The organism is Mycobacterium sp. NGS40 (genome assembly GCF_059812735.1).
In genome coordinates this window covers 111328-222503 of the sequence record NZ_JCALDG010000004.1, presented here as the reverse complement: position 1 = coordinate 222503, position 111176 = coordinate 111328, and the positions used below count along the sequence as shown (strand labels likewise).

At 63.9% G+C, this 111176-nt stretch carries 111 protein-coding genes and 2 pseudogenes (2 of these 113 only partly in view); 52 read left to right on the top strand and 61 right to left on the bottom strand.

Annotation, left to right across the window (positions count from 1 at the left end):
* The 7 genes from AC5Y5O_RS08725 to acsA form a co-directional block, all read right to left on the bottom strand.
* A protein-coding gene (locus AC5Y5O_RS08725) for a pyridoxamine 5'-phosphate oxidase family protein (protein ID WP_500024688.1) crosses the window boundary here: on the bottom strand, positions 1–88 show its 5' portion. The gene continues 356 nt to the left of window position 1, outside the view; only the first 88 of its 444 coding nucleotides appear in the window; the start codon lies at positions 86–88; the stop codon falls past the left edge of the window.
* Positions 89–179: 91 nt separating this feature from the next.
* On the bottom strand, positions 180–1157 hold the full coding sequence (locus AC5Y5O_RS08720; RefSeq protein WP_500024686.1) for an Acg family FMN-binding oxidoreductase: 978 nt from the start codon (positions 1155–1157) through the stop codon (positions 180–182).
* Between the two features lie 87 nt (positions 1158–1244).
* Positions 1245–1505, bottom strand: a complete 261-nt coding sequence (locus AC5Y5O_RS08715; RefSeq protein WP_096288188.1) for an acyl carrier protein — start codon at positions 1503–1505, stop codon at positions 1245–1247.
* A 6-nt stretch (positions 1506–1511) separates the two neighbouring features.
* Positions 1512–2720, bottom strand: a complete 1209-nt coding sequence (locus AC5Y5O_RS08710) for a dihydrolipoamide acetyltransferase family protein (protein ID WP_096288186.1) — start codon at positions 2718–2720, stop codon at positions 1512–1514.
* A complete protein-coding gene (locus tag AC5Y5O_RS08705; RefSeq protein WP_096288184.1) occupies positions 2717–3694 on the bottom strand; it encodes an alpha-ketoacid dehydrogenase subunit beta in 978 nt (325 codons plus the stop codon). Before AC5Y5O_RS08705 ends, AC5Y5O_RS08710 begins: the two co-directional genes overlap by 4 nt.
* Entirely contained in the window at positions 3691–4662 is a 972-nt protein-coding gene (gene pdhA / locus AC5Y5O_RS08700; protein WP_096288182.1) for a pyruvate dehydrogenase (acetyl-transferring) E1 component subunit alpha, read from the bottom strand. The genes AC5Y5O_RS08705 and pdhA overlap by 4 nt, the downstream gene beginning before the upstream one ends.
* Entirely contained in the window at positions 4659–6464 is a 1806-nt protein-coding gene (acsA, locus tag AC5Y5O_RS08695) for an acetate--CoA ligase (protein ID WP_096291177.1), read from the bottom strand. The genes pdhA and acsA overlap by 4 nt, the downstream gene beginning before the upstream one ends.
* A 243-nt stretch (positions 6465–6707) precedes the next feature.
* Between acsA and AC5Y5O_RS08690 the strand changes: the two genes are divergently transcribed.
* On the top strand, positions 6708–7694 hold the full coding sequence (locus AC5Y5O_RS08690; protein WP_096288180.1) for an Acg family FMN-binding oxidoreductase: 987 nt from the start codon (positions 6708–6710) through the stop codon (positions 7692–7694).
* Positions 7695–7732: 38 nt separating this feature from the next.
* On the opposite strand, the gene AC5Y5O_RS08685 is transcribed toward AC5Y5O_RS08690, so the two are convergent.
* Entirely contained in the window at positions 7733–8068 is a 336-nt protein-coding gene (locus tag AC5Y5O_RS08685) for a nitroreductase family deazaflavin-dependent oxidoreductase (protein WP_096291176.1), read from the bottom strand.
* A gap of 365 nt (positions 8069–8433) precedes the next feature.
* Between AC5Y5O_RS08685 and AC5Y5O_RS08680 the strand changes: the two genes are divergently transcribed.
* The 8 genes from AC5Y5O_RS08680 to fdxA all read left to right on the top strand — a co-directional run bounded on the left by AC5Y5O_RS08680 (position 8434) and on the right by fdxA (position 17226).
* Positions 8434–9246: a universal stress protein gene (locus tag AC5Y5O_RS08680; RefSeq protein WP_500024683.1), complete on the top strand. Its 813-nt coding sequence runs from the start codon at positions 8434–8436 to the stop codon at positions 9244–9246.
* 238 nt (positions 9247–9484) lie between these two features.
* Positions 9485–11527: an erythromycin esterase family protein gene (locus AC5Y5O_RS08675; RefSeq protein ID WP_500024680.1), complete on the top strand. Its 2043-nt coding sequence runs from the start codon at positions 9485–9487 to the stop codon at positions 11525–11527.
* Positions 11528–11552: 25 nt separating this feature from the next.
* Positions 11553–12533, top strand: a complete 981-nt coding sequence (locus AC5Y5O_RS08670; protein ID WP_096288174.1) for a 1-phosphofructokinase family hexose kinase — start codon at positions 11553–11555, stop codon at positions 12531–12533.
* 114 nt (positions 12534–12647) lie between these two features.
* Positions 12648–13304, top strand: coding sequence for a hypoxia response regulator transcription factor DosR/DevR (dosR, locus tag AC5Y5O_RS08665; protein WP_096288172.1), 657 nt, complete (start codon positions 12648–12650; stop codon positions 13302–13304).
* Between the two features lie 242 nt (positions 13305–13546).
* Positions 13547–15196, top strand: a complete 1650-nt coding sequence (locus AC5Y5O_RS08660; protein WP_096291175.1) for a GAF domain-containing sensor histidine kinase — start codon at positions 13547–13549, stop codon at positions 15194–15196.
* Between the two features lie 129 nt (positions 15197–15325).
* Positions 15326–15883, top strand: coding sequence for a GNAT family N-acetyltransferase (locus AC5Y5O_RS08655; protein WP_096288170.1), 558 nt, complete (start codon positions 15326–15328; stop codon positions 15881–15883).
* A 13-nt stretch (positions 15884–15896) separates the two neighbouring features.
* Positions 15897–16781, top strand: a complete 885-nt coding sequence (locus tag AC5Y5O_RS08650; protein WP_096288168.1) for a universal stress protein — start codon at positions 15897–15899, stop codon at positions 16779–16781.
* A gap of 85 nt (positions 16782–16866) precedes the next feature.
* Positions 16867–17226: a ferredoxin gene (gene fdxA / locus AC5Y5O_RS08645; protein ID WP_096288166.1), complete on the top strand. Its 360-nt coding sequence runs from the start codon at positions 16867–16869 to the stop codon at positions 17224–17226.
* An 11-nt stretch (positions 17227–17237) separates the two neighbouring features.
* Here the strand turns inward: fdxA and AC5Y5O_RS08640 are convergent, their stop codons facing one another.
* Positions 17238–18053: a universal stress protein gene (locus tag AC5Y5O_RS08640; RefSeq protein WP_096288164.1), complete on the bottom strand. Its 816-nt coding sequence runs from the start codon at positions 18051–18053 to the stop codon at positions 17238–17240.
* A gap of 129 nt (positions 18054–18182) precedes the next feature.
* Entirely contained in the window at positions 18183–21776 is a 3594-nt protein-coding gene (otsB, locus tag AC5Y5O_RS08635; RefSeq protein ID WP_500024676.1) for a trehalose-phosphatase, read from the bottom strand.
* A 140-nt stretch (positions 21777–21916) separates the two neighbouring features.
* Here otsB and AC5Y5O_RS08630 point away from each other — a divergent pair, with 140 nt between their 5' ends.
* The 8 genes from AC5Y5O_RS08630 (at position 21917) to AC5Y5O_RS08595 (ending at position 32246) form a co-directional block, all read left to right on the top strand.
* Positions 21917–22825 (top strand): universal stress protein, encoded by a 909-nt coding sequence (locus AC5Y5O_RS08630; protein WP_096291174.1) that lies wholly within the window; start codon positions 21917–21919, stop codon positions 22823–22825.
* A 59-nt stretch (positions 22826–22884) separates the two neighbouring features.
* A complete protein-coding gene (locus AC5Y5O_RS08625; RefSeq protein ID WP_500024674.1) occupies positions 22885–23772 on the top strand; it encodes a universal stress protein in 888 nt (295 codons plus the stop codon).
* Positions 23773–23817: 45 nt separating this feature from the next.
* The gene (locus tag AC5Y5O_RS08620) at positions 23818–25359 is read left to right on the top strand and encodes a bifunctional aminoglycoside phosphotransferase/ATP-binding protein (protein ID WP_500024672.1); all 1542 of its coding nucleotides are present in this window, start codon (positions 23818–23820) and stop codon (positions 25357–25359) included.
* Between the two features lie 16 nt (positions 25360–25375).
* Positions 25376–27667: a phosphoenolpyruvate synthase gene (gene ppsA / locus AC5Y5O_RS08615; RefSeq protein ID WP_500024670.1), complete on the top strand. Its 2292-nt coding sequence runs from the start codon at positions 25376–25378 to the stop codon at positions 27665–27667.
* A gap of 33 nt (positions 27668–27700) precedes the next feature.
* The gene (locus AC5Y5O_RS08610; RefSeq protein WP_096288156.1) at positions 27701–28804 is read left to right on the top strand and encodes a 3-oxoacyl-ACP synthase III family protein; all 1104 of its coding nucleotides are present in this window, start codon (positions 27701–27703) and stop codon (positions 28802–28804) included.
* Positions 28788–29702 (top strand): 3-oxoacyl-[acyl-carrier-protein] synthase III C-terminal domain-containing protein, encoded by a 915-nt coding sequence (locus AC5Y5O_RS08605; RefSeq protein WP_096288154.1) that lies wholly within the window; start codon positions 28788–28790, stop codon positions 29700–29702. The genes AC5Y5O_RS08610 and AC5Y5O_RS08605 overlap by 17 nt, the downstream gene beginning before the upstream one ends.
* Positions 29690–31075 carry a WS/DGAT/MGAT family O-acyltransferase gene (locus AC5Y5O_RS08600; RefSeq protein ID WP_500024667.1) on the top strand — a complete coding sequence of 462 codons (1386 nt, stop codon included), beginning with the start codon at positions 29690–29692 and terminating at the stop codon, positions 31073–31075. Before AC5Y5O_RS08605 ends, AC5Y5O_RS08600 begins: the two co-directional genes overlap by 13 nt.
* Before the next feature lie 388 nt (positions 31076–31463).
* The gene (locus AC5Y5O_RS08595; protein WP_096288150.1) at positions 31464–32246 is read left to right on the top strand and encodes an SDR family oxidoreductase; all 783 of its coding nucleotides are present in this window, start codon (positions 31464–31466) and stop codon (positions 32244–32246) included.
* Here the strand turns inward: AC5Y5O_RS08595 and AC5Y5O_RS08590 are convergent.
* The 7 genes from AC5Y5O_RS08590 to AC5Y5O_RS08560 form a co-directional block, all read right to left on the bottom strand.
* Positions 32239–35139, bottom strand: a complete 2901-nt coding sequence (locus AC5Y5O_RS08590; RefSeq protein WP_096288148.1) for an MMPL/RND family transporter — start codon at positions 35137–35139, stop codon at positions 32239–32241. The two genes, AC5Y5O_RS08595 and AC5Y5O_RS08590, sit on opposite strands and share 8 nt — an antisense overlap.
* Positions 35136–35552 carry an MmpS family transport accessory protein gene (locus AC5Y5O_RS08585; protein WP_096288146.1) on the bottom strand — a complete coding sequence of 139 codons (417 nt, stop codon included), beginning with the start codon at positions 35550–35552 and terminating at the stop codon, positions 35136–35138. Before AC5Y5O_RS08585 ends, AC5Y5O_RS08590 begins: the two co-directional genes overlap by 4 nt.
* Before the next feature lie 213 nt (positions 35553–35765).
* The gene (locus tag AC5Y5O_RS08580) at positions 35766–36374 is read right to left on the bottom strand and encodes a TetR family transcriptional regulator (protein WP_096288144.1); all 609 of its coding nucleotides are present in this window, start codon (positions 36372–36374) and stop codon (positions 35766–35768) included.
* Between the two features lie 68 nt (positions 36375–36442).
* Positions 36443–37375, bottom strand: a complete 933-nt coding sequence (locus tag AC5Y5O_RS08575; protein WP_096288142.1) for an alpha/beta hydrolase — start codon at positions 37373–37375, stop codon at positions 36443–36445.
* A 73-nt stretch (positions 37376–37448) separates the two neighbouring features.
* On the bottom strand, positions 37449–38069 hold the full coding sequence (locus AC5Y5O_RS08570) for a hypothetical protein (protein ID WP_500024664.1): 621 nt from the start codon (positions 38067–38069) through the stop codon (positions 37449–37451).
* Positions 38066–38668: a methylated-DNA--[protein]-cysteine S-methyltransferase gene (locus tag AC5Y5O_RS08565; protein WP_096288138.1), complete on the bottom strand. Its 603-nt coding sequence runs from the start codon at positions 38666–38668 to the stop codon at positions 38066–38068. Before AC5Y5O_RS08565 ends, AC5Y5O_RS08570 begins: the two co-directional genes overlap by 4 nt.
* Positions 38655–39146 (bottom strand): RNA polymerase sigma factor, encoded by a 492-nt coding sequence (locus AC5Y5O_RS08560; protein ID WP_096291172.1) that lies wholly within the window; start codon positions 39144–39146, stop codon positions 38655–38657. Before AC5Y5O_RS08560 ends, AC5Y5O_RS08565 begins: the two co-directional genes overlap by 14 nt.
* A 174-nt stretch (positions 39147–39320) precedes the next feature.
* Here AC5Y5O_RS08560 and AC5Y5O_RS08555 point away from each other — a divergent pair, with 174 nt between their 5' ends.
* From AC5Y5O_RS08555 to AC5Y5O_RS08545, 3 genes are read left to right on the top strand one after another with little or no spacing between them, the layout of a single operon-like run.
* Complete coding sequence (locus AC5Y5O_RS08555; RefSeq protein WP_096288136.1) at positions 39321–39833, top strand: methylated-DNA--[protein]-cysteine S-methyltransferase; 513 nt, start codon at positions 39321–39323, stop codon at positions 39831–39833.
* Positions 39833–40546 carry a 2OG-Fe(II) oxygenase gene (locus AC5Y5O_RS08550; RefSeq protein ID WP_500024660.1) on the top strand — a complete coding sequence of 238 codons (714 nt, stop codon included), beginning with the start codon at positions 39833–39835 and terminating at the stop codon, positions 40544–40546. Before AC5Y5O_RS08555 ends, AC5Y5O_RS08550 begins: the two co-directional genes overlap by 1 nt.
* A 35-nt stretch (positions 40547–40581) precedes the next feature.
* Positions 40582–41247: a nitroreductase family protein gene (locus tag AC5Y5O_RS08545; RefSeq protein ID WP_500024658.1), complete on the top strand. Its 666-nt coding sequence runs from the start codon at positions 40582–40584 to the stop codon at positions 41245–41247.
* A 62-nt stretch (positions 41248–41309) separates the two neighbouring features.
* Here AC5Y5O_RS08545 and AC5Y5O_RS08540 read toward each other — a convergent pair whose 3' ends face one another.
* Together AC5Y5O_RS08540 and AC5Y5O_RS08535 are read right to left on the bottom strand one after the other, a co-directional pair.
* Positions 41310–41984, bottom strand: coding sequence for a sigma-70 family RNA polymerase sigma factor (locus AC5Y5O_RS08540; RefSeq protein WP_500024797.1), 675 nt, complete (start codon positions 41982–41984; stop codon positions 41310–41312).
* Between the two features lie 88 nt (positions 41985–42072).
* The gene (locus AC5Y5O_RS08535) at positions 42073–42990 is read right to left on the bottom strand and encodes a LysR substrate-binding domain-containing protein (RefSeq protein WP_096288130.1); all 918 of its coding nucleotides are present in this window, start codon (positions 42988–42990) and stop codon (positions 42073–42075) included.
* 248 nt (positions 42991–43238) lie between these two features.
* On the opposite strand from AC5Y5O_RS08535, the gene AC5Y5O_RS08530 reads away from it, so the two are divergent.
* Positions 43239–43781, top strand: a complete 543-nt coding sequence (locus AC5Y5O_RS08530) for a carboxymuconolactone decarboxylase family protein (protein ID WP_500024656.1) — start codon at positions 43239–43241, stop codon at positions 43779–43781.
* Positions 43782–43833: 52 nt separating this feature from the next.
* Here the strand turns inward: AC5Y5O_RS08530 and AC5Y5O_RS08525 are convergent, their stop codons facing one another.
* The 3 genes from AC5Y5O_RS08525 to AC5Y5O_RS08515 all read right to left on the bottom strand — a co-directional run bounded on the left by AC5Y5O_RS08525 (position 43834) and on the right by AC5Y5O_RS08515 (position 46709).
* A complete protein-coding gene (locus AC5Y5O_RS08525) occupies positions 43834–44889 on the bottom strand; it encodes a CobW family GTP-binding protein (protein WP_500024654.1) in 1056 nt (351 codons plus the stop codon).
* Positions 44890–45456: 567 nt separating this feature from the next.
* Positions 45457–46245 (bottom strand): SDR family NAD(P)-dependent oxidoreductase, encoded by a 789-nt coding sequence (locus AC5Y5O_RS08520; RefSeq protein ID WP_500024652.1) that lies wholly within the window; start codon positions 46243–46245, stop codon positions 45457–45459.
* A complete protein-coding gene (locus tag AC5Y5O_RS08515) occupies positions 46242–46709 on the bottom strand; it encodes a nuclear transport factor 2 family protein (RefSeq protein ID WP_096288124.1) in 468 nt (155 codons plus the stop codon). Before AC5Y5O_RS08515 ends, AC5Y5O_RS08520 begins: the two co-directional genes overlap by 4 nt.
* Positions 46710–46821: 112 nt before the next feature.
* Between AC5Y5O_RS08515 and AC5Y5O_RS08510 the strand changes: the two genes are divergently transcribed.
* A complete protein-coding gene (locus AC5Y5O_RS08510; protein WP_096288122.1) occupies positions 46822–47508 on the top strand; it encodes an IclR family transcriptional regulator in 687 nt (228 codons plus the stop codon).
* Positions 47509–47649: 141 nt separating this feature from the next.
* Here AC5Y5O_RS08510 and AC5Y5O_RS08505 read toward each other — a convergent pair whose 3' ends face one another.
* Positions 47650–48435 (bottom strand): SDR family NAD(P)-dependent oxidoreductase, encoded by a 786-nt coding sequence (locus AC5Y5O_RS08505; protein WP_096291169.1) that lies wholly within the window; start codon positions 48433–48435, stop codon positions 47650–47652.
* A 110-nt stretch (positions 48436–48545) separates the two neighbouring features.
* Between AC5Y5O_RS08505 and AC5Y5O_RS08500 the strand changes: the two genes are divergently transcribed.
* Positions 48546–49136, top strand: a complete 591-nt coding sequence (locus AC5Y5O_RS08500; protein ID WP_096288120.1) for a TetR/AcrR family transcriptional regulator — start codon at positions 48546–48548, stop codon at positions 49134–49136.
* 122 nt (positions 49137–49258) lie between these two features.
* On the opposite strand, the gene AC5Y5O_RS08495 is transcribed toward AC5Y5O_RS08500, so the two are convergent.
* The 4 genes and pseudogenes from AC5Y5O_RS08495 to AC5Y5O_RS08480 all read right to left on the bottom strand — a co-directional run bounded on the left by AC5Y5O_RS08495 (position 49259) and on the right by AC5Y5O_RS08480 (position 52347).
* Complete coding sequence (locus AC5Y5O_RS08495; RefSeq protein ID WP_500024649.1) at positions 49259–50296, bottom strand: SGNH/GDSL hydrolase family protein; 1038 nt, start codon at positions 50294–50296, stop codon at positions 49259–49261.
* A 285-nt stretch (positions 50297–50581) separates the two neighbouring features.
* Positions 50582–51214: a stage II sporulation protein M gene (locus AC5Y5O_RS08490; RefSeq protein ID WP_096291168.1), complete on the bottom strand. Its 633-nt coding sequence runs from the start codon at positions 51212–51214 to the stop codon at positions 50582–50584.
* Between the two features lie 185 nt (positions 51215–51399).
* Positions 51400–51645, bottom strand: a complete 246-nt coding sequence (locus AC5Y5O_RS08485) for a hypothetical protein (protein WP_096288116.1) — start codon at positions 51643–51645, stop codon at positions 51400–51402.
* Positions 51646–51780: 135 nt separating this feature from the next.
* A pseudogene (locus tag AC5Y5O_RS08480) lies at positions 51781–52347 on the bottom strand (dihydrofolate reductase family protein).
* A gap of 121 nt (positions 52348–52468) precedes the next feature.
* Between AC5Y5O_RS08480 and AC5Y5O_RS08475 the strand changes: the two are divergent.
* Together AC5Y5O_RS08475 and AC5Y5O_RS08470 are read left to right on the top strand one after the other, a co-directional pair.
* A complete protein-coding gene (locus AC5Y5O_RS08475; protein WP_096288112.1) occupies positions 52469–54154 on the top strand; it encodes a GMC family oxidoreductase in 1686 nt (561 codons plus the stop codon).
* A 148-nt stretch (positions 54155–54302) separates the two neighbouring features.
* On the top strand, positions 54303–55112 hold the full coding sequence (locus AC5Y5O_RS08470; RefSeq protein ID WP_500024795.1) for a DUF1906 domain-containing protein: 810 nt from the start codon (positions 54303–54305) through the stop codon (positions 55110–55112).
* 27 nt (positions 55113–55139) lie between these two features.
* On the opposite strand, the gene AC5Y5O_RS08465 is transcribed toward AC5Y5O_RS08470, so the two are convergent.
* The gene (locus AC5Y5O_RS08465; protein ID WP_500024646.1) at positions 55140–55748 is read right to left on the bottom strand and encodes an LGFP repeat-containing protein; all 609 of its coding nucleotides are present in this window, start codon (positions 55746–55748) and stop codon (positions 55140–55142) included.
* A gap of 163 nt (positions 55749–55911) precedes the next feature.
* Between AC5Y5O_RS08465 and AC5Y5O_RS08460 the strand changes: the two genes are divergently transcribed.
* Complete coding sequence (locus tag AC5Y5O_RS08460) at positions 55912–56226, top strand: hypothetical protein (protein ID WP_096288106.1); 315 nt, start codon at positions 55912–55914, stop codon at positions 56224–56226.
* Positions 56227–56251: 25 nt separating this feature from the next.
* On the opposite strand, the gene AC5Y5O_RS08455 is transcribed toward AC5Y5O_RS08460, so the two are convergent.
* From AC5Y5O_RS08455 to AC5Y5O_RS08440, 4 genes are all read right to left on the bottom strand, one after another.
* Positions 56252–56392 carry a hypothetical protein gene (locus AC5Y5O_RS08455; protein ID WP_165796410.1) on the bottom strand — a complete coding sequence of 47 codons (141 nt, stop codon included), beginning with the start codon at positions 56390–56392 and terminating at the stop codon, positions 56252–56254.
* 82 nt (positions 56393–56474) lie between these two features.
* Positions 56475–58625: an EAL domain-containing protein gene (locus tag AC5Y5O_RS08450; protein ID WP_500024643.1), complete on the bottom strand. Its 2151-nt coding sequence runs from the start codon at positions 58623–58625 to the stop codon at positions 56475–56477.
* A 178-nt stretch (positions 58626–58803) separates the two neighbouring features.
* Complete coding sequence (locus AC5Y5O_RS08445; protein ID WP_500024641.1) at positions 58804–61077, bottom strand: putative bifunctional diguanylate cyclase/phosphodiesterase; 2274 nt, start codon at positions 61075–61077, stop codon at positions 58804–58806.
* A 184-nt stretch (positions 61078–61261) separates the two neighbouring features.
* Positions 61262–61582, bottom strand: a complete 321-nt coding sequence (locus tag AC5Y5O_RS08440) for a hypothetical protein (RefSeq protein WP_096288100.1) — start codon at positions 61580–61582, stop codon at positions 61262–61264.
* Between the two features lie 167 nt (positions 61583–61749).
* On the opposite strand from AC5Y5O_RS08440, the gene AC5Y5O_RS08435 reads away from it, so the two are divergent.
* On the top strand, positions 61750–62559 hold the full coding sequence (locus AC5Y5O_RS08435) for an NlpC/P60 family protein (protein WP_096288098.1): 810 nt from the start codon (positions 61750–61752) through the stop codon (positions 62557–62559).
* Positions 62560–62592: 33 nt separating this feature from the next.
* On the opposite strand, the gene AC5Y5O_RS08430 is transcribed toward AC5Y5O_RS08435, so the two are convergent.
* The gene (locus AC5Y5O_RS08430; protein ID WP_243394052.1) at positions 62593–62907 is read right to left on the bottom strand and encodes a DUF732 domain-containing protein; all 315 of its coding nucleotides are present in this window, start codon (positions 62905–62907) and stop codon (positions 62593–62595) included.
* Positions 62908–63141: 234 nt separating this feature from the next.
* On the opposite strand from AC5Y5O_RS08430, the gene AC5Y5O_RS08425 reads away from it, so the two are divergent.
* A complete protein-coding gene (locus tag AC5Y5O_RS08425; protein WP_500024638.1) occupies positions 63142–63705 on the top strand; it encodes an FKBP-type peptidyl-prolyl cis-trans isomerase in 564 nt (187 codons plus the stop codon).
* Between the two features lie 326 nt (positions 63706–64031).
* Here the strand turns inward: AC5Y5O_RS08425 and AC5Y5O_RS08420 are convergent, their stop codons facing one another.
* Positions 64032–65255: a type III PLP-dependent enzyme gene (locus tag AC5Y5O_RS08420; RefSeq protein WP_500024636.1), complete on the bottom strand. Its 1224-nt coding sequence runs from the start codon at positions 65253–65255 to the stop codon at positions 64032–64034.
* 291 nt (positions 65256–65546) lie between these two features.
* On the opposite strand from AC5Y5O_RS08420, the gene AC5Y5O_RS08415 reads away from it, so the two are divergent.
* A complete protein-coding gene (locus tag AC5Y5O_RS08415; protein ID WP_243394050.1) occupies positions 65547–66497 on the top strand; it encodes a GGDEF domain-containing protein in 951 nt (316 codons plus the stop codon).
* Here AC5Y5O_RS08415 and AC5Y5O_RS08410 read toward each other — a convergent pair.
* Positions 66494–66937 carry a limonene-1,2-epoxide hydrolase family protein gene (locus AC5Y5O_RS08410; protein ID WP_096288090.1) on the bottom strand — a complete coding sequence of 148 codons (444 nt, stop codon included), beginning with the start codon at positions 66935–66937 and terminating at the stop codon, positions 66494–66496. The two genes, AC5Y5O_RS08415 and AC5Y5O_RS08410, sit on opposite strands and share 4 nt — an antisense overlap.
* Before the next feature lie 188 nt (positions 66938–67125).
* Here AC5Y5O_RS08410 and AC5Y5O_RS08405 point away from each other — a divergent pair, with 188 nt between their 5' ends.
* Entirely contained in the window at positions 67126–68760 is a 1635-nt protein-coding gene (locus tag AC5Y5O_RS08405; RefSeq protein WP_500024633.1) for an L-lactate permease, read from the top strand.
* A gap of 11 nt (positions 68761–68771) precedes the next feature.
* Here the strand turns inward: AC5Y5O_RS08405 and zwf are convergent, their stop codons facing one another.
* Positions 68772–70271 (bottom strand): glucose-6-phosphate dehydrogenase, encoded by a 1500-nt coding sequence (zwf, locus tag AC5Y5O_RS08400; protein ID WP_096288086.1) that lies wholly within the window; start codon positions 70269–70271, stop codon positions 68772–68774.
* A gap of 54 nt (positions 70272–70325) precedes the next feature.
* A complete protein-coding gene (locus AC5Y5O_RS08395) occupies positions 70326–71174 on the bottom strand; it encodes an LLM class F420-dependent oxidoreductase (RefSeq protein WP_500024631.1) in 849 nt (282 codons plus the stop codon).
* Between the two features lie 194 nt (positions 71175–71368).
* On the opposite strand from AC5Y5O_RS08395, the gene AC5Y5O_RS08390 reads away from it, so the two are divergent.
* Both AC5Y5O_RS08390 and AC5Y5O_RS08385 read left to right on the top strand, forming a co-directional pair.
* Entirely contained in the window at positions 71369–72010 is a 642-nt protein-coding gene (locus tag AC5Y5O_RS08390) for a cutinase family protein (RefSeq protein ID WP_500024629.1), read from the top strand.
* 38 nt (positions 72011–72048) lie between these two features.
* A complete protein-coding gene (locus tag AC5Y5O_RS08385) occupies positions 72049–73227 on the top strand; it encodes a glycosyltransferase (RefSeq protein WP_500024627.1) in 1179 nt (392 codons plus the stop codon).
* Positions 73228–73233: 6 nt separating this feature from the next.
* On the opposite strand, the gene AC5Y5O_RS08380 is transcribed toward AC5Y5O_RS08385, so the two are convergent.
* Positions 73234–74163, bottom strand: a complete 930-nt coding sequence (locus AC5Y5O_RS08380) for a DMT family transporter (RefSeq protein ID WP_165796409.1) — start codon at positions 74161–74163, stop codon at positions 73234–73236.
* 115 nt (positions 74164–74278) lie between these two features.
* On the opposite strand from AC5Y5O_RS08380, the gene AC5Y5O_RS08375 reads away from it, so the two are divergent.
* Complete coding sequence (locus AC5Y5O_RS08375) at positions 74279–74827, top strand: thioredoxin family protein (protein WP_500024623.1); 549 nt, start codon at positions 74279–74281, stop codon at positions 74825–74827.
* A 188-nt stretch (positions 74828–75015) separates the two neighbouring features.
* The gene (locus tag AC5Y5O_RS08370; protein WP_500024621.1) at positions 75016–75774 is read left to right on the top strand and encodes a cutinase family protein; all 759 of its coding nucleotides are present in this window, start codon (positions 75016–75018) and stop codon (positions 75772–75774) included.
* A gap of 4 nt (positions 75775–75778) precedes the next feature.
* Here AC5Y5O_RS08370 and AC5Y5O_RS08365 read toward each other — a convergent pair whose 3' ends face one another.
* Both AC5Y5O_RS08365 and AC5Y5O_RS08360 read right to left on the bottom strand, forming a co-directional pair.
* Positions 75779–76591: an MOSC domain-containing protein gene (locus AC5Y5O_RS08365; RefSeq protein WP_500024619.1), complete on the bottom strand. Its 813-nt coding sequence runs from the start codon at positions 76589–76591 to the stop codon at positions 75779–75781.
* A gap of 77 nt (positions 76592–76668) precedes the next feature.
* Positions 76669–77073: a PPOX class F420-dependent oxidoreductase gene (locus tag AC5Y5O_RS08360; RefSeq protein ID WP_096291166.1), complete on the bottom strand. Its 405-nt coding sequence runs from the start codon at positions 77071–77073 to the stop codon at positions 76669–76671.
* 86 nt (positions 77074–77159) lie between these two features.
* On the opposite strand from AC5Y5O_RS08360, the gene AC5Y5O_RS08355 reads away from it, so the two are divergent.
* Positions 77160–78203, top strand: coding sequence for a class I SAM-dependent methyltransferase (locus AC5Y5O_RS08355; RefSeq protein ID WP_096288073.1), 1044 nt, complete (start codon positions 77160–77162; stop codon positions 78201–78203).
* 19 nt (positions 78204–78222) lie between these two features.
* Here the strand turns inward: AC5Y5O_RS08355 and AC5Y5O_RS08350 are convergent, their stop codons facing one another.
* Together AC5Y5O_RS08350 and AC5Y5O_RS08345 are read right to left on the bottom strand one after the other, a co-directional pair.
* Entirely contained in the window at positions 78223–79734 is a 1512-nt protein-coding gene (locus AC5Y5O_RS08350; RefSeq protein ID WP_500024616.1) for an FAD-dependent oxidoreductase, read from the bottom strand.
* A gap of 58 nt (positions 79735–79792) precedes the next feature.
* Complete coding sequence (locus AC5Y5O_RS08345; protein WP_096288069.1) at positions 79793–80563, bottom strand: ATP synthase subunit B family protein; 771 nt, start codon at positions 80561–80563, stop codon at positions 79793–79795.
* Positions 80564–80687: 124 nt separating this feature from the next.
* Here AC5Y5O_RS08345 and AC5Y5O_RS08340 point away from each other — a divergent pair, with 124 nt between their 5' ends.
* The 3 genes from AC5Y5O_RS08340 to katG all read left to right on the top strand — a co-directional run bounded on the left by AC5Y5O_RS08340 (position 80688) and on the right by katG (position 84749).
* Positions 80688–81947 carry a L,D-transpeptidase gene (locus tag AC5Y5O_RS08340; protein WP_096291165.1) on the top strand — a complete coding sequence of 420 codons (1260 nt, stop codon included), beginning with the start codon at positions 80688–80690 and terminating at the stop codon, positions 81945–81947.
* Positions 81948–82018: 71 nt separating this feature from the next.
* Complete coding sequence (locus AC5Y5O_RS08335) at positions 82019–82459, top strand: Fur family transcriptional regulator (RefSeq protein WP_103175410.1); 441 nt, start codon at positions 82019–82021, stop codon at positions 82457–82459.
* A 49-nt stretch (positions 82460–82508) separates the two neighbouring features.
* A complete protein-coding gene (gene katG, locus AC5Y5O_RS08330) occupies positions 82509–84749 on the top strand; it encodes a catalase/peroxidase HPI (RefSeq protein WP_096288065.1) in 2241 nt (746 codons plus the stop codon).
* 80 nt (positions 84750–84829) lie between these two features.
* On the opposite strand, the gene AC5Y5O_RS08325 is transcribed toward katG, so the two are convergent.
* Positions 84830–85390, bottom strand: coding sequence for a carboxymuconolactone decarboxylase family protein (locus tag AC5Y5O_RS08325; RefSeq protein ID WP_096288063.1), 561 nt, complete (start codon positions 85388–85390; stop codon positions 84830–84832).
* Between the two features lie 38 nt (positions 85391–85428).
* Between AC5Y5O_RS08325 and AC5Y5O_RS08320 the strand changes: the two genes are divergently transcribed.
* Entirely contained in the window at positions 85429–85764 is a 336-nt protein-coding gene (locus tag AC5Y5O_RS08320; protein WP_096288061.1) for a winged helix-turn-helix transcriptional regulator, read from the top strand.
* Positions 85765–85874: 110 nt separating this feature from the next.
* Entirely contained in the window at positions 85875–86750 is an 876-nt protein-coding gene (locus AC5Y5O_RS08315) for an alpha/beta fold hydrolase (protein WP_096288059.1), read from the top strand.
* 7 nt (positions 86751–86757) lie between these two features.
* Here the strand turns inward: AC5Y5O_RS08315 and AC5Y5O_RS08310 are convergent, their stop codons facing one another.
* The 6 genes and pseudogenes from AC5Y5O_RS08310 to AC5Y5O_RS08285 form a co-directional block, all read right to left on the bottom strand.
* On the bottom strand, positions 86758–87549 hold the full coding sequence (locus AC5Y5O_RS08310; RefSeq protein WP_096288057.1) for a DUF1906 domain-containing protein: 792 nt from the start codon (positions 87547–87549) through the stop codon (positions 86758–86760).
* 22 nt (positions 87550–87571) lie between these two features.
* On the bottom strand, positions 87572–87979 hold the full coding sequence (locus tag AC5Y5O_RS08305) for an alpha/beta hydrolase (RefSeq protein WP_243394046.1): 408 nt from the start codon (positions 87977–87979) through the stop codon (positions 87572–87574).
* Positions 87980–88066: 87 nt separating this feature from the next.
* Positions 88067–88363 carry an alpha/beta hydrolase gene (locus AC5Y5O_RS08300; protein WP_243394044.1) on the bottom strand — a complete coding sequence of 99 codons (297 nt, stop codon included), beginning with the start codon at positions 88361–88363 and terminating at the stop codon, positions 88067–88069.
* Positions 88364–88453: 90 nt separating this feature from the next.
* Positions 88454–90007, bottom strand: a complete 1554-nt coding sequence (locus AC5Y5O_RS08295; RefSeq protein ID WP_096288055.1) for a GMC family oxidoreductase — start codon at positions 90005–90007, stop codon at positions 88454–88456.
* A 145-nt stretch (positions 90008–90152) separates the two neighbouring features.
* Positions 90153–90575: pseudogene (locus AC5Y5O_RS08290) on the bottom strand (SRPBCC family protein).
* A gap of 1 nt (position 90576) precedes the next feature.
* A complete protein-coding gene (locus AC5Y5O_RS08285) occupies positions 90577–91389 on the bottom strand; it encodes an SDR family NAD(P)-dependent oxidoreductase (protein ID WP_096288053.1) in 813 nt (270 codons plus the stop codon).
* Between the two features lie 66 nt (positions 91390–91455).
* Between AC5Y5O_RS08285 and AC5Y5O_RS08280 the strand changes: the two genes are divergently transcribed.
* The 4 genes from AC5Y5O_RS08280 (at position 91456) to mmpH (ending at position 95468) form a co-directional block, all read left to right on the top strand.
* Entirely contained in the window at positions 91456–92079 is a 624-nt protein-coding gene (locus AC5Y5O_RS08280) for a TetR/AcrR family transcriptional regulator (protein WP_096288051.1), read from the top strand.
* Between the two features lie 317 nt (positions 92080–92396).
* Positions 92397–93653: an MMP alpha-(1->4)-mannosyltransferase gene (gene manT / locus AC5Y5O_RS08275; RefSeq protein ID WP_500024607.1), complete on the top strand. Its 1257-nt coding sequence runs from the start codon at positions 92397–92399 to the stop codon at positions 93651–93653.
* Positions 93647–94405 (top strand): class I SAM-dependent methyltransferase, encoded by a 759-nt coding sequence (locus tag AC5Y5O_RS08270; RefSeq protein WP_096288047.1) that lies wholly within the window; start codon positions 93647–93649, stop codon positions 94403–94405. The genes manT and AC5Y5O_RS08270 overlap by 7 nt, the downstream gene beginning before the upstream one ends.
* Positions 94392–95468, top strand: coding sequence for an MMP endo-(1,4)-3-O-methyl-alpha-D-mannosidase (gene mmpH, locus AC5Y5O_RS08265; protein WP_096288045.1), 1077 nt, complete (start codon positions 94392–94394; stop codon positions 95466–95468). Before AC5Y5O_RS08270 ends, mmpH begins: the two co-directional genes overlap by 14 nt.
* Here the strand turns inward: mmpH and AC5Y5O_RS08260 are convergent.
* Positions 95449–96132, bottom strand: a complete 684-nt coding sequence (locus tag AC5Y5O_RS08260) for a class I SAM-dependent methyltransferase (RefSeq protein WP_096288043.1) — start codon at positions 96130–96132, stop codon at positions 95449–95451. The two genes, mmpH and AC5Y5O_RS08260, sit on opposite strands and share 20 nt — an antisense overlap.
* A gap of 161 nt (positions 96133–96293) precedes the next feature.
* Here AC5Y5O_RS08260 and AC5Y5O_RS08255 point away from each other — a divergent pair, with 161 nt between their 5' ends.
* Positions 96294–96938, top strand: coding sequence for a cutinase family protein (locus AC5Y5O_RS08255; RefSeq protein ID WP_096291164.1), 645 nt, complete (start codon positions 96294–96296; stop codon positions 96936–96938).
* Here AC5Y5O_RS08255 and AC5Y5O_RS08250 read toward each other — a convergent pair.
* The gene (locus tag AC5Y5O_RS08250) at positions 96935–97723 is read right to left on the bottom strand and encodes a glycerophosphodiester phosphodiesterase family protein (protein WP_096288041.1); all 789 of its coding nucleotides are present in this window, start codon (positions 97721–97723) and stop codon (positions 96935–96937) included. The two genes, AC5Y5O_RS08255 and AC5Y5O_RS08250, sit on opposite strands and share 4 nt — an antisense overlap.
* A 159-nt stretch (positions 97724–97882) precedes the next feature.
* On the opposite strand from AC5Y5O_RS08250, the gene AC5Y5O_RS08245 reads away from it, so the two are divergent.
* Both AC5Y5O_RS08245 and AC5Y5O_RS08240 read left to right on the top strand, forming a co-directional pair.
* Positions 97883–98521: a carboxymuconolactone decarboxylase family protein gene (locus tag AC5Y5O_RS08245; RefSeq protein WP_096288039.1), complete on the top strand. Its 639-nt coding sequence runs from the start codon at positions 97883–97885 to the stop codon at positions 98519–98521.
* A gap of 5 nt (positions 98522–98526) precedes the next feature.
* Positions 98527–99216, top strand: coding sequence for a GntR family transcriptional regulator (locus AC5Y5O_RS08240; protein ID WP_096288037.1), 690 nt, complete (start codon positions 98527–98529; stop codon positions 99214–99216).
* A gap of 29 nt (positions 99217–99245) precedes the next feature.
* On the opposite strand, the gene AC5Y5O_RS08235 is transcribed toward AC5Y5O_RS08240, so the two are convergent.
* Both AC5Y5O_RS08235 and AC5Y5O_RS08230 read right to left on the bottom strand, forming a co-directional pair.
* Positions 99246–99446: a hypothetical protein gene (locus AC5Y5O_RS08235; RefSeq protein WP_096288035.1), complete on the bottom strand. Its 201-nt coding sequence runs from the start codon at positions 99444–99446 to the stop codon at positions 99246–99248.
* Positions 99447–99454: 8 nt separating this feature from the next.
* Positions 99455–99832 (bottom strand): hypothetical protein, encoded by a 378-nt coding sequence (locus AC5Y5O_RS08230; protein ID WP_096288033.1) that lies wholly within the window; start codon positions 99830–99832, stop codon positions 99455–99457.
* A gap of 651 nt (positions 99833–100483) precedes the next feature.
* Here AC5Y5O_RS08230 and AC5Y5O_RS08225 point away from each other — a divergent pair.
* Positions 100484–101311 carry a glycoside hydrolase family 16 protein gene (locus AC5Y5O_RS08225; protein ID WP_500024603.1) on the top strand — a complete coding sequence of 276 codons (828 nt, stop codon included), beginning with the start codon at positions 100484–100486 and terminating at the stop codon, positions 101309–101311.
* Between the two features lie 9 nt (positions 101312–101320).
* Here the strand turns inward: AC5Y5O_RS08225 and AC5Y5O_RS08220 are convergent, their stop codons facing one another.
* The 3 genes from AC5Y5O_RS08220 to AC5Y5O_RS08210 form a co-directional block, all read right to left on the bottom strand.
* Positions 101321–101980: a hypothetical protein gene (locus tag AC5Y5O_RS08220; protein ID WP_500024601.1), complete on the bottom strand. Its 660-nt coding sequence runs from the start codon at positions 101978–101980 to the stop codon at positions 101321–101323.
* Between the two features lie 46 nt (positions 101981–102026).
* Positions 102027–102878, bottom strand: a complete 852-nt coding sequence (locus AC5Y5O_RS08215; RefSeq protein WP_096288025.1) for a TIGR03619 family F420-dependent LLM class oxidoreductase — start codon at positions 102876–102878, stop codon at positions 102027–102029.
* A gap of 158 nt (positions 102879–103036) precedes the next feature.
* On the bottom strand, positions 103037–103876 hold the full coding sequence (locus AC5Y5O_RS08210) for a class I SAM-dependent methyltransferase (RefSeq protein WP_096288023.1): 840 nt from the start codon (positions 103874–103876) through the stop codon (positions 103037–103039).
* Positions 103877–103920: 44 nt separating this feature from the next.
* Here AC5Y5O_RS08210 and AC5Y5O_RS08205 point away from each other — a divergent pair, with 44 nt between their 5' ends.
* A complete protein-coding gene (locus tag AC5Y5O_RS08205; RefSeq protein WP_500024598.1) occupies positions 103921–104934 on the top strand; it encodes an NADP-dependent oxidoreductase in 1014 nt (337 codons plus the stop codon).
* Here AC5Y5O_RS08205 and AC5Y5O_RS08200 read toward each other — a convergent pair.
* A complete protein-coding gene (locus AC5Y5O_RS08200) occupies positions 104918–105133 on the bottom strand; it encodes a hypothetical protein (protein WP_500024596.1) in 216 nt (71 codons plus the stop codon). The two genes, AC5Y5O_RS08205 and AC5Y5O_RS08200, sit on opposite strands and share 17 nt — an antisense overlap.
* Before the next feature lie 131 nt (positions 105134–105264).
* On the opposite strand from AC5Y5O_RS08200, the gene AC5Y5O_RS08195 reads away from it, so the two are divergent.
* Positions 105265–106731: an amino acid permease gene (locus AC5Y5O_RS08195; protein ID WP_500024594.1), complete on the top strand. Its 1467-nt coding sequence runs from the start codon at positions 105265–105267 to the stop codon at positions 106729–106731.
* Positions 106732–106830: 99 nt separating this feature from the next.
* Positions 106831–107085 carry a hypothetical protein gene (locus AC5Y5O_RS08190; RefSeq protein ID WP_096291163.1) on the top strand — a complete coding sequence of 85 codons (255 nt, stop codon included), beginning with the start codon at positions 106831–106833 and terminating at the stop codon, positions 107083–107085.
* 64 nt (positions 107086–107149) lie between these two features.
* Here the strand turns inward: AC5Y5O_RS08190 and AC5Y5O_RS08185 are convergent, their stop codons facing one another.
* The 4 genes from AC5Y5O_RS08185 to AC5Y5O_RS08170 all read right to left on the bottom strand — a co-directional run bounded on the left by AC5Y5O_RS08185 (position 107150) and on the right by AC5Y5O_RS08170 (position 110942).
* Positions 107150–108604: an aldehyde dehydrogenase family protein gene (locus AC5Y5O_RS08185; RefSeq protein ID WP_500024592.1), complete on the bottom strand. Its 1455-nt coding sequence runs from the start codon at positions 108602–108604 to the stop codon at positions 107150–107152.
* A gap of 124 nt (positions 108605–108728) precedes the next feature.
* Complete coding sequence (locus tag AC5Y5O_RS08180; protein WP_500024590.1) at positions 108729–109199, bottom strand: hypothetical protein; 471 nt, start codon at positions 109197–109199, stop codon at positions 108729–108731.
* An 83-nt stretch (positions 109200–109282) separates the two neighbouring features.
* On the bottom strand, positions 109283–110143 hold the full coding sequence (locus AC5Y5O_RS08175) for a lysophospholipid acyltransferase family protein (RefSeq protein ID WP_096288011.1): 861 nt from the start codon (positions 110141–110143) through the stop codon (positions 109283–109285).
* The gene (locus AC5Y5O_RS08170) at positions 110136–110942 is read right to left on the bottom strand and encodes a class I SAM-dependent methyltransferase (protein WP_500024586.1); all 807 of its coding nucleotides are present in this window, start codon (positions 110940–110942) and stop codon (positions 110136–110138) included. The genes AC5Y5O_RS08175 and AC5Y5O_RS08170 overlap by 8 nt, the downstream gene beginning before the upstream one ends.
* A 70-nt stretch (positions 110943–111012) precedes the next feature.
* Between AC5Y5O_RS08170 and AC5Y5O_RS08165 the strand changes: the two genes are divergently transcribed.
* Positions 111013–111176: the beginning of a TetR/AcrR family transcriptional regulator gene (locus AC5Y5O_RS08165; protein ID WP_500024584.1), read on the top strand. It continues 403 nt past the right edge of the window; 164 of the gene's 567 nt are visible here — the first part of the coding sequence; it begins with the start codon at positions 111013–111015; its stop codon lies off the right edge, out of view.

Genomic DNA, 111176 nt, shown 5'->3' with positions numbered 1-111176 from the left:
GTCCCAGCGTGGCACTTGAGAGCAGATCCCAACACTCGTGCGCAGGCAAGACGATGGCGCCGTCATCGGTTTGCGTTTGATTCGTCATGGGGACGACCTTATTGACGAAAACCGTCGATCTCGCCTGCCGAAGGTCCTGCCCCGCCGGGACCAAAGTTGGTCGACCTCCGGACGTGCGCCTAGTGAACCCTCAAGACGTCGGCTAGCGGGCGCCGCGGCGTGGGGGCGGCCGGACGATCCATCAGCGGCGCTATCCCGACTCTGATCAGGACCTGGGGCTCACCGGACTGGCCGATCAGGTCGCGAACGATATCGCGGCTTTCGTCCAGCTCGATGAGGTGGGTCAGCGGGCAGGTCGCCATGCCGACCATGGTGCATTCGAGCAGTACGGTCGACAACACTTCGCCGGATCTCAACCAGTCCGCTCGGGTGTCCCCGTCGGTGGAGAGGACGAGAATTTTGGACCAGTCGGCCTCGAGCTCCGGGCGCCGATCGGTATGGATCCTGACGGGAAATTCCCGTCCTACGTCTACGCGGAGGTGTTCTTTATCGGATGCCAGCGCGCTAGGAGGGATGCCCTCGCCGACCGCATAAGGCGTTGTCCACCAATCTAGTTCGGCTTGATAGTGCCAATCGTCGTTACGAATGTCTTCGGTGAGTTTCGCCGCTTCGGCCAGCCGTGGTCGCGAGTCATCGCCGAGCACATGCAGGTCCACTCCTCTGTCATCGACGGCGTCGTATAGTGCGCGTTCGAAGAAATCCCAATATGCCGGTTGTCGGAGTGGAAGCCGATCGGCTCTGCGCTGCAGAATCGCCAGGGCGCGCTCACGCTGAGCTCGGGTGACGTGTGCGGCGGGGCTGAATTTCATCGATGCGAGCTCATCGGGATCGGTTTTGTCAGGGAACCGCTTGATGACCGGTTGCCAGCCGGCCGCCAGCATGGCGATACGAAGGTGATCCAGCACCGCACCGCAACTGATGAGCGCGTCGCGATCGAAGCTGTCTGTGCCAGGGACTGTGCGGTGACGATCGATGAACAAGTGCAGCACACCGCCTTCCGCCACCCATCGCCAAGGCTGGCTGTTATGCACGGACGGAGCCCGGCACGCCAATTGCACCGCTCTTTTCAACACCTGGGTATCCAGCGGCGGATGCATGACGTCAACCCCTCGTCCATGTTGTGACTCGACACCGACGCTAGGTGTCGTCGGGCTTAACGCCTAGGGCCGTATGTCCCTGCGGTACTAGGCCGTCGGACTGCTCTGCCGGTTCTTTTCCACGTAGCTGACCACGTCGGACAGGGTCCGCAGCGATGCATAGTCGGATTCGGGGATATCCACGCGCAACCGGTGATGGATGCCGCGGAGAAAATTCAGCCAGTCCATGGAGTCAAGATCGACTTGGTCCCGGAGCAGGACGTCGTCGCGAATGTCGTCCGCGTCGATTTCCGGAGCGATCGTGGTCAGCACCGCCAGAACCGTGCCGCGGGTGTCCTCGTTAGTCATGGCTCATCACTTCTCCAGAAGGTCAGGCTGCTGCAGCAGGTCATTGATTGCGCTGAGGAACAACGCTCCTCGGTGACCGTCACTCGCGCGGTGGTCGGCTGCGAGCGTCGCTTGGACCGCGGTGACGACCCGGATGCCGCCGTCCATGACAGCGACTCGCTGAGTCGGTCTGCCGAAACCGACGATCGCCACCTGCGGCGGGTAGATCACGCCGAAGACCGTATCGACGCCCTTGTCGCCCAGGTTGGTGACGGTGATGGTCGGGTCGGACATCTCTGAGCTTCGCAGTGAGAAGGAGCGCGCCCGCACCACGAGGTCGGCGAGGTCATGCATCAATTCGTCAAGCTTCTTGTCCGCAACATCATGAATCGCCGGCGCGACGAGACCGCCGCCGCGCAGCGATATTCCGACACCGACATGAACTCCGGTGGCGGGCTGGAATGCGTCGTCGCGCCAGAACCCGTTGAACTCGCCGAACCGTTGCGCGGCGACACCAACCGCCTTGAGCAGCAACGCGGCCGGTAGTACCCGTTCATCGATCGAACGCTGCGCATTTCGCGTCGTCAGCCAGGTCATCGAGCTGTCCAACAGGATTTCGTCGGCAAGGTAGTAGTGCGGAATCTCGCGCTTCGCACGGCTCATGGCGGCCGCGATCGACTTTCGCATCTGTGCGGCACGGTCGACGGCTGTGGGCTTGGATGTCGGCTTGGTTATCGGTTGCAGCGGCTCTTTTGGCGCAGCAGCGTGCTCGACGTCGCCGATGGTGACCGCGCCCTGCGGACCGGTGCCGGTTACCGTGTCGAGATCGACGGCGAGAGTTTGGGCCAGCCGTCGGGCCGCGGGTGACACCCAACGACGTCGTTGCAAGACGGACGAAGCAGTGATCACCGCGGTCGCCGCGTCGGCAGGCGCTGCCGGTTTGGCCGCTGCTTTCGTCGAATGCCGCCGCCGGCGCGGCGACGACTTCACCGCGGCCTCATCGCGTTCCAGCAGGGTCGCCAATACCGTTCCCACTTCGACGGTTTCGCCGACCGGCACCAGTAATTCGTTGACCGTGCCTTCTTGCCAGCATTCGATTTCGACTGCGGCTTTGGTGGTGTCGACGACCGCCACTATTTGGCCCCGGGTTACCTTGTCGCCGGGCTTGACCAACCATTCGTCCAGCGTGCCCTCGTCCATGTCGGCCCCCAGGGCCGGCATTTTGAACTCGATCATTGCCGGTCGCCGAACAGGCTATGCACGGTCGCGACGATTTTTTCCGGCTGGGGCAAGGCGGCCTGCTCGAGGTGCTTCGCGTACGGCACGGGAACCTCGGCGCTGCACACGCGAGCAACCGGGGCATCGAGATCGTAGAATGCTTCCTCCATGATCCGTGCCGTGACCTCGGCCGCCAGACTGCCGCTGCGCCAGGCTTCGTCGATCACGACCGCCCGATGTGTCTTGCGCACGGATTCGAGAAATGTGTCACCGTCGAGTGGCCGCAAGACCCGCAGATCGACGACCTCGCACTCGATTCCGGCCAGCGACAACTCGTTGGCGGCGTCGAGCGCCTTGGGAAGGCAGCCGCCGTAGGCGATCAGCGTGACGTCGGTGCCCTCACGACGGATGGCCGCCCGCGAGATGTCCGTGGCGGCAAGAACATCGATATCGGTTGAGGAGTTGTAAAGCTGGACGTGTTCGAAGATCACCACCGGATCTGGGTCCGCCAGGGCGGGGGCGAGCATGCCGTAGGCATCTTCGACGGTGGCCGGAGCCAGCACCTTGATGCCCGGGATGTGGGCGTACCACGGTTCGAGGCTGTGCGAGTGCTGGGCCGCGAGCTGACGCCCGGCCCCCGTCGCCATTCGGACGACCAGCGGTACCGAGAACTGCCCGCCGGACATGTGGCGAAGGGCCGCAGCGGTGTTGACGATCTGGTCGAGCGCCAAGAGGCTGAAGTTCACGGTCATGACTTCGACGATTGGGCGTAACCCGTTGATCGCCGCGCCGATTCCGATACCGACGAACCCCAATTCCGAAAGCGGTGTGTCGCGCACCCGGTCGGGACCGAATTCTTCCAAAAGACCTTTGGAGGCAGCGTAGGTTCCGCCATACCGGCCGACGTCTTCGCCCATCACCACAACCCGCGGATCGTCGCGCAGGGCATCGCGAAGGGCATCGTGCACTGCGGTTCGGTAGCTGGTCTTCATCGCGGCGACTCCGTAGTCAGCACGTCACGGCCCAGATCCGCCACGTCCTCCCACGTTCCGGCTTCGGCGAATGCCACCGCCGCTTCGATCTCGGCCGAGGCGGCATCTTCGATCTCCTGTACGTCGGCGTCGGTCAGTGCGCCACCGCGCAGGCATTGCTCGGTAAACGACCGGATCGGGTCACGTTCGCGCCACTGCGCGACCTCGGCCTTATCCCGATACAGTTCTGGATCGAACATCGAATGCGCACGGAAGCGATAGGTGCGGAACTCGATGAAGAACGGCCCGCCGGTGTCGCGGACGTGGTCGACACCCTGCTGGGCGGCCCCGTGGCACGCCTGGACATCCATCCCGTCGACGGCCAGCGTGGGAACCCGGTACGACGCCGCCTTGACGGTGAGATCGGTCTGCGATTGTGCGCGATCCAAGGCGGTTCCCATGGCGTAAAGATTGTTCTCGCAACAGAACAACACCGGCAGGTTCCATAGGGCGGCCATGTTGAGCGACTCGTGAAACGCGCCTTCGGCCACCGCGCCGTCGCCGAAGTAACATGCGGTTACCCGCTTCTGCTGCAACATGGCGTCGGCCAGAGCGATGCCGACCGCGAGCGGCAGACCACCGGCGACGATCGCGTTGCCGCCGTAGAACCGCTTGGCTGCATCGAAAAGGTGCATCGACCCTCCGCGTCCGCGTGAGCAGCCCTCCTGCTTGCCGAACATCTCGGCCATGATCGAGGTCATCGGGATGCCGCGCAGCAGTGCGTGGGCATGCTCGCGGTAGGTCGCTACGACCGCGTCATCGTCGGCCAGTGCGCGCAGTGACCCGGCGGCGACGGCCTCTTCCCCGACATACAGATGCAGGAATCCACGAATTTTCGCCGCGCTGTAGAGTTCCGCGCACTTCTCTTCCATCCGGCGCACGCGAATCATGTCCGACAAGAGTTCATGGGCCAGCTTGGTATCGGTCATGACGGCACCCCCTCGGCGTGGCGGTTGGCTTGACGCTCGATGGTCGAGGTATCGCCTTCAGGCAGGCCTAGTTCGCGAGCCTTGAGCAGGCGACGCATAATCTTGCCGCTACTGGTGTGCGGCAATGCATCTGCGAATTCGATCTCTTTGGGCGCCACCGCGGCCCCGAGCCGCTTACGCGCGTGGCCGAGCAATTCCAGGCGCAAGTCTTCGTCACCGACCACACCGTTCTTCAGGGTGACGAAGGCCTTCACGATTTCACCCACGGTCGGGTCTGGCTTGCCGATGACCGCGGCTTCGGCCACCGCCGGATGGTCGGTAAGTGCGCTTTCAACCTCGAAGGGGCCGATGAGATGTCCCGCGGATTTGATGACGTCGTCTTTGCGTCCGACGAACCAGAAATAACCGTCGGCGTCTTTCTTGGCGAGATCTCCCGTCAGGTAAAGACCGTCCGCGAAGGACTTTCGATATCGCTCCTCGGCGTTCAGATAGCCGCGGAACATCGACGGCCATCCCGGCTTGAGCGCGAGTTCCCCCTCGACCCCCGGTTCATCGACGAGCGAAGTCGTCCCATCATCGTTGTGGCGCACTATGTATGCGTCCACGCCCGGCAGCGGACGGCCCATCGAACCGGGCTTGATGTCGAATGCGGGGGTGTTGGCGATCATGATGCCGCCCGTTTCGGTCTGCCACCAGTTGTCGTGAATCGGCAAGCCCAGCACTCGCTTTCCCCACCAGACCGCTTCGGGGTTGAGCGGCTCACCCACGCTGGCAATGAATCTCAGCCGAGGAAAGTGGTATTGCGCAGGCATCTCCGGGCCGGCCTTGATCAGCATCCTTATCGCCGTCGGTGCCGTGTACCACACCGAGACGCCCTGATCCTGCAGGATCGCGTACCAGCGCTCCGCATCGAACTCCGCTTCGTCGACGATGGAGGTGACGCCGTGCAGCAGTGGGCTGATAATGCCGTAGGACGTTCCCGTGACCCAACCGGGATCCGCAGTGCACCAGTAGATGTCGCCGGGGTGGAGGTCCAGCGCGTACAGGCCGGTGATGTAGTGCATCGCGACGGCCCCGTGCACATGCATGGCGCCCTTGGGTGTTCCGGTGGTGCCGCTGGTGAAGTGCAGCAGGGCTGGGTCCTCGGCGGTCGTCGGTTCGACTGGTGTCGTTTCGTTGGCGGCATGCATCCAGTCCCAGAAGTTGAGCGTTCCGGGTATTGGGCTGCCGGCTCCGTCGTCGTCGACGACGAGGATGTGCCGGACGGAGGGCATACTTTCGCGAATCTTGGCGATCTTGCGCTGATAAATGGCTTTGGTGGTGACCAGCACGTCGGCTTGGCCGATATTGACTCTGGTGGCGATCGGTTCGGGGCCGAACGCGGAAAACAGCGGCGAAACGACGCTGCCGTTACGCAGGGCACCAAGCATCGTGATGTAGAGCTCGGGGACGCGTCCCATAATCGTGAACACCCGATTGCCTTTGTCGATACCGAGCGCCCGCAACACCCCTGAGAAGCGTCTGGCAAGGCGGTCGAGTTCTGCGTAGCTGAGCTCTCGCGTGGCGATCGCACCGTCCCAGCCTTTGTCGGTGATGAAGCGCAGGGCCGTGCGTGTGGCAGCCGGGCCCGACGCGTGTCGATCGACGGCGGCATACGCGATGTTGCAGCCGCCCGGCCCCATTCCGTCGCACAGGTTGGGAACGTCGACCCAGCGGAATTGTGCGCGTGCCTGCTCGTAGTCCGACAAGTTGGGCTCGACAAGGTGGTCGCGGGGCGTTTTACGGATGACATCCGCAGTCATGACCGCCTCTTTCGGTTGGTGGGGCGTCTTCATCGTTTTCCGCGCGTGCATCCCGCAATAGAGACGAAGGTCACCAGTAGATACGCGCTTTTGTCGTCGAGTCGAAGGGCGGGTTACGGCGAGCGAGCGCATGTCACCGGTCCGTTGCGGGTCGATCGACCTGGTGTCGGGGACCAAGGACTCTGGCGTCAGCCGTCAGCGGGCACGAGGGTCGTAGCCATACCGAATGAAGGGGTGGCGACGATGGCGGAAACGCTGGCCGATACGAAAGTGATCACGACGGCAGTCGAGCTCGCCTGCCATGCGCCCTCGCTGTACAACTCCCAGCCTTGGCGGTGGATTACCGATGGCGTCAGCGTCGATCTGTTCGTTGATCCTGAGCAAGAATTACCAGCAGCCGACACGTCGGGCCGCGAAGCGATCATCAGCTGCGGCGCCGCGCTTGATCACTTCCGGACCGCGATGGCCGCCGCCGGGTGGGCCACGAATGTCGAGCAGTTTCCCAACCCGAACAATCTCGACCATCTGGCGACCGTCGATTTCGTGCCGGTCGACTTTGTGGCACAGGCTCGGCGCGACCGTGCGGCCGCGATATTGCGTCGCCGGACCAACCGTCTACCGTTTCGTGCGCCGAAGCGCTGGGCGTCTTTCGAACCCGTGCTACGAAGCTCGTTCGACAATGACTTGGTCAGTTTGGATGTACTGCCCGCGGATGTGCGACCGCGGCTGGCCGAAGCGGCACGACTCGCCGAAGCCCTACGTCGCTATGACGACTTGTATCACGCTGAATTGCGTTGGTGGACAACGCTGGAAGAAGGATCGGAAGGGATTCCGCAAAACTCACTGGTGTCGGAAGCCGATGCCCGCAGGGTTGACGTGAACCGCGAGTTCCCGACCGATCCCACGAACGAGCGGAGCTCTGCCGGCACGTACGACCAAGCGAAGATTCTCATGTTGTCCACTGCCGGCGACACGCGTGTCGATGCTCTCAACTGCGGTGAGGCGCTGTCGGCGATCCTGCTGGAGTGCACGATGGCCGGATTGGCCACCTGCCCCGTCACGCACGTCACGGAGCTCGACGCCAGCCGGGACATGATCCGCGACCTCGCGACGGGTCTGGCCTCGGTACCGCAGGTCTTGGTCCGAGTCGGCATCGAACCGGAAGGGGAGTTGGCTTCCGAACCGACGCCGCGCAAACCTCTGCACGAGGTGTTGGAGATCCGCAGCTAGCGGGTGAATGGCTCCAAAGACCTTGGTGGGTCGAGGTTCTAGATCTGTTCGGACTTCACGGTGAGGTAGTTCTTGACCTTGAACAGATCGTAGGTCCGTCGCCGTTCGGGCCGCAGCTCGGCGGCGGCCGATTCTGCGGAGATGATTTCCGGTTCGACCACTCGATAGCTTCGGCCATCAGCGCGGATGGTCGCGTGCCCGGCGGCAAGGACATTCCGGAGCCAATCGACGTCGGTGCCGTAGGGCAGCGGAACGATGAACCCGCCTGACACGCGTTCGGTGACTACCGGTGTGGTGTACTGCTTGCCGGAGTGCCGGCCGGTGTGCTCAATCACCGAGGCATACCAGTGCTTTCGCCCGGCCATATGCAGCATCAGTGGATTGAGCAGACGCTTGTTGAAAACCCGGACATCGTCGAGGACCGCCACTGCTGTTTCTCCTATCTATCGCGCCACCGCGTGGACGAATGGTGTTTTGGCACAGAAAATGTCATAACTCGCAACGGCCGGTTTGCCGCTCGTCCCAGGCCATCACGCTTGTCGGTAGCTGACACCTGTATTGCGCAATCCGATCAGCTCGCCCGGTCCGCCGGGTAGGGCCCGAAGTCCCTAACGTGTGCACCGCGCCTCGTCCGCCGAAGGGATCCCTAGGTGAGGACCAATGCCTCTGATCTGGCAGCGGCCTCACTCCGTAGCGTCTCGATCAGACACTTAAATGCCGTTGGTCGCCAGGAGTTCTCATGTTCGATCGGTATCCACCGAAGTCCGTCGTCGTAGGTGTGGACGGTTCGGCGGCCGCAATTCGTGCTGCCCGGTGGGCAGTCGACGAAGTGGCCGGCACCGACATTCCGCTGCGTCTGCTCTATGTCACCCAACGCGACGTCACTGCCGGTACACGGCAAGCGCGACTTGCGGTGGCCGCGGCAGAGCAGGTCGTCCGCGACGCATACGACGCGGTCGAACAGATCGGCAAGCCGGTCAAGGTCGAAACGGAGATCGTCGACGGCGCGCCGGTGGCGGCGCTCATCGCTGCTTCGCGGTCCACAACGTTGCTGTGTGTCGGAGACACGGGGGCCTCGATGCACCCGACAATCTGGTTGGGCTCGACCGCGAAAGAACTCGCACAATCCGGCCACTGTTCGGTGGCTGTCGTCCGGGCAGGCCCCCGCGACACGGACACCGCGGATACCCGCCCGATCGTCGCGTTCGTAGACGAATCGCCGGATGGCATAGACGTTCTGGAGCTGGCGATCCATGAGGCTCGCCATCGTCGCGTGCCGCTGCGGGTGCTGACATCAACGCAGCCGCGTTCCGGGGACTCGCATCTGAAGCGTTGTACCGACAACTATCCCGAGGTCGATATCGACACGGTGCATCTGCAAGCTTCCCTGGTCGATTACCTGGCCGCGCATGCCGAGGCCATTCAGTTGGTCGTAGTCGGTGCCGCCCAGACCGCGGCAGTCGGGCAATTGCTCGGTGATCCCGGCGCTGAAGCTTTGCGTGAGAGCGACGTGTCCTTGCTTGTGGTCGGTTTCAAGCGTCCTGGCCGCTGATCCGCGAAGGGGAGATGTCGTTTGGGTGGTGGAATCGCCATCCCATGGGGCGCGTGGCCCGAGCCGCTCGTCGACGCGAACGCTTCCCGCAGGCGCGCTGACCAACGACCCACAATGTTTGGGACTTCCGTCTCTTTACGGGATTTCGGCCGATTGATCGGATAGACATCGCACTGATTCTTTCAATCGAGGAGCCAGAGATGAGCACTTCTCGCCGTCCGGCGCACACGGGTGTGTCATGACTAGAGCAGCTGACGTCACCCGGCGCTCGCCGCGCCGAGTATTCCGTGACCGCCGCGAGGCCGGCCGGGTGCTGGCAAACCTACTGACCGCTTACCGCGACCAACCGAATGTGATCGTGCTGGGACTCGCCCGGGGCGGGCTACCAGTGGCATGGGAGGTAGCGGCCGCGCTGCACGCACCGCTGGATGCCTTTATCGTGCGAAAGCTCGGCGCTCCCGGGCATGAGGAATTCGCGGTCGGGGCGCTGGCAAGCGGCGGCCGCGTAGTGGTGAACGACGACGTGATTCGGGCCTTGCAGATCTCGCCGGGACAGTTGCGTGCCGTTGCCGAACGTGAAGGCCGCGAGCTGGTCCGGCGTGAGGCCGCATATCGCGGCGGACGACCGCCGCTTGAGGTGGCGGGCAAGACGATCATCCTGGTCGATGACGGGTTGGCCACTGGCGCAAGCATGTTCGCCGCGGTGCAGGCTCTCCGCGAAGCGGAGCCCGCTCACATCGTGATCGCGGTGCCGGCGGCTCCGGAATCTACCTGTCGGGAATTCGCCGGTCTGGTGGACGATGTGGTCTGCGCGAGTATGCCCACCCCATTCCTCGCGGTGGGGGAGTCGTTCTGGGATTTTCGCCAGGTTACCGACGAGGAAGTTCACCAGCTGCTCGCTACTCCTACGACGGATCGAACGGCCGCCCCGGCCCAGGTGCGGATGCCCGCCCAGGTGCTCGCCAGCGTGGCCATCGATGCTCCATCCGGTGTTCCGCCGCGTGAGGCGTTGGAGGAGTTGATTGGTGACGCCCGGATCGTGCTGATCGGCGAGAGTTCCCATGGAACGCATGAGTTTTACGAGGCTCGGGCCACGATCACGAAATGGCTGATCGAGGAGAAAGGATTCTGCGCGGTAGCCGCGGAGGCCGATTGGCCCGATGCCTACCGGGTGAACAGGTATGTGCGGGGCCTCGGAGTGGACGAGACCGCCGAGGAAGCGTTGCGTGGGTTCGAACGATTTCCGGCCTGGATGTGGCGCAACACAGTCGTTCGTGACTTCGTCGATTGGCTGCGCATACGCAACCGGCAGTGCGAGTCGAAGCGTCAGCGGCAGGCCGGCTTTTATGGGCTTGATCTCTACAGCCTGCATCGATCCATGCAGGAAGTGGTGACCTACCTGGATCGAGTCGATCCCAGGGCGGCGATGCGGGCCCGTAGTCGTTACGCATGCTTCGATCATGCTTCGGCGGATGATGGTCAAGCGTACGGTTTCGCGGCGGCGTTCGGGGCGGGTCCTTCGTGTGAAAACGAAGCGATCGAACAGCTGGTTGATATGCAGCGCAACGCCTTGGCGTATGCGCGCAGAGGCGGGCTTCTCGCCGAGGATGAGCTCTTCTACGCCCAGCAAAATGCCCAGACGGTACGCAACGCCGAGGTCTACTACCGTGCGATGTTCAGCGGCCGGGTGAACTCGTGGAACCTGCGTGATGAGCACATGGCCGAGACTCTCGAGGCGCTGCTGAACCACCTGGACCGTCACGATGGCGCTCCTCCTGCGCGAATAGTGGTGTGGGCGCACAACTCTCACGTCGGCGATGCACGGGCAACCGAGGTGTCTTCTGACGGACAACTCACATTGGGGCAATTGGTCCGGCAGCGATACGGCGACGAGTCACGCCTCATCGGGTTCAGCACGTACAGCGGCACCGTGACCGCTGCAAGCGACTGGGGCGGAATCGCGGAACGCAAAGCCGTTCGGCCCGCGCTCAACGGCAGCATCGAAGAACTGCTTCACGAGACCGGCGAAAGCTCTTTCCTGGTGTCGGCGGACCTCAGCGCGGAAGCCGCCGATCCGCTCGGCGTCGTCCGGTTGGGGCGCGCGATCGGCGTGATCTATCGGCCGGAAACGGAGCGGCAAAGCCATTACTTCCATGTTCGGCCCGCGGACCAATTCGACGCGATGATCCACATCGACAGGACGCGTGCGCTCGAACCGCTGGAACCGACGAGCCTGTGGATCGCTGGCGAGACACCGGAAACGTACCCGTCCGGGTTGTAACGAACGACGAGCGGAGTCAACGGATATGGATGCGCCCATCGCATCGGTTCCCAGTCGAGCGCAGATCGTCACGCTGACCATGAACCCGGCACTCGACATCACGACAAGTGTCGACGTGGTGCGGCCGACCGAAAAGTTGCGCTGTGCGACACAGCGTTATGACCCGGGTGGTGGGGGAATCAACGTCGCTCGTATTGCTCATGTGCTGGGCGGTTCGGCTTCGGCGGTGTTTCCCGCCGGCGGCCCAACGGGTGGTCTTCTCATGTCGCTCCTCAACGAGGAGCGAGTTCCATTTCGGCAGATACCCGTCTTGGCGTCGACGCGAGAGAGCTTAACCGTCAACGAGAACAGCACCGGCCGGCAATATCGTTTCGTCCTTCCGGGGCCGCGGCTGACGTTCGCCGAGCAGGCGCTGTGTCTCGACCAAGTGCGGGCCGCGGCGGAATCGGCCGAGTTCGTGGTGGCCAGCGGTAGCCTGCCCCCTGGGGTGCCCGCCGACTACTATCAGCGGGTTGCCGATATCTGCCAGGGCATGGGCGTCCGTTTCATTCTGGACACCTCTGGCGGTGGGTTGCAGCACGTATCATCCGGGGTCTACCTGCTAAAAGCGAGCGAGCGCGAGTTGCGGGAATGTGTCGGGCGTCCGCTGGCCACCGAATCGGAGCAGTTCGCCGCTGCCCGCGGACTCATCGAAAAGGGTTGCGCGGAAATCGTATTGGTGTCATTGGGTTCCCATGGCGCACTTCTTGTGACACCGGCTGCGGACCAACGGTTTTCGGCGATTCCGATGCGGAATGGGAGTGGCGTCGGGGCCGGAGATGCGATGGTCGCGGCGATCACGATAGGGCTCAGCCGCGGATGGCCGCTCGATAAGGCAGTTCGGTTGGGCATTGCGGCGGGCGCGGCGATGCTGATGACGCCCGGCACGGCCGTCTGTGATCGAGCGGATATCGAGAAGCTGTTCGCACTCGCGCCGGAGCCCTGCGACGTTACGCTCTGCGACTGAGATATGAGCCCCTGCGGCGCAGGCAGCCCATGTGGTCAATCAGCGACGGCAATTGTGAATCTGGGCGATTATCAAGGATGTGGAATATTGAGACAGGGGCAGGAAGGATTCGCCATGGTTAAGGTTTTTCTGGTCGACGACCACGAAGTCGTTCGGCGCGGACTTGCCGACCTGCTCGCAGCGGACCCCGAGCTCGAGGTCATCGGCGATGCGGGCTCCGTATCCGAAGCGATGGTCCGGATTCCCGCGTTGCAGCCCGACGTCGCAGTGCTTGACGTGCGGCTGCCTGATGGCAACGGCATCGAATTGTGCCGCGACCTGTTGTCTGACCTGCCCGAGTTGCGATGCCTGATGCTGACCTCGTTCACCTCTGACGAGGCGATGCTCGAGGCGATCCTGGCCGGCGCCAGTGGCTACGTCGTCAAAGACATCAGGGGCATGGAATTGGCCCAGGCGATCAAGGATGTTGGTGCCGGCAAGTCACTGCTCGACAATCGAGCTGCCGCCGCCTTGATGGCGAAACTGCGCGGCAACGCCGAGCAGAAGGATCCGTTGTCCGGATTGACCGAGCGCGAGCGAACTCTTCTCGGACTGCTCAGCGAGGGTTTGACCAACCGTCAGATTGCCGCGCGAATGTTCCTGGCCGAGAAGACGGTGAAGAATTATGTATCCCGGTTGCTGGCCAAGCTCGGCATGGAGCGGCGGACACAAGCAGCGGTATTCGCTTCGAAGTTGAACCAACAGTCCCCACCACCAACCGCCGGTAAGTAACGAGACGGGCGCATTACACCAGCTCGAGAGGCCGCACGGGTTGGACGGCGTTGATTTGTTGGGTTGTCATCTCGATAAGACTATGCTTGGCGACGGTATCTTCGCGTTGTTTGCTGCCTTTTCGTTCTGTGGACGACGCGGTGCTGCCGCGGGGGCTGAATGGCCGGAGGTATCAGGCAGTGGCCAGCGACGACAGTAGCTCGGCTTTTTCGGGACTCGGCCAGCGTGGGCTGGTCAGCAGGATGCACCAGCAACTCGACGAGATGCTGGCCTCGCGTGATCAGATGGAGCAATTGCTTCAGGTGATCGTCGAGATCGGTGCCGACCTCGAGCTGGATGCGACCCTGCGTCGCATCGTCGTAGCGGCCCGCAAGTTGACCTCGGCACCGTATGGCGCCTTGGCGATACGTGACCGCGACGGAATGTTGATCTCGTTTGTCCACGAAGGAATTGAAGTCGACCACGCGCGGCAAATCGGGCATCTGCCGGTCGGCAAGGGAGTTCTGAGTCTGTCGCTCTTCGACACGCCGGCTTTGCGTCTGGACGATCTGACGAAACACCCGGCCGCGGTTGGGTTTCCGGAGCACCATCCCCCGATGCGGGCTTTCCTTGGCGTGCCGATCACCATCCGGGGAGAGGTATTCGGCAACCTTTATCTGACGCACGACGAGCCCGGTCGGCTGTTCTCCGAATCCGACGAGGTGGCTGCTCGCGCATTGGCTTTCGCGGCCGCGGTGGCCATCGACAATGCGCAACTCTTTGAGCGTGAGCGTACGGCCGCCAAATGGATGGAGGCAAGCCGCGAAATCACTACCGCGCTTCTGTCCAGCGTCGAACCCAGCCGGACTCCGTTGCAGGTGATCGCCGAAAAGGCTTGTGCGCTAACCGAAGCCGAACAGGCGATTGTGCTCGTTCCGGACGATGACGATGTGCCGATAGATGAGATTGACACGCTGGTCATCTCGGCAGCGGTCGGATTGAACGCTTCAGAGGTTATCGGCCAACGGATTCCCGTCGATGCGTCGACCAGCGGTGCGGTGTTCCGCTCCGCTGAACCGGTGATCACCGAAGCCCTGAGTTACCCGATCCAGGCATTCACCGACGTAGGGCAGCGAAGCGCGATTTTGATGCCGCTGCGTGCCCACGATGAGGTTGCCGGGGTGATTGTGGTCGCCCGCAGCTCGCAGCGGCAGCCGTTCGACGACAGCTACCTCGACCTGGTCAGCGATTTCGCGACGCATGCCGCGATAGCGCTGATGCTTGCGTCGGGCCGCGAGAACACGCGTCAACTGACGCTGGTGGCTGAGCGGGAGCGCATTGCCCACGATCTGCACGACCATGTCATCCAACGGCTCTTCGCCGCGGGGATGGACCTACAAGGCACGGTGGCCCGGGTGCGTTCGCCGGAGGTTGCCGAGCGGCTGAACCGCACCCTCGACGACCTCCAGACGATCATCGAGGAAATCCGCACGACCATCTTCCAGCTGAAGTCGCCGTCCGGCAACGGCGGTGGCTTCCGGAATCGGATTCAACGAGCGGTTGCCGACCTCACCGAGGGACGCGACATCGTCACGACGGTGCGAATGCGCGGTCCGATGACCGCTGTCGGCGGCGAGCTCGCCGACCACGCAGAAGCAGTGACGTCCGAGGCCGTCAGCAACGCGGTTCGGCATTCTGGTGCTTCACGACTGACGGTCGAGGTCAATGTCGGCGACATGTTGACGGTTGACATCGTCGACAACGGTTGTGGCCTACCAGTCGACAATCCCCGCCGCAGCGGTCTGGCGAACATGCTGTACCGCGCCGAACAGGTCGGCGGTCGCTGCGAAATCAGCAACGCGCCAGATGGCGGTACCCGAATCTACTGGTCCGCTCCGCTGACCGACCACTGACTCTCGGCGAAATCCCGGACGCCAAGGGGCTCATGGACCAATGGCGCCGGAGTGGAGTCTAACGGCCCTGCCCAACAGGGCGGATCGTGAATAACGTCGTGTCAAAGCCAACGGCATTCAGGAGCGCTCATGAGTCGTCAGTTGGCGGAATACTCCGCCACTGCTCGCCTGATCGACGGCAGGCTGGTGTCGTTGCGACGCCTCACCGCGCAAGACGCCGAGGCCACGTTGGCGTTCCATCAACGCCTCACCGACTTCGAGCGTTACTACCGGTTCTTCACGCTGAACCAAATCGATCTCGAGCATCTCGTCCAATCGATTACTGAAGCGTCCGATGATCGATACTCGCTCGGTGCGTTCGACGCCGACCGATTGATCGGTGTGGTCCACTACGTCGTTGTCCGCGATGATCCCAACGTTGCCGAAGTCGCGGTCGCAGTCGCCCACGAAGACCATTCGCTCGGCGTCGGAACGGCCTTGCTCAAGCACCTCGCGCACATCGCGCGGGCTCACGGCATTGAGCGATTTGTAGCCGACGTCCTGAGCGAGAACCATCTGATGCTCACTGTGTTGTTCGATCTCGGCTGGTGTTGTAAGCCAACGTATTACGGAGCGATTCAGCACGTTGAGATTGAGTTGCCGGATGTCCCCGACGAACTGTCGTCGGGCGCGAATGCGATCCCATAGGTAGGAGCACGAAATGTCGGAGCCCACAAAGAAACACGGAATATTGGTCTGTGTCGACGGATCGGCGGCGTCGGATGCCGCGGTGGCGTGGGCGGCCTGGGAGGCGGGCATGCGGAACACAACGATCACGCTGATGCATGCCGTTGCGCCCATCGTGGTCGGATTCCCGGTGGGCCGACTGTACGACGAAATGCCTGGCTGGCAGATGGAGGCCGGACAGCACGTCATCGACCAGGCCCGAAAGACGCTCAGCGCCAGCCTGGACAAGTTCGAGTCCCCCGAAATCCGCACGAAGATCGTCTATTCCAACGTCGCACCGGCGCTGATTGAGGCATCCAAAGACGCCCGGATGATCGTGGCCGGCAGCCAGGGCCTTGGCGCGTTGGGCCGGTTGTTGTTGGGCTCGGTCACCACATCGCTGGTCCACCACGCCCATTGCCCGGTCGCGGTCATTCATTCCGACGGTGACGCGGCTGTCGATGCCACCGCTCCCGTGCTCGTTGGCATCGACGGTTCACCGGCCTCGGAGTCGGCGACCGCATTGGCTTTTGACGAGGCCTCGCGTCGAGGGGTCGGTTTGGTGGCGCTGCATGCGTGGAGCGACGTCGGGGTGTTCCCGATGCTCGGAATGGACTGGCGGGATAGCGAGGCCAAAGGGGAGGAGATACTCGCCGAACGCCTCGCCGGTTGGCAAGAACAGTATCCGGATGTGCACGTCAGGCGAGTCCTCTGCTGTGATCTGCCTTCTCGATGGCTGCTAGAAGAATCGGAGCACGCTCAGCTGGTGGTGATCGGAAGCCATGGGCGTGGGGGTTTTGCCGGCATGCTGCTGGGTTCGGTCAGCTCTCATGTCGCGCAATCGGCAACCAAGCCGGTGATTGTTGTCCGGGGCGAATAGACGCATTCGGGGAGAGTCATTGGTCCTCAACGTTGAGGCCATCCGTTGAGCGCGCCCGTGGGTGCCGGCTCGTTAACGTAAGTCCATGACTTATGTGATCGGCGCCGACTGCATTGACGTGCTGGATAAATCCTGTGTTCAGGAGTGCCCTGTCGACTGCATCTATGAGGGCGCTCGGGCGATGTACATCAATCCCGACGAATGCGTGGACTGCGGAGCATGCAAGCCGGCTTGCCGCATGGATGCGATTTACTGGGAGGGAGATCTGCCTGCCGACCAGGTGCAGCACTTGGAAGACAATGCCTCCTTTTTCAGCCGTCCACTAGCGGGCCGTGCTGCGCCGCTCGGCTGCCCGGGTGGTTCCGCCGGTGTGGGTCCGCTCGGCGTCGACACACCGTTGGTGGCAGCGATGCCCGAACGCGAGGGTCGGTTAGACGCTCACTGACGACCGAATCGTCATGGGCGCACGACGAGTACCGAGCATCCGGCGTGCCGGAAATGGGGCTTGATCGGACCGACCAAGCTGGCAACCTTGTCAGCGTCCGAACTGTCCACCACCGCGAGTTGTACGGGTTCGGCTGTGCTGGCAAGGAATTCAGCGGCTCCACTCCGCGCGGCAGCCGGAAGGACATGCACCTCGCGATACTCAGAAACCCAAGGGCTGAGGCGGTGATCCAATTGCGAATACGGGATTTCACCCAGACCCCAACGCCAGACTCCCATCGCCAACACCGGTGCGCCGCGTAGACGTGCTTCGCGGAAACCGTGCTCGAGCACCACGTCGTTGCCCGGTTTGTCGTCGACGACGACGGCAACCCATCCCGAGCCGGGATCTTCACCGTCGCGGTTGTGGCGGATGATCGCCACCGGACAATGCGCATTCTCGGCAACGGTGGCAGCGGTCGAGCCGAGAACTCTGCGGGCGACCCGCCCGATCCCGATCGAGCCCAGACAAACCATCGCCGCGTGGTCAGATTCATCGATTAACGCGTTCCCGATCGATCCGCGCACCAGGTCGGTTTCGACTTTGACTTGCTGTCCCGTCGCGTTGACCGCTGCGCAGGCGGCGCGCAGCGCTGTCTCGCCATACTCGATATCCAAGCTGTCATCGCGTGCGGTTCCGTCGGATTCCCGTTCGGGGATCGCGTGAACCAGACGCAGCGGAACGTCTCGGCCGACCGCCTCGGTCACCGCCCATCTGGCCGCGTTGATCGCTGCATCGGAACCATCGATACCCACGACGACCCGCTGCGATGATTGCGGACGATTCATTGCATTCTCCGATCGGAACCAGCGCTCGCGGGAAACCCCGCTTCATCGGCGATGTTACGAGTCTCAACTGATTCAGAGCAGGGCCCTTCGGCCCGATCTTGATGGCAATGGTCACCCTGACAGCGTTGGTTACTCGACCTTGATCGTGCTTCCGGGCAACAGCTTTCGCACATGGCCTCGGCATTCGACATCGACCGAACCGGCGTTGCCGGCCTCAGAGGTCACGGTGGCGGTCCGTCCGCTGACTTGAAGATGGAGGCGCTGACCGCGGTACACGAGTGGGAACTCGATGGGGCCGAGGTCTTCTGGCCATTGGGGCCCGAGAATGAGTCGGTCGTCCCGTGTTTCGAGTCCGGTGTAACACCGTTGCAGCAGATCGATGCTGCCGGCCATCGCCGCGAGGTGTATACCTTCGGCCGTCGTGCCGCCCTGGATGTCGGCGACGTCGGACTTCAGCACTAGCTGGAAGTACTCCATGGCCCTGCGCCGGTTGCTCCGGGCGAGCACCCATGAGTGCACGATGGCGCTCAATGTCGATCCGTGCGAGGTGCGCGCGAGGTAGTAATCGACTGTTTTCGGGATTTGCTCCGGGGCAAAGTGATACCCGAGGCGGCCAAACAAACCCAGCAGTTCGTCGGACGACAGTAGATAGAACAGCATCAGCGCATCCGCCTGTTTGGACGCCTTGTAGTTGTTCACGCTGTCGTTTTCAGCCTCCAGGATGCGATCGAGGCGCTGAATGTTTCCGTAGCGTTCCCGATAGTGATCCCAGTCCAGTTCCGCCAGGTCCGAATAGCCTTCGAACTGACTGATGACGCCGTCATGAAAAGGGACGAACATGTGCCGGCTCACATGTTCCCACCGCTCGAGATCCGCTGTGTCCAGACCGATCTTGCCGACAAGATCGAGTCGGTCGCGCAGCGACAACAGGTCCAGCGCGTCCAGTGCCCGAGTGATCACCCAGACCGCCATCACATTGGTGTAGGCGTTGTTGTCGATACCGTCGTACTCTTTGCCGGGATATCCGGAATGAAATTCGTCGGGGCCGATGACTCCCCGGATCGTGTAGCGGCCACGACTTTCGTCGTACGTGGCCAATCCGACCCAGAATCGGGCGATCTCGACCAGCATCTCGGCTCCGTAGTCGACAAGATACTGACGGTCGCCGGTCACCTGATAGTGCTGCCACGTGTTGTATGCGACGGCGAGACCGACGTGATGCGCGCGTGCGCTGGGATCGGGGTTCCACCGGCCGGATCGTGGGTTGAGGTGGAGTTCCTGGCTCACCTCGCTACCGTCACTGCCTGACTGCCACGGATACATCGCGCCCAGGTAGCCGGCCCTGCGCGCGGCGCGTCGGGCCTGGTGAAGTCGCCGATACCGATAAAGCAACAGCGAGCGCGACACGTTGGGCATCCGCAGGCTCAGGACGGGGGACACAAACAGGGCGTCCCAAAAGACGTGTCCGCGATAGGCTTCGCCGTGCAGGCCCCGCGCCGGCACGCTGGCATCAAGTTCGGCGGTGTGCGGGGAAAGCGTTTGCAGCAGTTGCACCAGATGCAGCCGAAGGATCCGCAAGGCTTCCACGCCGTCGTCAAGTCCGACGTCGCACTGCTCCCAGAGTCGGTCCCACGCCCGCCGGTGGTGCCGATGAAGATCCGTGTATCGGCCGGCTTCTTCGAGGAAATGCTGCGCGGTGCTTGCCGGCTCAGAGATCGCGGCGTCCCGCCCGGTGAAGAGGGTGACAACCTTCTCGAGTGTGATGGACTGCCCGGCGGACAAGTCCGCTCGGAGGTTGTGACCGCCCCGCCCGGCTTCTCGCACAAAGGTGTACTGCGCGTCGACGGGCGAGTCGTCGCGCCACAGTGAAGTGCGGGCGGCCATCCCGATCGAGATACGTGATTGCGATGTTTGTGTCCGCAACAGCACTGATCCGGGCGAGATTTCATCGAGAGTGGGTGGCGTCAGGTGGACACTCGACAGTGAGCCGTAGCGTTCCACCATTGAATTGCTGACAGCGCCATCCAAGTGAGACATGAATTCTACTGTGCCCGACCAATTCTCCGCGGTTACGGTGTTCTTCATCGCCAGTATGTTGTGCTGGTGCATCGACGCGAATCGCTGCTGATTCAGCGTTGTCGTTCGGCCCGCATGATCCCGGAATCGCAGTGTACGGATCAGCGTCGCGTGTCGTAGGTCGAATGTTTGCTGATAGGACAGTAATTCGACATCGTCCACACTGAACCACGGGCCGTCGTCGATACGAAACGTCAGCGGCAGCCAGTTGGGCAGGTTGACGAGGCTCTCATTCTCTATTCTGCGGCCGGCGATCTGGTCGGCCAGGGTGTTGTACACGCCGGCGGCGTAGGTGCCGGGGTAGTGGGCCTGAGCCGCAGATGCCTCCGGCGCACAGCCGCGGGTGGCGACGTAGCCGTTGCCAACGGTGCACAACGTCTCGCGCAGTCGCTCCTGTTCCCGGTCGTAGCCGTCGAAGACCAGTCGCCACGCATCGGCCGGGCTGGTTGCTTCATCTCGAAGGTCGTGTGCCAGGCGTTGGATGAATTCACATACTGCCGAAGGGTTTTCCAAGCTGAACCGAGCGGCAGACGGTCGGTCACCGACCTCGTCATGGCGCACCACGATCCCCACGCCGTCAAAACGAACCGCATCGAAAGCATCCTCATCGGTGAGGTCGTCACCGATGTAGATCGGCAATGCGGCAGGGGACTCAGCGGTCCGATCGTCGGCTAGGATCCTTTCGAGGAGCCAGTCGGGAGTGTCGCTCTTGTTCCAGGCAACGTTGGGGCCCAGTTCGATGACTTTGCGGCCCTGGGTGACATGAAGATGCCGGTCCCGTCCCAGCCGAGACGCCGTAGTGACCACCCGGTCGACGACGGCCGGATCAGCGTTGCGGTAATGAACTGTGACGGCAAACCGCTTGTGCTCCACTACTGTTCCCGGCACGTCCAGTAGCGCTTCGGTCAGCTCGGTGGCGGCATCAGCCAAGGTGGCAGCGGCGGCGACGGCCGCGGAGTTCTCGACATGGGTGCCGTCCGGCCCGAACAGCTCGAATCCCTGGCTACCCGCGTACCACAAGCCATCGGCGTTGACTCGCCCCTGGACGTCCTTCAGGTCTCGACCGCTTATCACGGCAACGGGGCATTGCCCGGCGAGAGCGCGAAGCGCTTCGGCGGCGCCGCGGACCAGCACAGCGGCGTCGGGGTCATCGACGATATCGGACAGCGTCCCGTCGAAATCAAGGAACACTACCGGCCGCCGGGCGACCATAAGTTCTTTCAATTGGCCGTAGGACTGCAGGGCATCGGCGATGGTCGATAGGCCAGAGTCGCGGCTGCACACCGAGATCTCGGCGATGTCGGCGATCACGACGTCCGCCCCATCGGCGACAACGCCGTCGGTCCGGTCGCGGTCGAGGCCAATGACGAGTCCGATGCCGCAGTCTCGGGCTGTCCGGATACCGGACTCATTGTCGGCGATCACCACGCAGCGTCCGGGGCTGACCCCGAGACGGGTCGTCGCCTCTGTCAACGCCGCCGTGCCGGGGCGGACCTCTTCGACGCTGACACCGATCCCGTGCAGCTGTCGCAGCAGTGGCACATCGGTGGGTGGGCGGGTTTGCTCGGTGCTGACGATTGCGCTGTCCAAGTCGAGGATCACGGCGTCGTGGTAGCGCCTGTCGATCGTGACGGGCCATTGGGTCACGTTTGTGACGATGCCACAGCACCGGTGCGGGTCAAGCCTATTCGCTCGTTGAAGGTCTCTCGTCCATCCAGTTGGGGACGAAAGTCTCATGACCGATGAGTGTTTGGACCATAGCGTTCTCGATGAACGAAGGAGAAGACATGTCAGCGTCCGAGAAGCGTTACGGAATCGTCGTCGGGGTCGACGGATCACCCGCATCGGATTTCGCGGTCTGCTGGGGTGCGCGGGACGCGACGCTGCGTGGTGTTCGGCTGACCCTGGTCCACATGGTGAACCTGGCCGCTCCGGTGTGGCCCCCGATGCCACTCACCGCAGATACTCCGATATGGCAGGAAGACTATGGCCGTCGGATCCTCGAAGAGGCGGAGAAGATCGCCGAAGATGCGTCGAAGCCCCACGGCCGCATCGATATTGCAACAGAGCTGATGTTTGCGGCACCGGTTGCCGCGCTGGTCGAACTGTCCGACGAGGCAGAGATGGTCGTCGTGGGCAGCAACGGACGCGGAGCACTGGCCCGGACCTTCCTCGGTTCGGTCAGCTCGGGCGTCGTGCGCAGCGCAAGGTGCCCGGTCGCGGTCATCCGAGACGAAGATCCGTTGATGCCGAACCCGCTTGACGCCCCTGTGCTGGTGGGCATCGACGGCTCGGCGGCTTCGGAACTGGCGACGGCGATTGCTTTCGACGAAGCGTCCCGGCGCGGCGTCGACCTGACGGCCTTGCATGCGTGGAGCGACGTCGGACTGTTCGAACTTCCAAAGCCGGAGTGGACCGCGGTGCGGGCCCAGGCCGAGGAGATCCTGGCCGAGCGTCTTGCCGGTTGGCAAGAACGCTATCCCGATGTCACGGTGCATCGACTTGTCGTGTGCGACCAACCCGCTCGGCGGCTGATCGAGCAGTCGGAGTCGGCCCAGTTGGTGGTCGTCGGCAGCCACGGACGAGGTGGATTGGCCGGCGCGCTGTTGGGCTCGGTCAGCAACGCGGTCCTGCATGGGGTCTTTGTGCCGGTGATCGTCGCGCGGCCGGCTGCCGGCCACGTAGATCGGGACTAAAGCCTCATGATCGACGACCGCGCAGGCAATAGCGTTCTCAGTGACTGGAGGAGGACGAAATGACGGCATTTGAGAAGCGCTACGGGATCGTCGTCGGAGTCGACGGATCGGCCGCATCGAATGCCGCTGTGGTCTGGGCAGCACGTGACGCGGCGTTGCGCAATCTCTCGTTGAACCTCGTCCACATGTTCGAGACATTCGTGCGAACTTTCCCGCAGGTACCGATGCCGAGCGGAGTCGCGCTGTGGCAGCTCGACGACGGGCGCCAGGCTCTCGAGCAGGCCGTCAAGATCGCCCAGGACGCCGTGCAAACAGACCGGAAGCTTGTCATCACGAGCGAAGTGAAACCGTCGCCCGCGGTGCCGACGCTGATTGAAATGTCCGAAGATGCGCAGCTGGTGGTCGTCGGCTCCAACGGGCACGGCGCGATGGAGCGGGTCCTGCTCGGTTCGGTGAGTTCGGGCGTGGTGCGCGGCGCGAAGTGTCCGGTAGCGGTCATTCGCGCCGAATCCGTGTCACTTCCGAGCGCCCAGCGCGCTCCGGTGCTGGTAGGAATCGACGGGTCGCCGGCGTCCGAGCTGGCGACGGCCATTGCGTTCGATGAGGCGTCGCGACGCGATGTCGAACTGGTAGCCCTGCACGCGTCCAGTGATACCGAGTTCTTGGAACTTCCCGGATATGACTGGACAACGGTCAGGGCCGAAGCGGAGCGAAATCTGGCTGAGTGTCTGGCGGGGTGGCAAGAACGCTTCCCGGATGTGCCGGTGCAGCGGCTCGTCGTCAGAGACCGGCCCGCCCGGCACCTTATCGAGCACTCGGAGTCGGCCCAACTGGTGGTTGTGGGCAGCCACGGCCGCGGCACGTTGTCGGGCGCGATGCTGGGGTCGGTGAGCAACGCCGTCGTTCACTCGATTCACACGCCGGTGATTGTGGCGCGTCCTTCATGAGCCCGAGGAATTCCCGAATCGACAGGACTGTGGAGAGTCATGAACATGACGATTGCCGCTGACCCGCCTAGCACAGCGTCGGCGGCAGTCGCATTGCCCTACATCGATGTCCACGAAACCCACACCGGCATCGTGGTGCTCGCCGGGGATCGCGCCTTCAAGGCAAAGAAACCGATCGCGACCCACTTTCTCGACTTCCGCACAGCCGAACTGCGCGAGCGCGCGTGCCTGCGCGAGGTCGAGCTCAACAGCCGATTGTCACCCGAAAGCTACCTTGGTGTCGCGCATCTCACCGACCCCTGCGGAGGGCCGGCCGAGCCGATCGTCGTGATGCGGCGCTACCGCGAAGAAGATCGCCTGACGGCTTTGATAGCCCGAGGCCCCAACGAAACCGTACGCGACATCTTGGACACCATCGCTGGCGTGCTGGCTCGATTTCACGAACGCGCCGACCGCAGCCCCGAGATCGACGCCGAGGGTAAGTTGTGTGCGGTCGACGGCCGCTGGCGCGAGAATCTGTCGGAACTGAACAGTTTTGTGGGCGAACCACTTTCGGAGATTTCTTTCAAACTGTTGGCACGTGTCCAACGCCTTGCCGCTGAATTCGTTTCGGGTCGGGCCCCGTTGTTTGCCCGACGGGTCGAAGAAGGATGCCTCGTCGACGGCCATGGCGATCTGCTCGCCGACGACATATTTTGGGCTGACGGCAAACTGGCGTTGCTCGACTGCCTCGAGTTCGACGACAAGCTACGCCATATCGACCGCATCGACGATGCGGCCTTCTTGGCAATGGACCTGGAGTTCCTGGGCCGCAAAGACCTTGGTGACTATTTCGTCCAACGTTACATCGTCCATTCGGGTGACCGGGCTCCGTCATCGTTGTGGGACTTCTACATCGCGTATCGCGCCGTGGTGAGGGCCAAGGTTGACTGCATTCGGCACTCACAAGGCGACGCGGCGGCCGCCAGAGACGCGGGCCGGCACCTGGCCATCGCCGTCCAGCATCTAGAACACGGCAGCGTCCGCATGGCGCTGGTCGGTGGGAACCCAGGAACTGGCAAGTCGACCGTCGCACACGCGCTCGCCGAAACGGTGGGAGCGCAGGTGATCTCAACCGATGACGTACGGAAGGAGCTGGCAGATTCGGGCGTCATCACCGGCGGCACGGGCATCCTCAATGGGGGCTTGTACCGGCCCAGGAACGTCAGGCGCGTCTACGAGCTGGCTCTGGACCGGGCCCGCGCGCTGCTCGGCGATGGCTACTCAGTCATCCTTGACGGGACCTGGCGAGATCCGCATCTACGCACCTACGCCCATTTGCTGGCATCCGAGATGTACTCGGCTGTGGTGGAACTCATGTGCGTCGCGGGCGTCGAGACCGCCGCCAAGCGAATACTGACCCGCCGGCCAGGCAACTCCGAAGTGACGCCGGAAATCGCGGCAGCGCTGGCGCGCGAACAGAACGGCTGGGACACCGCATGTGCCTTGGACACGTCGCAGCCGGTCGAGCAAACCATTCAACAAGCGCATGCCACGTGGCGTCGGTCGATCTACCCGCCCGGGTTGCACCGCGGCATTCCATCCTGATTGATGAGGAGTTATCGTGTCGACGAATATTCTTGCAAGTCAATATGTCTCAGGTATCGCTGATCTGCGGCTCTCTGATTCGGAGGAGGCGGGCGGCAAAGGCGCGAACATGGGCGAATTGGTCGCTGCCGGGCTTCCAGTTCCCCCGGGGTTCGTCTTGATGCGAAGCAGCTACTTGACTTCGATGCAGGCAGGTGGAGTCGAGGCGGAATTGGCGGCGTTGCACGCCGAGGCGCTGGCAGAGGTCAGCAACAATTCGCGACTGTCCGAACTCTGCCAGCGCATGCAGAATCTGGTCCTTAAGGCCGGCGTCAGCGAGGAGGTGCGCGGCCCATTGCTCGATTCCTACCGTGCACTGGGGCCGAGCTGCACTGTGGCGGTCCGATCTTCGGCCACTGGGGAGGATGGCCGCGACGCATCGTTCGCGGGAATGAATCAGACACTGACGAACGTGTCGGGTGAAACGATGTTGGTGGACGCCGTCAAGGCATGCTGGGCATCGCTTTTCAGTCCTCGCGTGATCACCTATCGAGCCAGCCGGGGCTTCCTCGCGACGCCCGCAATGGCTGTCGTGGTGCAGCAGATGATCGCCTCCGAGCGGTCGGGGGTCGCGTTCACCTGCGATCCCAGCACCGGGGAGCGCGACCATCTGGTCATCGAAGCCGCGCTTGGACTGGGCGAGGTCGTGGTATCCGGAAAGGTCCAGCCCGATACCTACGTCGTCGACAAGAAGACGCTGGAAGTGCTAGATGTCAAGATCGGCTATCAGGCGTTCAAGATCGAACGTGGTCCTGATGGCCGCGACCTGGTGGTGGATTTGAACCCCGAGCAGGCGCAGGCGCGGGTGCTCGACGACGCGTCCTTGCGGCGTATCGCGGAGCTGGCCATTGCCGTCGAAGCACACCACGGGTGTCCCCAGGATGTTGAGTGGGCGATCGCGTCTGGCGAGAGCTGGCTGGTGCAAGCAAGGCCGATTACGACCCTGCAAACCCACGCCACTGATGATCCGGGAACAGACGGCGTCCTGGTTCGCGGGTTGCCCGCGGCACCGGGCTCGGCGTCCGGCCGGGTGCGGGTCCTGCACACGCCGGACGAAGGTAATCGGTTGCTCGACAACGAGATTCTGGTGGCTCCGATGACCAACCCGGATTGGCTCCCGGCGATCCGTCGCTCGACCGCGCTGGTGACCGAAACCGGCGGTATGACGTGCCATGCGGCGATCGTGGCGCGCGAACTCGGCGTCCCGTGCGTGGTGGGAGCCCGCAATGCGACCACCATTCTGCACGACGGTCAGACGGTCACGGTCGACGGCGGGCATGGAAATGTCAGTGCCGGAGGGCAGGGCCAGCAGGTGCGGGCGACGACGGTCGAGCCACCCGCCAGCGCGCCGGAACGCAGCGAGACGACGGGCACCAAGATTTACGTCAACCTGGCGATGCCTGACTCTGCGGAAGCGGTTGCAGCCCAGGATGTCGATGGAGTGGGGTTGCTTCGCGCGGAATTTCTGCTTACTCAGGCACTTTCGGGAAGACATCCACGTGATCTCATCGCTCGTGGCGAGCAGGCAGATCTCGTGGACGCGATGGTTGCCTCCATCGGACGGATAGCCGCCGCATTCGGGACTCGTCCGGTCGTCTACCGGGCCACCGATTTCCGTAGCAACGAATTCCGCGGCTTGCGTGGTGGTGAAGCCTACGAGCCAGTCGAGCACAATCCGATGATCGGGTACCGGGGGTGCTACCGATACGTTAAAGAACCTGACCTGTTCGGGCTGGAGCTCCAGGCATTGGCCAGGGTGCGCGAGCGGAACCCGAACGTGCACTTGATGATTCCATTCGTTCGGACACGCTGGGAACTGGAAACATGCCTATCTCTGATCGACGTGAGCCCGCTGGGTGCTCAGCGCGGTTTGCATCGCTGGGTGATGGCCGAGGTGCCATCGGTGATGTATTGGCTTCCCGAGTACATCGGGCTGGGCGTGGACGGTGTATCGATTGGTAGCAACGACCTGACTCAATTGATTCTGGGTGTCGATCGGGACTCCGACATCTGTGCCGAGCTGTTCGACGAATCCGACGGCGCTGTGCTCGACGCAATCGGACGCATCGTTTCGATTGCTCGTAAGCACGGAATCACCTCGTCGCTGTGCGGTCAGGCGCCCTCGACCAATCCCGCGTTCGCCGAGCATCTTGTGCGAATGGGCATCACGTCGGTGTCGGTCAACCCCGACGCGGTTTCCGCGACTCGGCGTATTGTTGCCGCCGCGGAACGGCGGTTGCTGCTGGAATCAGCGCGTGGCCGTGAATAACGGGGCATGCGTTCACCCCCAGGAGTAAGGCAGATGGCTCGGCATTGGTTGGTGATGGAGGCATCCGGCGACGGGCCTCCGGCGCCGTTCGTCGCCCGGCTGGCAGCTGCCGGCCGGCATCTGCCCGAAACCCACCTGACCACAGACGAACTGATGGCGACCACGCGCCACCGCACCCACATCGATCTGGAACGATTGACCGGGATTCACGAACGGCGCGTTTCGGTGGGGGACGAGGATTCCTACACCCTGGCCACCTCGGCGGCACTGAATTGCCTCGCCACCGCGCAACAGGATCCGGCATCCCTTGACGTGGTTATCAGCTGTAGCATCACGAAACTCCGGGGCGGCCTGACCCAATGGCTCGAGCCGTCGATGAGCGGTGCGATCGCTCGTGGGATCGGGGCACCGCAGGCAATGACGTTCGATGTGTCGAATGCGTGCGCCGGAATGCTCACCGGGGTAACGATTTTGAACAACTGGATCCGGCAGGGCATTGTCGAGCGTGGGCTCGTGGTCAGCGGCGAGTACATCTCCCAACTCGGCCACAACGCAGCCCGGCACATTCGCAACATCATGAGCAAAGAGCTTGCGTGCCTGACTCTCGGGGATGCCGGCGCGGCGCTGCTGTTGGAGCGCGCGCCCGCCGGCTCAGCCGGTATCAGCCTGGCCGGATTCACTACCGTCGCCGATTACAGTAGGCTCTGCCTGGCCTATCCAAAAGGCCATGATCCGGGTGCGCGGATGTTCACCAATTCCCGCGCGATTCAGAAGGCCGCGATCGCCAACACTCCGCTGTTACTGCATGAAGTGCTCGACACCGTCGGTATTTCGATTCACGACATCGACCATGTGATCACCCACCAGACTTCGGCGCGCGCTATTCGCAAAGGAATGGCCCGAATGTCGGAGGCGTTCGGCGACAGTCCCCGGCACGACGCCGTGATCACCGTCGACCGGTATGGCAACACGGCCTCGACGACTCACACGGTGGCCCTCGTCGAGGAACTCGAAGCGGGACGCATCGAGGCCGGAGAAAGGGTCGCGCTGCTTGCCCTGGCTTCGGGACTCGAGATCGGTGTGGTCTTACTGACCCTGGATGAGGATTTGGTGAGCCGTTATGGGCACCGTCATTGAACAAGTCGATATCTCCCAGGCACGGTGGCGTGACCGGCACAGCGCGCTGCGCCTCGCGGTCAGTGCCGCCGAGGATTGCCTGCTGCACGCTGGTTGCGAGCCAAGTGAATTGGATCTCGTGGTCAATGCCGGTATTTACCGTGACCGCAATCTGGGGGAGCCCGCGCTGGCTGCGCTGATTCAGGACGACATCGGCGCCAACCCCGAGGACCCGCACGGTGATGCGCACGGCACTTTTTCCTTCGACATCGCCAACGGTGCCTGCGGGGTGCTGACGGCGCTGCAGATCGTCGACGGATTCCTGCGAACGCACAGCATTCGGCGCGCCCTTATCGTGGCCAGCGACGCCGATCCGGGCCATGGCATGAGCGAACACTTTCCATTCTCGGCCGCCGGTGCCGCGTTGCTCTGCGGATGGACTGACGACAGCTATGGTCTGAGCAACGTGTCCTGGGTTAACGACAGCGGCGCACCATATGAAGACGAAATATTCTCTGCGACAGTAGGATTCGCTGACGCGCGTAATGTTCTTCGATTCAGCCAGTCCGCCGCGCTCGATGAGCGATTCGCTGCGGTTGCCGCAGCGGCGGTGCACGCCTGCCTGGCCGCGCAGTCCGTCCGGCTTTCCGACATCGACGTGATCGTCGCCGCACCCGCGCGGCAGGAATACCGCACCGCGCTGAGCAACCGGTTTGGGCTGCCGGTCGACAGGATCAGCATCGCCGACGACCAACGGATGCATACCGCCGCGCTGGCGGCAGCATTCGAGCGACAGGTTGACCGACTGCCTGGCGGCGCACAGGTGCTGTTCGTTGCCGCCGGTGCCGGGATCACGGCCGGTGCCGCGGTCTACCGTCAGCCGCCGCCAGAAGGGACTGTGTCGCAGTGGAGCATTTGAGCGCTTTCGATGCCACCTTCCTCGAGGTCGAAGACTCCGATCCGCACGTGAGTCTGGCGATCGGCAGCGTCTCGATCATCGAAGGCCCCGCTCCGAGTTACGAGGAGTTCGTTTCGACCTTTGCCGAACGGGCACCGCAGATTCCGCGCTGCAGGCAGGTCCTGCGGACGCATCCGCTAGATCTCGGCTCACCCGAATGGGCCGACGACCCGCACTTCGACGTCTCACGGCACCTGCATCGTCTCGCGCTGCCGCACCCTGGCGACGACGCCGCGTTATTCGAGATGGTCGCGTCGGTGATGGAGCGACGGCTCGATCGTGAGCGCCCACTCTGGGAGTGCTGGATTTTCGAGGGGCTGAGCGAGGACCGGTGGGCCGTGCTGACCAAGGTCCATCACTGCATCGCCGATGGGATCGCGACGACGCAGATCCTGGCAAAGTTCAGCGATAGCGGCGGTGGCGACAGCTTTGCGACCGCCATTCGTGCAGCCAAGGAGCCGGTCCGTCATGGGCTGGGCTTGCCGAAGATCAGTTTGAACCCGCTGAACTGGGTCAGCGGGATAGGGCGAAGCGCGTTTGCCGCGGCGGCCGCGCTCGAGCACATGGTGATGGGTGCGGCCGAGCTGACTGCCGGTGTGCTCAGCGCGGCGCCCGATTCGTCGCTGAACGGACCGGTTAAGTCGCAGCGCCGCTACAGTGTGGCCCGGGTTCGGTTGGCTGACCTGCAGAAGGTTGCTCGGGCATTCGGCGTGACGCTCAACGACGTAGCGCTGGCGGCGATCACCGACAGTTACCGCAAGATCTTGCTGGAGCGCGGGGAGCGGCCCGGCCACAACTCGCTGCGCACACTCGTTCCGGTTTCGGTCCGCGCGACGAACCACTTCAATATGGCCGACAATCAGGTCTCGGCAATGCTGCCGTTGTTACCCGTCGACGAGGCGGACCCGCTGAAGCAGCTGCAACTGGTGCACAGTCGGCTCACGCGGGCCAAGGCGAGCGGTCAACGCGAAGGAGGCACGGCGCTGACCGCGGCGGCCAAAAATGTCCCGTTCGCGTTCACGGCATGGGCCATCCGTTTGCTGTCCCGACTGCCCCAGAAGGCAGTGGTCGCGGTGGCGACCAACGTTCCCGGTCCCCGGGACGGGCAGAAACTGATGGGCCGGCGGGTGCTGGAGATCCTTCCGATCCCGCCGATCGCGCTCAATGTGCGTACCGCCGTCGCGATGCTCAGTTACGCCGACCAGTTCATCTTCGGCATCACCGCCGACTACGACACTGCGCCCGACATCGACGCACTGGCCGCGGGAATCGAGGATGGGGTCGCGCACCTCGTCGAGGCCAGCGGCACGCATCGAGGCAGCGCGCGCTCCTGATCACGGTGCAGCTGACGAAAGTCCTCCGCGCTAGCGACTTCGGGCCCTTTTCAGGGGGTCTCGTGAATTGCTGAGATCAGAGTCATGAGCATGGCCTTGGGCCATTTTCGCCGGTAGAGGAGTAGCCAATGATGGCTCGCGTTGCAGGGGCGAAAGTAATTGTCCTCGAGTCACACCCGGCTTGGATCTCCGCTCAACAGCTTGCGCGCGAACGTAGCGAATCGATGCGCCGCCATCCCTCATTCCAGTCCCGGGCGAGCGTGGCGATTGACGAGTATCGCCGTCATACACGCACACATATATGTATGGTGACGACTGGTCCAGAGTAGCGTGCCTCGGCTGCAGCCTATTCGGACCCGGATGACGCACCACATGACAGGAGAACACGGTGGCAGAACGGTTGGCGGGCAAGGTGGCGCTGATTAGTGGGGGTGCCCGGGGGATGGGTGCCTCGCATGTGCGGATGCTGGTGGACGAGGGAGCCAAGGTCGTGTTCGGCGACATCCTCGACGACGAAGGCAAGGCAGTGGCGGCCGAGGTGGGCGACTCGGCTCGCTACCTGCACCTCGATGTGACGAAGCCCGACGACTGGGATGCCGCGGTGGCCACCGCGCTGCACGAGTTCGGCAGCATCGACGTGCTGGTGAACAACGCCGGCATCATCAACATCGGCACCTTCGAGGACTACGCGCTCACGGAATGGCAGCGGATCCTCGACATCAATTTGACCGGTGTGTTTCTCGGCATCCGCGCCGTGGTGAAACCGATGAAGGAAGCCGGACGAGGCTCGATCATCAACATCTCTTCGATCGAAGGTATCGCCGGCACGATCGCCTGCCATGGTTACACGGCAACGAAATTCGCTGTCCGGGGGCTGACCAAGTCGGCGGCGCTGGAGCTCGGGCCCAGCGGAATCCGGGTGAACTCGATCCATCCCGGCCTGATCAAGACCCCGATGACCGAGTGGGTTCCTGACGACATCTTCCAGACCGCGCTCGGCCGGGCTGCCGATCCTAAGGAGGTCTCCAGCCTGGTGGTCTATCTGGCCAGCGACGAGTCCAGCTATTCCACGGGTTCGGAGTTCGTGGTCGACGGCGGCACCACCGCCGGCCTGGGGCACAAAGACTTCTCCGCCGTCCAGACGGACGCGCAGCCCGAGTGGGTTACGTAGCGGCGGTTACCGATTCGGGTTCGGTGGCCGGCTTCGGCCATGGCGATGGCACCGGGCGTTGTCGCACCCGTTGCGGCCACCAGAACCACTTGCCCAACAGCGCCGCGATGGACGGCGTCATCAGCGACCGCACGATCAGCGTGTCGAAGAGCAAGCCCAGGCCGATCGTAGTACCCACCTGTCCGATGACGGTCAGCTCGCTGACCGCCATGGTCATCATGGTGAAGGCGAAGACGAGCCCCGCCGAGGTGACGACGGAACCGGTGCCGCCCATCGACCGGATGATTCCGGTGTTCAGGCCGGCGTGAATCTCTTCTTTGAACCGCGCCACCAGCAGCAAGTTGTAGTCGGCGCCCACGGCAAGCAGGATGATGACCGACATCGCCAACACCATCCAGTGCAGCTCGATGCCGATGATGTGTTGCCAGATCAGCACCGACAGTCCGAACGACGCGCCCAGTGAAAGCAGGACGGTTCCGACGATGACCGCCGAGGCCACCACACCTCGGGTGATGATCAGCATGATGATGAAAATCAAGCAGAGTGAGGCTATTCCGGCGATCAGCAAGTCATAGGTGTTGCCGTCACTGAGGTCCTTGTAAATTGCCGCGGTGCCTCCGAGATAGATCTTGGAGCCCTCCAGTGGTGTGCCCTTGAGCGCTTCGTAGGCGGCCTTCTTGATCGCCGCGATATGCGCGATGCCTTCCGCCGACATCGGATCGCCGTCGTGACTGATGATGAAACGCACGGCGTGGCCATCGGGGGAGATGAAGTTCTTCATGCCTTTCTTGAACTCGTTGTTGTTGAAGATCTCCGGCGGCAGATAGAACGAGTCGTCATTCTTGGACGCGTCGAACGCCTTGCCCATCGCGTTGCCGTTCTTCTGGGCCTCGTTCTGCTGATCCTGCAGACCCTTCTGGGTCGAATACATGGTCAGCATCGTCGTTTTCATGGCCTTCATGTTCTCGATCATCGACGGCATCAGCGCCACCATCTGAGGCATCAGGGTGTCGAGATGGTCCATGATCGGAAGCAGGCTCTCGATGTCATCGGTCATCGTGTCAATGCCGTCGAGGCCGTCGAAGACCGAGCGCAGTGACCAGCACACCGGGATGTCGAAGCAGTGTTTCTCCCAGTAGAGGTAACTGCGGATCGGCCGGAAGAAGTCCTCGAAATCGGCCATGTGGTTACGTAATTCGTTGATGTCGATCGTCATGTCGTGCATCTTCTTGACCATCTGATGCATATCGTTGGACATCTGCACGGTGATGCTCTGCATCTTGGTCATGCTGTCGATCGTCGTCTGCATCATGTCGGCCTGCTTGAGCATGTCGGCCATCTGGTCTTCTTGGTACTTCTGATTCATCTGCTGGGTGACGCCCTGCATGCTCATCTGGAACGGGATCGAGGTGTGCTCGATCGGCGTGCCCTCGGGCCTGGTGATGGCCTGCACGCGACCGATTCCCGGCACCCGGAAGATCGTCTTGGCGATCTTGTCGATGACCAAGAAGTCCGCGGAGTTGCGCAGATCGTGGTCGCTTTCGATCATCAGCACTTCGGGATTCATGCGTGCATGCGAAAAGTGCCGATCGGCGGCAGCGTATCCCTCGTTGGCCGGCAGATCGTCGGGCAGATAATTGCGGTCGTTGTAGTTGGTGCGGTACCCGGGCAGTGTCAGCAGGCCGACGAGTGCGATGCCGATCGTCATGACCAGGATCGGCCCGGGCCACCGCACGATAACTGCGCCGATCTTGCGCCACATCCGAATACGCTGCGTGCGCTTGGGTTCGAGCGTCTTACCGAAGCGCGTTGCCACCGTGATGACCGCGGGCCCGAGTGTCAACGCGGCCAGGACCACGACCACCATGCCGATGGCCAACGGGATGCCCAGCGTCTGGAAGTACGGCAGGTTGGTGAAGTGCAGACAGAACGTCGCACCGGCGATGGTCAGGCCCGAGCCGAGCACCACATGCGCGGTGCCATGGAACATGTCGTAATAGGCGTCTTCGCGGGAATCGCCCTTACCTCGGGCTTCCTGATATCGGCCGATCAAAAAGATCGCGTAGTCCGTGGCGGCCGCGATCGCCAACGTGACGATCAGGTTGGTCGCGAAGGTCGACAGCCCAATGATGTTGTAGTAGCCCAGGAACGCGACCATTCCGCGTGCGGCCGACAGTTCCAGTACCACCATCACCAGCGTGAGCAGCACTGTGACGATGGAACGGTAGACCAGCAACATCATCGCGATGATCACGGTGAACGTGCACATCGTGATGATTTGCACGCTGCGGTCACCGGCCACATGCTGGTCGGCTGAGAGCGCGGCGGGTCCGGTGACGTACGCCTTCACCCCGTTGGGTGGAGGCACACTTTTGACGATGTTCTGAACCGACTCGACGGACTCGTTCGCCAGCGACTCGCCTTGGTTTCCGGCGAGATAGACCTGGACATAGGCGGCCTTGCCGTCGTTGCTCTGCGCACCCGCCCCGGTCAGTGGGTCACTCCACATGTCCTGAACGTGCTCAACGTGTTTGGTGTCGGCGTCGAGCTTCTGAACGATTTTGTCGTAGTAGGCGTGGGCATCGGCGCCGAGCGGCTGTTGCCCCTCGAGAACGATCATGATCGAGCTGTTGGACTTGTACTCCTTGAACTCAGCGCCCATGCGCTTTGTCGCGACCACCGATTGCGCATCGTCGGGGGCCATCGAGACCGAGCGCATCTTCCCGACCGTGTCCAGGTCGGGGACGATCGTGCTGAGCACCGCGATCAGTGCGATCCAACCCAGGATGATCAGTACGGCGAATTTCCGGATGAAGCGCGGGATCTTCTCCCGCACCGGCGCTGCGGCGGTCGGGAGCGCGTCGGTGCGGGCGTCGTTAAACGTTGTACTCATGCGGATTTCACCAGGCAGAAGGTCAGGGCGTGCACGCCGGTGGTTATCTTCTCGTCTTTGATTTCGTCATCGATGGTGATGCGGCACCCGAGGTAGTCACCGTCGCTTTGCGCCGAAAGATTTGGGAAGACCGACGGAGCGGTGGTCTTGAGGACCATCGTCCAGGGCAACGGCGCACCGTCGATCCGCTGCGGGTCGGCCGACAGATCCAGGTAGTTCACGTTCGCGTGGCTCGCCGAGCCGAAGACTTCGTACTTGACGACCTTGGGTTTGAACGGCTTGGAGTCGTCGAGCCGCGGACTCGTCAGGACGCCGGTGTCGTTGGCGCCGAAGAAGGACTTGACCCGGACCACGGCGAAACCACCGACCACCACCACCGCCACGATCAAGAGCGGCAACCAGGCGTTGCGCACAATCTTCGATAGCAACAACTACGTGAGTCCTTTTCTCGTCACCATCGTGTGGCCACCGCCCGCATGACTCGCGGACCCTCGAGCGCACCGGCCGCTTGAGTCAGCATCGGGGTCGGCCCTTGCCGGGGAGCGTCCCCGAACACCGCCACCAGCGCATACTACATGATCTGCATATCTTGCAGATCATGCAAGATTTGCCCGCGGTGTTTCAGATCACTCGGTGAAGATGCTGTTCACCAGCGCGGCGGCCCGCTCGACATACGGCATCGGCGTGTCGTCGGGATCCACCGGTTCGCTACTTGCCCACTTTTCGAGGCCGGAACGTACCGCGGTCAGTGCCAGCGCGGAAATCAAGGCGGCCATCTCGTCGTCCGGCTTCATGTCCTGGCGGCGCACGATGATGTCGGTCAGCTGAAGCTGAAAGCGCTCCAGGTCCGCGAGGAACGCGGCCAACACCGCGGGGGAGGTTTTGGCGAGTTCGAGCATGTGGGCCGCCTGCTCGCGCAGTGGCGGCACGTCGCGCAGATGGTGCGCTGCCAGGGTGATCAGCTCGGCCAGCACGACGGAGTAGCGGGCGGGACCGGCCGCGACGAAATCCGCGACCAACTCGGCTGGAATGTCCGAGGGGCCATAGGCGATGGCGGACTCTTTATTCGGGAAGTAGTTGAAGAACGTGCGCGTCGAGATTCCGGCTTCGGCGCAGATTTCCTCGATGGTCACCTTGTCGAAGCCGCGCTCGAGGGCCAACCGCACCGCGGCGTCGCGGATGTCTGCGCTGGTTTCGCGGCGACGCCGCTCACGCAGTCCCATCGGGTTGGCCATACCCCCATAGTTGCACGTTCTGCACATTTTGCAGTCAACTAGCTCGTTAAGAGGCGCGCTTAGCCCGGCTAATCCTCGGCCGGCGACGCCAAAGCGGCCCAGAGATGATCGCGCTGGCTGGCGAAGAACTTCGCCGAGATCGGCGCCTTCTCCACGATGTTGTCGAACGCGTGAAACGCGCCGGGGGCGATTTCCTCGTGGACGGGTACGCCCGCCTCGCGCAACCGCCGCGCGTAATCGAGGCACTCCTGATAGAAGAGGTCCAACGTCCCAACGCCGATCCACGCCGGCGGTAGCCCGGACAGGTCCGTTCGACGCCCCGGGGCCGCCACGATGGGATCCGCTCCGTCGAGGTACCACCGCCACGCCTGCTGGTTATCGTCTTCGGTCCACATGATGCGCTTGCGGCCGTCCCCATTCGCGCCGGTGCGATCGTCGAGCATGGGATAGACCAGCATCTGGTAGGCGATTTTGACGTCGCTGCGGTCGTGTGCGCGTTGGGCCAGTGCTGCGGCGAAATGTCCACCGGCGCTTGCGCCGCCGACAGCGATTCGCTCGGGGTTGACCCACGGCTGGCGGGCGAGCCACCGCAGCGCCGCATAGCAGTCGTCGACCGGTGTCGGGTACGGGTGCTCGGGTGCGAGGCGGTATTTGACGGCTGCCACCGCGACGCCGGTGAGACGAGATAGCTTGCGGCAGAACTTGTCATCCTGGACGGGCGTTCCCATGATGGTGCCGCCGCCATGGATCCACAGCAGCGCGGGTGCCCGCTCGGGGAGGCCCGCCGGACGATGCATGCGGACTTTGACGTGTTTGTTGACCGCGACCACCGGTACATCGCGGAGCCGGCCGGCGTTGCCCAGGACACCCATGACGGCTCGCTGAACCTTGTACCCGCGATGCAGGGCGTATCCCCGGGGCAGCAGGCGGGCCACCTTACGCAGATCGGGATCCACGGCTTGTGGTCCGGTGAAGGCATCCTCGGGCAGGGCATTCGCCATGGGTGTTCTCTGTCCCCTTACGCCGGCAGGCCATTTTGACCATACACAGCGGGAACGTTGTTGCCCCGGGGGGCTAGCGGGCCGCGTCATCAATCTGAACGGGGTATCCGGCGCGCAAGATTCGCACTGTGGACGGCGGGGTGAGCACCGTGGCCTGACCGCTTACGGGCCGAAGTAACTTGTGCCGGTACGTGTTGTCTTGGTCCCAGGCCGCGAGGTGACCGCCGACGACGACGGCTGGACCGGAATCTGTGGCGACGAATGCCCCGTCGGGCAGATCGATCCAACGGGCGCGGTGGCCGGTCTTGTCGCGCCGTTCTCGGTGTAGCTGGGTGTCCATTTCTTTGCCATAAGGGTTTGTCCCGCAACGTGTTTCGACCCATAACGATCGATAGGCCAGGTAGTCGCGTTGCCGGCATTCGCCGCACGGGCGATGTCCGGCAGCCAGCGCCACCGCCTCGTCGAGGAAGAACAGCGGCGTGTAGCGGTTGGGTTCCCACTGCGCCACTCGGCGGCCCCGGAACGACAGCACACAGGTAATCCAGGTCTTGTGCTGATGGTTGCGAACGACGTCGCGGCTGGCGCGGCCTTCGTGCAGACGCCCGCGGTTGCCCATCCAGGCGCCCCGGCCGGGAACGGCGATGATCACGCCCACCGGTGAGACGCGGTTGCGCGCCGGTCCTGCCGTCGTCATCCCCGGTGCTCAAGGTCGAGCAGCAGGCGTTTGGCGACGGGTCCGCCGCGGTAGGCCCCCGCGGCACCGTCGGATCGGATCACCCGATGACACGGCACCACGATCGGGATGGGGTTGGTCGCGCACGCGGTGCCCACCGCGCGCACCGCGTTGGGAGAGCCGGCGAGTCGCGCCAGCGTGGCGTAGCTGGCCGTGGTGCCGTAGCTGACGTCGGTGTTGAGGTGCTCTAGCACCGTGCGCCGAAACCCGCGCGACAGTGACCAGTCCAGCGTGACGTCGAAGGTGTGCCGGCGGCCGGCAAAGTATTCGTCCAGCTGTCGCACGATCGGATCCAGCCGCGCCGGCGCCTCAAGCATCCGCGGACTGATCCGTTCGGAGAGCGTCAGCAGCACGCCGTCTCGGTCCTCGTTCGCGAAAGCCACCCTGACCAGTCCCAGCGGGGTGGCGGCCAGCAGCAGCGGCCCGACTGCGGAATCCATTGTGCGATAGGCGATGTCGAGCAGATCTCCAGCCTGTGCATCCCGTTCCAGGCGGGTGCGCAGGCGTCGCAGATGATTCGCATCGACGGGGTAGAGGTGAGTGAGGTCAGTCGAGGCCATGATGATTCCTTGCGTTGTCGAGAAGGGGATAGGTGCGCCGCAGGGTGGCGATGCCATCGGCTGCGGCCCGGCGGGCAGCGTCGACGCTGCTGTCGAGGATCGTTGCGATCTCGGCGTAGGGCAGGCCCGCCAGATAGTGGTAGGCCACGGCGTGACGTTGCTTGGGCGGCAGTGCACCCACGGCCGCATCCAGGTCGAGGTCGTGTCCATCGGCTCGTTCCCCGGCGGGGGAGTCGGGGGTATCGGCGACCGGGATGGCCCGCCTTGCCGCCGCCCGAGTGATGTCGATGGCCTTGCGGTGAGCAATGGTGACCAGCCACGCCTCGACATTGGCCCCGACCGGCAGTTGCGGGTAGGCCTTCAAGGCGGCCAGGAAGGTGTCCGACCAAGCGTCGTCGGCGTCGCTGTGCCCGACCACGGCGCGCACCACCCGCAACACTGTCGCGCCGTGCTGTGCCACGACGGCCTCAAACGGCATCTTCACCTGGTTGGCCTGCACGGCGATGTCACCGGTTGGTATGGCTGATCATGCGATCTCCTCTTGCTCCCGATGGGAAGACGTCGGCGGATCGTGAAATGTGAGAAATCAATTCGCATCCCATCTCACGCCGCCGGACCGGTCAACGTCTACAGGAATAAAGGAGGTTCAACGATGACAGCACGACACACGATGATCGACAGCCCGTTGGGCGAGCTGACCCTGGTCGCTGACGGCGACGCCTTGACAGGGGTTTATTTTCGGCAGCACTGGCACCCGCCGGCCGCGAATGCTCTGGGCGAGTGCGTCGGATCGGCTGCCGACGATCTGCTCGGTCGCACCGCCGAGCAGCTGAATGAGTATCTCGCCGGAGAGCGCACTCGATTCGATCTTCCGATCGCGTTGGTGGGAGAAATGCGTCGGCGCCGAATCTGGGATCGGCTTGTCGGGATCGGGTACGGCCAGACGAAGACATACGGTGAGCTGGCCGAGGAACTGGCCGACGGCACCACCGCTTATGAAGTAGGCCAGGCGGTCGGGCGCAATCCGCTGAGCATCGTCGTTCCGTGCCATCGTGTCGTCGGAAAGGACGGCGCACTAACGGGTTACGCGGGCGGCCTGAAACGCAAACGATTCTTGCTGGAGCTGGAGGCGCCGGCACCCGCGTTGGCTGGCAAGCTGTTCTGATGGTCTCGACCTGGCGCCAGCGCGTCGATGCCGCCGATTGGGAGCAGTGCACCGCCGACATGAACGACGTCGGCGGTGCACTGCTCCCGGAGCTGATCACGCCTGCCGAGTGCGCCTCGGTCATCGATTTGTACGCCGACGCCAGTCGTTTTCGCGCAATCGTCGACATGGGCCGGCACCGCTACGGGCAAGGCGAGTATCGCTATTTCAAACAGCCCTACCCCGGTCCGATCGAAGATCTGAAACAGGTGCTCTACCCGCGGCTGTTGCCGATCGCCCGGGACTGGTGGACGAAGCTTGGGCGACAGGCTCCGTGGCCCGACACTCTCGACGAATGGCTGGACACGTGCCATCGCGCCGGCCAGACCAAGCCCACGGCACTGCTGCTCAACTACGGCCCGGGTGATTGGAATGCGCTGCACCGAGACCTCTACGGAGAGCTCATCTTTCCGCTGCAGGTCGTCATCAACCTCAACGAGCCGGGCGTCGCGCACACCGGAGGCGAATTCCTGCTCGTCGAGCAGCGGGCCCGGGCGCAATCACGGGGGACGGCCACAACATTGCCGCGCGGACACGGCTATGTCTTCACCGCCAGAGAACGGCCGGTGCGGTCGACCCGAGGATGGTCGGCGGCCCCGGTACGCCATGGGGTGTCCGCCGTCCGCTCCGGCCGGCGCTACACGCTGGGATTGATCTTCCACGACGCGGCCTGAACACGGCTGTCGCCGGTTGCGGCACGATGGTGCGCATGGAGTTGTACGACGCTATGCGTTCTACCGCGGCAGTGCGCGAATTCACCGACGACCCGCTTCCCGATGACGTTCTCGAACGCATCCTGGATAACGCGCGCTTCGCACCGACCGGCGGCAACCGGCAAGGCGTGCGCGTCATCGTGCTGCGCGACCAGGACACCCGGGCTGCGTTGGCTGATCTCGGGCTTACCGCGGCCCGCCGCTATACCGCCCAGCTCGCCAACGGCGAGTCACCATGGAACCCGTTGCAGCCGACCAGCTTAGATGCGGCCACGATCGAGGCGACGCAGGTGCCTGCTCAGATGTCGGCGCCGTTTCGTGAGGCGCCGGTCGTGTTGATGTTCCTGGTCAATCTCGGCGTTGTCGCCGCGACCGACCAGGATCTCGATCGCATCGCGGTGGTACCCGGTGCCTCGGTGTACCCGTTCGTGTGGAACGTGTTGCTGGCCGCGCGCAATGAAGGATTTGGCGGAGTGCTGACAACGATGGTTGTCGCCGAGGAGCCACAGGCGAAAGATCTTCTCGGCATCCCCGACTCGTATGCCATTGCCGCACTGGTGCCGTTGGGCAAGCCGGTACGTCAAGTTTCGAAGTTGCGACGCCGGCCGGTCTCGGAGTTCGCTACCTGTGACCGGTTCGACGGAGCCCCCTTCGTCGGCTAGTCGGTTGTTCTCCCAAGAGAAAGGGCAACCGGGATTTGGGGCAGGTTGTTGCCTGCCGGCTATTAGGCTGCGACCACCACGTCGTCGCCTCCGCGGATGTATCGTTGCTCAATCGCGAAGTCCGTCAATAGCTTTCGCATGTTTTTGCGCCCTCGGTGGATGCGAGACATGACTGAACCCAGTGGTATGTTCAGGATTTCGCCGATTTCCTTGTACCGGAAGCCTTCGACGTCGGCGTAGTAAACAGCCAGCTGCTGCGATTCTGGAAGCTGCTGAAGTGCCTGGCGGACCTCGGGATCGCCGATCGAATCGAGCACTACGGTCTCAGTCGACAATCGTCCCGCCATCGACTGTGCGGGTCCCGCGGGAAGCAGAAAGTCGCTGATGTCGCCGGCCAGCCACTCCGTTGGACGACGTTTGGCGGTGCGGTAGTGATTGATTCGCGTGTGGTTCATGATCGTGAAGAGCCATGCGCGTAGGTTCGTGCCTTCCCTGAAGGATCCAAATCCGACATACGCCTTGATCATGGTTTCCTGGACGAGGTCCTCGGCGTCGGCGTGGCTTTGGGTATACCTGCGTGCCGCACGGAATAGCTGATCCCGCAGCGGAATGACGTCGCGTTCGAATCGCGTTGCGAGATTATCGAGCTGGGGGCTTTGCGGCGACGGCGACATGATCATCAACCTCGTAATCTCTGAGCTCGGTTGTGTCTCTTCATCAGAGCAACCAAGGATCATCGTGTCCAATGAATGGTTATGATCCGACCCATCAAAATTGGAGATGACGGTTCGAGCAGCCTACGGAAAAGCGAATAGGAACCGCTGGCTAAGGCAATTGGGCTGCCGACTGCTGGCCTGGTCGCGCTGCCGACGCCAGGATCAGCTCGGCGAGCTTAGCGGCGGCCGGCGAGACCCGCGTCGGCCCGCTCATGGCGAGATAAATCGGCCACACGATCTCTGGCTGCAGCGGCACCGCCCGGAGGTCCGGAAAGCGGCCGGCGTCGCTGGCGGGCATGAACATGGTGCCCAATCCGTGCTGCACCAAACTGGATGCGACCCCGTAGTTGACCGCCGCTTCGTATCGGGTGCGCGCCGCGATGCCGGCCGCCGTAAAAGCGTTCTCCACGATGCGGCGCAGGCCGAATTCGGCCGGGAATCCGATCAGGTTCTCGTGGGCAAGCTCAATGATGCCGACGCGGTCGCGCTGTGCCAAATGATGATCGGCCCTGCAGACAAAGACCATCGGCTCCTCGGCCAGCAGCCTCATGTCAATACCCGTCGGGAAGCGGTCCGGAGCGGAAACGAAGGCAAGGTCGAGCGTGCCGTCGGAGATAGCGGAGAGATGCGGCATCGAACCCGATGGGCTCAGTCGCAGAATGATCTGCACCTGGGGATAGGTGCGGTGAAATTCCCCCAGTACCCGCGGGACGTCCAGCGCCCCAAAGGATACGAGTGAACCCACTTCCACGGTGCCGGAAAGCTCACCGAGGTAGTCGTTGATTGAGTCCTTGGCGAGCCGGGCGCTGTGGACGATGCGGCGTGCATGCTCGCGAAACAGCTCGCCCGCCGGCGTCAGTTTGATCTGTTGCTTGGACCGATTGAACAGCTCTACGCCGAGTTCCCGCTCCAGCTTGCTGACGGACGTGGACAGGGCGGATTGGACGACGTGGACCCGCTGTGCCGCGCGCGAGAAGTTCATTTCGTCCGCCACAGCGATGAAGTACTCGAGCTGACGTAGTTCCATCCCGCACACCCTGTCAATGGAGTTGAGGAACATGTCAGTTGTCATCGGTCGGCCTGACGCTGTGCGCATGCTCCAACGAGATGTAACACTCGTCAAGCTGCATTGCGTGCGCTGCCGATCCTTCGGGATTCCTGCCGAAGCGATGATTGCCGCTGGCTGGCGGAATGGCGATACTCCAGGGGCCCAGACAGGTGCACATAGGAGACGATGCAGTGACGCGAATCGCGCCTTCCGCAGCCTTTGCCGAGATGCCGACTGAAAATCTCGGTCAAGGGGATCGGATCAACCTCGGCGTTGCCTCCATCGTCAGTCGCCTGCCCGCGGCCGCCGAGGCCCTGGGCGCGTTGACCGCTGCGCTGCGCAGCAACGGGAGTTTGTCGCCGCGGCTCCTTGAATTGGTGCGGCTGCGGATCGCGTTTTTCAACCAGTGCCGAAGCTGCATCGCGGTGCGCTACCAAAGCGCCATCGATGACGGGCTCAACGAGGACGCGGTCTGCTCGCTGGAGCGGCCCGCCGACGCGGACAATCTTTCGGACGCCGAGCGATCGGCTCTGCGCTTCGCCGAGTTGTTCGCGACCAACCACCTCGCCATCGATGACGTGGTCTACGACGAGTTACGCAAGCACTTCAGCGAAGATCAGCTTGTGGAACTCGGTCTGCACTGCGCAATTGCGTTGGGAGTGGGGCGGCTCTCCGCGACGTGGGATGTCAGTGACGATCTGCCGGAATCGAACGGATCGTCCGAGCGCTTGGCGCCCTGGAACTCCGCGTCCGTCGTCGCGACCGGCTAGACTATAAACGTCACTGTGACGGAAAGTGTTGGGGCGCTGGATCTTTTAACTGTCACAGGCTGCGTCGGCGATACAGCCTGAGGCGATGAATATCGGCAAGAGCCGCCGGGCCGGTGACCGGTCGCAGCGCGTTCTCAAGCCGGGCGCGGACAGCATCGGTGTCCAGGCCGACGCCGATCGCCACGAGGCAGTTGGGTGATGCGCCGGGCGGTGCTTTGGCGATGTGGATCGACGTGCCCACCAGATTGACCGCAAAGGTGGGTGTGGATTTTCCGTATCTCATGACCACCGCGCCCTTGATTCGATAGGCCCCGGCAGGCGGATCCTCGAGTAAGTCGATCAGCGCGCCGGGGTCGATTTCGCCCTGGCTCGTCGCGGTGACCGACTCGGCGTGCGAGCTGTCGTGGCCATGGGCGACAGGGTCGGTCGTGGCATCGACGAATAGATCGCGCAACGATAGCTGGCCTGTCACCTCGGGCGTTTCCGCTACGTCATACAGCAGTGCGGGATCGACTTGGCCACCGACTGCTCCGACGACGGTCGCACGTGGGTTACGTTCTCGCACGCGGCGTTCCACCCGCTCGATGGTCGCGGCTCGATCTTCGCGGGGGAGTCGGTCGAGTTTGTTGACGACGACGAGAGAGGCTACCCCGTAGCGGGCCGGCGAGGTATGGCCGACGTCGACGGTTTCGAAGTGGGTCACGGCGTCGACGACATCGACAAGTCCGCCGTAGCGCACCCCAGGGACTTCGCTGAAGCCGATAATCCGCACGACCGACACGGGCTCAGCCAGACCGCTGGCCTCGACGATGACCGCGTCCAGATTCAGCCGGGGGTCGGCGAGCTTGGTCAAAGCCTCGTCGATACCGCCGTCATCCGGCAGGCAGCAGATGCAGCCGCCGGCGATCGAGGCGGGCTCGTCGATCTGCCCGGTCACCAGCATGGCATCGACGTTGAGCTCACCGAAGTCATTGATAATGACCCCGATTCGCGCACCGGGACTGCGGAGCACGTGATTGAGCAGACTCGTCTTGCCGGCGCCGAGATGGCCCGTCAAGCAGATCACAGGGATCGCTCGCACATTGTCCTTCCGGTCCCACGATCGCATCGTTTAAGCGTAATGCTAATGATTTTCAATAAGCCGTCACGAGGCGGGCCCGGCCGATTGGGTGGACGCTCCGAATCGCGTTGCCGCCCAAATATATTCGTCACAGTGACGTATTGCCGACGCCTAGCGGGGAAGGGGTGGGACCGGCGGACGGGGCCTGCAACTGGGCCGAGACGTCGGCTCCCGGCTATCGGTTGTAGCAATGGGCCGTGGGGGCAGTGTCGCATCCGTGGCTCAGCGACGCTGCCTACGGACGGAAGAATTCGTCACAGTGACGTTTCGGGGGGGTGATCTCGTCCGGACGGGGCAATGGGTAACCCGGCTGCGGAGTGTGGCGCTGGCAGCACATGAGTCATCTCAGCGTCGGCCATCCGCTGCGCCGCTAGCCGCCATCGATCGTCCGTGGGCTGGGTAGCGCCGACCGTCGAGGGGCCTTCATGGGGAACCTCGAGCCCGGCCCTCGGCGACGATCCCAGTCGAGCTCGGCCGATGGCTTATGCCGATAAGCGACATTATGTCAAGTCGGGTACGCCCGTATTACCCGCATCGGCCACCTTGACTCTGCAGTCATTGTTGGGTCGGCGCGTCCAGGTCGGGCGCCCACAACGCACCGTTGATGTGGCTGCCGCCATCGACGAAGAGGGTGTTCCCGGTGAGATATCTGGATTCGTCGCTGGCCAAAAAGACTGCTACAGGGGCGATATCGTCGTAAGAATCGCCTAGTCGACCCATGGGATTGGCGGAATCTGCGAGCGCTTCTATCTCAGGGTTGTGATCAATAGCGCGGAAGAATGCCTGGCTCTTGGCCGCCGGGCACAACGCGTTTACCGTCACGCCGGTAGGTGCCCATTCCCGCGCCGCAGTTCGGGTAAGGGCACGCAACGCTTCTTTGGCGGCGTTGTATTCCAGAGTGCCCATGTGAGCGTTGACGCCGTTAAGGCTGCACATATTGATGATGCGACCCCATCCGGCTGATTTCATGTGCGGATAGACGGACCGCATCGCCCAGAACGGCCCGTAGTACCCCACCGCGATACCGAGCATCAATTGTTCGTCGGTTTTCTTCTCGACTCTGCCGATTGCGCCACCACCCCAGGCGTTGTTCACCAAGATGTCGACCGCTCCGAATTCGCTCACCGTGTGCTGCACCGCCTTCTCCACGTCCGCCTTGTTAGAGACGTCGGTTCGTACGAAGACGCCGTTGATTGCGCTGGCGACGCGGCGGCCTGCGTTCTCGTCAAGGTCGGCGACGACGACCCTAGCGCCCTGGTCGGCGAAACGTCGGGCCACGCCCTCGCCGATGCCAGCACCGGCGCCCGTCACCAGCGCCACCCTGCCGTCCAACGGGTTGCTCATTCCCCCATCACCCCGCTGGCGAGCAGTGTTCTGGGCTCTGCCGTCCCGTCGACCGCCTTGGTGACTCGCTGCGTTATCTGCCAGCGATTGTCGATGCGCCGCAGACGAAAATGGTTCGCACCCGCCCGCATGACCGCGAAGCGCTCACCGGTGTGCACGATCAGGATCGATTCGCATACCGCCACTGCGCGGTCGCCACGGAGGGTGACCACTGCGGGCCCCAGGAAGTGGCAACAACCTCGATTGACCAAATTCTGGTGCTGTTCGGACCGCACCATGGCGGCGACGTCCTCACGGCAGCGCATCTGCCAGCCTTCGACCTCATAACTTCCTTCGACAGCCCAGAGTCGTGCTGTCGCTTCGGCTTCGGCGGAGTCGACGAGTGGGCCGTAGGAAGCGATGAGTCGCTCGATTGCCCGCTCATCTTCAATTTTTACCAGTCGGTCATGCAGGTCGACGTGCATTCGGTCTGTCACCAGTTCTGTTTAGCCGGTGTACGGCCTGTTGGGCTGTTGCGTCTCGAACAACGGAACAACTACAGTCCAGTAGAATCAATTCTACCTACGGAGAGGCGCCATGTCGGTGGTCGATCGCTTCACCTCAATCATCGACGTGTTCGACGACAGCACCGTGGGTCTGACGCTCGATGAGGTTGCCGTCCGAGCGGAGTTGCCGCGGTCCACTACATACCGCTTCCTGCACCAACTAATCCGCCAGGATTGGGTCACATACTCCGAACGCGCTTACCGACTCGGCGGCCGAGCTCTGAACTGGGGAGCTGGCGCCGCAGCTGACCTCAATCTGCGGTCGGCCGCGGCACCGGTACTTCACAGTCTGCAGGTTGGCACCGGTGCCGTGGTCCAACTCGGGGTGCTACACGGCCGACATATCATCCACATCGATAAGCTCGGTGGCCCCAGTGTGTCCACCGGCGTCGGATCCCGTTTACTTGCAACAGATTCTGCTCTTGGGCTTGCAATTATCGCCGGACGCGCCTGGGACCAAGCAGATTACATGCCGGGGGTTGACCTGCTGCAGATTCGACGCGATGGCGTGGTGGCCTGCCGCGAGAGCCGCGACCCTAGCTTCGTCTCAATTGCGGCAGCTGTCGACCATCGGTCAGCGATCGGTCTGGTTGTCACCCATCCGGCATCACCTCGCCGATATCGCGGAGTGCTCCTGCGTGCCGCCGCCACAATCCGCGGCGCCCTAACCTCGTCGGTCGACGGTGTCAGCGGTCTGAGCCGGGGCTCGAGCCGGTGATCATCGGTGAGCGCATCACACTCGCACCAGTCGATCGCCTGTTCGCTATCGAAGAGATCAAGCGGGTTTTCGCAGATCGCCTTACGGAACTACCACGCATCGGCGGGTGTTCTCCCCGACGCCAGGACCATGCATGACTCGTCAGCTGTCGTGCGATGAACTCATAAGTCGTGACATCATCCGGTGCGCGCCCAACACGACTTTCGTTCGGTCCATGCCGTTGCGGCGTTCGACATCCGCTGCGTTGTCACCGGCGATGTGCACCGGTCCGCGCGCTAGATTCTCCAAGCCTTCGCGAGCTACCACGGCGGGATCGGCGACGCGCAGGCCCGGGACGTCGAAGTTCAATCCGACGCGCTCCATCGCCGGGGTTCGTGTGACGCCCAGAACCAACTCGAGTACGTGAACGTTGTGTTCGCGCAACTCCAGCCAGAGGCTCTCGGCGAAGATTCGGCCGAATGCTTTGACACCCCCATAGACGCTGTGACGCATCGAGCCGACATAGCCCGCCATCGAGCCGACTAGCAGGATTCCACCCCGCCGATGGGCACGCATGGGCCGCCCGAAATGCTGAACCAGAGCCATCATCGTACGGATGTTGAGATCGATCACCTGGGCGAAGTCAGACAGGTCGCCGTCGAGCAGGTCCGCGCTGCAGGTATTGGCGCCGGCGTTGTAGATGAGCAATCCCACTTCGCATTCTGCGGCGGTCTCGGCGATTCGCGTAGGAGCTTCAGTGGAGGTCAGATCGATTGCCAGGGTCCGCACTTCAACCCCGAGGTCTCGGCAAGTCTGCGCCGCGCACTCGAGCGGCCCATGCTTTCGTGCGATTAACACCAGATTAATGCCCTCGCCGGCCAGTAGTCGCGCGAACTCCGCCCCGACTCCTTCGGAGCCGCCTGCGATCACTGCCCAGGGACCGTACATTTCGAGCCGATTCACAGGTCGATACTGGCCGACTAGGCGACGATTGCAAGCTTCGTCTCGTATACCGACATAGCCGCGACTGTCCCACTGGGTGCTTTCATACTTGAGGCATGCCACGCATCGGCCAGCCGCGCCTACCTGTTGCGCCTGTTAACAGCGAGCAAGTCGCTCGCCGTGACGCGATCTTGTCTGCCGGAGCACGCCTCGCTCGATCCAAGGACCTCGATTGCATCAGCGCCCAGGAAATAGCCGCCGAAGCGGGGGTGGCGCTGCGTACGCTGTATCGGTATTACCCGTCGAAGTACCACGTATTCGCCGAACTGCTCACCACCCAGATTGACACGATCAAGCTGCCCGAAAGCAGATCCGGCTCAGCGGTAGCGGAGTTTATGGCCGAAGCGTGCCGAAACATGCTCAGGCACAAACATCTTGCGGGTGCAATGATCATCTCCACGCAGGCCGTACGCGCACAAAGCAAGGCCTCGGGGTATCACGCTATGCGGGATGTCATTCTTCAGGTCGCTGGAGTGCGAGTCCCCACAGAGGACCAGATTCAAGCTGCACGACTCGTCGAGCAAGTGACCTTCGGCGTGCTCATGTGGACGGTGGGCGGAGAACTCGACACCGAGCAAGCTATCGCCGATGTCCGTTTGGCCTGCCGACTGCTTGTTGCTGATGTGTTTCCGGAGCAAGAATCATGATCAGGCCCAAGCCGATGACGATAGAAGGCTTGGCTCCATGCCGATGATGTTGCAAGCCTGTCTTGGGTCGGCTCCCGGGTGGCATCGCTTAGCGATTCCCGACAGGCGATACGCGATGCCGACTATGTCCGATCAGTCATCATGTCCGTCAAGGCTGGCCGCAGCATCGGGATGAGAGTCGACGCGGCAAACCGCTCCCCGATGAGCCGATGTGTGGTCGCGTCCGGATGGAGCTGATCAGGTAGCGGATGAATTGCTTCGTCAGCCGGTCCGTAGAGCGTCAAACCGTTGACATAGTGGATCAACGAGTCGTCGTCACGTCTTCGCGCGACGATGGCGGCGAGCTGGTCACGGATGTGGCGCAGGGTCAATCGGCCCAAGCCGTCCAATCGCGTTGCCTCGGCCGGATCGCCCGTCGCGATGAACCGAACCCTGCCGTGCGCCAGCGCTTCGACATCGAAAGCGCCTGGGCCCGGGGTTATTTCGTGGATCGGGCAGTACAGTGGGCCGACGACGACGAGCGGCGTCCGGGGATGCCCGTCGCGAATGGTGTCGAGGAATCCATGCACGGCAGGCCCAAACGCCCGCTGCCGCATCAGGTCGGCATTGACAAGATTGATGCCCAGTTTCACGGATACGACGTCCGCGGATTGGTCGCGAATGGTCCTGGCGACAAACGGATCGAGCAGCGCGCTACCGGAGAGTCCGAGGTTCGTCAGTTCCACACCGGCCAGCGCCGCAGCGATCGCCGGCCACGTGGTACTCGGGCTAGCGGCATTCGAGCCCTGGCTGATCGAACTGCCGTAGTGCACCCAGCGTTTCCGGGAGCTGGACAAGGGCTCGACCGCTGCGTCGGTGCGCAGCGCGACCAGCTCGATCCTCTCGTAGTGCGGCAACCAGATCTCGACGTCTTTCGCGCGAGGAGCTAGGCCGCCGAAACGGATGGTCGCGGTCGGACCCGATTCCCGTCGGCTCGCGCCGGTCACCGGGTCGAACCGCACCGTGTCGCCCTCGTACGTCGGCGCCTGAGCTGTCAGTCGATCGTCGATGACGAGATCAACGGTGCCGTCGGGCCGCTCGGGAACGCCGCTCAAAACGACTCGCGTGCGATGCAATTCGAGCTCGATCGCGGACGCAGCCGTCCGGAATGCCACCCGCACTCCGGAGGGCTGCGACTCGGCCCCGAGTAGCTGTGGGTCGTCACACTGCGCACGGGCACGAGCCGGGAGTCTGTGCGGCAACCAGCCCCGCCGGGTGCGCTCGAGCTCAGCGAGCCCGCGCAATAGCTCAGCCCCAATCTCATGGTGAATCAGTAGAGCACCTCAACCATCCCGTTCGATCCTATTTTCCTGTGGGCCAATGGCTTTGCATGGTCGACGCCGGCGCGGTACTTCTCCCCCGTTGTTGCGCGGATCGCACAGCGTCACCTGGCCATAGCCAAGGTATTACCGGCACAAGAGCCATTCGGCCAGCGGGTGCACGAAATAGCGCAACGAGAACGCCTCGTACACCGCGCCGACGACGAGCAAGGCCAGGGCCGGCATTGCCAGCCAGCCGAGGTCCTGCAGCCCGCGCAGGTAGCCCTGCCGGCGGTTTTCGGCTCCGACGGTCCGTGGGCCGACCCAGGACTTGCCGAGCAGGTAGGCACCCAACAGCAGCAGTATGTAGGCCTGGAACTCGACGAGCAGCGTCAACGAGTGCGGGATAAGGGCCACCCAGCCGATGTCGTTCGGCGGGACGAGCGTCATCCCCGTCGTCAACGCCCAGTAGGCGAACAGTGCGATGCCCGCGAACGGCACGATCATCGACGGCACGACGATGGTCAGTGCACCCATCTTCAGCGTGTTCACCCCGAGAATCGTCACTGCGAACAGCCAGGGATGTGTGATCAGTGATTGGACGAGATCGGCTGTGCCGTCCCGCTGTAACCGCGTGTGCTGGGCCTGGCTCAGTTGCGGGAAGAACAGACCGAGGCAGAAGCCGACTAGAAACAAGCCGTAGGCAGCCGCATTGGCCACCAGGTAGACCTTGGCGTTCGCGCCGACGATACGAAACGGACGCCACCGTCGGACGGGCATGCCGACCTTTCTCGTGAGATGTTCAGACGCCAGTACGCCGCGAGCGGACAGGGCGCTGACGGTGGTGTGCCGGCAATGGCTGTTTATCGGCTGGCGGTTCGTGGTCAGCTGCCCCTGCTGCTGATTACCGTCGGGTTGGGGCGATCGCCGCAGGGCCGCCGCCACACCTCAAAAACGGATGACTGCTAGCCCATTGTCAAGATCGCGACCGCGGCGACGCTGATCACCGCCATCAGGGCCACCAGAATCACCGTGATCGACGCGCGCACGATCTCTTCTTCGGTGAGTCGCCAGCGCGGCTTTAGTTCGACCACAACGGAATCCCCAAAACCTGCCTTCGCGTTCACTTTTGCGACTGCCAAAAGGACATCGGCATGCGCGTCGTCCGGATCTATCTCGACTCGGTCGTACGCGGCGATTGCGGTCGTCATATCAGTCCCCCGGGCTTGCGGACGCCATAGGCGTTATTGCAGGGCCGAAAGCTTCGGCCTTCTTGTATATCCAAAGATAAGAGTGCGAGATCACGTTTCCGGTAACGATCCCTAACGGTCACGGCACACGGTCGATCAGTCGTGGATGGCCTCGTATCTCAGCAGGACCGTGCCGCCCGGGAAGGTGCGGTTCTCCAATAGTCGCAGCGAAGTTCACGACGGCAGCCTTGGGAAGAACGGGGTGCCGCCGCCCACGGCCGAGGGCGCCACCACGATCCGGTACTCGTCCACCAGTCCGGCCTGCACGATCGGTGCGGCTAGCGTCGCGCCGCCCACCTCCAGCGTGCCGGGGGTTTCGGCTTTCAGTTTCGTTACCACCTCGACCGGGTCGCCGCGTTCCAGGCGGGAGTTCCAGTCGACGGATTCCAGGGTGCGCGAAAACACGACCTTGGGCATTTCGCGCCAGATGTGGGCGAAGTCGACGATCAGCGGGGTGGCGTCCGGCGCCTTGTCCGCGGTCGGCCAGTACGCGGACATCAGTTCGTAGAGCCGGCGACCGTAGAACGATAGGGCGGTCTCCCGCTCGAAATCGTTCCAATACTGGTGCAATTCTTCGCTCGGCTCAGACCAGTCGATATTGCCCTGCGCGTCGGCGATGTACCCGTCCACCGACACGTTGAAGCCATAGATGAGTTTGCCCATGCGGATAAGACTGCACCGGAGGGTGAAACTCATCGCGACACCAACAGTTTTCAGATGTCGAGGCTCAAGCGCAGGGCACACTGAGGAACACCCATCCGACACTTGGAGGACCGATGCCGGAATGAGCCCGGTTGCCGAATTTGACTTCATCATCGTGGGAGCAGGCAGTGCGGGTTGCCTGCTCGCCAATCGGCTCAGCGCCGACCCCGATCGCCGTGTGCTCCTCATTGAGGCCGGCGGTGAAGATGACTGGTTCTGGATCAAGATCCCGGTGGGCTATCTGTACACAATGGCCAACCCGCGCACCGATTGGTGTTTGACGACCGAGCCCGAGCCAGGTCTGGCCGGCCGCAGCATTCTCTACGCGCGGGGCCGGGTGATCGGCGGCTGCTCGTCGATCAACGCGATGATCCACATGCGCGGACAAGCCAGCGATTACGAGCTGTGGGCGCAGGCTACCGGCGACGAGAGATGGCTTTGGGGTGGCGCGGACCGTCCGGGCCAGACGCTGGCGATCTACAAAGAGTTGGAAAACTACTTCGGTGGCGCCGACGAGTGGCACGGCGCAAGTGGTGAGATCCGCGTCGAGCGGCCGCGGGTGAGCTGGAAGATCTTGAACGCCTGGCAGGCCGCTGCCGCGCAGGTGGGCATCTTTCCAATCGAGGAGTTCAACCGGGGCGACAACGCCGGCAGTGCGTACTTTCATGTCAACCAACGGCGCGGCCGTCGCTGGTCTATGGCTGATGCTTTCCTGCATCCCATCACCCATCGACCCAATCTCACCGTCTATACACGGACCCAGGCTTTGCGGCTTCTGATGGACAACCAGGTCGACGTCGATCAGCGTCGCGGTGCCTGGACCACGGCGCAGCGTCGAGTCACGGGAGTGCAGTTGCTCCGGGGCGGCCAACTCGTCGACGTCCGAGCGTGCCGGGAGGTGATCCTGAGCGCCGGAGCTGTCGGCTCACCGCACCTGATGCAAGTCTCGGGTCTGGGCCCGGGCGGCCTGCTTGCCCAGCATCAAGTGCCGGTGGCGGTCGACCTGCCGGGCGTGGGCGAAAACCTGCAGGACCACCTGCAGCTGCGATCGGTCTACCGGATCCGGGGTGCCCCGACCGTCAACACGCTGTACCGGAATTGGATCACCCGCGCGGGCATGGGACTTCAGTACCTGCTGCTGCGATCGGGACCCATGACCATGCCGCCTTCCACCTTGGGGGCCTTCACCAAGAGTGACCCCACGCTAGGCAGTCCCGATCTGGAGTGGCATGTGCAGCCCTTGTCTTTGGCGAAGTTCGGCGAGCCCCTGCACCCGTTCGCAGCGATCACTCCCTCGGTCTGCAATCTGCGACCCAGCTCGCGTGGCCAGGTGCGTATGGCCAGTGCAGATCCATTGACCAATCCGAAGATTCTCTGCAATTACCTGTCGACTGACGCCGATCGCAAAACCGCCTTGACCGGCCTGCGGATGACCCGGCAGATCATGGCGGCGCCTGCTCTGGCGCGCTACGGCCCGCAGGAGTTGCTTCCCGGCCCGCAACTGGTCAGCGACGAAGAGCTGCAGCAGGCGGCCGGTGAACTCGGTACAACGATTTTCCACCCGGTGGGAACTTGCGCGATGGGAGCCTTTGACGCACAAGGCCGGCCGCGGTCGGCAGCCACGGTGCTCGACACCGACTGCCGGGTGTATCGCGTCGCCGGCCTTCGAGTGGTCGATGCTTCGGCTATGCCCACCATCACTTCCGGTAACACAAACGCGCCGGTGATGCTCATTGCCGAGCGTGCGGCGCGGGCGATCGTGGGGTAAGCCTTTCCGCCGCATGCCCTTTCGTGGGGATAGCCAAATGGTCACCGGTTGGTATCTATTTGGGAATGCACCCGCGTTTCGGCTGGCGCAGGTCTATCCGTAACAACAATCACATCGTTAACATCGCGCGGTGCACATTTTGCCCCCGATGGCCAGTACCGTGCGACCGCGTGTCGTTTCCCGGCGCGACGCGCTGCGCTACGCTGCCGCGGTGGCCGGCGTGGCTGCCGCATCAGTCGCCTGCGGCCTGCCCACGGCAGCTGCCGCCGCTCCCCCGCAACTGATTGACTTTGCCGCGCACCAGATTCCGGCGCAGCAGATTCGCGCTGCCGGCTATAGCGGGGTGGTCAACTACGTTTCGACGTCGCGTCCCGGCTCATCGTTTGGCGCCAAGCCGATCACTCGGTCCTATGCCGACTCGTTGAAAGCCGCAGGTCTGGTGATCGTCAGCAACTACCAATACGGCAAGCCGGGTAGCTCGGCACCGTCGGACTTCACGCGGGGCTATGCCGGCGGCATTGCGGACGGGCGCACCGCCTGGCAGCTGCACACCGCCGCGGGCGGCGGCGAGAGTGCGCCGATTTTCTTCACCATCGACGAGGACATCAATCGCGACAACTGGAATCACACCGCGCTGCAATGGTTTCGCGGAATCAACTCGGTTCTCGGCGTCCAACGCACCGGCGTCTACGGAGGCGTCAGGGTGTGTCAGTGGGCCGCGGACGACGGCGTCGTCGGGTCTTCGAGCACACCTGGCCGCCGGTGGCTCTGGCAAACTCGAGCCTGGTCCGGCAGTCAGGTTCACCCCGCCGCTGTTCTCTACCAGCGCGTGGTGAGTACCGCCTCCAATCCCGGGCCGAAGGTCGGCGGACTCGAAGTCGACGTCAACGACGTCCTGGCCCCCGACTGCGGACAGTGGAACCTCCACGCGGGTCGACCAAGCGGCGACGTGCGGTAGGCGCGAGACCGCAGACCGCGATTCGAATTAGAGCCCGGACGGTACGACCTTGCCGTTGACCGTCACTTCGACCTGACCGGTTGTGGGGTTGTACTCGATCTTGCCGTGCTCGAAGGTCGAGACGAGCAGATCGCCGACGGTGTTCACGTCGCTGGTCGGTAAACCGAGCGGACCCCCCGAACCGTTCGTGCCGGTGGTCGCGGGTGCGCCGTCGGGGTCGCGCGGGATATTCCAGGCCTCCCGGATCTTGCCCGTGGTGATGTACGCAGGCGCGCCGACCTGGTCATTCTTCGCGGTGATCACGCCACCCTGAAACTGTTGGAACACCAGGCCACTCGGCCGTGTGCCCGCATTGCGGTCACCGGTCAGAGGCGTGCCGAGAGCCTTCTTCTGATCATCGGTTGCCGACGCGTACTTGGCCGCGATCGGGCCGGTCAGGGTCACCTCGACGCCGCCCTCCCCGACGAGCTTCACCTCGGTGGGCTGCGTCGGGGCCTTCGACGTGGAGGTCGCGTTCACACTGGTCTGCGGCGGTGCCGACGCGTCGACGCCCTTGCCATTGCTGCAGCCGGCAGTGATCAGCGCGACCGCGGTCAGGCCGACGACTGCCGCGCGGCGGCATGCGATCGTTCTCATGGTTTTCCTCTCAATAGCCGAACCTGACTGCGCGATCGCGGATTCGTAGCCCCGAACGAACTTACAATGCCGCCCGCGCCGTCGATCTGGCACCATAGAACTTCCGGGCCGGCAGGCGCACTAGACCGCTACCGCCAATGGCGGCCGGCGCAAAGGAGTTTCGGTGGGCCTATTCAGAAGGAAGAAGCTTCCCGCTGACGCCAAGGTCTATTACTCCACTCCGTTTGGTGATACCAAGGACGGCAAACAAAAGCCGTTCTTGCTGGAACGCGACGGCGTTTGGTTCATGCCCGTTTTTCGCAGTGTGGATGCGATGAAGGCGTTCTACGACCGAACGAATCGAGCCGGGTACCTGATCCTCGAGGGTGATGTAAAGACGGTGTTGGAAACCAACCGCTCAATCGAGCTGATGAAAAACGTGGGAATCGTCATTGAACCCTTGAGCGAGCATCCGGTTGAGATCACGCCTGACACCTGACGGAGGCTGAGCCGCGACTCCCGCGTCAGCATTCGATTACCGTCAACGAGCCATGGTTGAGGTCGCTGGTGACGTAGGCAAAATGCGTCGTCGGATCGACGGCGATGGCGAGCGGACTGTTACCGACGGCCAGTATTCCGGTGACGATGCGCCGAGTGGTGTCCACCGCCGTAGGTTTCCGCCCTGGCGGCCGAAGCTGCTTCGGGTTATCGCCGCTAAAGATGCTGTCCCGCAGCAGGATTACACCGCTAAGAGCGCGCGCCGGGTTGACCGGCGGGGAGCTGAAAGCCGCCGATTCGGCGGCGCCGCTGCTCGTACATGACCTGATCGGCGCGCTCGAGGACGGCATCTATGGATCGGCCATCTCCCGGTCTGTGTGCGGCGGAGCCGATCGTCAGAACGACAGAGATCGCGGTGCCGTCGGCGAGCGTAATCGGTGTCCTTTGCACCCGGTGTGTTATTCGGTTGGTGAGGCGCGTGAGCGCGCGATCGTCAATGGCGTTGGTGATTACCAGGAATTCGTCGCCACCCCAGCGGGCGACGAGATCGTCGTCCGCGACGGCCGAGAGTAGGCGATCGGCGACTTCGATCAGCAGTTCGTCGCCGGCTCGGTGGCCGCGTCGGTCGTTGACGGACTTGAATTGCTCGATGTCGCAGAACAGAATGCCGTAGCCCGCGTCCGCCGCGTCGAGCTGCTCGAGCTGACTCCAAGCAGCCGAGCGGTTGGCGATCTTCGTGAGGGTGTCGGTGGTGGCTTGGCGGGCCAACTCGGCCTCTCGCATGCGATCCGCGGTGACGTCGAGGATTTGTGAGACGAAGCAGCGAGGCTGGTTTCGATGGCCTTGCACGAGCACGGCGGTGAGGTCGCACCACACGATGCGTCCGTCGGCGGCGACGTAGCGCTTGTCTATGCGGTAACTGCGGCGGCGGCCCGCGAGGCACTCAGCGAGCAGAGCCAGGTCGGCATCCAGGTCCTCGGGATGCGTGATTTCCTGGAAGGTCAGGTCTGCCAGGGCGTTTCGGCTGTAGCCGAGCATCGTTCGCAGTGCCCGGTTGGTGCGCTGGAACGAGCCGTCGAGGCCGACAATGGCCATGCCGATCGGTGAATGCGTCAGCGCCAGCTCGAACCGTCGTTCCCCTAGCAGGTCGAGAACAGCGAAGGGCTGGTCGACCGGTTCGGCGACGGCAGAGCAGGCCGCAAAACCGTGAGAGTGGGACTGGGGCCTGCTGAGGTGGTAACCCTGCGCCCAGAGGATGCCGGCCGCACTGGCCGCGTCCAGTTCGCCCTGGGTTTCCACCCCTTCGGCGATTACGGTCGCGCCGATCTGCGCCGCCAATTCCGCGATGGATTGAGCCAGCCTGCGCCGGGCGTCGTCGGCATCAATGTTGCGCGTGATGGACTGATCGATCTTGATGAATTCTGGTGCCAACTCCAATACGTGAGAAAACGAGGAGAACCCGGCGCCCACGTCGTCGACCGCCACCCGCATACCGCGTGCCCGGCATTCTTCGAGCACGTCGTCGAGAGCGTCGTAATTCTCGACCGCATCATGCTCGGTGATTTCCAGGACCAGACGTGACGGGTCGACCTCGGCGAGCAGCTCGGGCCAGGGAGTCAGCAGCACCGCCGATGGAGAGATGTTCACCGCGACGAACACGTCTTCGGGAAGCTGCGGCAGCAGCGACAAGACACGCGCGATGACCGCGGTCTCCAACTCGATGTCCAAGCCCAACAGCGCTGCTTGGCCGAAGACGAGATCGGGGCGAAAGGGTTCGCACGGGAAGCGCGCGAGCGCTTCGACGCCGACCACTTCACCGGTCGACACATCGTGCACCGCTTGGAAGATGACCTCGAAGTCACGCTCGGCGACCACGCGGCGGATCCCTTCGCGCTGTTCGGCACGGACATTCGTCGTATCCGCCGGCAATTCCAGCAGGGCGCCGATCAGGTCGGCCATCTTGTTGACGATTTGTAGGTCGATGTGAGCCAGGTGCGGTTTAGGGTGCTGGCTCACCGCACACACCATCCCGACGGTGGAGCCGCCCGGGCCGTGTAAGGGGATGCCTACATAAGCACCCAAACCCATTTCGCGTGTTCTGGGCAGGACGGAAGCGGTTCGATCGGCCGACGTGTCCGGGATGACGGCGGGCAGCCGCCCATCGATAACCCGCACGCCATACGACCCAGACAACGACGATCGGTCTCCCGGCGTGAGACTCAAGGCTGGGGTGTCGCCGTCGACCAACTCGACTACTTGCATGCCCTGGTGGAACGACGCTATCCACGCCGTGTCGAGACCCAGCCGGCGCCGCAACAGGCCCAGCAGGGTTTGAACCAACGCCTCGGAATTTGCTGGTTCGACGCTTGTTGGGTGCGCACCCTGGCCGTTGGCCCCCATAGCGACATGGTAATCCGGCATACGGTGTGATCGGGTGGATTCGCGTGCGTGATTGAGTCCTATTGGCGCAGAGCGATTAATCGAGGGTCCAGCTGAAAATGCCCTCGGTAGATTCCACTACCCATGTCGCAGCAGATGTGCCCAGACACTCGGCGTTACTGTTGTGCAGCAACGGTATTCAGTGTCTCGTGGAAGTGATGGCGAGATCGGTTAGCCCGGATGGGGCCCCGAACAAATAGCCTTGTGCCAATCCGCATCCGGCCATGAATACCGTATCCGCCTGCTCGGGGGTTTCGATCCCTTCGGCGATTACCTTGAGCCCCAGTGCTTCGCACAGGCCGATGACCGACCGGTAGAGCGTGAGGTTTCGTTCCGGACCGACGCCGGCCGCGAGTCCACGGTCGAGCTTGACGATTTGCACGGGCAGTTCATGCAGGTAGGTCAGCGAGTTGTAACCGGTGCCGAAATCGTCCAACGCCACGCCGATGCCCAGTTCGTTCAAACGCCTGATAGCGGCGGCTCCGGCGGCGAGATCAACGATGGGGACCGTCTCGGTGATCTCCAGGATGAGTCGATGCGGCGATAGACCATGCCGCGCGAGAATCCGGCTGATGGCACGTTCGAAGTCGACGCTGCCGAGCCGCGCGGCCCCGATGTTGACGTGAACGTCCAACTCGAGGCCTGCCGCTTGGATCTGCGCGCAGGCCTGATCGAGCACCAGTGCGTCGAGTTGTGCCCCCATGCCATTGGCTTCGGCCAGCGAGACGAAAGTTTGGGGAGGAATTTGTATTCCACTCGGTGCCGTCCACCGGGCAAGTGCCTCCACCGCGACCGGCGTGCCGTCGGGGAGGGCCACCACGGGTTGATACTTGAGCTGAAAGCCTTGCGGCACAGAGCCATTCGCTTGTCGCAGCGCTGTCGTAAAGTCCTCTGAAACGGTGAACGCCGGGCGGTACACCACGGCCGTGTCCTTGCCGAGCCGCTTTCCGGTGTACATCGAGATGTCGGCCTGCCTGAGCAGATCGTCGGAGGTCAACGCACCCTCGCCGTATCCGGGGCGGACCAGGCCCATGCTTGCTCGCACCCGCACCGAAGTCCCATGCACTGAGAACGGACTTCGAAGAGCGACCCGGAGCTGGTCGGCGATCATCTCCGGTGTGTCGACAGCGCTGGCAGTGAGGATGGCGAACTCGTCTCCCCCGATGCGGGCCAGCGTGTCGGGACGGCCGAGGCAACTCTGTAGGCGCGCGCTGATCGCACGCAACAACTCGTCGCCTGCCGCGTGCCCGAAACGGTCATTGACTTCTTTGAAGTCATCGATGTCGACGAAGATCAAGACGAACGGTCCATCGTGGATCGCTTCATCCAGCCGCTCGGCCAGCAGCAATCGATTGGGTAGCCCGGTCAGCGCGTCGTGGTGAGCCTGATAGGCCAGCCGGCGTTTGGCGTCAACAAGCTGTGCGGTCAGCATCCGCTGCACCTGCATCGCCACCACGTAGCGGGTCGCGACGAGCAACGCCATCGCCAAATAGGTGCTGGCGAAAAGCGCGTCGATTCCCCGTCCGACCAGGACTTGAAAGGTGAGCAGAGCGGTGCTGCCCATGAAGCCCACATAGGGCAGGGTGAGCCGCGCCCAGTTCGTGGCCTGTTCGTCGTCGTGCGGGCGGGGCCTTGGAGGTAGTACGAGCAAGCTCCACACGATGAACAGCGGGGCCAGAACGAATCCGATGCCGACCCACAGATTGAGCGTGGTGACACCGACGCTTTGAAGATAGGCGAGCAACCTGTCCGAGGAGGCGAGGGTAATCACCGCGGCCGCAAGCAGCATGTAGTTCGCCCGGCCCGGCCGGTACGGCGGATACCACATCGCGAGGAGAACCGCGCCCACCACCGTGATCAGCTCGACACCGGCGATCCCCCAGACGACCCCGGTGTTCGTTGACCGCGGCAGCGCAGCGCCGTCCATCGCGCCCAGGCGGGCGACGTACACCAGGTGGCAAAACGCCAGCGTGCTCACCAGTCCGTCGAGGACGGTCGTGATGACCGCCGGCCAGCCGCGCGCTGAGGTGGGGACGTCGCAATTACGGCCCGCGCGCACGAGGAGCAGCATCGCCACGCAGAACAAGAGACCGGCCACAAAGTACCCGACGACGGCAGGCGCTGGCGCGGCTCCGCCGGGGTGGGTGCCGCCGACCAGATGCGCGAGAGACTCGGCAGCCAGAAAGGTGGCGATCGCTGACAGCAGCGATACTCGCCACCATCGCGACAGGCCGGACGCCCGGGCCACAACGACGAGCCCGACGAACAAAGCGCCAGCACACAGGGCTGCTTCGAGGACAAACTGCACCCGTTGCGCCGAAGCCGGTCCCCACAGCGCGAGCGCGTTGAACACCGCCGCAGCGATCACGACGGCAGATAGCCCCAACTGCAGGCGACGACCCTGAAACGACAACGCGCCCCCTCTGCCCCGCGGCGTTGAAGCTCAATATCCTCGCAGATTATTTTGAAGGCTGGATCGTTATCGCCTGATCAGGTATTTCCGGGGCATTCGCTTCGCAAATTGGCTATTCGGAATTAAACACTGCCTGAGCTCGGCATTGTTTCCGTTGCATTAGTCGCCCCCTCGCCTGCGAGTATCAGCCCGGCGGCGGTACCACCGGCGGACGGCACACGTTGGCTCCCGGATCCCACCACCAGCCGTTGTCGCACGCCAGCGCTTGTGGGCCCACGCCGAGTGGCCGGCAGATGTTGGCCGTCGGATCCCACCACTGGCCCGCGTCACATGCCAACGGTTGCGGCCCGACACCGAGCGGCCGGCAGACCTTGCCCGTCGGGTCCCACCACTGCCCGTCGGCGCAATCGGCCGAACTCACCGCCGGCGCCACGACCGTCGTGGTTGCGATGGTGGCCAGCGTCAGCATGACGACGGCAGCGAGATGGCGAACGCACGTCCTCAATTCGGGTCTCCCCTCGCGGTGTATTCATCATCGAACCGCGCCCCGGTATAGAGGTCAACCCGTCGTCCTGAGGCGGCGGGAAGCGGGTGCTCATCCGTTGTGCCCTCCTAATATTGCTTCGTCAGCGCCGATCATTTGACTGAGCAGGGAGTCCGTTGACCCGTCGAATGAAGCTTCCTATCCCGATGCTGTTCGCCGTCTGCGTAGCCGGTTCGGTTCTCGCCGGCGCCCCGGCCGGAATCTCGCGGGGCGATACCGCTGAGGCCTACCCTTTCTCGTGCACCCGAGACTCGTTGACGGCGGATTTCGGTAGCCGTGACGCGCTGCCGCAAAGCCCTGTTCCGACGTCGGACTGGTACCGCACGGGTGCCGAGGGCCATTACTTGAATCAGGGCTGGGGACCGGCAGCGGACGCGTTGCCGCCGCCGTCCATCCCGTCGGGGGCGGGTTGTGATGCCGGCACGTGGAAGCGGGAACGGATCCTGGCTACGGCGATGCGCTACATCTACGCCCCCGACAATGCGCTGGGGCTGCAATACCGCCACCATCACATTCCCGGCTGGGACCCGCCGGCCTCGACCCATGCCGGTGCTGCCGAGGAGAATCCGGACACCGACAGCCCGAATGAGATTGCCTGGAGCCCCGGGCGAGGCTTGGACTGTTCCAATTTCACTGCGTGGGTCTACAACTACGGTTTGGGCATCAAGTTCAACGGCGATGTCCACCAGCAATACGACGGCAAGGCGGGCCCGATGGGCACTCGTATCCCCAAAGATGGCAGCTTTGTGCCGGGAGACCTAATTTATCTGCATCCCAATGGAACTGAGAGTCAAGCCTCCCACGTGGTCATTTACATCGACGACCAACACATCATCGACAGCCGTGTGAGTGCCCAGAACGTGATCGGAGTCCAGATTCGAAATCGGCAGGGCTGGTACCGATCCGCTGTCCTCGGTGCGTGGCGGCCGATCGTGTGATGACCGCGAACGATCGTGGGCCCGTTCAGCTGGTCAGGTGCAAAGCGACGGGGCGTCGCACACATTGCCGGGGCAGTACACCGAGTGTGCGGCGTTGACCATCGTTCCGACATCCGGCAGCGTCACGCTGCGCTTGTCCAAGTGTGCGTGTACTTCATCGGCAATCTGTTGTGGCGTCCAACCCCAGGTGAGGTCGTAGCAGATGAGGTGCGCCTCCCCGATGAGTGCCTCTTCCGTCTGCGGCGGCCACGTCAGGCCCACGGCGCGCAACTGATTGAGGTACGCCTCGTCTTGTGGGGTAACGGCATTGGCAGTCGCCGCGCTCGTCACCATTGCAGCGCCAGCCATCATGGGGATCGCGAGTCCAGCAAGCCAGCGAGGTGAGGGCATTTGCTTCCCTTCCGTTCTTTTCCCGTAAGCAAGGGCGCCAGTGCGTGCAAAGCAGCGCAGATATGGAGAATAGCGAATTGCCCGCGCAGTGACTCGTCAAATGACGACCACCCGACGAACGGGGCGGCAACCGCGTCGGGCAGAGCGGCGCACCGCGGGTCCGGCGATGTCGGAAAAGCACGTAGCTGTAGCGTGACGCCGGTGAAGTCTCTCCGGGTGTACTCCTCGATCGTGTTCGCGGCCTGCGCGGCAGTCGTTCCGATGTTCACTGGATCGGGAACGGCCATCGCGGCGGCCTCGTGCCCCACCGCGGCGCCACCGGCAGGTGGCACACCCGACTGGACGCTGTCAGGGACCACCGGCAGCATCGCCGTCGTCGGACCCACGGATACGACCGCACCCCGGGTGACCGTCACGGCGCCGTTCAGCGTGAACCAGACGCAGGTACACGCGCTGCATGTCGCAGACGGGCCCGTGGTGTCACCGACTGCCAAGGTGTCCGTCTGCTACATGGGGGTCAACGGACGCGACGGGTCCGTGTTCGACAGCAGCTTCGACCGGGGTGCCCCGGTCGACTTCCCGCTTACCGGCGTGGTGCCCGGCTTTCAGAAGGCCATCGCCGGTCAGAAGGTCGGTTCCACGGTCGCCGTAGCGATGGTCCCCGCGGATGGTTATCCGGAAGGCCAGCCCAGCGCGGGCATCCGGCCGGGCGATTCGCTGATCTTCGCGATCAAGATTCTTTCCGCCGCCGGCTGAGCCGTCGGCACTAGATTTGAAAAGCGCTGTGCCGTAACTCCTGTCGCGCGAAACCCAGCGCGCGGGCTGCTGGCCTTTGGTAGCGGATCGTAAAGCACTGCTGTCCAACAGCTTTAGGTTCGCCATAACCGGTCCATGGTTGCTACCGCGTACACGACGTTGATCCCGGCTTCGAGCAGATTCGTCGAAGCGCTGCCAATGAGGCGTTATCACTAAGTGCTGCAACCTCTTTCGATTGCGGTAGCGATGATGCGAGCGTGGCGTGCGCCCAGACGAATACATTCAAGGCGTGCGTTGCTGTCTTGGTGGCCGCGCTCGTGATGGCGTCAACGCCTTCCCGGGCAATAGACGCTGCCCGCAATGGGTTCGACCTCATTGGCCCCTTGCCGCGCCACCACGACGGGAGTGGCCGGGATGCCGTTGAATCTCGATGCCGAGACCATCGTGTAAGCACCCATCAGCGGGCTGACGACCACGTCTCCCACTGCCAGCTGCGGCATTGGGTAGTCACGAGCCACCACGTCGATGCTGTCGCACGTCGGACCGCCCAGGGTGACGGGTTGGTACGGCATCGATCTGTGTCCGTCGAGTTCGCGGAGGGCAAGAATCGGCGGTTCGACGTCAGCCGCCACATTTGAGTAGCTTCCGTACACACCGTCGTCGAGGTAGTGCCACAGTTGACCCTCCCGCGCTGACGTGCCGACGACACTGGTAAGCAGCGTCATGCAGTCGCCCACCAGGAACCGCCCCGGTTCGGCCAGCAGGATGAACTCCGAGCGGCGTGCTCCGAACGCGTCGTCGACGGCCGAAGAGATCGCATCAATCGACGGGATGGGTTCGCGGTAGGTGACCGGAAACCCGCCGCCGATGTCGATAATCCGGGTGTCGGCGCCCAATGTCCGCCGAATGCGGTCGACAAGTTCAAGCGTTGCCCGCACGGCAGCCCGGTACGGCTCGGCCGATGTCGCCTGGCTACCGATATGGAAGCTGAAGCCGGCAAATCCGACTCCAGCGAACATCAGGTGCTCGACCACCAACTCCGCTTGCCCGGGAGTCACGCCGAATTTGCTCGAAAGATCGTATTTGGCAGACGGATTGGGGAACGACAGCCGTACCAGGACCTCGATGTCGCTCGGCCGGCCAATGAATTTCTGGGCCTCCAGTGGATTGTCTACGACGAACGTGCGGATGCCGGCCCGGTAGGCGTAGTCAATGTCAGAAGGCTTCTTGATCGGATGACTGTGAATGCAGCGATTCATCGGCAGTCCCAAGCTGCGAAGCACGTCGATTTCGCCGCTGCTCGCAACCTCAAAGCCGCCGCCACAATCAGCCAGGGCGGTCACGACCGCCGGGTGCGGCAGTGCCTTTACCGCGTAATGCAATGCGAATTCGCGCAAGTGAGTGCTCAGGAGTCGGTACTGCGTCACCACTCGCTGCAGATCGAGTACCAACAGTGGGGTGCCGTGTTCGGCCAGCAGCTGATTCCACCGCTGTGCCGATGCCTGCCGGCGCAGCGAATCACGCAGCTGCGACCGTATAGCGGGATTCATCCTTGAACTCCTCATCGTGCCGGCTGGGGCAGGAACGTCTTAACCGTTCGTAACTGAAGGCTCCACACGAGACACGCGCCCTCAGCGATCCCGGCGTTGAAAGGCCCTCTACGGGAATGGTTTTCGGTCAACTCGAGGTCGTTCGTCTGTCGCGCCAACATTATTTGCCCACGCCCCGCCCTTCGGCACATCGAGCAGGTGTTGGTCAGGTATTCGCCGGCGAGCCCCGCTGTTATACAGCCGTTCATTACCGGCAGCGAAGGCTGTCCTACGTGTGCTTATTCTGTGCAAGTGCCATGGCGTACCGAACCCCGACCGACCACGAGGGTTTGGCATGCGATCGGCCTGACCGCGTTCTTGGTGATGCTCTCCCTTTATGCCGCGGCGGGGTACATCTACCGTGCTGGATTCAGCCCCGGGTTCTTGTGGGTTCTCGGCGGCTGCGCGGTCGCTGCGGTGCTCGTCGCGGTCCTCGGCCGGTGGCGAGGCTGGCAAGAGCGGCGCGCACTGTTGTTCGGCTGGCCGGTGGCGTCATTGCTCGGGACGGTTCTGGTCGGAGCCGTCGAGCCCGGTGCGACCCAGAACCTTCCCGGCATCGTCACCGTCACCTTCGGCTACATCGGTCTCACCTGCGCGCGCTGGCGCTCGCTCGCCTTCGTGCCACTCGGCGTGGCGGCCTTCGTTGTCGGCGGCAGCAAGGCCCTCCCCGGTTCGTTGACCACCGTGGTGTTGGCCGCCGCAATGTGGGTGATCGTCGCGGAGGTCCCGGCGTGGCTGATCGCACAACTCGAGGAGCAAAGCGCACTGCTCCGCAAGATCGCGCAGACCGACGCGCTAACCCAATTGTTCGACCGGAGCACGCTCGCAGCGCAGTTATCGACGCACGCCGATAGTTCGGCCGTGGCCCTTATCGATCTCGATAACTTCAAGAGCTACAACGACGCTTACGGCCATGAGGCCGGCGACGACGTCTTGATCGCCTTCGCCGACGCGATCCGATCGTCGGTCCGTATTGAGGACATCGCCTTCCGCATCGGTGGCGACGAATTCCTGCTGCTGCTCGTGGGCAACGACCGCGCCGAGGCCGAGCAGGTCGTCGATCGGCTCCGTCATCGCTGGGCGGAGCTCGGCGAGCCGGTCGGCTTCAGTGCCGGGATCGCTTCCGGGGAGCAGGATCTCATGCGGCTCGCGGACCAGCACATGTACGCCAACAAGCGCTCACGGGATTTGCCCGCCGACTAAGCCAGGGCGTCGAACATGTGGGCCGCTTCGATGCCGATCTGTTTTGCGACGTGGCTCGTGTCCCAGTATTCACGCCAGTGGGTGATCGCGCCGTCGTGGACTTCGAAGATCGCGACGACATAGAACGTGACCGGCTCGCCGCCGCCCAGTGAATTCACGTCAATTCGTTCGACTACAACCGTGTCACCCGTCGACACGATCGTGCGGATTTCGCTGCCCTCGATCATGCCCGTCGAAAGGCCGTTGTGCTTCTCCAGCTCCGCGCGGGCCGCGTCGCGTCCGGCGATCACGGGCGAGAGCGGCACATGCAGTTGCCACTGGAAGTCCTCCGCCACCAGACCAATTGCCGCGTCGATGTCGATGGTCTGCCCGTAGAAGGCGTGGATGAAGTCGAGCACCAGCTGCTCGGTGTCGTTCTTTGCGGCAGCACCTTGTGACATGTTTCTTCCTTTGCGGTTCGCCGGTCTCATCGATTGCGGCCGGCGGGCTGCCGGCGTGGAAGCTGGTGGAGACTCTACGCCTAAATAAATTGATTGATTTAACAACCTCTAAATCTTCTTCGGACATTAGTGGTTGTCAGCGCATTGATCGGCGGCACAGCGTCGTCGGTGATTCATAAGGTGCCAATATGTATCGTCAGATCCTCGATCCCCTTGCTCACTCTCTGGGTTTGAGTTCACTCGTGGCGGCCTCGCCGCTGGCGATGCTCTTTGTATTGCTCGGTGTTTTGCGACTGCGGGCGTGGATGGCTTCACTGATCTCGCTGGCCGTCGCGATGGCGATCGCAGTTTCCTTGTACCGCATGCCAATTGGCCAGGTGCTGCTCGCCAGCGGCGAGGGCGCCGTCTTCGGGTTCTTCCCGATCCTCTGGATCGTGATCAACGCGATCTGGGTGTATCAGATGACAGTGCAGACAGGACATTTCGATGTGCTGCGACGCAGCTTCGCCGGCATCAGCGACGACCATCGCATCCAGGCGATCATCATCGCGTTTTCATTCGGCGCGCTACTCGAAGCCCTGGCCGGATTCGGTGCGCCCGTGGCGGTCACCTCGGTGATGCTGCTGGCGCTCGGCTTCAAACCGCTCAAGGCCGCCGTGCTGGCGCTGGTCGCCAACACCGCACCGGTCGCCTACGGGGCGATGGCCACACCCATCATCGTTCTCGGCAAGGTATCCGGGTTGTCGAGTGACACGCTGGGCGCGATGGTCGGGCGTCAAACGCCCATACTTGCCGTCTTCGTCCCGCTGGCTCTGGTCGCAATCGTCGACGGCCGGCGCGGAATTCGGGACACCTGGCCCGTTGCGCTGACCGCGGGCGTCGTTTTCGGCGTCGGCCAATTCGCCACCTCGAACTACGTGTCGGTGCCGCTGGCCGACGTGGTGGCCTCGCTGCTGTCCGCCGGTACCGTGGTGCTACTGCTGCGGGTCCTGCGTGTGCAAACGGCACCGCGTACCGCGGTGGTGGTGGGGGGTCCCGCGGAGTCGCTGACCCCGGAGTTCGCCGAGAGCCCCGGGCGACCCGAGTCGCGCGCCGAGGTGGTTCGCGCCTACGCGCCGTACGCGATCATCATTGCGATTTTCGTGCTCTGCCAGATCCCAATCGTGAAGCAGTATCTCGACTACGCGACCTACACCGTGCATTGGCCGGGACTGCACCTGCTCACTGCCAAGGGCAGCCCATCGACGCTTCCGAACTTCACCTTCAACCTGCTGACCACGCCCGGCACCCAGATGCTCGTCGCGGGCATCATCGCGATGTCGGTGCTGCGTCTGTCGGCGGCCGGCGCGATCAAGGCTTACGGGGCAACGCTGTATCAGCTTCGCTGGGCGATCCTGACCGTAATGGCGGTGTTGGCACTGGCTTTCGTGATGAACGCCTCCGGACAGACCATTACTTTGGGAACATGGATGGCCGGGGCGGGTGGCGCTTTCGCACTGCTCTCCCCCATTCTGGGCTGGCTCGGCGTGGCGGTCACCGGGTCGGATACCTCGTCGAACTCCCTATTCGGTGCCCTCCAGGTGACGGCGGCGGCCAAGGCGGGGCTCTCGCCATTGCTGATGGCCGCCGGCAACAGCTCCGGCGGGGTGCTGGGCAAGATGATCTCGCCGCAGAACCTCGCCATAGCCGCGGCGGCGGTGGAAATGCATGGGAAGGAAGGCGATATCTTCCGCCGCGTGGTCCTGTGGAGTGCGGTGTTCTTGGTATTCATCTGCGTGCTATCAGGACTGCAAACGTCGGTCCTGTCGTGGATGGTGCTGTGACACTCGCCCCGCTAGGTCCTGGCTTCGCGCCAGCCCCGCTCGAACGGCAACCGCCACGCATTGGGGGCGATCAACTGGTGAATCGCGTTGGGGCCCCAGGTCCCGGGCGGATACACTTTGGCCGGTGGCGGGTCGTTGAGCAGTTCTTTCGAACGCTCCCATAGTGATTCGATGCCCTCGGCAGTGGTGAACAGTGTGTGGTCACCGCGCATCGCGTCGAGAATGAGCCGCTCGTAAGCTTCCAGTGTCTGGTCGGCAGTGTCGATCTCCCTCGAGGAGAACTGCATCGACAACTTGTCCAACTTCATCCCGGGTCCGGGCCGCTTGCCGTAGAAGGACAGCGAAACCTTGGAGTTGTCAGCCAGATCGAACGTGAGGTGATCGGGACCCTGAGTGCCCACTCCCGATCCCGGCGGGAACATGCTGCGCGGGGCTTCTTTGAAGGCGATCGAGATGATGCGGATGCCTTCGGCCATCTTCTTGCCGGTGCGTAGGTAGATCGGTACGCCGGCCCAGCGCCAATTGTCGATGCCGACCTTGAGCGCGATGAACGTCTCAGTGTCGGAATCGTTTGCCACCGCTGGCTCCTCGCGATACCCGTTGTATTGGCCGCGCACCACGTCGGAGGTCTTCACCGGCAGCATCGAGCGGAACACCTTGTTCTTCTCTTCGCTGATGGCATACGGCTCGAGGGCGGTTGGCGGCTCCATCACCACGAATGCCATCACTTGGAACAAGTGCGTGACGACCATGTCTTTGTAGGCGCCGGTGCTTTCGTAGAAATTCGCCCGCTGGTCAAGACCCAGGGTTTCTGGAATGTCGATCTGGATGTGGTCGATGAAGTTGCGGTTCCAGATCGGCTCGAACAGTCCGTTGGCGAAGCGGAAAGCGAGGATGTTTTGCGCCGCCTCTTTGCCCAGGAAGTGGTCGATGCGAAAGATCTGTGATTCATCGAACGTGTCGTGCAGGAAGTCGTTGAGGGCTACCGCGCTTTCCAGGTTGGTGCCGAACGGCTTTTCCATCACCACCCGGGAGCGCTCGACGAGATTCGCGTCGCGCAGCATGACGATGACGTCGCGTGCCGCTTTCGGCGGGACGGACAGGTAATGCAGTCGCCGTACCTTCGGGCCCAGGTTTGCCTCGGCCTCGGCGACCGCGGCGGCCAGTGCCTCGGGTCCGGCACTCTGTGGGACGTAGCGCACGATCTTCGAGAAGTCGGCCCACTGCTCGGGGGTGAGCTTGTGGGTCCCGTACGAGTCGATCGCGTTCTTTGCGAGATCCCGGAACTCGTCGTCCGACATCTCTTCGAGCGACGTCGCGACGACCTGGATATCGGGCGCCAGCTCGGACTGGTCCAGGTAGGCCAGGCCCGAGATCAGCTTGCGCTTGGCCAGGTCCCCCGTGGCGCCGAACAGCACGATGACGTGGGGGTCCAGCGGGTCGTAGTCGTGGCGGCGCGGACGCGATTCCGGCGCCGGGTAAGAGATCGTTTGCGGTTTCTTATCGGCCACGCCCGTGATACTTCCACTGATGCGCCCGGTCCGCAGCCCTCGGGCTGCCATCGATTACCGATCGCGCCAGGCGAGCATCGTCTCCAGCTCCGCGAAGTCGTACCCGTTGTCGTCGGGATGGATTTCAGTGGTGAACAGTGTGACGCCCTCGTCGAGGAAGGCGTCGGCGGTCTTGGCATCGGTCCACGCCATCGCACGTTCGATGCCGGCTTCGTCGCGGCCGGCCTGGGTGGCGAGCCGTTTGAGGAGATCGTTCTTGCGACGGAATTCCTCGATGGGCTCGAAGCTGTGCCAGATGTGGGCGTGCCGTGCGGCGGCGGGAATGGTGCGCCGCTCACCGCCTCCGCCGATCAGGATCGGGATCTGGCGCAACGGGCTGGGAGTCAAATGGTTGAGCCGATACTCGATGCGCTGCAAGCCTTCGTCGAACTGATCCATCCTCGATCGCACCGTGCCGTACTCGTAGCCGTACGCGATGAAATCCTGCGGATACCAGCCGGCCCCGAGCCCCAGGATCAAGCGCCCTCCGCTGATGTGATCGACGGTGCGTGCCATATCCGCAACCAGGTCGGGGTTCCGATACGGCATCCCGCTGACCAGCAGGCCGATTTCGGCGCGTCTGGTGATCTCACCCCAGGACGCCAGGGCCGTCCACGCTTCGAAGTTGTTGACCTCGGGCTGCTCGTCCTGGAGCTGCGGAGTGCCGTCGACGATGTCGACAAACGGCTTATGAAAGTGGTCGTAGCCGAAGATGGCGTCAGCGCCGAGCTCCTCGGCACGCAGCACCGCCTGCCGCCACGTCCGGTAGTCGGGCGTTCCACCAGCCCACAGCTGAACGCCTATCCGTACCGGATGCTTGGCGGACGCTGTGCCGTTCTTGGCTCCGCTCGTCGGGTCGGTCACGCTTCCTAGCCTTTCGACACCCAGGGTGGATCGTTACGGCGTCGCCGGGTTACCTACGCTCAAACTGAGCGAACACGGCGTTCCTTCCCAGCGGCAAGTACCTCATTTTTTATAGGTGGCCCCTCAGCTCCTCCGCACCCGGGTAAAGCGAGCCGCCGGTACGGCCGTCTCGGTCGGTATGTCAGCATTTGAGAATGAGTGCACTCAGGCTTGTTCGAATTGTCGGCGTCGCTGCAGCGATGATGTGGGCGCTGGTTGGTGCGCCGATTTCACCTATCGCGTCGGCCGATCCCTGCTCTGACGTCGAGGTGGTGTTCGCTCGAGGCACGCACCAGGAGCCCGGCCTCGGGAACATCGGTCAAGCATTCACCGACTCCCTGACGTCGCAGCTCGCCGGGAAGTCCGTCGGGGTCTACGCGGTCAACTACCCGGCCAACGACGACTACCACGCCAGTGCTCCGGCCGGCGCCGATGACGCAAGCGGGCACATCCAGGGCACCGTAGCCAGCTGCCCCAAGACGAAGATCGTGCTCGGTGGATACTCCCAGGGATCGACGGTGATCGACCTCGCCACTCAGGCGATGCCGCCCACGGTCGCCAACCATGTCGCCGCGGTCGCCTTGTTCGGCGAACCGACCAGCCAGTTCTCCAGCGCGCTGTGGGGCGGTCAACCGCTGCCGACCATCAATCCGATCTACAGCGGCAAAACCATCAGCCTGTGCGCGCAAGACGACCCGATCTGCTCGGCGGGCGGCAACATCATGGCGCACGTCTCGTATATCCAGTTGGGGATGACCAATCAGGCCGCGACCTTCGCTGCCAACAAGGTCCGTTAACCGGGCCGTCGCGCAGCGCCGCGAGTGAGGTTACGCCGATGAAATGCGTGCTGGCCGGTTATGGGAGTCGTGGCGATGTCGAGCCGCTGGCTGCTGTCGGCCGGGAGCTGATGCGACGTGGTCACGAGGTGCAGATGGCTGTGGCGCCCAACATGGTGCCCTTCGTCGAATCCGCGGGGCTGGCCGCGGTCGCGTATGGCCGGGACACGCGGGAACAGATGGACTTCGCCGCGGCCTTCGTCGGAACGATCTCGAATCCGGTCACGATGTGGGCCGACATTGCCCAGCATGTCAACGAGATCAAGGCCGAGAAGAGTACGGCGCTGGCGGCATTGGCGCACGGAGCCGACCTGCTGGTCGCGGCCTTCAACGAGCAGGGCCTGGCCGCCAATGTCGCGGAGTACCACGGCATTCCGCTCGGCGCGCTGCACTATTTCCCGGCCCGGATTTTGGCGTCCGGCGAATTCGGTCCGCAGATCACCAAGCAGACCGACGACGCGCAGCGCCACGCGCTCGGCTTGTCGGAGGTCGCCGGGGATGCGGCCCGGCCGACTGTAGAGCTCCAGGCATATGACGAGATCTGCTTGCCGGGAACGGCAGCCGAATGGCTGGACTCGGCGGTGCCGGCGCTGTTCGTCGGCGCGCTGACGCTGGGACTGTCCGCCGATTCCGACGACGAAGTGCTCTCCTGGATCGCCGACGGCACGCCGCCCATCTACTTCGGTTTCGGCAGTACGCCGCTTGCCTCGCCGATGGAGACCGTCGCCGTGATCAGCGAGGCCTGCGCACGGGTCGGCGAGCGGGCGCTGGTTTGCACCGGCCCGAACGACGTCGCCGGCCTCCCGGACGTCGAGCACGTGAAGGTGGTGGCCGCGGTGAACCATGCCGTCGTCTTTCCGCGGTGCCGCGCCGTCGTCCACCATGGCGGCGCCGGGGCCACGGCCGCCGGGCTTCGGGCCGGAATGCCCACCTTGATCCTGTGGTTCTGGCTCGATCAGCCAGTCTGGGCGGAAGGGGTCAAACAGCTGAAAGTTGGCTCCGGGCGGGCCTTTATGGAAAGCACCCTGGACTCGGTGGTGGCCGACCTGCAGGGCATCCTCACCCCTGAACGCGCGGCTCGGGCCCGTGAAGTTGCCTCGCTGATGAGCACGGCTGACGAAAGCCTTGCGCGCGCTGTCGATTTCCTCGAGCGGGCGGCCGTCAAGCAACCGCGATAGCACGGCCTACGTGATGATCACGTCGTCTTCGTTAGCATGCGGTGTGCCAACATCTTTGGCGGCTGGATGGCTCACACCGGGTGCCTGGTCGCGTGCCAGCGCGACGGTAGATGCCACCATCGCGACGACGGCGACGAGCAGGCCGATCGCTGCCGAGCCACGCACCGCTAGATGTTCGCCGAGCACGATGACTCCGAGCAGCACCGCGACGACAGGCTCCCCCACCAGCATCAGCGGCACCGAGGCCTGTAATGCGCCGGCGTGAAAGGCCGAGCTCTGCACCATGGTGACCGCCACTGCCAGCACGACCAACAGGTACGGGGCCGGCACGGTCAGAAGTCCGTGCCATCCGCCGATGGCGTAGCGGTGCGTGCAGATCTTCGTCAGCACGGCCACCATGCCCAGCAGGACCGCCACCGTGACCGCCAGCAGCATCGCGCGGGTCCGGCCGTGGGTGCGCCGGGCCGCGACGAGACACACGATGACCAGCGGCGCGGTGAGCATCACCGCCATCGTCCAGGACGGGATCGGCGAACGGTGATGGCCCTCGCGGGGCTGACCGACGAGCACGAACGCCGCCAGCGCCACGGTCAACACAATCGCCCAAGCCCACTCGGCTCCGGTGATGTGCTGATGGCAAAGCCGCGCGCTGAGCGGCAGGGCAAACAGCAGCGACGACACCAACAGCGGCTGCACCAGCAGCAGGGATCCGTTGGCCAGGGCCAGTGCCTGAAACACGTAGCCGGCGATGGCGGCGAGAATCCCGGCCCACCACAACGGCTGGCGAACCACGCTCGTCACCGTGGGTCGGGACTGGTCCCCGTCAGTCGGCACGCTTTGGGCGACGCGTTGTCGAACGACGATGCCGACTGCTGCCCAAAACGCGGCGAGTAAACCGCAGAAGATCGCGACGGCGTGCGAGATCACCCACCCCATGTTTCGGACTGGTACCCCGGATTGCAACGCCGCTAACTCTGGCCACACGAGATGCAGCCTTCCGCACCCGCGATCGGTGGCGGTCGCCGGGGCGCGACGGACTAGTCTGGCGGGCATGGCAATCGAGTCGACAATGCTCGCCCTCGGCACGCCCGCGCCGCCGTTCACGTTGCCCGACCCCGCAACGGGTGCCCTGGTCAGCCTCGACGAGCTCACCGGTCCGGCGCTGGTCGTCAGCTTCATCTGCAACCACTGCCCGTACGTCAAGCATGTTGCTGCGGGGCTGGCCGCTCTGGGCAGAGACCTCGCCCAGCAAGGCGTCGCAATGGTGGGAATTTCCAGCAACGACGTCGTCACCTACCCGCAGGACGGGCCCGACGAGATGGTCACCGAGGCCCGCCGCCACGGCTGGACATTTCCGTACCTGTACGACGAGACGCAAGACGTTGCCCGCGCCTTCTCGGCGGCGTGCACGCCGGACACGTTCGTGTTCGACGGTGAGCGCCGACTCGTCTACCGTGGCCAGCTCGACGACTCCCGCCCCAAAAACGGCCTGCCGGTAACGGGCGCCGACGTCCGGGCAGCCGTCGACGCGGTGCTGGCCGGACGGCCGGTCAACGCGGATCAGCGGCCGTCGATAGGCTGCGGCATCAAATGGCGTTGAGCCGACTTCACGCCGACAGCCCGCGATAACTCCACCCTGTTCTGGCCGGTGCTAACTACTTCCATCCTCGGGGCGTGAATTCGACTGCGGCTGTGCGCTGTTCGCACGGCGGATACGCCACTGCAGTTTAGCTCGGCGCGTTTGCTGCAAACGCGTGTGGAATATCACTCGTTTGGTGATCGGCCGAGATGGGCATTTATTTGGACATGATTGCCGGTTACGTCATTCGCATGGTGGGTGCTGCGGCCGCAGCAACTGCGAGTCTTGGTGCCTCTGTCCTCTTTTCACCCGTCCCCTCGTCCGCTGAGCCATGCCCCGACGTTCAGGTGGTGTACGCCCGCGGTACCGGCGAGCCCGAGGGGGTCGGCGCGACCGGGCAGGCCTTCATCGACAACCTGCGCGGACGCGAGGGTGGAAAGTCGGTCGACGTCTACGCGGTCAATTACCCCGCCAGCAATGAGTGGAACACCGGGCTCGACGGCATCCGGGACGCGGGCGCGCACGTCGTGTCGATGGCGGCCAGCTGCCCCAAGACCAAGATGGTGCTCAGTGGATTTTCCCAAGGCGCGGCCGTGATGGGTTTCGTGACGTCGGATGCGGTGCCCGCAGGTGTCGACCCGGCAACCGTGCCCAAGCCACTGGCGCCCGAAATCGCCGACCACGTCGCCGCGGTGGTGCTTTTCGGTATGCCCAACGTGCGGGCCATGAACTTCCTGGGTGAGCCGCCGGTCGTCATCGGACCGACCTATCAAGCCAAGACGATCAAGGTGTGTGCGAACGAGGACCCGGTGTGCTCGGACGGTATGAACTTCGCCGCTCACAACACCTACGCCGACGACGGCACCATGATCGACAAGGGCGCGTCCTTTGCCGCCAGCCGGATCGACGCGGGCCCCGCCGGGCCGGCCACCGTGGTGCGCACGCCCCCCAGTAGCTTCGGCAACTAGGCGCCTACGGGTCGAGGGTGACCTGCTCGCCTACCCGGATGATCCCCGGAGTCGTGGCTTTGAAGTAGATCCCCGCGCAGGCGGCCACGCCGCAACTGCCTGCTAGCAAACGATTTTCGGCGGCGGGCGTCCGCAGTGCCTGCGGCGCCTTCGGCAGTGGCCCGTGCTCGAGTGTCGGCACGACACACCGTGGGGTGAGTTCCAGGCCGCGCAGCCGCACCGATCCGATGCCCAATTCGCGGTCGACCCAATCATTTTCGACATATGGCGGCCAGTCGGCCGGTGTCGCGATCACGAGATTCGGTCGGTAACGCAAGGCCTCCACCCCGATGTGGTCCAACGTGGCGGTGGTGATCGCGTGCAGCGGAGCATCGTCGGTAAACGAATCCCCCGGCGTGCCCAGCCCGATCTCCAAGATGCGGCCGGCGACGTCGGCGTCCAAACCGAGCTCGAGTAGCTTTTCCGGGTCCGGGCGCTCGACCGTCGCGCCGTTCGGACGCTTACCGACCAGTCGGACCGAGCGCCCCAACAACTTCGAGAGCACCTCGTTGGCGTCCGGATCATCGGCGGCGACCGTTGTACCGTCGGGCAGCCCGATGCTGACGTGACCGACATCCCCGATGGCAGTGCACTTCAGCAGGTCGCGCCATAGCCGGGCCTGTTTGGCGCTGCCCACGTGCCCCGTCGTGGTGTCCACGAGTGCGAGCCGCCGGTCTCCCTCGGCGCCACGTTCGTCTACGAACAAGCTCTCGACGTCCTCGCCAAGCATTGATTTCACCGGATAGCGGCGCATACTCTCGACCTGCATAGCGACCATCTTCCATCAGCTCGACACGGCTCATCGCCGCGGTTGACCGGCGGAGCCGCGAACGCGCCCGGTGAAGAGCACCGATATCACCCGCCGGGCGTCAGCGCGATCTGCAGGACGAACCGCGGCTTTCGGCCGCGGGCGACGAGGGCTTCGATGAAGGTCACTACGCGAAACTCCAAGCCGTACTTGCGTTTGACGAGCGATTCGACGCGCGTGACCGCCGCCGGGTCGGTGATCACCTCGGCGGTCCCGGAGAAGACGGGCTGACCGGAGGCGACCTTGCCGGTTCGACCGCACACGGCCAGCGTGACCCGGGGATCGCGTCGAACCCGCTTGACCTTCCACGAGTCTGCCGGCGTCCACACCAAGAGCCGTGCGCCGTCGCCGACGATCCACATCGGCGACGCGACCGCATCGCCGTTGCGCTTGAACGTCGTCAAGGACACGAATTTCTCGGCACCCAACTGGGCGGTCGCATCGTCGCTCATCCTCTCCCCTTCTCGGCCGCGATCGGCTCGCCGGCTATCCCGCGCCCCATTGTGCAGCCAGCGACTCGGTCGTGTACAAGAGTCTGATGGAGGATCGCGACCGCAGATCTTTCGACCCGGCGACGCTGCGCGACGCGATGGCCCGTCGGTTACACCGACGAACGATGTCGGAAGGGCGGCTCCATGTACCGGCCGTTCCCGGCATGCTCGACGAATACGTCAGAATGTGTACGACCGTCTTCGCAGGATTGGGCATACCGTACACAGACGAAGAGACCGTTCAGCTCAGAGCGGTGCTGGAAGGCGAGTTGGCGAAAGCCTTTAAGGCTTCGTCTCGTTCGAACATCGTCATAGAGTTCAATTCACCGTTCGGTACGACGCTGAATTACCGCGTCAAACCTCAGTGGGCGACGATCGGGGCTGATTACGACAGCTGGGTCGACACTCGCGAGGGGTCGCTGTTCGGCACCGAACCCGATGCTCGTGTCTGGTCGCTCGCCATGGCAGCCGACGATCCCAGCACCTGTCGGATACTCGACGTTGGCGCCGGCACGGGGCGAAATGCCCTCGCACTGGCCAAGCGCGGTCACCCGGTCGACGCGGTAGAGCTGGCCGGGAAATTCGCCGACATCATTCGTACCGAAGCCAAACGAATTTCGGTTGATATCAACGTCATCCAAAGCGATGTGTTCGTGGCGATGGAGGGCGTTAGCGGCGACTTTCAGCTGGTGGTGTTCTCCGAGGTGGTCCCGGACTTCCGGACGCCACAGGAGTTGGGCGGCATGTTCGAACTGGCCGCGCAGTGTCTGGCCGCCGGTGGATGTTTGGTGTTCAACGCGTTTCTGCCGCGCGAGGGCTACACGCCCGACGACGCCGCCCGACAACTCGGGCAGCAATGCCACACCATGATCTTCACCCGCGACGAGGTCAGCAAAGCCGCGGCCGGATTGTCGCTTGAACTCGTTTCCGACGAGTCGGCATACGAGTACGAGAAAGCCCATCTGCCGGAAGGCGCCTGGCCGCCCACGGCCTGGTTCGACGGATGGGCCAGTGGCCAAGACATTTTCGATGTCGAGCGGGAGGATTCCCCCATCGAATTGCGGTGGCTCGTATACCGGAAAGTGGGTTGAGCCAGTGTGACGAGCCGTGTCAATGCGATGCGGTCAAGTCTCTGGTGGCGGGCCCTTCCAGCAGCGTGCCGTCCGGCGCGAATCGCGACCCGTGCAGCGGGCACTCCCAGGCCTTGTCGGCGTCGTTCCAATTCACTATCCCGCCAAGGTGGGGGCAGACCGGCGAAACGCGGTGTTCGGTACCGTTGACGCGGCTCCTGGCCTCCAACTGCCATGGGAGTCCGCTTACCACGCCGCCCTCGTCGGGACCGGGGCTGCGCCGGCCGATCCGAGTAGCCGGGGTGATCCAGCCTTTCGCCAAATCGAATCCCACCTCGAGGTTGGCCTGTATGGCCGTGGGCAGGCCGGTCAGCTCGTGCGGGCTCCAGCTGGCGAACGCGCGCGCCCAGTCCATCCGGCCGCCCAAAATGCGGCTGGTCAGCGCCAGCGCCGCGGCGGCGCCGTTGGTCATGCCCCACTTGTTGAAACCCGTTGCGATATAGATGGATTCGTTATTCGGCAGGATCGGGCCTACGTATGGCAGATGGTCGATCGGCGTGTAATCCTGTGCCGACCAGAAATGAGTCTGCTCGGCGCCCGGAAAGTGTTTGAGTGTCCACGACGAGAGTTCGTCGAGGGCCTTGGCCGGACTCTTTTTGCGACCCACGGTGTGTCCGGCGCCCCCGACGATCAACAGCTCCCCGTCGGAGACGGGTGCGTACCGCACCGAACGTGTCGGTGAGTCGGTGGAAATCATCATCGGGCGGGTGATGTCGCCGGGCACCCTGAACGCCAGGCAGTACGACCGGCTGGGCTTCACTCGCGCGAAATATCCGCCGCGATCGAGGATGGGGATCCCGGTGGCGAGGATCAATTTCCCGGCCTCGAGTTCGATGTCGCGCTGTGCGGCGTCGTTCACCTGCACATGCACCTTGCCGCCGCGACTCGACACCCGCCGGACCCTGGTGTGCTCTACCAGTCGTCCGCCGCGGTCGAGCAGCTCGGCGGCCAACGCGTCCAGGAACTCCATCGGATTGAACTGCACCTGGTTGGGCAGCCGCACCCCGCCGTGGTACGGAAACGGCACGTCGGCATCGTCGGCCCACTCGACAGGCAGGCCAACCGCCTGGCACGCCTCCAGTTCCAAACGCGCCGACGGCACCCCCTTGGCGGACTGGGCGTAGGTGTAGGCGTCCTCGCGTTGCACGGCGATGCCACGCGACCGGCAATGCTCGACTATCCAATCCTGGCCCTCCCGGTTGCCTTCCACGTAGGCGCGGGCCAGCTCCTTGCCGTGCCGGGGCAACGCCTTCGACAGATGGGTGCCCTGCAGCAGGCTGATCTTGGCGGTGGTGTTTCCGGTGGCGCAGGCGCCGACGCTGCGCGCCTCCACCACCATCACCTCTTTGCCGGCACGGGCCAGCAGGACACCCGTCATCAGACCGGTGATGCCGGCGCCCACCACGATGATGTCGGCGGAGCGGGACCCGTCGTCGAGTTGGCTCGCAGTCCACGGCGGTTGGGTTCGATCGGCAAGCCACAGAGAAGTCATGGCAGGCCTGATACCCGGCGTTGCCACCCGGAAACGCGGCCGCGGCTCGGAGTCGTGGCTAGCTTCGCTGCAGGTGCGCTTTCGCTTCGCGGAGTAGTTCGGCGGCATCGTGGCTGGCTTGTTGCGCTTTGTCGTAGTTCTTTTCGGCGCGGTCGAGTTCGCGTTCCGCCCGGCGGAGATCGGCAAGCACCTCGTCACGACGCTCGCGGGCCGTCTGCCGTTCGGATTTCGACTGCGCCAGCTTGTCGTCGGCGTCGGCCTTTTCGCGCTCGGCGGTGGCGACCGCCGCGGCGAGTTCCTCCCGTCGGCGGTCAACCCTTTTCTCGCGGCCCTTCTCGGGCGATTTGGCGGGTGACGGTTCTGCGTCATCGCCGTACGCACCGAATCCCGACCATTGTTCGGGGCGGTCCAGTCGCCCCAGTCGCGCCCTGACCTCGGGATCGGCGATCGCGGCCTGCAGTGTGCTCGTGACGTCCTCACGCACCGCGGCGGACGCGCTGACGCCGGCCTGGTCAAAGGCGGACCGAACCAGGCCCTGGATCAGCCGGTGTTGCTCGCCGGACAGCTCGCGGATGCGGTGGCCATCCATCGCGGCATGCGCGGAACGCAGCCTGTCGCCCAGGTCGGCAATGCGCCGCGCGACGTCCTTGTCGCGGATCGCAAGTTGATTGACCACCCAGGCCGCGGTGGTCGGTTTGCGGCTGGCCGAGATCCGTTTGGCGGCGGCCTCGTCGCCTCGGCGCCGAGCGGCGGCGGACAATTCGGTGCGCTGGGCCGTGAACCCACTGGGCCGCACCGAATACAGCGCGTCGAGTTCGTCGTCGGCCATCACGCCATGATCTCTCGCAGACGTTTCAGGACGCGCCGGTGGGGCTACTTGTTACGCAACGTTGTTTCCGCGCGGGTTCAACCTCGAGCCGGCTGATGAGTAAGCCCCAAGGATGCGCATCCAGATGAACCCCAGGAACGGTGCCGAATTTTTGCGGCGGCTTCGACCGGCGCACCGGATCTTGTTGTGCGTATTCGTCGTCGTTGGACTTTGCGCCACGATCCAGATCGCCGCCTCACCCCGATGCCCGAACTGCACTACGAAAGCTACTGATGCTCTGGCGATTTCGTTTACTCCGGGTGTCAACGCGCGAGATGTCGATCCGGTTTCTCCGGTGCAGGTGAAGGTCGAGAACGGGACGCTCACCGAGGTCCGCATGGTCAATGAAGCCGGCAGGTCCATCGCGGGAGTGATGACGCCGGACAACACCGTCTGGAAGCCGACCGCCCCGTTGGGCTACGGACGTACCTACACGCTCAATGCCAGCGGCCGCAGCCGGGGTGGCGTTGTGGCGAACCAGGTTTCGTCGTTCTCCACCCTGCGGCCGTCGAATCAGACAAAGGTCTCGTTCACCACCACCTCCGAGGCTGCGCTGCGCGACGGCGGTACCTACGGCGTCGGGACTGTCGTGGTCGCGCACTTCGACGAAAAGATCTCTGATCGCGCGGCTGCCGAGCGTCAGCTGAAAGTGACGACCAACCCGGCGGTTGCGGGCTCGTGGTACTGGATCGACGGGCAGCACGCCCATTGGCGGCCGGAACACTACTACGCACCTGGCACTACCGTCACCGCCGAAGCCAAGGTTTACGGAATCGCTTTGGGCGACGGCCTATTCGGGCAGGAAGACACCCGGGTGTCGTTCCGGATCGGTGACGCGCATGTGTCGATCGCCGATGACGCCACCAAAACGGTGAGCGTCTTCGACAACGGGGCACTGGTCCGCACGATGCCCACCTCCATGGGAATGGGTGGCGAGGAGAAGGTCGGAGCGCAAACAATTTCGCTGTGGACCCCACCGGGCACCTACACCGTGCTCGACAAGGGCAACCCCGTCGTGATGGACTCGTCAACCTTTGGGCTGCCGAAGAACTCACGTCTCGGTTATCGGGAGACCATCAACTACGCGACCCGAATCAGCATCGACGGCATCTATCTGCACCAGCTCGACGCCACGGTATGGGCCCAGGGGCACACCGATACCTCGCACGGATGCCTGAACCTCAACGGTGACAATGCGAAATGGTTCTACGACTTCTCCGTACCCGGGGACGTGGTGGAGATCCGCAACACCGGAGGGCCACCGTTGCAGCTGACTCAAAACGGCGATTGGACGCTGAGCTGGGACCAGTGGCGTGACGGCAGCGCCATCAAGCCGACTTCCTGACGTCAAATTTTTACGGGGTGTTGCCCCGAGAACTCTTGACCGAATCCAGATAAGCGGGGCATATTGGCGGTGTGTCGTCAATGTCGGACTACGCGGAGCGGCTGCGTTCGGCCGAGCTGCGTGTGACCCGGCCCAGGATCGCCGTCCTGGAAGCGGTGCACGCCCATCCTCATGCCGACACCGAGACGATCTTCTCCTCGGTGCGGATCGGTCTTCCCGACGTCTCACGCCAAGCCGTGTACGACGTGCTCAATGCCCTGACGGCGGTGGGCCTGGTCCGGCGCATCCAGCCGTCGGGGCTGGTCGCTCGGTACGAATCCCGGGTCGGCGACAACCACCACCACGTCGTGTGCCGATCCTGCGGGGTGATCGCCGACGTCGACTGCGCGGTCGGTGATGCCCCGTGCCTGACGCCAACAGACGACGACAACGCTCTCGACGGCTTCGTGCTCGACGAAGCCGAAGTCATCTATTGGGGCCTGTGCCCCGACTGTTCGACCGCCGATTCCTGATCACAGGTCGTGATCACAGCCCAATCACCCACCACTGGAAAGGAATGCTGTGTCATCAGATATCTCCGAGAGTCGCCCGCCGCAGCCGGACGCCGATACGTCCAGCAAGAGCGAAAGCGAGAACCCGGCAATTCCCTCGCCCAAGCCCAAGGGCGACGCTCCCCTGACCAACCAGGACTGGTGGCCCAACCAGATCGACGTATCGAGGCTGCACCCGCACTCGCCTCAGGCCAACCCGCTCGGTGATGACTTCGACTACGCCGAGGAGTTCGCCAAGCTCGACGTCGAAGCGGTCAAGGCTGACCTGATCTCGGTGTTGACCACCTCTCAGGACTGGTGGCCCGCCGACTACGGCCACTACGGCGGCTTCTTCATCCGGATGAGTTGGCACGCCGCCGGTACCTACCGCATCTTCGACGGCCGCGGTGGTGGCGGTCAGGGCATGCAGCGCTTCGCCCCGCTGAACAGCTGGCCGGACAACGCAAGCCTGGACAAGGCCCGCCGGCTGCTATGGCCGGTCAAAAAGAAGCACGGCAACAAGATCTCGTGGGCGGACCTGCTGCTGCTGGCCGGCAACGTGGCTCTGGAATCCATGGGGTTCAAGACCTTTGGTTTTGCCTTCGGTCGTGAAGACGTGTGGGAGCCCGAAGAGATCCTGTTCGGTGAAGAGGACGAGTGGCTTGGCACCAATAAGCGCTACTCCGACAAGCGTGCCCTCGCGCAGCCCTACGGTGCCACCACGATGGGTCTCATCTATGTGAATCCCGAAGGGCCCGAGGGCAAGCCGGATCCGGTCGCCGCGGCGATCGACATCCGCGAGACCTTCGGCCGGATGGCGATGAACGACGAAGAGACGGCCGCGCTGATCGTCGGTGGCCACAGCTTCGGCAAGACCCACGGCGCCGGTGACGCCGACCTGGTCGGCCCCGAGCCGGAGGCCGCCCCGATCGAACAACAGGGCTTGGGCTGGAAGAGCTCCTACGGCAGCGGCGTGGGCAAGGACGCGATCACCAGTGGCCTGGAAGTCGTCTGGACGCCCACCCCGACCAAGTGGGACAACACATTCCTGGAGACGCTGTACGGCTACGAGTGGGAGCTGGTGAAGAGCCCGGCCGGAGCGTGGCAGTACCAGGCCAAGGACGGCGCCGGCGCGGGCACCATCCCCGACCCATTCGGCGGGCCGGGCCGGGCGCCGACGATGCTGGTCACCGACGTCTCGCTGCGTGAGGACCCGATCTACCGCGAGATCACCCAGCGGTGGCTGAAGAACCCCGACGAACTGGCCGAGGCGTTCGCCAAGGCCTGGTACAAACTGCTGCACCGCGACATGGGACCGATCTCGCGTTACCTCGGCCCCTGGATTCCCGAGCCACAGTTGTGGCAGGACCCGGTTCCGGAGGTTGACCACAAGCTCGTCGACGACAAGGACGTGGCCGGCCTGAAGAAGAAGGTGCTCGAATCAGGCCTGTCGGTGCCCCAGTTGGTCAAGACCGCCTGGGCGGCGGCCGGCAGCTACCGCAACACCGACAAGCGCGGTGGTGCCAATGGCGCGCGTATTCGCCTTGAGCCGCAACGGAATTGGGAAGTCAACGAGCCTTCAGAGCTGGGCCAGGTGTTGCCGGTGCTGGAAAAGATCCAGCAGGACTTCAACGCCTCAGCCTCGGGCGGCAAGAAGATCTCACTGGCTGACCTCATCGTGCTGGCCGGCTCCGCCGCGGTCGAGAAGGCGGCCAAGGAGGCCGGGTACGACATCGCGGTGCACTTCGCGCCGGGCCGCACCGACGCCACCCAGGAGAACACCGACGTGGAGTCGTTCGCGGTGCTCGAACCGCGTGCTGACGGGTTCCGCAACTATGCCCGGCCGGGCGAGAAGGCCCCGCTGGAGCAGCTTCTGCTGGAGCGGGCCTACCTGCTCGGTGTGACCGGTCCGGAGTTGACGGTGCTCGTCGGCGGCTTGCGGGCTCTTGGTGCCAACCACGGCGGCAACAAGCACGGCGTGTTCACCGACAAGCCGGGCGCGTTGACCAACGACTTCTTCGTCAACCTGCTCGACATGGGCACGGCGTGGAAGCCGTCGGAGACTCAGGAGAACGTCTACGAGGGCCGCGATCGGGCCTCGGGGGCGCTGAAGTGGACCGCAACCGCCAACGACCTGGTGTTCGGGTCGAACTCCGTGCTGCGCGCGCTGGTCGAGGTTTACGCCCAGGACGACAACGCGGGCAAGTTCGTCGAGGACTTCGTCGCCGCGTGGGTCAAGGTCATGAACAACGATCGGTACGACCTGAAGTGACCTGATCGTCAGCACGAAGCGACACCCCGCGGGCCGCCCAGCTCGCGGGGTGTCGTCATTTCCAACCCCGAAATGGGCGGCTACGTTGGAAAGGCGCGGGCACCGACTTCGAGCGGCAGACGCAGGGCATTCACGAGATAGCTGACCGTCCGGTAGGCGCCGGCGAGCATCAGCAGCTCCAAGATGGCCTCGTCGCTGTGGTAGCTGCTCAGCTCCGCCCACAAATCGTCGTCGACGGTGCAGTTGCGGTGCAGGCTGTCGCAGAGGCGGATCAGGACGCGATCGCCATCCTCCCAGCCCTCATCCTCGGGTGTCCCGGACGTCAGCGACGCGATCTGGCCCTCGGTCAGGCCCGCCTTGGCCGCGAACGTGGTCACGTGCACTCCCCACTCGTATTCGGCACCGCAGGCCGCGGTGACCCTGTCGATGACGATCTCGCGCTGCCGAATCGTCAGATGCCCGCGGTCAAGCAGGCCGGAGTTGAAGAATTTGAAGAAGAGTCGGTGGTCGCGGGCCAACGTGGTGAAGAGCACCAGCGGCGGCCTGCCGTGCATGATGGCGTCGATGGCCTGCTGGATGTCGGCTGGGAATGGCGGCGAGGCGGGCGCAATGCGTGCGCTACGATTTCTATAGCGAGTCATGCTGGCACTCTACGCGCGGGTGCTTCAAAATATGGAGCATGTCCACTCCGCGGTTCGGGTCGCCAGTGCGGGGGTCGTCCACCGGACGGCCAATCATGGTCGCCTTCGATGCCCTCGGCCGACGTGGCGCGCTGCGCATCTTGTGGGAATTGCGTTCCGGTCCGTTGACCTTTCGTGGCCTTCAGGCGGCGTCCGAGATGAATCCCGGCTCCCTCAATGCCCGCCTCAAGGAACTGCGGGCGCTGGACATCCTGGATCACTCCGGCGGCGGCTACCACCTCACCGATCAAGGGCTGTCACTCATGGCGGCGTTGAAACCGCTCCAAGCCTGGGCCGACGACTGGGCGCGGCGGACCGACATTTGCCCGCAGTGAGGCCTGCCACACTATTACCCGTCAGTAACCTACGAAGGCGTAAGTTGCGTATTCTTGGGTAATCGCCGGTGTATCCAACTACCACCAAGGCTGGGGCAAACGGTCTGATTATGAGCGAATTGAGCTACCTCGAACTTCACGGCGACCGGATCGCTTACCGCGAAGCCGGCCACGGCCACGCGCTGCTGCTGATCCACGGAATGGCGGGCAGCTCGGCCACCTGGCGGGCGATCATCCCGCAGCTCGCCAAAAAATACCGCGTCATCGCGCCTGACCTGCTGGGTCACGGCGAGTCGGCAAAGCCGCGCGGCGACTACTCGCTGGGCGCATTCGCGGTCTCGCTGCGTGATCTGCTCGACGAACTCGGCGTGTCTCGTGCCACCGTGGTCGGGCAGTCGCTCGGCGGCGGCATCGCGATGCAGTTCACCCATCAGCACCGCGACTACTGCGAGCGCCTGGCGCTGATCGGCAGCGGCGGCCTCGGCCCGGAACTCAGTCCGGTGCTGCGGATGCTGTCCGCGCCCGGTGCGGAGTTGCTGTTGCCCGTCGTGGCGCCGCGACCGGTGTTGAACCTTGGCAACAAGCTGGGGTCATGGCTGACCTCGGCCGGCATCCGCGCGCCGCGAGCCGGTGAGATGTGGCAGGCGTACTGCTCACTGTCGGATGCGCGGACCCGCCAGGCGTTCCTGCGTACTTTGCGCTCCGTCGTGGACTACCGCGGTCAGGCCGTCAGCGCGCTCAACAAGCTGCACGTCGCCGCCGGCTTGCCCACGGTGTTGATCTGGGGCGACCAGGACCGGATCATTCCCGTCGCGCACGCCTACGCCGCCCATGACGCGCTGGATGGCAGCCGTCTCGAGGTACTCGAAGGCGTCGGGCACTTCCCGCACGTCGAGGCGCCGGTGGCCGTGGCGGACATCCTGGAGAACTTCATCGCCTCGACGACGCCCCAGGCGACCAACAATTCGGTGCCGCTGGGCATGTAGGGACGGCTCAGCGGCCGAGATCCCACTGTCCGTAGTCGGCCGCGAGGACGTCGTCCACATCGACGTTGATCCCGCCCAGCAGCGGGCCGGGGTTCGAAGGGCTGTTGACGACCGCTTGGTACAGCACCGCCATCGGCTCGCGCTGGCCGTGCGACCATGACCGGGTTTGCCACGCCCAGCGGTGCCCCGCGCTGGACGAGTTGCCGATCACCCCGTCCCTGATAGCCCACCCACACGCGTTGTAGTGGCCGTAGATACCGGTGCGGCCCACGCCGAGGACCGAGTTGATTCCCCGAAACCATTCGACGGCAAGGCCATTCCAGGTGTTCTGGTCGATATCGTCGTCGACGCTGAAGAAGATCGGCGCCGAGTTCGGTCCCCCTGCCGCGGCATGCAGCTGCTGAGCCGTTTGAGCGTCCGCGACACCGCCGTCGTGTCCGCGGGTCAGATCCGACGGAGTCGCCGGCCATCCGGGCTTGCCGTATTGGAAGTTGCTGACGATGTGCAGGCCCGCGGCGCGCAACGAGTCCGCGTACTCGCGGGTGAGGGGCTTGGCCTCGAAATGGGCTCCCGGCCGCTCCGCGGAGACGTAGTTGATCACGCCGGCGTACCCCGCCGCCTTGATCTCCTCGGGTGCGATCCTTTTCTCCGCAAAGTCGATCAGCTGGATGTCGGCGGCTGACGCCTGCCGCACGCCGAACGGCGTTGCCAGCGGCGCCAGACTCAGCAGCGCCGGTGACAACGCGTACTTGAGGGCGTCGCGTCGTGAAAGAGATCGTGGCGCAGCCGAATCGGGCACGGCGCGATCGTAGCAAAGCCGGCTACAGTCCCTGTTCTTTCAGCCAGGACACGATGTGGCCGGCAAGGGTCGGCCACTCGGGTTCCAGCGTCACGCTGTGCCCCATGTCGGGGATGATCGTCGCTCGGGTGCCATAGGCCTTTGCCGTCTTGTGCACGACGGAGGGAGGATAAATCTCGTCGTGCTCTCCCCCGAGCACCAGCACGGGCGTCTTCACTCGTGTGGTCTTGACGAGGTTGAGGGCGACCATGTCGCCGATGATCGCACGCGTGCTGTCCGGCTGGAGACGCGCCACGCTTTCGGCTACCAGGGATTCCGGCGTCGTCGGCGCGAAGAGCAGCCCGCGCGCACCCGCCAGTGTCCCACCGTACATGTCGGCGGGCCGGCCGCTGACGGCGAATTTCTGGCAGCCCCAAGGGTGTTTGCGCATTGCCCGCAGCAGGGTGCGCAGGTGTCCGCGTGGCGGTGCGGCGGCCAGCAGGACACCCGCGGGGGCGTCGTTGTTTTCCAGGTACTTCTACACGATAAATCCACCCATCGAGTGCCCGATCAGGATCGCTTGCGGTGCAAGTCTTTTGGCAATCGAGGTGAGGTCTTCGACGTAGTCCGAGATCGAGCACAGGCGAAGGGGTTTGTCCGCTGGACTCGAGCCATGGCCCCGAAGGCTGGGTGCCAAGACGCGAAACCCGCGGTCGGCGAAGTAGTCCAGAAGGTGCACGTCCCAGCTCCATCCACCCTGGAATGCGCCATGCACGAAAAGCAACGGGTGAGGGTGCTCCTTGCTGGGCTGACCCTTGTCGATGACTTCTAACATGATTTCGAATTCCTATCGAGGCGTTGACGATTGGTCGTCAGGGATTCGTTGCAGTATGCGCGGCGGACTGGTTTGCGGCCCGACATGATGTCAGAGCCGATGTTCGGCCTTGATGAACTGCGCGGCGCGCTCGCCGATCACGACGCAGGGTGCCATCGTGTTGCCGGTGGTTATGCGCGGCATGATCGACGCGTCGGCGACGCGCAGATTCTCGAAGCCGTAGACGTGGAGCCGCCCGTCGACCACCGACATCGAGTCGCGGCCCATCTTCGCCGTTCCCGATTCGTGCCAATAAGTGGTCACCGCATTGCGCAAATACGTTTCCAGCTCGTCGCCGGTCAGGTTCCCCGGCATGACTTCCCTGGTCACAAACGGCCGCAGCTCAGCGGAATTGCCGATTTCGCGCAGGGTTTCGATGCAGGCGATCCCCGTCTTGACATCGTGTGGATCCGACAGCGCGTTCGCTTCGATCCGAATCGGGTCGTGCGGATCGGGCCCGGTGAGTCGCACCCGGCCGCGGCTTTTCGGATGCGTGAGTGAGCCGAACAGAGTCCATCCATTCTGCGGGACAACGTATTTCGTGGTGTTCTCTGGCGTGGCCATCGGCAACGCGCCCAGGCAAGCGAAGAGATCCGGTCCATCGACGTCGCCGAGTCCGGAGTTCCAGAACAATGCCGCCCCCGCCTGGGTGCTGGCTTGGTAGTCCTCGGGAAACTCCCATACGCAGCCGAACCCGTAGTGGTCTTGAAAGTTGTGTCCCACCCCGGGCAGGTGCTGACGGACCCTGACCCCGACGCGGTGCAGCTCGTCGGAGTCGCCTACACCGGACCGCATCAGCACCTTGGGGGTGTGCATCGCCCCGAGGGACAACACCACCTCGGTGTCCGCGGTGATGTGGTGGACGGCACCGTCGTGGATCACTTCGACGCCGGTGGCCCGCTCGTCCTGGAAGGTCACCCGCGTCACCAGGGCATGCGGCACGACGGTCAGGTTCGGCTTCTCAAGATGGGGCGCCGTGTAGGTGCGGTAAACGGAGAGGCGCTTTCCACCGCGGTATCTCACGTCGGAGATCGCGGCACCGCGCATTTCTTCCATCAGCCGGCCGTTGGGGCTCTGATAGGTCGGAATCCCCAGTGTCCTAGCGGCTTTCACGACCGTTGTCGCGACCGGATGGACGTCGGGCGTCGGCTGCACGAAGACCGGCCCTCCGATCCCGCGATAATTCGGCTCACCCGTGCCGTGCCAGTCCTCGAGGTGCCGATACAAATCCAGCACCGGCTCGTAACCCCAGGCCGGTTCCCCGGATTCGGACGCGAAAAGGTCCCAGTCGCTGCGGTGTCCGCGCGCCCAGATCATCACGTTGATGCTGGAACCGCCGCCGAGCACCTTGCCCATCGAAAACGGGATCGAGCGGCCGTTCAGCCCCGGATCGGGCTCCGAGGCAAATGCCCAGTCGCGATCGGTGCCCAGGTTCAGTGGCCACTGGTTGGCCTCGGTGACGCTGGGCGCGTCATCGCTGCCGCCGGCCTCCAAGAGCAAGACGGTCACATCGGGGTTCTCCGCCAATCGTGCGGCGATGACCGAACCCGACGATCCCGCCCCGCACACGATGAAGTGATAGCGCGGACCTAATACAGCATTCACGATGGCTCCTACCGGATCGCTGGGTATAGCTTCCAATGTCTAGCCACGCGCGGACGAAACGGATGGTTCACCCGTGTCGCGAATTACCGCGTGACTGAACCTGATTCGGAGCACTCGTCGATAAGGTTGCCTGGCGTGAGGTGAATTATCGGCGTTCAGCGGCTTTCACGAGGCGATTGGCAAGAAAGCCGACCACGCCGCGCAGCAATACGCGCACGATTTGTCCCGTGCCGTGCAAACGTTCAGCGAAGGATCCCGTCCGGCGGAGGTCGGTGCCCCCCCGCGAGGTTGGGTGTCAGCAGCATCTCGGCCTGCTAGCCGCGTGCGGGCAATGGTGGTCCGATCTGCAGGTAAACGTGCCGGCGGTCCTGTTCGTAGGCGATCGTTTCTTCTCGCATCAGCATCGGCCATCCACCCACTTTGCGCACCGCGCCGATGCCGGCCGGCGCCGGATCGCCTTGCCGTTGCCAACTCGATTGCACGATAAGCGGTTTCGCCCATTCAGACCAGTGGCGGCCGATGCGCTTGTCGTTCGGTTGATCTCGAATGTGAACACTTTGCCGGCGATCTCAGCGGTTCGCATGCGTCGTCGCGGCCGCGGGCCGCAGCATCCGGGCGCTGATCAAGGCCGAAAGCCAGCCGGGTGAGAAGCGGCCCCCGGCGGTCATGATCCGGTTGCGCCACCCGGGAACCGCGACGGCGCGGCCTCGGTCGAGCGCGCGCAGGCCGGCGGCCACCACCGGTTCGGGTTCGGCCAGGTGCCGGTAGATCGCGGTGTGCGAGACATCCGATCCCAGCGCATCGACGAATCCCGTCCGGGTCGGTCCAGGGCACAACGCGGTCACCGTGACGCCCGCCCCGCGGGTTTCGGCCCACAGGGCCTGGCTGAGTGACAGCACGAACGCCTTCGAGGCGCCGTAGGTCGCCTGATAGGTCCCGGGCTGAAACGCGATGGTGGAGGCGACGTTGAGAATGCCGCCGCGACCGCGCGCGACCATGCCGGGCAGCACCGCGTGGGTGAGCCGAACCAGCGCGTCGACATTCACCGCCACCAGCTCGTGCTCGCGGTCGGCGTGCAGTTCCGCGAAGCGGCCGTAGGTGCCGAACCCGGCGTTGTTGACCAGCACCTCGATCGTCCGCCCCGACAGGCGGGCCGCGAGGGCAGCGACGCCGGCCTCGGTGCCGAGGTCGCCGACGACCAGTTCGACCTCGACGGGGCCTGCCTGACGGACCCGCTGCGCGACCGCGTTGAGCCGGTCCTCGTCACGTCCGGCAAGTAGTAATGACAAGCCGCGCCTGGCCAGCTGGTCGGCGAAGACCGCGCCGAAACCGGAGCTTGCACCCGTGATCACCGCCCAGCCGGTTCTTGGTTGAGATGACATTTTCGCTCTCTCCTTTCGGAAATGTGAATGCAATTAACATAGATCAACCATGTTAATGTCGTCAACATGTCCGGAAAGAAGTCCCTCACGGTGGCCAAGGCGCGCCGGGACAGCTACCACCACGGTGACCTCAAACGAGCGCTGACCAGTGCCGCGCTGTCGCTGGTGGCCGAGCGGGGGCCGAAGGGTTTCACCTTGACCGAGGCGGCCCGGCGGGCGGGCGTCAGCGCCGCGGCGCCATACCGGCACTTCACCGACAAGGCCCACCTGCTGGCTACCGTTGCCGAGCAGGGGTTTATCGATCTCCACGCCACATTGACCGCCGGCGCCGATATCGCGTCAGGGCCAACCGACAGGCTGATCGAAATCGGTCGCGCTTACGTCCGCTGGGCAATCGGGCATCCGGACCAGTATCGGGTGATGTTCGGCGCGGATACCGACAAAACCAAGCATCCGAGCTTGGCTGTCGCCGCAGGTCAAGCGTTCGGAGTCCTGCTCGACGCGATCGCGGGATGCCAAGCGGCCGGGTTGCTGCGCGGCCGGGCGCCGCGCGAGGTGGCAGGACCGCTGTGGTCGCTCGTGCATGGCATCGCATCCCTTGCCATCGAGGGCGAGCTACGGAATGTCGAGATCGACCAAGACCCCGAGGACATGGTCGCCGACGCCCTGTCCGACCTGTTCGATCGCTGAACGACGGCGCCAGTGGCTGGCATCCCAGCAAACAAGGCCGCCGTCGGGTCCGGGACCGCGCCGACCATTGGCTCACAACATGTTCCGACTCTCGGTGGGCTCCACATGACCGGGAACAGTTATTCAGCGGACCTCGCCGTCGGGCGAAAATCGCCGCTACCTAGTATTGAAGGGCACCGATGGCGCGTTGCGTCGATTAGCTGATCGAACTATAGTCTGGACACATGTCCAGTTTGCTGTCACGGAGTTCGGGAGCCCGTTGATCGCAATGGATTCGGCGCCCTCCGCGTTCGTTAACCAGCAAAGAAGAGTTGAGTATGCGAATTGCCTTGCTGTCCTACCGTAGTAAGACCCATTGCGGCGGACAGGGCGTCTACATACGACATCTCAGCCACGGTCTTGTAGAACTCGGTCACGATGTCGAGATCTTCTCCGGGCCGCCGTATCCGGAACTGCTCGATCCGCGGGTGCGGCTGACCGAGGTGCCGAGCCTCGATATGTACCGAGAGCCCGACCCGTTCCGGATCCCCCGGCCCAGCGAGATCCACGATTCGATCGATCTCCGGGAACTTCTGACCGTGTGGACGGCGGGCTTTCCCGAACCGCGGACTTTCACGCTGCGCGTCGCGCGCCTGTTGGCCGAGCGCGCATCCGAATTCGACGTCGTTCACGACAATCAGAGTCTGGGAACCGGCCTGTTGACCATCGCGGCCACCGGAATGCCGGTGGTGGCCACGGTGCACCACCCCATCACCCGGGATCGGGTGCTCGACGTCGCCGCAGCCAAGTGGTGGCGAAAGCCGTTGGTACGCCGCTGGTACGGCTTCCTGGACATGCAGCAACAAGTGGCGCGTCGGATTCCGGAGCTCTTGACGGTCTCGTCGTCGTCGGCCGCCGACATCGTCTCCGATTTCGGTGTGTTGCCCGAGCAACTCCACGTGGTGCCGTTGGGCGTGAACACCGAGCTGTTCAAACCAGGTTCGGGTCCACGCCAGCGCGGCCGGGTGATCGCGATCGCCAGCGCCGACACGCCGCTGAAGGGCGTCAGCACCCTGCTGCACGCGGTCGCCAAGACTCGGGTGAACCGCGATGTCGAGCTGCGGCTCGTCGCCAAGGTGGAACCCAATGGGCCCACCCACAAGCTCATCGCAGAACTGGGGATCTCGGACATCGTCCACATCACCAGCGGGCTCACCGACGCCGAACTGGCCGCCCTGTTCGCCTCGGCCGAGGTCGCCTGCATACCGTCGCTCTACGAAGGGTTTTCGCTGCCCGCCGTAGAGGCGATGTCGAGTGGTACCCCGATCGTCGCGAGCCGGGTAGGCGCGCTACCCGAGGTGCTCGGGACCGACGGCGCCTGCGCCGAACTGGTCCCGCCCGCCGACGTCGACGCGCTGACCCGCGCACTCGGCGAGCTCCTCGACTCGCCGGAAAAGCGCCGTAGCCTTGGCAAGGCGGGGCGGGCACGCGCAGTCAGCGTGTTCAGCTGGGAAGCCGTCGCCGCACAGACCGTGCGGATCTATGAGCGCGCGATCGCACGAGGTGCCCTCACCGAAGGCGAACTGCAGTGCTGACAGTCGATTTCGATCGGCTCGGCATCGGGCCGTCCAGCAAGGTGATCGACGTAGGATGCGGGGCCGGTCGGCATGCGTTCGAGGCGTACCGCCGCGGTGCCGACATCATCGCGTTCGACCGCGACGAGGCGGAGTTGAAATCCGTGGAGACCATTCTTCGGGCGATGGCCGACAACGGCGAAGCGCCCGCCGCGACAACGGCGGAAGCGGTCGTCGGCGACGCGTTGAGCTTGCCGTATTCAGACGAGACATTCGACTGCGTCATCGCATCCGAGATTCTGGAACATGTCACCCAAGACGACGCGGCGATCGCGGAATTGGTCCGGGTGCTCAAAGTCGGTGGCACGCTGGCAGTCTCCGTGCCCCGCTGGCTTCCCGAACAAGTGTGCTGGCTGCTGTCCGACGAATATCACGCGAATCTGGGCGGCCACATTCGCATCTACCGGGCCAGTGAACTGCGGGACAAGATCGCCGCCAATGGCCTGGAGTTAACGCATTCGCATCATGCGCATGCGCTACATGCGCCGTTCTGGTGGCTGAAATGTGCTGTTGGAGTTGAAAATACCGACCATCCTGCGGTGACCGCCTACCACAAGCTTCTGGTGTGGGACCTGATGCAGCGCCCGAGGCTCACCCGGTTCGCGGAGTCGGTGCTCAACCCGCTCGTGGGCAAGAGCGTGGCGATGTACTTCATCAAAGCGCAGAAGTCGGGAACCGAAGCAACCCTGGGGTATTCAGTTGCGTCGATCTAGCCCGCCGGCCGTTCCGGGTGTGTTGAGTCCGGAGCAGTGTCGCCAGACAGCCCTGTCCATCGCCGCCGAGCAGGAGTCATCGGGTGCCCTCCCCTGGTTCCACGGCGGTCACACCGACCCGTGGGATCACGTCGAATCGGCCATGGCGCTCACCGCGGCCGGATTACTGGAACCGGCCCGAGCTGCCTATGAGTGGAGTCGGCGTAATCAGCGGCCGGACGGATCCTGGCCGCTGCAATTCCGTTCGGGAACGATCGAAGACGCCAACAGCGACAGCAATTTCTGCGCCTACATCGCCACCGGCGTCTGGCATTACGTGTTGGTCACCGGTGACAAGTCGTTCGCCACCTCGATGTGGCCGATGGTGCACAAGGCCATCGACTTCGTCATCGACCTGCAGGTCGGTTACGGCGAGATCTGTTGGGCGCGAAGCGAAACCGGCCCGGTGCGCGAAGCTCTGCTCACCGGTTGCGCCAGCGTTTATCACAGCATCCGCTGCGCATTGGCGCTGGCCGCTCTGGTGAGCGATCCCCAACCCGAATGGGAGCTGGCGTTAGGCCGGCTGGGCCATGCGCTGGTCGCGCATCCTGAGGCGTTCACCGAAAAAGACCGCTACTCGATGGACTGGTACTACCCGATCCTCGGCAGCGCGCTGCGGGGCCCGGCCGCCGCCGCCCGCATCAAGCACCGCTGGGACGACTTCGTCGTCGACGGCCTCGGCATCCGCTGCGTCGACGACCGGCCGTGGGTGACCGGCGCCGAGACCTGCGAGCTGGTCATGGCGCTCGAGGCGATGGGTCAACGATCGGTCGCGCACCGGCAATTCGCCGCAATGCAGCATCTGCGTGAAAAAGACGGCTCGTACTGGACGGGCTTGGTATTCGCCGACGGGAAGCGCTGGCCCGAGGAGCGCACGGCGTGGACGGGTGCGGCGGTGATCTTGGCGGCAGATGCGCTGTCGGACACCACCGGAGGTGCCGGGATCTTCCGCGGCCACAACCTGCCGCTGGGTCTGCAGACCGACTTCGATTGCGAGTGCGTGGTTACCGGCCCGGGTCGGTAATTTCGATCGGATCGCCCACCTGACCGCTGGTGCGTTCGAGGACCCGCAGCGAGCCCAGCGCGGAGATTTCTCGGAATTGACCGGAATCTATTGCGCGGCAATAGATGTAATATGGTGGCCGCCCGCCGTCCTTTGGATCGGGAAACACGTCGTGGATGACCAGGGCCCCGCCGACTTGCACCCACTTCGCCCATCCGTCGAAGTCCTCGGTGGCCGCGGCCTCGGAGTGGCCACCGTCGATGAACAAAAACCGCAGCGGTGACTGCCACCCGCGGGCCGCCACCGGCGACTTGCCCACGATGGCGACCACATGGTCGTCCAGTCCGGCGGCGTCGAGCGTGCGACGAAACGTCGGCAGCGTGTCGAACAGTCCGGTGACCTCGTCGACCAGGGAGGCATCGTGGTATTCCCAGCCGGCCTGATGTTCCTCGGAGCCATGATGATGGTCCACCGTGTACAGCACACCGGCCGTCTGCTGTGCCGCTGCACCGAGCAGCAAGGTGGATTTGCCGCAGTAGGTACCGATCTCGACACCGACACCGCCGTCCAGATACCGCAGCGCCGCGTCATAGAGGGCGCGCCCTTCGTCGTCTGGCATGAAGCCGGTGACCTGTTCGGCCAATGCGAACAAGCGCTCGGGCGCGCTTGTGTTGGTATTGCTCATCAGCTGAACCTATCGTCCGGCGTGCGTCGGCCCACAGCGTGGTCAGAGTCGGTATGCCGAGCCGTTCACCCTGCCAGGCGCAGGCGCCGAGTTCGTCTTAACATCGTGCTGTGCGCGCTTTACTTCCCTTCAAATCGTGTGGTGTGTGCCTGGCGGCGGTCATGATCGCGGGCGCACTGATATCGGCTCCGGCGGTGCTGCCCTTCCGGACGCCGGGTGCCGTGCCGTCGGCGGCGGCCAGCTGTCCTCAGGTTCAGGTGGTGTTCGCCCGCGGCCGCTACGAATCGCCGGGGCCGGGTCAACTCGGCAACGCGTTCATCAACGCGCTGCAATCCAAGGTCGGCAACAAGAGCTTCGGCTCGTATGCCGTCAAGTATCCCGCCGATACGCAGGTCGACATCGGCGCCAACGACATGAGCCACCACATCCAGGACATGGCCGGCAACTGCCCGGACACCCGGCTGGTCTTGGGCGGCTACTCGCTGGGTGCGGCGGTGACCGATGTGGTGCTGGCCGCGCCGATCGGCGCGTTCGGGTTCGACAGCCCACTGCCCGCCGGGATGGATCAGCACATCGCCGCCGTCGCGTTGTTCGGCAACGGCAGCCAGTGGGTGGGTCCGATCACGAACTTCAACCCGACCTACAACGACCGGACCATCGAGTTGTGCCACGGCGCCGACCCGATCTGCAATCCGGCCGACCCGAACACCTGGAAAGAGAACTGGCCGCAGCACTTGGCCGGCGCGTATATCGACGCCGGCATGGCCAACCAGGCCGCCGACTTCGTCGCGGGCAAGCTCAACTAGAGCCACTCGCCGCGGGCGATCAGCACGTCGCGCAGCAGGTCGGCGCGATCGGTGATGATGCCGTCCACGCCGATGTCGAGGAGGGCGTGCATGGCCGACGGGTCGTCGATCGTCCACGCGTGGATCTGTCGTCCCGAGGCGTGAGCGGCCCGGACCAGGGTCGGCGTGATCACCGGCAGCCGACCCAGTCGCGGCGGCAGTTGTAGGCAATCGCTGTCGTGCAGCAGCCGCCAGGCGTACGCGCGGCCGGCCGGTGTTTTCGCGGCCGTGAGTGCGGCGAACGCCAGCGTGCCCGCCGAACTCGCCACCCGTTTGGACAGCAGGCTCAGCGCCCGCCGCCTTCGCCGGTCGGAGAACGACGTCACCAGCACCCGGTCGTGTGCGTTCAGCCGCTCGATCACCTCGACTGTCGGTTCGATGGCCGACTCGGCTTTGATATCGATATTGACCCGCATCTGCGGCAGCGCGACCAGTAGCTCCTCCAGCGCCGGGATGGTCTGCCCCGCACCAAGGTCCGCCGTGCGGGCTTCCCGCCACGCAAGGCGGTCGATCGTTTCCGGTAGCCCGGACCGCGCCGGGAGTCGGCGGTCGTGCAGGATCACCGCCATACCGTCTCGGGTGGCACGCACGTCGGTCTCGATGTAGCGGAATCCGAGCTTGGCAGCCTCGTCAAACGCACCCATGGTGTTCATCGGAAACTTGAACGACGTGAATCCCCTGTGTGCCATGGCGATTCGCCCAGTGCTGCGAAGATACTCGCATGCTGGCCCGCCACCGTGACTCATGGCGCTAAGGCTACGTCGCACGACCGGGATGGGCCGGGGAAAGTTGCCGATCTGGGCTGGACTGTACGCAATCTGGGGTGCAGCCGAGCCGCGAAGTGCATTGACGTGGCCGCTGAGGCTGGGATTGAATGCAATCTGCCCCCGCCGAGAGGACCCGCAATGCCGCGCCTTAATCCCGTTCCCAGAGGTGAGGTCGATGACGAGTTCACGCTCAAGATGTACGACTTCATGTTCGGCGATCGTGACCCCGTGGCTCAACCGGGCGCCGTCGGCGGTACACCCGGGAATTGGTGGACGGTGATGGCGCAGTCCCCCGCCGCGCTGCGCCATGCGGTGCGGGGCTTTCGCCTGTACCGCGAAGAGGTCAGCATCCGGCCCGATCATCGTGAGCTGGGCCAGGTCAGGGCGGGCTGGGTGGTTGGTAGCCAGTTCGTTTACTCCCAGCATTGCAAGGCGTGCCGGTCGGCGGGGATATCCGAGGAGAAGATCGCTGCGATCCCGTCGTGGCAGACCGCCGACTGCTTTGATCACGCCGAGCGCCTGCTGCTTGCCTATACGGATTGCCTTGCGGGCCAGCAGGGTCGGGTGCCCGAGCAGTTGTTCACCCGACTGCGCGAAGTATTCACCGACACCGAGATTCTGGAATTTACTTACACCACAACCATGTACGTCATGCACGCGATCATGTCGCGGGCGCTGCGCCTGGAGTTCGACGACGTCGACGACCCGATTGTGGAGGTCGACGACCCCGAAGGTGGTGGCGTGCTCGACATCGGCGCCGCGACGTCCGGGGGGTGACTGAGATGACCGAGATCGACGGCCGGTCGGACGTGGCTTACCGGCTGATCCGTCGCGCGATCGCCGAAGGTGACTTCGAGCCCGGTTCCCGGCTGGTCGAACAGCGAATCGGCGAGATGTTCGATCTATCCCGTACCCCGGTACGAGAAGCATTGCGCGCCTTGGCCGCCGATGGCCTGGTTGTCATCGAGCGTAACCGGGGCGCGGTGGTGGCGACGATGTCCGAGGCCGACATCCGCGACCATTACGAGCTGCGCGCCAGGCTGGAATCGCTGGCTGCCGAGCGTGCCGCGGCCCGGATGGATGCCGAGGGAATCGCAGCCCTCGACGCGGCGATCGCGGACTTCGACGCGGGAATCGAGTTGGTGTCGAGCGGCTCGTTGGATACGGGTTTGCGCCGAATCACGACCGCCAACAGTGCGTTTCATCATTGCGTTGTCGAGGGTTCGGGCCATCGAAGGTTGTCCGTGCTGCTCGTGCACGCGGTCGATATTCCGTTGGTATATCAGGTGTTCCGTAACCAATCGCGGGGCGATATGGAACGCTCCAACCTGTTCCATCGAATGGTGCGCGACGCGATCGCGGCCGGCGAACCCGAGCGGGCCGGGGCGCTCATGGCCGAGCACATCATGCAGGGCCGCGACTGCGTTCTGGCGTTGACATCGCACGCGTATCCCGAAGCCCATGCCTTGTGATCGACATCAGGCGTGCGGTGACGCGCACCTCAGGCTTCGTAGGTGACGCGGTACCAGTGCCTGACCGGCTTGTGGCTCGTGTCGGCCTGGCCCGTGTCCGTCGCGCTCACCACGTTGACGTCGCTCGCGTCGGGATTATGGGCTTCGATGTAGCGCTCCAGCTCGTGAATGACGCCGCTGTGCGGCTGATGTGGATTGGCCAGCGCCCGGGCTCGGTGTGTTTGCGGCACACCGAGAATTATGCCGACGTACTCTTCGATGTGCAGTATTCTCTATTGCCTTGTCGTGCAAGCTGATTAGCGGCCTTGGGCACCCGAAGGCCGAGGTAACCGAGTGCCAGCCCGGCTCCGATTTCGCCGGCGGCGGTAAGCGCGGCACTGCCTAAACCAGCGCAGGACGCGAATCGGGTCGCCGATCGATGTTGTCGCAGAACCAGCACCAACGCGACAACGACGAAAACGCCCTGGATCATCCCGCCGACCATGACCGCGGGCGGAGATGCCGGCATCCCGCGTCGAAAACGATCGATGCCGTGCGGTCCGAATGCCGCAACGAACGCAATCATCGCGACAGTGAGGGCGCGGTCCGCTTGCGGCGGATTCGAGTTGTCGGACATCTTTGTCTCCCAAAACCGTCTACTACAGATGGTAGTAGATCGGGCCACGCAGGTAAATAGGTTGGGGTCAAAGAAAGGCAATGCCGACGGTTTCGGCATCGATTTACGGATCCGGCGGTGGTGACGTGTTCGTGATTGCGCTGCGGGCCCCGCCCAATCATTCGGTATTGGGCCGCCCGAATGATTTACGCGGGAGTATCGCCGCTGGAATAAACCGTGAAGTGACGGCCACCGACCGCGACTGCGTGGTCGATCTCGGCCGCACCTCGGCGGGCCCGAAATGACGGGTGACGACGCATGGATTCGGCGCGTTCGCGCTCGCGTCGCCGAGCTGCGATCCAAGCGGGGTGTGACTGCAGAAAAATAACCGTCGAACCTGGTGCATTCGCCATGATCGCCAGCTCCTCTCAGCGCCACCCGACTCAACCGCAAAGCGACGGATGTGTTATGTGTTCGTGTCCAGGATGCCCAGGCAATCCTGAGACCAAACCAAGCGTGATCATGAGAATTGGCCGTGAATTCATCCCAAATCCTGAGATAGTGCCGTTCCGCCGTCCGTTTCGGGCGACAGCTATCCAAATGCTAACGACGGCCACCGACACAATTTCTGTTTCGACCCGGTACCACCCGGGCTGCTATCGTCGCTTGCTTATGCCTGAGATGGACCGTCGCCGGATGATGCTGACGACCGGGATCGGCGTGCTTGCCGCCGCGCTCCCCATCCCTGAGGCCAGGGCTTATTCGGGGCGGACCCCACCGCCCAACGCGCCCAGTGGGCAGGCCGGAAACTACATCTTCTCCGACGAGTTCGATGGTCCGGCCGGTTCGGCCCCCGACCCGTCGAAGTGGGCTGTCGCGAAAGCCCGCGAGACGATCAAAGACCCGACGTATTGGGAGCTGCCCGAGCACATCGGGCAGTACCGCGACGACCGCAAAAACGTGTTCGTCGACGGCAACTCCAACCTGGTCCTGCGTGCCGCGAAAGATGGCCCCACCTACTTCAGCGGCAAGGTGCAAAGCCTGTGGCGTGGCGGCGTCGGCCACACCTGGGAAACCCGGGTCAAACTCAACTGCCTGACCCCCGGCGCCTGGCCCGCTTACTGGCTGGGCAACGACGATCAGGGCGAGATCGACGTGATGGAGTGGTACGGCAACGGCAGCTGGCCGTCTGCGACCACCGTCCACGCCAAGGCGAACGGCGGCGAGTGGAAGACCCATAACATCGCGGTCGACAGCGCCTGGCATACCTGGCGATGCCAGTGGGACGAGGCCGGCATCAGGTTCTGGAAGGACTATTCCAACGGAGCCCAGCCGTATTTCGACGTGCCCGCCAGCTCGCTGCCGGATTGGCCGTTCAACGGTCCTGGATACACGGTGTATCCAGTGTTCAACCTCGCCGTTGCCGGCTCCGGCGGTGGCGATCCCGGGCCCGGCAGCTACCCCGCCGACATGCTCGTCGACTACATACGCGTCTGGTAGCCGGGCGCGTCAGCCGGGGATGCGGTCCCCGGCGAACCATGCGCTCGCGACCGCGCGGGTCTGTGGTGGCGGAAGGTGCGGGTTTCCCGCGCCCAGCTGACCGATTTTGACCGTCCACGTCGGTCCGGTGCGGTCGTCGATACAGGACTTTGCGTCCGGGAGGCACAGCACCGCGGGATTGGGGCCGCCGTTGCTGCACCCGTAGCCGGCGACGTAGCCGTCGTCGCGCCCACCCCAGGCCCCGCCGTTGCGCAGCAAGCAGCGGGTGCCGTCGTCGAGAACGAGCGCATACGGTTCCGGTGAGGCAGGCGGGTGCACCGGCGGGAGTTGGCCGTTATAGGCGACCCGATGCAAACGCTGTTCCCAGGGATCGTCCACGCACAGCAGCGATCCCGGCGTCGACGGCCAACAGGTTGCGGCACCGGCCACGCTCGGTGAGCACGCGTAGACGTCGTCCGCCATTGCCGCGGGTGACGCCACGCAGTCGCTCACCACTGCGAGGTTCCCGTCGGGCGGGGTCTCGTGGAAGCCGTTGACGGGCTGCCCCTTGGACCCGACGGCCACCGTGGTGATCTGCTGGGTGGGTGGCGGATCGGCAGCTGCCGGTCCGGCGAACCCGAACATCGCCAGGACGGCGATCGGCACCACAGCAACTCGAGATGCGGTCATCCGGCTAACAATCCCCTACGCGCGCCGCCATGGAAAGGGTGGCGCGCTAGATTGCCGCGATCGGCCGGATGCCGGAATCGAAAGCCAGGCAGCGTTGTAGCAATGCTTCGGTTGGCGGCTGGCGGAAGGCCAGCACCATCTGCTCGCAACCGAGCGAGTCGAACTCCGGCAACAACGCCAGCTGTTCATCCACCTGCCCGGCTTCGGCCGGATGCAGCGACAGCTGTGCCGAGCGCAGGATCTCGGCCGGCGCGCGCTGCATTTCGGCACACGCCTCGTCGAGCTGGGCGTTGACCGCACCCCATCGCTGCGGCCCCTCGTGTCCGGGCATGTTCCACATGTCGGCGTGACGCGCGACCACGCGCAGCATCTTCGGCTCGCTCCCGCCGATCACGATCGGCGGGTGTGGCTGCTGAACAGGTTTGGGCTCGCACAGCGCGTCCTCGAGGGTGAAGAACTGCCCGTTGAAGGTGACGGAGTCCTGCGTCCAGAGCATGCGAAGCACGGTCAGTGCCTCGTCGACCATCGCGACGCGGGTGCCGGGGCCGGGAAACTCGATTCCGTACGCGCGATGTTCGTCCGCGATCCAGCCGGCGCCAATCCCGAAATAGAGGCGTCCACCCGAAATGTGGTCGACGGTGACCGCCATGTTGGCCATCACCGCCAGGTTCCGGAACGTCACGCTGGACACCAGGCAGCCGATTCGCGCCCGCTTGGTGACCGCGGCCATCGCGGCGAGGGAGGTCCAGCCCTCGTAATTCGGATCGGTGTTTTCCCGTGGTCCGTAGAAATGGTCGTAATCCCAAACTGCTTCGAAACCCAGGCGATCCGCCGTGCGCCACAACTGCTCGAGCTCGCAGTATTGGAAGCTCAGGTCGAATTTGACCGCGATCTGCATATGGCGATCCTAAGATCGGCGGCGCACTTTGGCAGGGCGAATAGTTCGCATTCCGTTCTTGTCCCCCGCTCGTAAGATGCCAGACGGGCTGGATTAATGAGATGCCCGATCGGTGCGCCAGAAACGCGCCGAATCGGTTGCGCAGGTGGCTCGTTGGTTCAGTGCGTCAGCAGGGCCGCGGCACTCCACGGCCTGCTGCCGGGGTGGCGCGGATCTGGTTGGGGCAGCCGTGCCGCCAGACGCATGATCATCGGCAAGCGGCGGAAGCGGTGGGCGGCAACAAGCAGCGATTCCACTTCGACGGTGCGCCAGCCCAGCTCTTCGAAATAGGCCACGCCATTTTCCGGGGCGAATAGGAACGGCGCATTTTCCAGGATGCCCGGCATCTTCTTGTTCATCATCTTTCGCAGACCGGGACCGGCGAAGTCGAGCATCCACCAGGCCACCTCGGGCCGGGAGATCGCCTGCGACAGCGAGACGACGTCGGCCTCGTCGAGATACACCACGAGGCCCTCGGTCAGCACCAAAGCCTTCCGCGCGCCGTCGAGCGCGTCATCGAGGAATGCGTCCCGGGCTCGCGGGTCGGCGAGGTCGACCGCCGTACGGCTCAACCGGCATCGCGGTGTCTGATCGGCGAGCACTTGTGTCTTCTCCGCGAGCAACGCCGGTAAATCCGCCTCAACCCACCCGAAATCGGCGGGAAGATCCAACCGATATGGCCGGGTGTCCAAGCCGGCCGCCAGATTCAACACCCGGTCGCAACCGTTGGCGATGGCCTCGGTGATCGCGTCGTCGATCAGTTTGGTGCGCGCGACCAGCCACCACCCATTGCGCGTCGACCGGGGCAGGTTGGCGACGATTGCGCGGCCGTGTTCACCGGCCAGCATCCCGGCGAGCGAGTCATGAAACAGCGCGTCAGGGCGAGCCGACTCGGTCGCCCGATGCAATGCCGTCCACCGAGCGGTATCGGAAACGTGAGTAATCGTGTGTTCCGCCATAGGTTGGGTTATAGCAGCCACCGCCGTCGGCGTAGCGTGCGCTCATGCCTGATCGAAATCGCCGCTTCCTATTGCGTGAGCGCCCTACCGGACGTATCGGCCCCAACACGTTTGAGCTCAGTGAGGAGGCGATCCCCGGTATCGGGGACGGCGAGGCGCTGGTGCGCGTCGAATGGATCTCGCTCGATCCGACCAACCGGACCTGGATCAATGACACGCCGACCTACCTGCCTCCGGTCGGTATCGGCGAGGTCATGCGTGCGGGCGGGCTCGGCCGCGTCGTCGAATCGAAGAACCCCAACTATTCGGTCGGCCAGATCGTGCAGGGTCTCGTCGGTTGGCAGGACTACGTCGTCGTGTCGGACACAAACCCGTTGTTCGCGGTCGACGTCGCCGAAGGCATCTCCCCCAGCGCCTACATGGGTGCGCTCGGGACGACCGGACTCACCGCATGGGTCGGGATCCGCGATATCGGCAAGCCGCAGCCCGGTGAGACCGTGGTCGTGTCGGCCGCGGCGGGCGCGGTGGGCTCGGTTGCCGGCCAGCTCGCCAAGGCCGACGGCGCGCGTGTGGTCGGGATCGCCGGCGGCCCGGACAAGTGCCGGCTGCTCACCGAGGAACTCGGCTTCGACGCGGCCGTCGACTACCGCGCCGACGACTGGCTCACCCAGCTGCGGGCGGCCACGCCCAACGGCATCGACGTCGACTTCGAGAACGTCGGGGGCGTCATCATGGACGCGGTCTTCGCGCGCCTCAACATTGGCGCGCGGGTGGCGCTGTGCGGCTTGATCTCCGGCTACAACGAGGCAGACCCACCGCCCGGACCGCGCGCATTCGGCAACCTGCTGATCCAGCGCGCGAAGCTGGAGGGCTTCATCGTGCTGGACCACTTGGGCCGCGCACCCGAGGCAACAAGCGAAATCGCCGGGCTGATCGCCGCGGGCAAGCTGACGCCGCTCGAGACCGTGGTGGAGGGTTTCGAACAGCTGCCGACCGCGATCAACATGCTCTTCGACGGCAAAAACGTCGGCAAGCTCATGGTCAAGACGTCGAGTTAGGCCCTAGTGATATCCGGCGGGTGGCGCGGTACGTGTCGTGTGCGGGTAACTGCACGTCCAGCAGGCCGTCGCGCATCAGCGGTTCGCCATCGGCGCCCAGCTCGTTGAGTTCGGCGACGGCGTCGATGGCATGCTGCTGGTCAGACCTCGTGACCCGCTGTCCTGCACCGGTTTTCTTTGCTCGCTGGAACCAGCTCATGCAGCGCAGCGTACGTCAATTGACAATCGGGATGGTCAGGAGCGGGGCGAGACGACAAGAACTATCGTGTTTGGCTACAACATTGGTTAGCTGGTGGCTACCAACAGCTTGGAACCACTAGGACGTGACACATGGCCGAGGACGTCGCCGAGCTCAATTCTGTTGTGCCCCAGCTCCACCGAGGCCTGTCCAACCGTCACATTCAGCTGATCGCGATCGGGGGCACGATCGGGACCGGTCTCTTCATGGGCGCCGGGCGCACCATCTCCCGGGCCGGCCCGTCGGTGGTCTTGGTGTACGCGATCATCGGTTTCTTCCTGTTTTTCGTGCTGCGCGCGATGGGCGAGCTGCTGTTGTCGAACCTGAACTACAAGTCCTTCGTCGACTTCGCGGCCGACCTATTGGGGCCCGCGGCAGGGTTTTTCGTCGGGTGGTCGTACTGGTTCGCTTGGATCGTCACGGGCATCGCGGAACTCGTTGCGATCGCGGGCTACCTACAGTTCTGGTGGCCTGGTCTCCCGGCATGGCTACCGGCGCTGATCGCGTGTGTGCTGATCCTGCTCACCAACCTGTTCAGTGTGCGCAACTTCGGGGAAATCGAATTCTGGTTCGCTCTAATCAAAGTCGTCGCGATCATCGGCGTCATTGTCGTCGGGTCCATCCTGCTGGCCACCAATTTCGTCTCGCCGCAGGGACATCCCGCGACGATCGAAAACCTTTGGAACAACGGCGGATTCTTCGCCACCGGCCTTGCGGGCATGGTCGGCGGATTCCAGATCGCGTTTGTTGCGTTCGTCGGCGTGGAACTCGTCGGTGCCGCGGCGGCCGAAACAGCCAACCCGCGTCGCACCCTGCCGCGCGCGATCAACGCGGTGCCGCTGCGCGTGGCGATCTTCTATATCGCCGCGCTGCTGGTGATCCTCACCGTCGTCGAATGGCGGCGGTTCGACAGCAACCAGTCCCCGTTTGTCGCGATGTTCTCGCTGGCCGGTCTTGGCGGTGCGGCGTCGATCATCAACTTCGTCGTGATCACCGCGGCCTCCTCCTCGGCCAATTCCGGGATGTACTCCACCGGCCGCATGCTCTACGGTCTGGCCGACGAAGGAAGCGCGCCGGCGATTTTCCGCCGTCTGAACCGCGGCGGCGTGCCGGCGTCCGCCCTGTTCGTGACGGCCGCACTGCTGCTGACCGCTATCCCCGTGCTGCACGTCGGCGGCTCGGTGATCGGTGCGTTCACGCTGGTGACAACCATTTCGGCGCTCCTGTTCATGTTCGTCTGGGCGATGATCCTGGTCAGCTACCTGGTCTATCGCCGCCGGCACGCACAGCGGCACGCGGACTCCGCCTTCAAGATGCCCGGAGGGCGGGTGATGTGCTGGGTCGTTCTCGCCTTTTTTGCTTTCGTCACGTGGACGCTGACGACGGAAAAGGACACCGTGATCGCCCTGGCATGGTTTCCCGCGTGGTTCGTGCTGCTCGCTGCCGGATGGCTGGTCATCCGACGCCGCCCGGCCCATGCCGAGCGTTATCGCCAGTTCCTGGTCGAGATGAACGGGCCCGATCGAGGAAGCGGCGCAGGCCGCCTTGGCTGCGCGTGACCGGTGGACCTGTTGTTGGGATCGGTAGCCGGTGTGGGCGGCTGTACTTGCCGCATCGACGCCGCCAAGGAGGCGGCGCCCCACGAAAGGAAGAAGCAAATGAACATCGTGCCGACCGGCATCCAAGAGCAGATCAACCGCGTCGATCGCCAACGGAGCCTGTACATCGGGATCAGCACCGGCCTGGTCGCGGTCTGGAGCCTGTACCGGCTGGTCTGGATGCTCTACATCGGAATGACGTTTGGCTGGTTCTTCGCAGCGATGGCCTTCCAGCTGGTGCTGTGGGGTGTGATCGGCACCGCCGCGGCGGTGACGTCTATCGGATTCCTGACCCGGTACCACAGAGGTTCTTGAAGCTGAGGGGCAGATAGCTCCGAACCCGTCAGGGTTCGGAGCTATCTTGTTGTGGCGCAGTGATTTACAGCTGGGCCCAGACCGACTTCGTCTTGAGGTAGATCTCGAGACCCTCCCTGCCGAACTCGTGGCCCCAGCCGGACTGCTTGTACCCGCCGAACGGTACGTCGTGGTCGAAGACCAACTGGCAGTTCACCTGAACGCTGCCGGCCTGCAGTCTCTTCATGATCCGGTGAGCCCGGCCCAGGTTTTCCGTCCACGCGGTAGCCGCCAGACCGTAGGTCGTGTCGTTGGCCATCGCCACGGCCTCGTCCTCGTCGTCGAACGGCAGGATGCTGACCACCGGCCCGAAGATCTCCTCGCGGTACAACCGCATGGCAGGGTCGACGTTGGTGAGCACCGTCGGGTGCACGAAGTAGCCTATGCGATCCAGCCGATGGCCGCCGGTGACCACCTCTACGCCGTCCTTGCGGCCCTCCTCGATGTAGCCCATCACCCGGGTCAGCTGCTTCTGGCTGATCAGCGGGCCGCTGACGCAGCCCTCCTCGCTCGGAGCGCCCAGCTTGAACGAGTCAGCCATCATCGAGATTCCTTCCACGACGCGGTCGAACACGCCGCGCTGCACGAAGATTCGCGACCCGCACACGCAACCCTGGCCGGAGTGCACGAAGATGCCGAGCGAGGCCATCATGATCGCCTTGTCGAGATCGGCGTCGTCGAAGATCAGCACCGGCGACTTGCCGCCGAGTTCCAGCGTCACCTTTTTCAGGTTGTCGGCCGACGCCCGCACGATGGCCTTGCCGACCTCCGTCGAGCCGGTGAAGGCGACCTTCTGCACGTCGGGATGCGCGGTGATCGCCGCACCCGCGGTGTGGCCGTATCCGGTCAGCAGGTTGACGACACCGTCGGGCACGCCGGCCTCGTGGATGAGCCTATCCAGCAGCACCGCCGATAGCGGCGTCTCCTCGGCGGGCTTGACGAGCAGGCTGCCGCCCGCGGCCAGGGCCGGCGCCAGCTTCGCGCACGCATTGAAGATTGGACCGTTCCACGGGAAGATCAGGCCCACCACGCTGTAGGGCTCTTTGAGCGTGTACGCGTGCATGTTGACGTAGGTGTCGGTCGCGATGCCGTCCGTCTTCACGTCGTACGCGACGCCGTTGATCTTCGAACACCAACCGGCGTAATAGCGGAAGAACTCCGAGCAGGTCGACATCTGCAACTGCGCCTGCATCAGCGGCATACCGGTGTTGAGCGAATCGAGTTGGGCGAACTCCTCTGCGTGCTCGTCGATCAATTCGCCGATCCGCCACAGCACTTTCGCCCGTTCGCGGCCCGGAAGGTCGGACCACACACCCGACTCGAACGATGCCTTCGCCCGCCCTGCCGCCTCACCGACCGCGTCTTCGCCGCAGTCGGTGAATTCGGTGATGGTCTCCTCGGTCGCGGGATTGATGATCGCAATGACCTCACCCGATCCGGGGCGCTTGCCCAGGTCGTCCAGTACTGCCTGCAGAGTCATCTGTTCCCTTCCCGATCAACCCTGATCGAGCCCGGCGCTCCCGTGCCCGTGAATGCTGAGCACCTGCTTAGCATTGTGATCGTGGCCCGGTCAAGATTGCGCCGTTTCACCCCCTCGCCGGGGTCTAGCGGTTGGCTGCGCTGATCGCCTCGCGCACCGCCGAAACGCAGCGCAGCGCATCGGGTTCGGGTCCCAGCCCGACGTAGTAACTACCGGCTTGCTCGCCGCCGAAGCCGGTGATCGTGAATCCGGCGGCATCGTCGGAGACCGCCTCGGTGGCCATCGACGCCCGCGCCAACGGCAGGGAAATGACCGTGGTCCCGCGCTTAGCCCCTTCGGTGGCCACCAGCAGCTGGGTCGGATGCAGCACCACCGCGGTCCAGTGCTCCTCGTCGGGATCGGCCGGATTGGCGCGTCGCCGCAGCAGCTTGCCGAATGCCGAACTGGCCGGCGGGTTTTCGCTATGCGTCAGCCACACCTGCACATCGTTGAGGTCGACTTGGTGGGAGGCGGCGTGCTCGGCCAACTTGCCGCAAATCGGGCGAGGCAGTTCGACGATTCGCGCCGACCGGGTGTGACGCACATAGAGCGGCATGGGTGCATCATGCCCGTGGGCCAACCCGGTCGCCATTCGCGCCGCGCAGTGTTTCGGGTCGTCTGGACTTCGCCGGGCACGGTTCAGGGTCCGGGTGCGACCGCTTTGCGCCACGCCAGCGGGTTGAGTCCGCGATAGGGATCGCCTTCTCGAAGCTGTCGCAACTCCACCAGGATTTGGTTGAGCGCACGTTGCGTCTGCTTCTTGACGACCTCCACCCAATCGGCCGCACCGATGCCCAGGGGTCTGCTGGTATCGATCGGTGCGCCGAAACGTAGGTACATGCGCTGCGGTCGGGGGATCAGCGTCGGGCCGATCCCCCGCACCAACGGCATCGCCATGTCCGACCGACCGTTGAGCCTACGGCTCAGTGCCGCAGCGAGTTTCGCATAGGCACTATCCCGAGTCGTCAAACTGCGGTAGACGTCGTCGCCGCCGACCAGACCGGCCGGCACGATCGGATAGCCGTTTTCCACGCAGACCCGCGCGAATCCGGAACGTCCCTGCCAGCGCAGCGTGTACTCCTCGCCCTTGAACTTACCGATCTCGCGACCCCCGCCGGGAAACACCAGAACGGTCTGGTCGTGCGTCATCAGTTCGCGGGCGGTGTCGGGTGCGCCCACCACACCCCCGAATGCCGCGATCAGATCGGCGGGTAGCCCACGCATACGGCCGAATTGTCGATCGGCCAGCGGCCGCACCCGGGTGCCGATCGTGCGCCGCACCGCATCGGAGATCAGAAATACTTCGGTGCCCGCCTGAGTGTGGTTGCCTGCCAACAGAAATCGTCCGTCAGCGATCAGGTTTTCGGTGCCGTCGACGTAAGGACGGGAAAGGTCGACGACGGGACGCAGGCGTTCGGTCATCGAATCGAGCACGGTGCGCAGCGTCTGCACCCGCCGATTCGGCGCCATGATGGCCGCCAGGTCGATGTCGTCAGTCATGGTCGGCTGAGCGGGAGAAAACGACGTTGTGTGATGGTGGGCCGAACCGCCTTGGCGAGGGCAGTGTTTGCAGTCTCATGCCCGGATCGGCGGCGAGGCCGAGCTCCTCGAGGGCAGACAGGCTGTACGCGCGCAGAACGCTGATGAAGCCATCGTGCAGGCCGGGCCAAATCCAGGACCATGGCATTAGCGTCAGGTTGACCGGCAGGGCCAGTGCCGGGAAGAGCAGGGTACGCACGGGCGACTGGCGTTTGAGGTCGATCACCAAGAACCGCCCGCCAACCCGCGTCGCCTCGGCGATCGCACGGCACGCGATCGGCGGCGGCAAGTGGTGAAATGCGAGCGCGAATACCACCAGGTCGTAGCTGGCGTCGGGCGCGTCGATCGCGGTGGCGTCGACGACCTTGACGTCGGCTCGCGGGTGGCTGCCCAGCTCCCCGGCGGCGATGTTGGCCACCGAATCAGGATTCACGTCGCTGACGGTGACGGTGGCCGTTGGATGCAGTTCCAAAATCTTTGCCGACAGCTTGCCGTGGCCGGCGCCGAGTTCCAGAATCCGTGGATTCTTGATGTCGGCGACAACCTTCAACGCCGTGCGGGCGTGCTCCTCGTGCTGGTTGCTCAGCGTCCCCAACCGGTCGAGCATCCCGATGACCTTCTGCTTGACGGCGTCCGGCACGTCGTCGCGGTCGAGATACTCCAGCGCATTGGTCTGAAACCGCCGATCCAGCCAAGATGCCCGTGAACCTCCCCTCGGCATCGTCGCAATCGCCTGCTGAAGAACATTCGCCGTTTCCATGGTCGCTCCCTTTCTGGTTCGCTGCGACCACTATAACAAACGAACCGGTTCGTCTGCGTATGATGTTTTCGTGCGCACCAGGACCGAACTCCGCGACGAGATCCTCGCCGCAGCCCGCGCCGAGTTCGCGCAGTACGGGTTGGCCGGTGCGCGCGTCGACCGCATCGCCCGCGCGGCCAGCGCGAGCAAGGAGCGCCTTTACGCGCATTTCGGCGACAAGGAAACCCTCTTCCG

What these genes read in the sequence shown, in the direction of transcription:
- AC5Y5O_RS08720 (WP_500024686.1), bottom strand. Translation starts at nt 1,157, where the DNA reads ATGCATCCGCCGCTGGATACCCAGGTGTTGAAAAGAGCGGTGCAATTG.
- AC5Y5O_RS08715 (WP_096288188.1), bottom strand. Translation starts at nt 1,505, where the DNA reads ATGACTAACGAGGACACCCGCGGCACGGTTCTGGCGGTGCTGACCACG.
- AC5Y5O_RS08710 (WP_096288186.1), bottom strand. Translation starts at nt 2,720, where the DNA reads ATGATCGAGTTCAAAATGCCGGCCCTGGGGGCCGACATGGACGAGGGC.
- AC5Y5O_RS08705 (WP_096288184.1), bottom strand. Translation starts at nt 3,694, where the DNA reads ATGAAGACCAGCTACCGAACCGCAGTGCACGATGCCCTTCGCGATGCC.
- pdhA (WP_096288182.1), bottom strand. Translation starts at nt 4,662, where the DNA reads ATGACCGATACCAAGCTGGCCCATGAACTCTTGTCGGACATGATTCGC.
- acsA (WP_096291177.1), bottom strand. Translation starts at nt 6,464, where the DNA reads ATGACTGCGGATGTCATCCGTAAAACGCCCCGCGACCACCTTGTCGAG.
- AC5Y5O_RS08690 (WP_096288180.1), top strand. Translation starts at nt 6,708, where the DNA reads ATGGCGGAAACGCTGGCCGATACGAAAGTGATCACGACGGCAGTCGAG.
- AC5Y5O_RS08685 (WP_096291176.1), bottom strand. Translation starts at nt 8,068, where the DNA reads ATGCTGCATATGGCCGGGCGAAAGCACTGGTATGCCTCGGTGATTGAG.
- AC5Y5O_RS08680 (WP_500024683.1), top strand. Translation starts at nt 8,434, where the DNA reads ATGTTCGATCGGTATCCACCGAAGTCCGTCGTCGTAGGTGTGGACGGT.
- AC5Y5O_RS08675 (WP_500024680.1), top strand. Translation starts at nt 9,485, where the DNA reads ATGACTAGAGCAGCTGACGTCACCCGGCGCTCGCCGCGCCGAGTATTC.
- AC5Y5O_RS08670 (WP_096288174.1), top strand. Translation starts at nt 11,553, where the DNA reads ATGGATGCGCCCATCGCATCGGTTCCCAGTCGAGCGCAGATCGTCACG.
- dosR (WP_096288172.1), top strand. Translation starts at nt 12,648, where the DNA reads ATGGTTAAGGTTTTTCTGGTCGACGACCACGAAGTCGTTCGGCGCGGA.
- AC5Y5O_RS08660 (WP_096291175.1), top strand. Translation starts at nt 13,547, where the DNA reads ATGCACCAGCAACTCGACGAGATGCTGGCCTCGCGTGATCAGATGGAG.
- AC5Y5O_RS08655 (WP_096288170.1), top strand. Translation starts at nt 15,326, where the DNA reads ATGAGTCGTCAGTTGGCGGAATACTCCGCCACTGCTCGCCTGATCGAC.
- AC5Y5O_RS08650 (WP_096288168.1), top strand. Translation starts at nt 15,897, where the DNA reads ATGTCGGAGCCCACAAAGAAACACGGAATATTGGTCTGTGTCGACGGA.
- fdxA (WP_096288166.1), top strand. Translation starts at nt 16,867, where the DNA reads ATGACTTATGTGATCGGCGCCGACTGCATTGACGTGCTGGATAAATCC.
- AC5Y5O_RS08640 (WP_096288164.1), bottom strand. Translation starts at nt 18,053, where the DNA reads ATGAATCGTCCGCAATCATCGCAGCGGGTCGTCGTGGGTATCGATGGT.
- AC5Y5O_RS08630 (WP_096291174.1), top strand. Translation starts at nt 21,917, where the DNA reads ATGTCAGCGTCCGAGAAGCGTTACGGAATCGTCGTCGGGGTCGACGGA.
- AC5Y5O_RS08625 (WP_500024674.1), top strand. Translation starts at nt 22,885, where the DNA reads ATGACGGCATTTGAGAAGCGCTACGGGATCGTCGTCGGAGTCGACGGA.
- AC5Y5O_RS08620 (WP_500024672.1), top strand. Translation starts at nt 23,818, where the DNA reads ATGACGATTGCCGCTGACCCGCCTAGCACAGCGTCGGCGGCAGTCGCA.
- AC5Y5O_RS08610 (WP_096288156.1), top strand. Translation starts at nt 27,701, where the DNA reads ATGGCTCGGCATTGGTTGGTGATGGAGGCATCCGGCGACGGGCCTCCG.
- AC5Y5O_RS08605 (WP_096288154.1), top strand. Translation starts at nt 28,788, where the DNA reads ATGGGCACCGTCATTGAACAAGTCGATATCTCCCAGGCACGGTGGCGT.
- AC5Y5O_RS08590 (WP_096288148.1), bottom strand. Translation starts at nt 35,139, where the DNA reads ATGAGTACAACGTTTAACGACGCCCGCACCGACGCGCTCCCGACCGCC.
- AC5Y5O_RS08580 (WP_096288144.1), bottom strand. Translation starts at nt 36,374, where the DNA reads ATGGCCAACCCGATGGGACTGCGTGAGCGGCGTCGCCGCGAAACCAGC.
- AC5Y5O_RS08575 (WP_096288142.1), bottom strand. Translation starts at nt 37,375, where the DNA reads ATGGCGAATGCCCTGCCCGAGGATGCCTTCACCGGACCACAAGCCGTG.
- AC5Y5O_RS08570 (WP_500024664.1), bottom strand. Translation starts at nt 38,069, where the DNA reads ATGACGACGGCAGGACCGGCGCGCAACCGCGTCTCACCGGTGGGCGTG.
- AC5Y5O_RS08565 (WP_096288138.1), bottom strand. Translation starts at nt 38,668, where the DNA reads ATGGCCTCGACTGACCTCACTCACCTCTACCCCGTCGATGCGAATCAT.
- AC5Y5O_RS08560 (WP_096291172.1), bottom strand. Translation starts at nt 39,146, where the DNA reads ATGCCGTTTGAGGCCGTCGTGGCACAGCACGGCGCGACAGTGTTGCGG.
- AC5Y5O_RS08555 (WP_096288136.1), top strand. Translation starts at nt 39,321, where the DNA reads ATGACAGCACGACACACGATGATCGACAGCCCGTTGGGCGAGCTGACC.
- AC5Y5O_RS08550 (WP_500024660.1), top strand. Translation starts at nt 39,833, where the DNA reads ATGGTCTCGACCTGGCGCCAGCGCGTCGATGCCGCCGATTGGGAGCAG.
- AC5Y5O_RS08545 (WP_500024658.1), top strand. Translation starts at nt 40,582, where the DNA reads ATGGAGTTGTACGACGCTATGCGTTCTACCGCGGCAGTGCGCGAATTC.
- AC5Y5O_RS08540 (WP_500024797.1), bottom strand. Translation starts at nt 41,984, where the DNA reads ATGATCCTTGGTTGCTCTGATGAAGAGACACAACCGAGCTCAGAGATT.
- AC5Y5O_RS08535 (WP_096288130.1), bottom strand. Translation starts at nt 42,990, where the DNA reads ATGGAACTACGTCAGCTCGAGTACTTCATCGCTGTGGCGGACGAAATG.
- AC5Y5O_RS08530 (WP_500024656.1), top strand. Translation starts at nt 43,239, where the DNA reads ATGCCGACTGAAAATCTCGGTCAAGGGGATCGGATCAACCTCGGCGTT.
- AC5Y5O_RS08525 (WP_500024654.1), bottom strand. Translation starts at nt 44,889, where the DNA reads ATGCGATCGTGGGACCGGAAGGACAATGTGCGAGCGATCCCTGTGATC.
- AC5Y5O_RS08520 (WP_500024652.1), bottom strand. Translation starts at nt 46,245, where the DNA reads ATGAGCAACCCGTTGGACGGCAGGGTGGCGCTGGTGACGGGCGCCGGT.
- AC5Y5O_RS08515 (WP_096288124.1), bottom strand. Translation starts at nt 46,709, where the DNA reads ATGCACGTCGACCTGCATGACCGACTGGTAAAAATTGAAGATGAGCGG.
- AC5Y5O_RS08510 (WP_096288122.1), top strand. Translation starts at nt 46,822, where the DNA reads ATGTCGGTGGTCGATCGCTTCACCTCAATCATCGACGTGTTCGACGAC.
- AC5Y5O_RS08505 (WP_096291169.1), bottom strand. Translation starts at nt 48,435, where the DNA reads ATGTACGGTCCCTGGGCAGTGATCGCAGGCGGCTCCGAAGGAGTCGGG.
- AC5Y5O_RS08500 (WP_096288120.1), top strand. Translation starts at nt 48,546, where the DNA reads ATGCCACGCATCGGCCAGCCGCGCCTACCTGTTGCGCCTGTTAACAGC.
- AC5Y5O_RS08490 (WP_096291168.1), bottom strand. Translation starts at nt 51,214, where the DNA reads ATGCCCGTCCGACGGTGGCGTCCGTTTCGTATCGTCGGCGCGAACGCC.
- AC5Y5O_RS08485 (WP_096288116.1), bottom strand. Translation starts at nt 51,645, where the DNA reads ATGACGACCGCAATCGCCGCGTACGACCGAGTCGAGATAGATCCGGAC.
- AC5Y5O_RS08475 (WP_096288112.1), top strand. Translation starts at nt 52,469, where the DNA reads ATGAGCCCGGTTGCCGAATTTGACTTCATCATCGTGGGAGCAGGCAGT.
- AC5Y5O_RS08470 (WP_500024795.1), top strand. Translation starts at nt 54,303, where the DNA reads ATGGCCAGTACCGTGCGACCGCGTGTCGTTTCCCGGCGCGACGCGCTG.
- AC5Y5O_RS08465 (WP_500024646.1), bottom strand. Translation starts at nt 55,748, where the DNA reads ATGAGAACGATCGCATGCCGCCGCGCGGCAGTCGTCGGCCTGACCGCG.
- AC5Y5O_RS08450 (WP_500024643.1), bottom strand. Translation starts at nt 58,625, where the DNA reads ATGGGGGCCAACGGCCAGGGTGCGCACCCAACAAGCGTCGAACCAGCA.
- AC5Y5O_RS08435 (WP_096288098.1), top strand. Translation starts at nt 61,750, where the DNA reads ATGAAGCTTCCTATCCCGATGCTGTTCGCCGTCTGCGTAGCCGGTTCG.
- AC5Y5O_RS08430 (WP_243394052.1), bottom strand. Translation starts at nt 62,907, where the DNA reads ATGGCTGGCGCTGCAATGGTGACGAGCGCGGCGACTGCCAATGCCGTT.
- AC5Y5O_RS08420 (WP_500024636.1), bottom strand. Translation starts at nt 65,255, where the DNA reads ATGAATCCCGCTATACGGTCGCAGCTGCGTGATTCGCTGCGCCGGCAG.
- AC5Y5O_RS08410 (WP_096288090.1), bottom strand. Translation starts at nt 66,937, where the DNA reads ATGTCACAAGGTGCTGCCGCAAAGAACGACACCGAGCAGCTGGTGCTC.
- AC5Y5O_RS08405 (WP_500024633.1), top strand. Translation starts at nt 67,126, where the DNA reads ATGTATCGTCAGATCCTCGATCCCCTTGCTCACTCTCTGGGTTTGAGT.
- AC5Y5O_RS08390 (WP_500024629.1), top strand. Translation starts at nt 71,369, where the DNA reads ATGAGTGCACTCAGGCTTGTTCGAATTGTCGGCGTCGCTGCAGCGATG.
- AC5Y5O_RS08385 (WP_500024627.1), top strand. Translation starts at nt 72,049, where the DNA reads ATGAAATGCGTGCTGGCCGGTTATGGGAGTCGTGGCGATGTCGAGCCG.
- AC5Y5O_RS08380 (WP_165796409.1), bottom strand. Translation starts at nt 74,163, where the DNA reads ATGGGGTGGGTGATCTCGCACGCCGTCGCGATCTTCTGCGGTTTACTC.
- AC5Y5O_RS08375 (WP_500024623.1), top strand. Translation starts at nt 74,279, where the DNA reads ATGGCAATCGAGTCGACAATGCTCGCCCTCGGCACGCCCGCGCCGCCG.
- AC5Y5O_RS08370 (WP_500024621.1), top strand. Translation starts at nt 75,016, where the DNA reads ATGGGCATTTATTTGGACATGATTGCCGGTTACGTCATTCGCATGGTG.
- AC5Y5O_RS08365 (WP_500024619.1), bottom strand. Translation starts at nt 76,591, where the DNA reads ATGGTCGCTATGCAGGTCGAGAGTATGCGCCGCTATCCGGTGAAATCA.
- AC5Y5O_RS08360 (WP_096291166.1), bottom strand. Translation starts at nt 77,073, where the DNA reads ATGAGCGACGATGCGACCGCCCAGTTGGGTGCCGAGAAATTCGTGTCC.
- AC5Y5O_RS08355 (WP_096288073.1), top strand. Translation starts at nt 77,160, where the DNA reads ATGGAGGATCGCGACCGCAGATCTTTCGACCCGGCGACGCTGCGCGAC.
- AC5Y5O_RS08350 (WP_500024616.1), bottom strand. Translation starts at nt 79,734, where the DNA reads ATGACTTCTCTGTGGCTTGCCGATCGAACCCAACCGCCGTGGACTGCG.
- AC5Y5O_RS08345 (WP_096288069.1), bottom strand. Translation starts at nt 80,563, where the DNA reads ATGGCCGACGACGAACTCGACGCGCTGTATTCGGTGCGGCCCAGTGGG.
- AC5Y5O_RS08340 (WP_096291165.1), top strand. Translation starts at nt 80,688, where the DNA reads ATGAACCCCAGGAACGGTGCCGAATTTTTGCGGCGGCTTCGACCGGCG.
- AC5Y5O_RS08325 (WP_096288063.1), bottom strand. Translation starts at nt 85,390, where the DNA reads ATGACTCGCTATAGAAATCGTAGCGCACGCATTGCGCCCGCCTCGCCG.
- AC5Y5O_RS08320 (WP_096288061.1), top strand. Translation starts at nt 85,429, where the DNA reads ATGTCCACTCCGCGGTTCGGGTCGCCAGTGCGGGGGTCGTCCACCGGA.
- AC5Y5O_RS08315 (WP_096288059.1), top strand. Translation starts at nt 85,875, where the DNA reads ATGAGCGAATTGAGCTACCTCGAACTTCACGGCGACCGGATCGCTTAC.
- AC5Y5O_RS08305 (WP_243394046.1), bottom strand. Translation starts at nt 87,979, where the DNA reads ATGCGCAAACACCCTTGGGGCTGCCAGAAATTCGCCGTCAGCGGCCGG.
- AC5Y5O_RS08300 (WP_243394044.1), bottom strand. Translation starts at nt 88,363, where the DNA reads ATGTTAGAAGTCATCGACAAGGGTCAGCCCAGCAAGGAGCACCCTCAC.
- AC5Y5O_RS08285 (WP_096288053.1), bottom strand. Translation starts at nt 91,389, where the DNA reads ATGTCATCTCAACCAAGAACCGGCTGGGCGGTGATCACGGGTGCAAGC.
- AC5Y5O_RS08280 (WP_096288051.1), top strand. Translation starts at nt 91,456, where the DNA reads ATGTCCGGAAAGAAGTCCCTCACGGTGGCCAAGGCGCGCCGGGACAGC.
- manT (WP_500024607.1), top strand. Translation starts at nt 92,397, where the DNA reads ATGCGAATTGCCTTGCTGTCCTACCGTAGTAAGACCCATTGCGGCGGA.
- AC5Y5O_RS08260 (WP_096288043.1), bottom strand. Translation starts at nt 96,132, where the DNA reads ATGAGCAATACCAACACAAGCGCGCCCGAGCGCTTGTTCGCATTGGCC.
- AC5Y5O_RS08255 (WP_096291164.1), top strand. Translation starts at nt 96,294, where the DNA reads ATGATCGCGGGCGCACTGATATCGGCTCCGGCGGTGCTGCCCTTCCGG.
- AC5Y5O_RS08250 (WP_096288041.1), bottom strand. Translation starts at nt 97,723, where the DNA reads ATGAGTCACGGTGGCGGGCCAGCATGCGAGTATCTTCGCAGCACTGGG.
- AC5Y5O_RS08245 (WP_096288039.1), top strand. Translation starts at nt 97,883, where the DNA reads ATGCCGCGCCTTAATCCCGTTCCCAGAGGTGAGGTCGATGACGAGTTC.
- AC5Y5O_RS08240 (WP_096288037.1), top strand. Translation starts at nt 98,527, where the DNA reads ATGACCGAGATCGACGGCCGGTCGGACGTGGCTTACCGGCTGATCCGT.
- AC5Y5O_RS08230 (WP_096288033.1), bottom strand. Translation starts at nt 99,832, where the DNA reads ATGTCCGACAACTCGAATCCGCCGCAAGCGGACCGCGCCCTCACTGTC.
- AC5Y5O_RS08225 (WP_500024603.1), top strand. Translation starts at nt 100,484, where the DNA reads ATGCCTGAGATGGACCGTCGCCGGATGATGCTGACGACCGGGATCGGC.
- AC5Y5O_RS08220 (WP_500024601.1), bottom strand. Translation starts at nt 101,980, where the DNA reads ATGACCGCATCTCGAGTTGCTGTGGTGCCGATCGCCGTCCTGGCGATG.
- AC5Y5O_RS08215 (WP_096288025.1), bottom strand. Translation starts at nt 102,878, where the DNA reads ATGCAGATCGCGGTCAAATTCGACCTGAGCTTCCAATACTGCGAGCTC.
- AC5Y5O_RS08210 (WP_096288023.1), bottom strand. Translation starts at nt 103,876, where the DNA reads ATGGCGGAACACACGATTACTCACGTTTCCGATACCGCTCGGTGGACG.
- AC5Y5O_RS08205 (WP_500024598.1), top strand. Translation starts at nt 103,921, where the DNA reads ATGCCTGATCGAAATCGCCGCTTCCTATTGCGTGAGCGCCCTACCGGA.
- AC5Y5O_RS08200 (WP_500024596.1), bottom strand. Translation starts at nt 105,133, where the DNA reads ATGAGCTGGTTCCAGCGAGCAAAGAAAACCGGTGCAGGACAGCGGGTC.
- AC5Y5O_RS08195 (WP_500024594.1), top strand. Translation starts at nt 105,265, where the DNA reads ATGGCCGAGGACGTCGCCGAGCTCAATTCTGTTGTGCCCCAGCTCCAC.
- AC5Y5O_RS08190 (WP_096291163.1), top strand. Translation starts at nt 106,831, where the DNA reads ATGAACATCGTGCCGACCGGCATCCAAGAGCAGATCAACCGCGTCGAT.
- AC5Y5O_RS08185 (WP_500024592.1), bottom strand. Translation starts at nt 108,604, where the DNA reads ATGACTCTGCAGGCAGTACTGGACGACCTGGGCAAGCGCCCCGGATCG.
- AC5Y5O_RS08180 (WP_500024590.1), bottom strand. Translation starts at nt 109,199, where the DNA reads ATGCCGCTCTATGTGCGTCACACCCGGTCGGCGCGAATCGTCGAACTG.
- AC5Y5O_RS08175 (WP_096288011.1), bottom strand. Translation starts at nt 110,143, where the DNA reads ATGACTGACGACATCGACCTGGCGGCCATCATGGCGCCGAATCGGCGG.
- AC5Y5O_RS08170 (WP_500024586.1), bottom strand. Translation starts at nt 110,942, where the DNA reads ATGGAAACGGCGAATGTTCTTCAGCAGGCGATTGCGACGATGCCGAGG.